This is a genomic window from Mycoplasma sp. 1654_15 (genome assembly GCF_012516495.1).
Taxonomy (GTDB): domain Bacteria; phylum Bacillota_I; class Bacilli_A; order Mycoplasmatales; family Metamycoplasmataceae; genus Mesomycoplasma.
In genome coordinates this window covers 519,041-634,383 of the sequence record NZ_CP051214.1, presented here as the reverse complement: position 1 = coordinate 634,383, position 115,343 = coordinate 519,041, and the positions used below count along the sequence as shown (strand labels likewise).

Sequence of the window (115,343 nt, the reverse complement as noted above, 5' to 3'; positions counted from 1 at the left end):
TTGCTATAGATACCATTTTGAATCAAAAGCACAAAAACATTCGTTGTGTTTATGTAGCTATAGGACAAAAAAACTCTACAATTGCTCAAATAGTAAACAAACTTAAAAAAGAAGGCGCTATGGAGTATACAACCGTTGTTGTAGCTTCAGCATCTGAACTTGCGCCGTTACAGTATATAGCTCCTTACGTTGGAGTTTCTATCGCAGAAGAATGAATGTATAACGGTAATGATGTTTTAATAATTTATGATGATTTAACAAAACACGCAATTGCTTATAGAACATTGTCTTTATTACTACGTCGTCCACCTGGTCGTGAAGCCTTTCCTGGAGATATTTTTTATCAACACTCATATTTATTAGAAAGAGCTTCACAATTAAACAAAGAATCTGGTGGAGGTTCTATTACAGCATTGCCTATAGTTGAAACTCAAGCAGGAGATATTTCAGCTTATATTCCAACTAATGTTATTTCAATTACTGATGGACAAATTTTTATGCGTGATTCATTGTTTAATTCAGGACAAAAACCAGCAATAGACGTTGGATTTTCTGTATCCCGTGTAGGTTCAGCAGCACAAACTAAAGGAATGAAACAAGCATCTAGTTCACTTAAATTACAATTAGCTCAATATAACGAAATTAAAGCTTTTGCACAATTTGGTTCTGACTTAGGTGAAGCATCACAAAAACTTCTAGATCGCGGAACTAAAATTTATGAACTATTAAAGCAAAACCAATATGAGCACCTTGCTCAGTTTAATCAAGTAATGATTTTACTTGTTATTAAAGAAAAATTATTAGATTCTGTTAAGGTTGAAGAAATACTTCAATTCCGTACTGAGTTTTTTGACTTTTTAAACAAAGATGTCTTCATTTTGAAGCAAAAACAGTATTTTTTAGATAATAAATCTATTGATAATAAAAGCTACGATTCACTAATTGATTCCTTTAAAGGCTTCATCGAAAGATTTGTAGCTAAATCAGCAAATTAAAATGGCTTCACTAAGTAAATTAAAAACTCGTTTTGCTCAAATAAAAAATACTGAAAAAATCACAAAAGCAATGGAACTAATTTCAAATGCAAAAATACCCAAAATGCGAAGAGAATTTCTACAAGTTTCACAGTATTTTACAAATCTTAACGAAATATTTTTATCAATTATTAAAAAAACTTCTTCAGTTGATGTATTTGATTTAGATTCTACAAAACCAAAAGTTTTTATAGTAATTACTTCGGATTTAGGTCTTTGCGGAGCTTACAATGTAAATGTAATTAAGAAGTTAAAATCCTTGATAAACAAACAAGATAGAATTATTGTTATTGGTAAAAAAGGAAGTTCTTATTTACAAAAATTCAAAGATCAAATTGATTTAGAATTCAACGTTGTAGATAGAGCAGATCGTTTAGAAATTATTTTTAAAGTTAAAGAACAAATACAAAATTATTTAGAAAATAAACAAGTTTCTGGCATTGAAATTATCTATACCCAATTTATTAATACTCTAACTTTTAATGCAGTTAACTTTACAATGCTTCCAATTGATAAAAATATTGAACAACAAAAGCTTCAAATTGAAGCAAATTCAAAGCTAGAAGTAGAATTTGAGCCTAATGCTGAAGTAGTTTTAAAAAATTTAATTCCTATCTATTTTGGAGCAGCTTTAAACAACTTTCTATTTGAATCTAAAATATCAGAGATAGCTTCAAGAAGAATAGCAATGGAAAATGCTTCAGATAATGCAAATGAAATTATAGATAAATTATCTATTGAATTAAACAGAACTAGACAAGCTTCAATAACTCAAGAAATTACAGAGATTATTGGTTCAATACTAAAATAAGGAAAATTATGGAAAAACAAAATATCGGAAAAATAATTCAAATTCTAGGTCCAGTTATTGACGTGCGTTTTCCCGACTCACATCTTCCTGCTATTTTAAACGCTTTAGTAGTTAATTTACCAGCAAACAAAGATGGAAAAATAAAGCAAATAACTCTTGAAGTTGAACAACACATTGGAGACGATACAGTTAGAACCATAGCAATGGATATGACTTATAATCTTTACAAAGGTCTTGATGTAATTGACACAGGAAAACAAATTCAAGTACCAGTTGGACGTCAAGTTTTATCTAGAATGTTCAATGTTTTAGGTAAAGTAATAGATGAAAAACCAGCTCCTAAATTTGATCAATTAAGAGAAATTCACGCTCCAGCTCCTAGTTATGTTGACCAAAAAGCTTCATCAGAAATTCTAGTTACTGGAATCAAAGTCATTGACCTTCTAATTCCTTTTGTTAAAGGAGGAAAAATTGGACTTTTTGGTGGTGCCGGAGTTGGAAAAACTGTTTTGGTTCAAGAATTAATTAACAACGTCGCAACCCAACACGGAGGGCTTTCAGTTTTTGCCGGAGTTGGTGAAAGATCTCGTGAAGGAAACGATCTTTACTACGAAATGAAAGCAGCTGGAGTGCTAGATAAAACAGCGCTTGTTTTTGGACAAATGAACGAACCTCCAGGAGCACGTATGAGAGTTGCTCTTTCAGCGCTTACAATGGCGGAATACTTTAGAGATCAAGAAAACCAAGATGTTCTTCTTTTTATAGACAATATCTTTAGATTTACACAAGCTGGTTCCGAAGTTTCTACATTATTAGGAAGAATTCCTTCAACTGTAGGTTATCAACCAACTTTAGCTACTGAAATGGGACAACTACAAGAAAGAATTACTTCAACAAAACACGGTTCTATTACTTCAGTACAAGCCGTTTATGTTCCAGCCGATGATTTAACCGATCCAGCGCCTGCAACAACCTTTTCTCACTTAGATGCTAAAACGGTTTTAGATAGAAATATTGCTTCTTTAGGTATTTATCCTGCAGTTGACCCGTTAGCTTCAGGTTCAAGAATTTTAGATCCTTTAATTGTTGGACAAGAGCATTATAATGTAGCGCGTCAAGTAATTCAAACCTTACAAAGATTTAAAGAATTACAAGATATTATTGCAATCTTAGGAGTAGATGAATTATCTGAAGAAGATAAAAAAGTTGTTGCCAGAGCAAGAAGAATCAGAAACTTCTTATCACAACCATTTTTCGTGGCTGAAAAATTTTCTGGAATTCAAGGAAAATTCTTGAAATTAGAAGACACCATTAGAAGTTTTGCTGAACTTTTATCAGGTAAATATGATGAAATTCCGGAAGAAGCCTTTTTATATATTGGAACAATTGAAGAAGCTGTAGAAAAGGCTAAAAAGCTTTAAAAATGAAGCAAACTCATTTAAAAATAATCACACCTTCAGGAATTTTTTTAGAAACTGATACAGATTTAGTGACATTAAGAACAACAGAAGGATATAAAGGTTGTCAACACGGACAAACACCATTTGTTGCTTCATTAGTTGCAGATAAATTATTTGTTGGCTCAGACAAATCAGCTGATCAAAAAGTTTTTGATATTTATAATGGAATAGTTTATGTTGAACTTGATAACACTACTATTTTTACAGATAAAATAACAGAAGTCAACACAAAATTCCGTTATTCTGATTTAAAATCAACACCTAAATCATAAAATTTATAGATATTAAAAGAACTTTTTGTTTAGAAGCTCTTTTAATATTTTTTTATTTTAGTATAATTTTATATCTAAACTAGATAAAACTACAAAAACTTTATAACTAAATAAACACTGAAAAAAAGAAGAAAAAAGAAGAAAAAAGAAGAAAAAAGAAGCAAAAATCATTTTTTAAAAACATAGGAATAACTAATCACAAATGAAAAAACCAATTATTATTGCATTATCTTTAGTATCAGCTGTTACAATAACTTCAGTATCGCTTGGAGCATATTTTGGTGTGCAAAAAAATAAATCTTTTGCATCACCTGTAATTAAATTTAGTTATGACAATGATGGAGTTCCACTAGCACAACTAAAATTAGCTAAAAAAAGCACAGATGTTAATTACATAGTTATTTTCAAAAATAATAAAGGTAAACTAATAAGAAAGTTTGTTGGTGCTCATAATAACATTTTATCAATCAGAAACACTTCACCTGATTCTAGATTAGTGGAAATTCAAGATATTAGTAAAAAAACTATTTGAAAATCTCCAGAAAAAGAAGGAATTGATTTAAGTCTTGGTCAAATTGACATTAAAAATAAAGCCATTTTACTTAATCCAAATATTTCTAAAAATGCTTCTGTAAACTTTAGTTTGTTAAACACTGAAGGTAAAGAAATTGTTATAAATAAAAAGGCTAATAAAGAAGCAAAAATCGATTTAACTGATAATGAATTATTTAGTTTATTAAATCTTACTCTTAATAAAATTACTACTAAAAACAACAATGAAACTGAAAAAATTAAGTTAGTAATTTCAGATATTGAAGGTATTGATGTTAAAAAACCAGAAAAATTTATAACTTCACAGACAATTTCTTCAGCAACAATTAATTTAGATTTTGTTTCTGATGTTTTAAGTTTAGATCCAACACAAGAGATTCAAGCTAAATTTAAACAAGTAGATTCTCCTCCTGATAATCCAACTTATTTTTCAGCTTCTTCAGAAATAGAATATAAAGATGTAAATACTTATGGTCTTCATTTTGTAGCAAAAAATTTACAAGAAGCTACAAAATACGAACTAGTTAGTTTATCGTTTGCAGAAAATCCATACAAAAATTTTGATCTTTTAGCCAACAAACCCTTTTGAAGTGTGCCTTCAAATTCTGATTTTTATTTTCAAACAGCCACTAAAGATATTAATTTAGAATTAACTGGATTAAAACAGTTAAAAGATAATAATTCAAAATATAGATTAGACCTTACTTTTACTTCATTACCAAGCTCTTTTTATAACAAAAAAATACAAGTTGAATATACATATGACAATGATAAAGTACTAAAATCACAACCACAAACTTTATCAAATACTGTTTCAAGATATGAATTCAACTTTGACAATTTAAAGAAAAACACAAAGTATACATTATCTAGAATTTTCGTTTTTGATAAATCAGAAAACGACTTAATTTCAAACATTGATTTAGCTAAAAATGATATTTCAGATTCATTTAACTTTACTGAAAATATTTCTGATTTTGAAGTAGTACAAACTAAGTTAAATTCAGTAAAAATTAAATTAAATATTGATGATGACTATAAAGATGTTTCTACAAATTCACCGCTTATTATTTCCTACAAAAAAACAAATGATTCAAATGCAAAAGTAGAAACTGTTTCTACTCAAATCCAAACTAATTCTTCTCAGCAAAGATTTGTTGAAGTCGAAATTCCTAAACTAGAATTAAACACTAATTACGAAATCGTGAAAGTAGAAAGAAATGTTGAAGTTGCTTCAGACAATAAAGATAATTTAAAAACTTTTGAAAGTTTAATTTATTATGATAAAGAAAAAAATTCTGAAATGAAATTGAACTTTGAAATTAAATTTAAAATACTTTCAGCATCTACATTAGATGAAAAAACAGGAAAATTTGCTTTAACTACAGAAAATAATTTAGATAGTTTCAACAATTTAGATTTTAGTTTAAATTATTTATTTACAAAGGAAAATGAAGCAAAATCAACTGAAAAAGTTGTTGATAATAGTACAAATAACGATGATAAAATAATGTATGAACAAAGTTCAAAAACATTAAATCTATTTGTTCCTTTTTTATCAGAACAAACAGGAAAATATGAACTTAAATCATTAGATATTTTTGTAAAAAACAACAAAGATAAAGAAAAACAAAGCATTTTAGTTTCAAATTTACAGACTTTAAATATTAAATCTAAACAAGACTTAATTAAATCTGTTGAAGAAAATTTAAATAAAATAAACAAAAATTATCTTCCTTCAATGGTAACTAAAGAAAAACTAGAAGCAAATCTTACTGAAAACGATAAAAAATTCATCAATTCATCTTTAAGTATTACTTCCAGATCTATAGATGATAAAAAAGGAGAATTACCTGTTTCTTTCCAATTTTCTTATTTTGGGTCTACCACTTCACAATCTTATACAATTAAAGACTTTAATAAATTAGTAGAAATAAAAGACTCTAAAGATAAATTTGATGCAAAAGCGTCTTCATCAGTAGAATTTTTTGATCCTGGATTTGCTTTAGTAGATAATGATAGCTATTACAGCTACTGATATGCAGATAAAACAACTGATCAAAAAGACATTACTTATACAATAACTCCAAAAGATGATAAAAACACTTTAATTAAAGAGTTCTGATTATCTGCTAGAAAAGACAAGGATTATACTGCTCAAAACCATTTAACTTCATATTTTAGTGTCAAAATAACTTATACAGATGACAAAAATCAAGAAGTAACTAAAGACTTAAATGTAAATAGTCCAACAGAATTTACTGCTACAACTAAAACTTCAATAACAACTCAACAACGTCAAAGAAAACCAGAACAACAAATCACAACAACAAGTACTTACTACAAGTGATCTTTCGCTCTAGATAAATTAACACAAATTAAAAAAATAGAAATTACCTTTAAAAAAGAATTCCAACCTAAATATGTTTCTATTTTTAAAATAAGATTCATTCAACCTGAAAAAGACTTGCCACAAAATTAGTAAAATTTCTTTATTTTTTCATAATTTTTTCTTTATTTATATTAAAATTTGCAAAAATTTTATAAAATTATGTTATATAACATTTAATTTTTCTTTTACAGAGAGGCACTAAAAATTGAAAAAAAAACTGGTTATAAAAATTATTTTAGGTATAACAATAGCTTCTGCGATTGTTGTTGCAGTTCTTGGAGGAACAGGAGCTTGATACGGTTATAAAACAGCGGTAGAGAAAAAAGCTACCTTAGAAATTCAGTCATTTACCTATGATAAACAAGGTAATCAGGCTGTAATTTTTAACATACCTAAAGTAATGAAATCTTCAAAAAAATATACAGCAATTTTTGAAGTAGATAAAAACCAAACAATTGAAGAAGTTAGCTTAGTTCCAACAAATAATCAATTAATACTTTCCAAAGATACTAAGTATTCTAAGTTAAGAGAAATTATAAATGACAAAAACAGAGTTGTTTGGACTGATAAAGCCAAGACAATAGTTTTTAGTGTTCCTAAATATGATGAAGATCAACATATTATTAGTCTAGATCCTGCCTTTTCTGCACATAAAAGTATTGAAGTAGAACTTGACGATGGAAAAGGAAAAAGTAAAAAAATTAATTTAAGAACTGACAGTAAAGGACAAGCTAAAATAGAAGTTTCTGACCTTGATGATTTTAAATTGATTAAATCTATTTCACAAAAAACACAAAATAATGAACTCTTGCCAATCAATATTGATAACCTTGAAATTCAAGACAAAAACAAATTAACCAGCTCACTAACACCAATAGTTGAACATTCAGATCCAGATGTGCAAATTAAGATTAATAAAATTTCTTTGGATTTAAACAAAAAACCTGTTAGATTAGTTTTAATTTCTGATGATCAAAAACCTTTTATTTCAGAAGTACAACAACTAGATGTGCTTAAAAAAATTTTTACATTTAGTTTTAAAGATTTGCCAGATAATCATAAGTATAGAATTTCTAAAATTATAATTGATGGTGATGATATCGAAAGAGCAAAATCAGTTGTAAATTTAGCAATTCCAAAAAACAAATATATTTTTGAAATTAACGAATCCTTAAACAAAAACACGTCAAATACTTCAGAAAAAGAAGATAATTTAGAAGTCAATAACGACGCCAAATTAGTAAGTTTAAGTACTAGTGATGTAGTTTATTTAGGTGATATAGCAAGTACCCCGATTACTTCAGATACTTTTGATATTGTTTTAAATATTACAAACAAAGAAAACTTATTAGGAAAAATAGCTAAATTGGTTTTAGTATCTAACAATAAAGAAGAAATTACTGCAACAACAAAAATAACATCAGAAAATTTAAGATTTCACTTTGCAGATTTAATTACTAACAGACAATATAGTTTTAGTTCTTTTAATGTTTTTGATCAAAATCAAACACCAGTTTTAGATGATCTTTACAAAGTTCATTATTCACTTAGAAAAATTAGACCAAAAGTTTTATCTTCTGGCGTAGAAATTTTATTTGACGATTCAGTTGCTAAAGGTATTACAGCCAATAGTGCAATTTTAAACTTTGAACTTTTTACCAAAGATCAGAGTTTATCAAATGGTCAAGAAATTAGTTTAGAACTTAGTTATTATGATAAAGATCAAGAGTTCAAAAAGAACAAATATTTTACAAAAATAGAAGAAAAAGAAGGAAAATTTGAAGCAACTTTTGACTTTAATGACTTACTAAACTATACAAAATATACAATTGATAATATAGCATTTACAAAGATTCCACCTCAAACTATAGATAAAAAAAATACTCAAGTTTTCTTCAATAGAAACAACAATGACATTAAGTTTTTCACAACTAAAGAAGGAAACTTAGATATTAAGTACTCCTCACAAAAACTATTTGATCAGAATAATAAAATTTATTACAAAGTTAATGTTCAACTACCATATGTTTCTAAAAATATGGAAAATAAATCTTTACAAGTTTGATATAAAAATGATAAAGATGTTTATTTAAAAACACAAGAGCTAAAAATTATTGAAGGAATTACTTCATATTCTTTTGATATTAAAAATATTGATGCAAATCAACAATATGATTTAGAACAAATTGCAATTATTGATCCAAAAGACAATTCCATTTATAAAAGTGTAGAATCAGCTCCGTCTACAGTTAACGATAGTTTATCAACATATAAAGAATTTACTAACTTTAAAATTAATTCAGTTTCTCTAACAGAAATTAAAGCACAAATGGAACTCTTAGACGATTATAATGTTTTTGAAGTTGATGAAAAATTCAAAATTTATTACAAACCTGCTTCAGCTAAAAACAACAACAATTCACTATTAACTTCCATTGCAACACTAACCAATAACGGATCAGATAACAAAAAAATACTTGATTTTTCTTTACAAAATCTAAAAGTTAACAAAAATTACAAGATTGCAAAAATTACAAGATTACTTTCAAAATCTTTGAATAATCAATCAACAACCCCAATAAAATCTCAATTGCAATTAGCTCAAACTGATCGAATAGTTGAAGAAGATGTTGACTTCCAACAAGAAACATTATCTTCTAACTTTGCTATTAAATTCGAAGTCAAAGAAGCAACTCAATTAATACCTGCAACAGCCGAATTTAAAATGACTACTAAAAACAATTTAACAATTTTTGATGTTAATAAAGTCAGATTTATTTATACTTCAGATGCAGGTGAAACTAAAGTAGCAAATGGAAAAAATAACAATAGCATAACTTATGATCCAAAAACTTCTAAATTTCAATCAACCATCAAGTCATTATCTGATAAAGGTGGAAGATATACTTTGAAGTTTGTGGAATATGAAGACAACAATCTTGTTTCCAGAGTTAATGTAAATCCTTCAGTTTCTTCATTTTATGTATATACCTTTAAATATTTAACTGCAAGAATTAACTCCAATTTAAATAAAATTAACAAGGTATATACTGCTAGATTAGCAAACAAAAAACGTTTTGAAAATATTTTACCTACAGAAGATAAAAAACTCATTAAAGATAGTCTAAGAGTCGTTCCAGATTCAATAAATCAAGAAAAAGGAACTCTGCAATTAGAATACACCATCACTTATTGAGGTCAACAACAAAAACACACTTTAGAAATTACTGGTTTAAATAAAGTAATTTTAGATACAGCTTTAGATGATAATTGAGTGGCAAAAGCAACAGATACTTCAGAATATCTTTGAAAACCATATTCTCCTTTTTATACAATAGCACAAGCAACTTATAATAAATCTAAAGATTATTGATATTCAGATAAAAAACCATGAAATATAGAATTTGAACTGCAAGCTCAAAGACAAGCTGTTTTTGTAAAAGATTTTGCTTTTTCAGCATTTAATAATCCAGATTATACAAACGTAAATAATTTAACTAAATATTTTAAAGTTGAAATAATTTATTACAAAAATGGAACAGAACGAGCAGAGCAATTAGAAGTTCAACAACCTGAAAATCACAAAGATCAAAAAAATAATTACTGGGTATGAAAATTTAGTTTTGTTGAAGGAATAAACATTAAAAAAATTAGAATTACATTCTTAAAAGACTTGCAACCAAAATGAGTCTCCTTATATAGATTTTATATTAATTCAGCTTATTTCAGAATCCCACCTGAATGAATACTAGATGATGGGTCTAAAGCTAACTTTGTTAGAGGGAAAAATGTAGGCTGAAAAGAAGGAGAAGTAAATAATGTGCCTACAAATTCAGGACTTTTATCTAAACCTGAAAAATGAGATATTCAGCCTTCATCAGGAATTCAAAAATTAAACTAATTTTTCTTCATTTTTAAAGCAAATAATGCAAAAAAGTTGCTGTTTCGACAAGCAAGAATATCTCTTTGAAGTCAAGGAATCTAAGTTTTTTGTTTATAGTTTTTATGTTGAAAATGAAGAACAAATTGCTTTATATTTATCTCTTATCAAACAAAAAGAAAATAAAGCAAAACATATAGTTTATGCCTATAGATTATTAAATAATCAAACGAAATTTTTTGAATCAACAGAACCTAAATCTAGTTCAGGAAAAAAGATTCGTGATGTAATTTTTACACACAATTTGTTTAATATTTTGATAATAATTGCAAGATATAAATCTAATGCACAATTAGGTCTTAATTTACTAACGCGCTCTTATTATAATGCTGCTAGTTTAGTGGTTACTAACAAAAATATTTGCGATTTAAAACTAGAAAATATATATATTTTAGAATTTGACTTAATTAATTTAAACAAGTATTTAGAAACTTTAAAATATCACAAAGAAAATATATATAACAAAGAAATCTTAGAAAAAACAGCTAAATTAGTTGTAAGTTTAAATAATTCATATGATTACTTCAAAAATAAAGCCAAAGTCATATTTTATAAATCAAATATATTAAGATTAAAAATAGATAAATAATAAATTAAGTAATTAAATTTACTATAATATAATGAAAAATATAGTAAAATTTTATTACTTTAATGGCACCATAGCCAAATGGTAAGGCATAGGTCTGCAACACCTTGATTACCGGTTCGAGTCCGGTTGGTGCCTCCATGCGCTTGTAGCTCAATTGGATAGAGTGTTTGGTTACGGCCCAAGAGGTTGAGGGTTCGAGTCCTTCCAGGCGCGCCATATAATTTAAGATTACCAATAATTGAAGTTATTAAAAAAAGAGCATTTTTGCTCTTTTTTATTTTACATATTATTTAATAGCTTCTTTGAATTTCGCAAGTCTATCTTTTACAACGTCTAAATATGTTTGCGCCCTTACAGAATCAAATTTATCTTTTTCTAAAATTTCTTTAATTTTAGGCAATAAAGTGTCTAAAGCACTTTTAATTAGTGGATCAGTTCCTTCTTTTAATTTTTCATTTTTAATGTATTCATATTCAGTATTAATTGTATTATATCTATTTTGCGCTTCTTCTTTTTTTGGGTCAGTAACTTGAACACCTGGTTGTTGTTGAGTATCAGATCCACCTTTAACTATTGGTGCTTCTTTTTTTGTCTCTCCACAAGATACCAAAGCTACTAAAGGAACAAACGCAATTGTGCTAATGAATAATTGTTTAAATATTGTTTTATTTTTTAACATATTTTTCCTTTTTTAAAATACAAAAATGTATAGTTGAATCTATACAAGGAAGAATTTTATACAAATATCCTTTTTTTTTTTTTTTTTGATACATTTTTTGCAAAAAAACTTTAAAAATCCTTCATTTTTGAAGGATTGTTATTACTTTAAAAGAAACAATTTATAATAGACAACTTAATATACATTCAAATAATAAGCCACAAATGAATATATGCTTATATTATTTACTTTTTAATAAATATTGTTTTTATTAAATAACATTTAAAGACAAAACGCACTTTTTGTACAAGAAATACTAAAAATTTTTATAATTATGTAAAATAACATTATTATGGATTTTCAATCACTGATTTTTTTAAAAACCAAAGCACTTAGAAATACCCTTAGATTTTACTGAATCTGTCTAATTTTATTTATAATTCTTTTTATTTTATTTTTTACAATTGCATTACCAGTTGTACAAAAATATGTTAATAGTTTTTTATTATTAACTAATGACTCGACTTCATATGATTCACCTTATCTATTTGAACCTGCATTTATAGGTTTTTTAGTATTTGCCATTTTAATCGGTTTTGCAGGATCTATTACTGTCATTGTTCTAACAGTCAGAACAATTTCTTTAAAAAATCTTATATACCCAGCAGTTATGAATTCACAAAATTCTAGCTCATCTTTTATTATGTATGATGCATATAAAAAATTAAATTTTGCTTCCAAAATGTTTATATTTATGTGAATTCCTTTAGTTGGGGCTATTTTGACACTTTTTGGTATTTTGGTTTTAGTTTCTTTATTTAAAGTGGCTTCTGCTACAAAAACTTTATTAATGATACAATTTTCATCTCAACAAAACAATTACCAACAAAATTACTACAACTCTCAATATGAAGATGATTACCAAGATAATAACTATTCTCAAAATAATAGCTACCAACACAATGCCGGATATCCACAAAACAACAGAGTACCTGCTAATAAAAAAAATTCTAAAAAAAGAAACAACAGATATTAATATGTAAATAAAAAAATGCTTGAAAAATGAGCAGATCCTCTTTTCTTAGAAAAATAGAAAAGGAGATTTTTTATGAAATAATCATTAGAATTTAAATTAGAATGTGTAAAAAAATATAAAAAGGAATTGAAATTAAAAAGCCCGATTTTGCAAATACAAGTTAAAAAATTTTTTTAAATCAAGTAAATTATTTATAACAAATTAGGAGTTGAAGGACTTAAGAAAAAACCACGAAATAAAAAGTGAACTATAGATCAAAGATTAAACATAGTTAAAAGATTTTTAGCTAGTGAACCAATTGTTAAAATTTCACTTGAAAATAATCTTAATCCAAGTCAAATATCTTTTTGAACCAAAAAATATTTAGAATCAGGGATTAGTGGCTTAGAATTAAACAAAGGAAGACCAATAATGAAATCTAAGATTAATAATAATAAATCTACAAAAATATCAAACAATTCCGATAGTCAAGATCAATCAAATTCTTCATTATCTGTATATGAAGAACTGAAACTTCTTAGAGAAGAACTCAAGCATTTTAAAAAAAGAGAAAAAAACTTTGAAAAAGAAATTAAACTTTTAAAAAAGGAAAATGAAGCACTAAAAAAGTGAAAAGCCTTGGTAGAGATCTTTGACTCAAATCAACCAAGGCAAGAAAAAATAAAAAACATTTATAATATAGTAAAAGCTGACAAAAACCTTCGCTTAACTCAAGTATTAAAAGAGTTTTCTATTCCTATATCTACTTTTTATTATGAACTCAAAAAAGAAGATTTTGACAAGAAAAATGAAGAAATTATAAGCCAAATGAAGCTTATTTTTAAAGAAAATAAAGCAAGATATGGAAAAAGAAGAATAAAAGCTGAACTTAATAATAGAGGCTATAAAATTGGAATTAAAAAAGTTCGCAGATTAATGGCAAAATTCAATCTCAAAGCAATTTGTTCTGAAGAAAATACAAATCTTACAAAGGAAGTGTTGGCAAAATTGTAGACAATATTTTAAATAGAAATTTTGTCGCAACTCAACCAAATCAAAAATGAACTACAGACATAACAGAATTTAGCGGACCATTTGGAAAAGCATATTTATCACCAATTTTAGATATGTTTAAAGGTGAAGTTATTGCTTGAGATTTGTCTACAAGCGCTAACAACCAACAAATTAGAAAAATGCTTCAAAAAGCATTTTCAAAACACAAAAATCTTGAAGGTTTAATTTTTCACAGTGATCAAGGTTGACAGTATCAACATAGACAATTCTCAGAAAAATTAAAACAAAAAGGAATAATTCAGTCCATGTCCCGAAAAGGAAATTGTTTAGATAATAGCGTTATTGAATCGTTTTTTGGAACATTAAAAAGAGAATGTTTTTATGGTCGCGAAAAAGAATTTTTAACTTTTAAACAACTTCACAAAGCAATTGCAAATTATATTTATTATTACAATCACAAACGAATTAAAGACAAAATAAAATGAATGTCTCCTATTAAGTTTAGGGAAACATTCATTTCAAATTATAATTAATTAAAACACTCAAAAATTTTTTGAAGAAAAGGGTACCACCTCACAATTAATGCTTTGTTTTTTTAAATAAATTTACAATTAGTTAGCGATGTTGTATAGAGTTTTTAATGTTATTTTAGTTGCTTCTAGTTGTTGAATTATTGCAGCTCTTTCTTCTTTTGAAAGTGAAGATCATGTAGATCTTTGGCTTTTGATTTGGTTTCTGTATGTTTGTATTTGAGTATTAAGTGCTTGTTTAAGTTGTTCATTACCGCTTTTATCTAATTGAGTTTGAAGTACATTAATAATTTCATCAAATTTAGTTTCTATTTCATCTTTTTGTGAACAAGAAAGTAAAATAAGTGATGGTGTTGCTATTGTTGCAATAGCACCTAAATAAGTAATAATTTTTTTCATAGTTGTCGTATTATATGCTTTTTTTTTTTTTTTTTGATTTTGTAGCAAAAAATCGAAATTTAAATAATTTTTTATTCAAATTATGCAAATTCAAGACATTTTAAAACGATTTGATATAATTAAATACTATGATTTTAGATAATGAAGATAATTTATATCAGACTATTAAGAATATAAGAAAATTCAAGTTAATAAGTATCATTATATTTATTATAGGTTCTATTTTTTTAATTATTTCACGTGCTTCTTCACCTGATAATATAGCTTTAATTATTATTTTAATATTGTTGGTTATAGGCTTTTTAGTAGTTTGAATTTTATTATTAGTAAACATTAAAAACTTGCTTAATTTAATACAAATCTATGTTGTTTCAGGAAACAATGATACAAAGACTTTAATACTTTATGACATACAAAAAGATCTTCGTTTTTCTTATTATAGTTTAATTTGAGGAGTTATTTTTATTTGATCTATTATTGCATTTATATTTGTAATAATTGGTCTTGTAAAACTTTCAAATTCTAAAAAATTAATTCTTTATTATTATCAAAAGCAACAATATGATCAATCAACCGAATAATACAATAATCACACTTTGTTATTCATGCTTTTAAGTAGTTTTGATTTTTAAAATTTAAAAATAATTAATGATTAAAAAAACCAGTTTCTAATTAATTAGAAACTGGTTTTTTTAATGAGTAAAATTTTCTATTTTGCTTCTTTTTTGAAGATATTTTTAAAATCTCAACCTGTTTTTTGTATTTTTGAAAAGAATCAAATACAAAATGCGTGAGTAATAGTTCCCAGTATTAATACCAAGATTCAGAACAAAATTCCTAAACCAATTTGTGCTCCTGCAGATTCAACTAAATTTGTTCTTGCTAAAAAGACAACAAATATTCCACCATGAGGAGCGATGATATTGATTCCTAATAAAGCTGAGGTAATTCCTGTTACAATACCTGCAATTATATTAGAAGGAAAAAGCACTTTTGGTTTGTTGGCTGTATAAGGAATAGCTCCTTCTGATATAAAGGAAAGACCAAAAATTATATTTGAAATTTTTCCAGCATTTATTTGCTCTTCTGTTCATAATTTTTTATTTACAAACATTGAAAGAGATATTCCTAATGGAGGAATCATTCCAGCTAACATAGCAGCTGCCATTGAAATAGAAGAAGCCCCTTTTTGTGAAACTGTAAATGTTGCAAAAATATAAGCTGCTTTGTTTACAGGTCCTCCTAAATCAAATGCCATCATTGCTCCAATTACAAGACCTAGAAGTCATACTAAGTAAGTTTTAGATTCTAGAATTGATAAGAAAATAGTAAGACCAAAATTAACATAAATTAAAATGATATTTAATGCTCAAAATAATAAGGCAATTGTAAAAGTTGCTAATAAAGGAATTAGTAAAATATTTTTAATACCTTGTAAATTTTTTGACAATCCTTTTAAAATGAAGTTATTAAAAACAATAACCATAGTAGCAGCAAAAAATCCACCAAAAATTGCCCCAATGAAGCCAGAACCAGTAGATAAAATACTATCTGGTGTTAATTCATATGAATTTTCTAACGTTGAAGCTAAAAACGAATATGAGCCAGCTAATTGTCCGCTTGCAATTGCTCCAATTACAAAACCCGGAAGTAAGCCTTGTCTTCCTACAAGAGAAAAACTAATAAAAGCAGCTAGAATTGAAACTGCCAAAGACATTCCGATTTTTCCAATACTCAAAATTAAGTTGGAAAATGCATAATTGCTACCAAATGATTTTAAAAACTCAGGGGCATCTAAATTTCTTCCATAAGATGCACCAATGATTAAATCTAAGATAAAAGCAAAAGCAATTATAATTCCACCAAAAACTATAAATGGTAGCATATATGAAATACCTGATAATAAAGATCTATACATTCTTTTATGAAAATCTACAAAAGACATTTGTGCTTCATTTTCTACAGATTTTTCTTTGTTTTCTGAAGCAATTTTTAATTGTTTTCCTTTATTTTCAAGTACTTTTTGAATTTGTTCTTTTGCATTATGAATAGCTTTTTTAGCTGAAATTTCCAATACATTATCAAGATGTACAAATCTAGATTTATCAATTTCTCTATCACTTGCAATAATTAAACCTTTTGCACTTTTAAGTTCGAAATTAGTTAATTTATTTTGAATACCATCAGCACCTTGAGTTTCTACTTTGATGTTTATTCCCAATTCCTTTGCTGCCTCTTCTAAATTAGTTTTTGCTAAATATGTATGAGCAATACCTGTTGGGCAAGAAGTAACAGCAACAATGTCAATTTTTTTGTTCAAATTTTCTTCTTTTTCTTCTTTCTCTTCTTCAGAAAATGAATTAATTAAAGCTAAAAATTCTTCTTGTGATTGTACATTTTCTAACTGAATTAAAAACTCTTGTTGCATATACATTTTAGACAGAGCTTCAATTATTTGAATATGTAATGAAGCTTCTTGTTCATCATTTAAGGCAATAGCAAAAATAAATTTAACAGGTTCTTCATTTTCTTTATTATTTCAACTAATTTCTTTTTTATTTTTAATAAAAACTATTGAATTTTTGACAACATTTTTGTCTCTAATATGAGGCATTGCAATAAAATCACCTAAATAGGTTGAAACTTGCTCTTCTCTTTTAGTAAATTCAGAGAATGTTGTTGAAAAATTTTCAATAAATTTTAAAGATTTTAATTTTTTGCCCAGAAAATAAAGTGCTTCATTTTTGTTCTTTATTTCTTCATTAATAAAAATTAAATCTTTGTTAAAAAAATTTTGAATTTTCATTTTTTCCTTTCTTTTTCAACTAAAAATTATACTTTTTTAATGTTTTATAAATAATAATTTTTTTAATTAATCAAGCCATAAAAAAACGCATAAACTTATATAAAAATAAAAATATAGTAAAATTTTAAAACTATGTATGATCATCTAAAAATAGAACAAAAATGACAAAAATATTGACAAGAAAATAAAGTATTTCAAACCACAGACAAACATAATCAAAAATTTTACGTTCTTGATATGTTTCCATATCCATCAGGAGCAGGTTTGCATATTGGGCATCCCTTAGGTTATACTGCTACTGACATTGTTGCTAGATTTAAAAGATTAAATAGCTTTGATGTTCTTCATCCAATTGGTTGAGATGCTTTTGGTTTACCAGCAGAACAGTATGCATTAAACACAGGAAATCACCCAGCAAAATTTACTCAAGAGAATATTAAAAACTTCAAAAAACAGTTAGTATCTCTTGGTTTTTCTTATGATTGAGATAAAGAAGTAGATACTACCAATCCTTTGTTTTATGAACAAACTCAGAAAATTTTTGCTTTATTATACAAGCATAATTTGGCAGAAATTCGAAATGTGGAAGTAAATTGATGTCCTGAGTTAGCAACAGTTTTAGCCAATGAAGAAGTGCTTGTAAACGAAGAAGGACAATTAGTAAGTGAACGTGGTGGTTTTTTAGTATATCCTAAAAAAATGAAGCAATGAGTTCTTAAAATTACTAAGTATGCAAATAGATTATTAAAAGACTTGGATTTAGTGAATTTTCCTTCTTCTTTAAAGGCTTTACAAGAAAATTGAATAGGAAGATCTTTAGGTTGAAATGTTGAATTCTTAATAGATAATTCAAGTAAAAAAATCAATATTTTCACAACAAGATTAGAAACTATTTTTGGTGCTACATTTTTAGCTATTTCTCCAAATCACTGATTAGCAGAAGAGCTAGCAAAGAAAAATGAAGAAATAAAAGTATTTGTTGAAAATTTTGCAGCTAGAGAAAAACAAAAAAACAATGCAAAAACAGGAATAAACACTAATTTATTCGCAATAAATCCTGTAAACAACAAAAAAATTCCTATTTTTATTTGTGATTATGTAATTGCTAATTATCAAACTGGTGCACTAATGGGTGTGCCAGCTCATGATGAAAGAGATAAAGACTTTGCTTTGTTACATAACATTAATTTTATTGAAGTTATTAATAACAAAGATAAATTAATAAATTCCAATCAATATAATGGTTTAACTATTAAGCAAGCAAGAGCTCATATCCATTTTGACTTGAAAAATGAAGGAAAATCAAGACAAGTTGAAGCTTTTAAAATAAAAGATTGAGTATTTTCTAGACAAAGATATTGAGGAGAACCCTTTCCAATTTACTTTGATGAAGAAGGAAAAATTTATTTAGAAGAAAAATTAGTAGAGCTTCCTTATATGGAAAATATTACTCCTTCAGGTGATGGACAATCTCCTTTAGCAAACAATAAATCTTGAGTTTTCTTTGAAAAAGAAGGCAAAAAATATAGAAGAGAAACTAATACAATGCCTCAGTGAGCTGGTTCATCTTGATATTTTTTAGCTTACATTTTAAAAAATCCTGATGGAACTTATTTAGATATAGAGTCTAAAGAAGCATACAAAAGATTTGAAAAATGAATGCCGGTAGATTTATATATTGGTGGACAAGAACATGCTGTAGGACACTTAATTTATTCTCGTTTTTGATATAAATTTTTATATGACTTAAAATTAGTTCCTACAAAAGAACCGTTTTATAAAGTAGTAAATCAAGGAATGATTTTAGGAACTGATGGTCAAAAAATGTCCAAATCTAAGGGAAACATAATTAATCCAAATGATGTTATTGATCAATTCGGTGCCGATTCTTTAAGGCTTTATTTAATGTTTATGTCACCACTTACAGATACAAAAGCTTGAAGTGTAGAAGGAATTCAAGGCATTAAAAAATGAGTGGATAGAATAGTAAGAATTATGCAAAAATCCTTCATTTTTGAAGCAAATTATTCAAATCCAGAGTTTGAATCTGTGTATCACCAAAGCATTAAAGAAATTACAGAAAACATAGAATCACTTAAATATAACATTGCAATTTCTAAAATGATGGTCTATATCAACAGCCTTTATAAACAAGAAATTTTAAATTCAAAAAAATATTTAGTTGATTTTTTAATTATGTTTTCTACTTTTGCTCCACACATTTCAGAAGAACTATTAAGTCAGCTTGGCGAAAAGCCAATTCATTTACAAAAATGACCAAGTTTTGATGAAACAAAAATTTTACAAAATACTATTAACATCGCAGTTCAAGTAAACGGAAAATTAAGAGCTGTAATAGAAAAATTAGATACAGATACTAAAGAAGACATTTTACAAAAAGCAAAAAATAACGAAAATGTCTTAAAATATATAGAAAATAAAGTAATTATCAAAGAAATTTACGTAGAAAATAAAATTGTTACTTTGGTAGTAAAATAATATTAATTCCATAAAATTAATATAAAAATGAAGGAAAAATATGAAAATTTCAAAAAATTGATTATTTTTATTTTTAGCAGTTTTTCCTATTTTAATAATTTGATTTGTTCTGCTTATTTTTTATAAATCAGAAATTACAAACTCTGCTTTTTTTACAATATTAATATTTTTAATTTTGATATTAATTGGAATTTTTTTCATAGTTATCTTTTATTTTTATAAAAGATCAATTAATGTTAACAACTTTTTTTATAAGCATTTTGAAAACGTTTTATCAGAAAATGGAATGGGAGTTGTTGTTTTTTCAACAGATGGAAAAATAGTTTGAGCTTCAGAATATATTCTTAATCTGTATCAAAAAACTTTAATAGGTAAACCAGTTGATGTTTTATTTGAAGGTGAAAATTATCGAAATTTCTTCTTATTACCTTCTAAATTTAATTTTTCAATGGGAGATAATCATTTAAGTGTTCAAATTAATACATCTAATAATTGGCTATCAATTAGAGACATTACTTTGCTCGATTCCATTACATCAAAATACAACGATGATTCTTGAGTAATTGGTGAAATTGAGTTTGATAATTTTCAAGTTTTTTCTTCTATATTAAACGAAGATGAAATGTTCTCAATTCAAAACAAAATCAATGTCTTTTTTGAAAACTTGTTGCTTGAATATGATTTTACTTATAGGCAATATATCAATGGTAAATTTTTAATAGTTTTAAATTATGCTACTTTTCAAGAATGGCAACAATATAATTTTGATATTTTCCAAAAACATCTTGTAGAAAAAACACAAATTGAATCAAATACTAATCTAAATATAACTATTTCAACTGGATTTGCTTTCGGAATCAAGGATTTTAAGATCTTAAACAAGCTAGCAAAAGAAGCTCTTAACTTTTCAAAAACAAGAGGAGGAAATCAAACCACTATAATAAAATACGGTTTTAAACCTTTTTCTTATGGTAGAAATAGCCAAATTAGTGTTACTACTTCAAGAACTAATTTAAATTATGTTTCTAAAAAATTACTTAAAAAGCTAGCTTCAGAAGATATTAAAAAAATAATTTTATATGGACATATAAACGCAGATTTAGATGCTTTAGGTGCAGCTTATGCTTTAGGTTGGTTTTTAGTAGATTATGCCAAAAGAGAATTTAAGCTTTATAATAAAGACTTTTATATTCAAAATGATACTTTTGATGCAACAGTTAGAAGATTTTTAAGTCTTCAAAAAGATAAGATTGACAAGAAGATTTTTATCAAGCCAAAAAAAGCTACACTATTAAATGATTCAAATACTTTAGTTATCCTGCTTGATACAGCAGAAAAAGCTAGAATTGAAAATCCTGATGCCTTTAAAAACATCAACAAAGACAACATATTTATTTTTGATCATCATGGAGTTACTTCAGGAAAACCAGATTTTTTAACTTATGGTAACGATTATATTGACACTTTAGCTTCATCAACTTGTGAAATCATTACAGAATTTATTGCCTTAAATTCTTATGATGATAAAAACATTCCACCAATCGTTGCACAAATGCTTTTAAATGGTATTTATATGGACACAGTACAGTTTAAAAAATCATCATCATCTAAAACTTTTAATGCAGCAAGTATTTTATCTAATTGAGGTGCATCAGCAGAAGAAGCTATTAATATTTTAAAAATTTCCGAGGAAGATTTTACTATAATTAATGAGGTAATTAAGAATTTAGAAGAAGTAAAACCAGGATATTTTTTAGCAGCTATTGATAAACCAATTGAATCAGATTTAATTTCAATAGCAACAGATTATTTATTAAATATTTATAAAAGAAAAGCAGTTTTTGTAATAGCTAAATTACCAAATGCAAATGTTTATAAAATGTCTGCTAGATCACTTCCAGATACGAATGTACAACACATAGCAGAATTAGTAGGAGGTGGAGGACATTTTTCAGCAGCAGCAGCTCAATCAACCTCAGAAAGTTTTTTAGAATTTAAAGACAACGTCATAAATGCAATAACAGGGAGAAAATAATGAAAGTAATATTAATTAAAGACTCAAAAGATGGAAAAGCAAATACAGTAATTGAAGTAAGTCCAGGATATGCTTCAAATTACTTATTTAAAAACAAAATCGCAGTTCCTTATGTAGAAGAACACATCAAAGCATTAGACCAAAGACAAAATGAAATTGCAAAGAAAAAAGAAGAAAAACATCAACAAGATCTTCTTTTAAAAGAACAAATTCAAGCTCTTATTTTAGAATTTAAATTAAAATTTACAAATGACCAACCACATGGTTCAATTTCTACAAAACAAGTATTTAAAGCGCTTGAAGAAAAAGGTTTACACCTTGAAAAACATACAGTAGAAAAAGTGCATATTACCTCTTTAGGACTTACAATTTTAAAAGTTAAATTATCACATGAAGTAAGTGCTAACTTGAGAATAAAGGTTCTAAAAGATGAGTAAATATTCTAGGCTATCAGAACCAGATCTTGAACAGAAAATAATATCTTATATTTTATATTATCCTAATGAATGAATTAATATAGTTAATTATTTATCTATAGAAGATTTTAGTGTGCCTAAATTACGAATTATCTTCGAAGCCTTGTCAAATTTGATGGAAAATTCAAGAACTTTTGATACAAATTTACTAATAAATGAACTAACAAGAACTAATAAATTAGAACAAGCTGGTGGTGAAAAATACATTTTAGAACTTTCACTCGATGAATATCTTGTTGACATTGAAATCATTGAGTATATTAAAAAAATTTCTGAGGCTACTAAATTAAGAAAAATAACTGAAGTTTTTCGCCAATCTGAAAAAGAAATTTTACAAGGAAACAAACCTAGTGAAGAAATAATCGATGAATTTCAAGACCAAATGAATCAAATTGTTTCTATTAATGCTAAACACGATTTTGATAATGTAGCAAAAGTTGCTGAAGAACTTTTACTAACTTTACGTCACCAACAAAATAGTTTAGACCTTAAAGGAATCACTACAGGATTTGAAGAATTAAATAGAAAAACCTCTGGTTTTCAAAAAGGTGATTTAATAATTTTAGCTGCTCGTCCTTCTATGGGAAAAACTGCTTTTGCTTTAAATTTAGCTAAAAATGCTTGTGATGCGAAGAAAAATGTAGTATTTTTCTCTTTAGAAATGTCTTCACAGCAATTAGTTACTCGTTTATTATCATTAGAAACTATGATTGATGCTAATTTGTTCAAAGACCCTCGTTATATAAACAAAGAACAGTGAATTAGAATAAGTAGTGCGATTGATAACAAAATCAACAATTACAATCTCTTGATCGAAGATTCAGGAACTATTAAACTAAACGAGATGATTTGAAAATTGCAAAGATTAAAAAGAAAAAAAGAAGAAATTGATTTAATTATCATCGATTATCTCCAACTTATTAACTACAGCTCTAATTCTAGAAATGAAAGCAGACAAGTAGAAGTGTCTATAATTTCAAGGAAATTAAAGCAATTAGCTCGTGAATTAGATACACCAATTATTGCGCTTTCACAACTTTCAAGAGAGGTTGAAAAAAGAGAGAAAAAGATTCCACAACTTTCAGATTTAAGAGAATCTGGTTCTATAGAACAAGATGCTGACATTGTTATGTTTTTATATCGTGATAATTACTATACCAAACAACTTCCACCTTCTGAAGTTCAAGATTCTACTCTTATAATTGCAAAACATAGAAATGGAGCTATTGGTTCAATAACAATGAAATTTGATCCTTCAAATGGAAATTTCTTTGAAAAAGAATACAACGAAGATTCTAACTATAACAAGGATGATTATGGAGAGTAGTTATTTAATAGTTTTAATTATTCTTAATTTACTTTTAGTTATTTTTTCTGCTTTATTTTCTGCTTCAGAAACAGCATACGCTAGTGTTTCTAAAGCTAAATTAGAAGAGAATTTAAAAACAGAATCAATAGTAAAAAGATCAATTCTACATAAGTTTTATAATTTTTCACAAACCTTTACAGTTATACTAATTTGTAATAATATAGTAAACATAGGTTTATCCATCGTTTTGTCAACACTTTTAGGTGCATTTATCACTTATGAATCTTTGAGACTGATAGTTTCTATTTTAGTAACAACACCAATAATAGTTTTATTTGGTGAACTTTTTCCAAAGTTAATAGCAAGAAAACACCCGATTAAGTTTTTAAGATTTTCTTGAATAATAATTGCAGTTTTTTACTATTTGTTTTATCCAATAACATTTGTTTTAGCTAAGATTTTTAAAGAAAATGCAATAACCAATACTGAAAAAGAACTCAAAAAAATAATTGAACAAGGAAAACATGAAGGCGTGCTTGAAAAAGAAGAATCTGACCTTGCAATTAAAGCATTAGATTTTGACTCTATCAAGACAATCAACTGTTTTACACCAATAAAAGATGTTGTTTTTGTTGATTATAATATGAATTTATCAGAAATTCTTGATATCTTTAAAGAGTCAAGATTTTCAAGGATTCCTGTTAGAAAAAAAGGAAAATTTATAGGAATTTTACTCATCAAAGATCTTTTCTTTTTAAAGGATTTTCAAATAGATGATTATATAATTCAAGTACCTTTTTTATCGGCAAATGACTTGTTAAAAAACAACTATGAAAAGCTTAAAAAGAGTAAATCACAATTTGGTTTTATTAAAAAAACTAAAAAATCAGAAAACATAATAGGAATTATTACTCTAGAAGATATCCTTGAAACATTAGTAGGTCCTATTTACGATGAATACGATTTTCGAGATGGTTTAGAATATTATCAAATTTCTGAAGATTCTATTATAGTAAATAACAGAACAAAAATTACTACAATAAACGAACAACTTGAAGTTAATTTAGAATCATCTTTTAATACTATAGATCTTTGGTTAGAACATCATAGTAAACAAAAATTAATTAAAAGTTTGAAATTCAAATATGAACAAAATGAACTAAATTACGATCTTTACTTTAAAATTCTTGATAAATCACACAATGTACTTGAAATTCAAATTACAAAGAAAATGAAGGAAAATGATGGATAATCAAACTGGTTTTATTCTTGGTAGTACATTGGGTTTGTTGTCTTTATTAATATTTTTTTTAATTTTTTTATTCTTCAGATTCAAAGCACTTCAAACCAAAATTCTAAAGAAAAATAAAGGAAAAGAGTATGAAAAACAAGTAAATGAAAAGCTACTACAATGAGCTATTAATAATCAAAGTTTTTTCATTAATTCTTCAATATTAAAAAAAGATAATTTATTATTTGAAGTTGATAGTATTTTAATTACTAAAAAAGCTGTAATTGTAATTGAAATCAAGTCATTAAATGGCTTTATTAAAGGTGATTTTTACTCAAATTATTGAACCAAAACCAGCTTTAATCATCAATTAAAAATTTACAGTCCAGTATTTCAAAATAAAATGCATATAATTAAGCTACAAAAACTTTTGAATATGCCTGTTCCTTTTCTTTCTTTAATTATTTTTTCTTCAAAAACAAAGTCTTTAGATATCACTAACTACTTTGATTATCAAGATGATACACTAATGACTTTTGAATCAGATATGATGTTTAAATTGGACTTACTTATGCAACAACACACTAATTATGAAATTAGTATATTAGATCAAAAACGAATTTTTTATTCCATTGAACAATGTATTGATAATTCCAAAACTAATCTTAAAAAAATTAAAAAAAGTATAAAAAATGAACAATAATTTTAGCTACATTCACAATGGAAAACACTATGAAGTTGTTGTTGTGCAAAAAAAATATAAAAACCTTAAATTTAGTGTTCGTTTAGAACAAGGAAAATTAAAAGTTTATACAAATTTTCCTTTGAATAAAATTCAAGAAAATTTGTTGATTTTAAAGCCTAAAATTGATCATTTACTTGAGAATGCTTCCAATGTTAGTCCAATTAATTTACAAGAAAAATACTTTTATTTTTTAGGTCAAAAATATGATTTTGATTTAGTAAAAACTAATAATGAATATTATTTATATGCAAAAAATTTTGTTTTTAAGATTAAATCACACAACAAAAACACATTAAAATTACAAATTATTGATAATATCAACAAAAAACTTTTAGAATATATAAAAACAAGAATATCATACTGAGTACAAATAATGCATACTCCTGATTTTGAAGTAATTTTGCGTGATAAAACAAGCACTTGGGCAACTAATCACATAACAAAAAGAAAAATTTATTTTTCAAAAAAATTATTCCCATTTAGTAGAAATACAATTGACTACATTATTGTTCACGAACTAACGCATTATTACCAAACAAATCACAGTCAAAAATTTTGAAGCATAGTAGCAAAATATAAACCAGATTATTTAGAAATTAAAAGAAAATTAAAGAAGAACCAATATGACTAAAAAAGAAAACATTTACGTTTGTGGACCTACAGTTTACGATTATATTCACATCGGAAACTTACGACCTATTTTAACTATTGATATTTTAAACAGAGTTAAAAAATACTTTAAATATGAAGTATTTTTTCTCCATAACATAACTAATATTGATGACAAAATTATCCAAAAAGCTTTAAAAGAAAACACAACAGAGAGTAAAATTTCTGAATTTTATTATAAAGATTATATAAAGAAGTTAAAAATTTTTAACATAGAAAAACCAACAAAAATTGTAAAAGTCACAAATGAGTTAAATACTATTAAAAATTACATTTATTTGCTTCAAAATCAAGGATTTACCTATCAAGAAAATGATGATTTATATTTTGATACTTCTAAAGTAAAAAATTATGGAAATATTTCAGGACAAAACATAGAAGCTTTAAAATCTTCTTCAAAAACAAAGCATAAATCCAAAGCAAACGATTTTGTTTTATGAAAAAAAACTACTGAAGGTATTAAATATTTTTCAAAATTAGGTTTAGGTCGTCCAGGTTGACACACAGAATGTTCAGCTTTAATTTATAAGTATTTTAATAAACAAACAATAGATATTCACTCAGGGGGAATTGATTTAATTTTTCCTCATCATGAAAATGAAAATGCTCAACATTTTGCTTTAACTAAGAAGCCTATTACAAAAAAATGAGTTCATGTTGGACAAATAAAAATTAACAACGAAAAGATGTCTAAATCATTAAATAATGTTTTTTTAGTAGATGAGTTTTTAAAACAATATAGTCCTGATATTTATCGCCACATTTTATTAACTAGTTCGATTTCAGGTCCTATAAATTTAACAACAGAATTATTAGAAGCTAACAAAAACAAGATAATTCAATACAAAAAAGCTTATTTTGAACATTTATTAAAACCTAAAAAAGTCTATAAAAATATAGTAAATCCAATTTTGAAGTTATTTTTAGAATCTAGTTTTGCTCAAGCAAATAAAGAATTAAATTTGCTTCTTAAAAATAAAGACTTTGCAAATTTATCCTTTATTTTAAAGACTTTAGGCTTTATTTTTGTACAAAAAACATTGACTAAAACAGATGAATTATTAGTTGCTAGATGAGAAAAATTAAAAGCACAAGAAAATTACCAACAAGCAGACAAAATTAGAGAAAAACTATGAAAAAAGTTCATTTTTTCCTAAATTTTTACATTTTATAAAAGAGGTTATCAAATTATGGTTAAATACATTTGCGGCAAGAATTCTTTGTTAGACGCGATAAAAAACAATATACCAATCAAAAAAATTTATTTAGCAAAACCTTTAGTTGATATAGATTTAAAAAAATTTGAAGTAAAAATAGTAGAAAAAACTTTTTTAGACAAATTAGCAAAAGGAATAAACCATCAAGGTTTTGTTGCTGAAGTAGAAAATGTTAAATATTTCCCTATCGAGTCTATATTTAAAGATAATCCCGAAAGGATTTTGATTTTAGATCATATTCAAGACAATCATAATTTAGGAGCAATTATTCGAAGCGCAAACGCAGCAGGAATAAAACATATTATTTTGCCAAAAGATAATTGCGCCAAAATTAATGAAACCGTAATTCGAATATCATCAGGCGGATTTGTAGGGATTAAATTTGTACAAGTAAATTCATTATTAGCAACCATTGACAAGTTAAAAAAACGTAATTTTTGAATATATTCTTCAGCTCTTACAAAACAAGCCAAATCAATAGAAACTATTAATTTTAATCTTCCAACAGCTATTGTTTTAGGTTCTGAAGCTAAAGGTGTTTCCAAATCTTTATTAAATCAATCTGATGAAACCTTTTATATTCCAATGCAAGGAACTGTTCAGTCTTTGAATGTTTCAGTAGCGGCAGGAATTATTCTTTTTAAAAAGTAGGAGGTGAAATCAAGGTTTTTGAACACAAAACGAAGAAATAAAATAATTTCCAAAACTTACTATCAGCATAAAGAAATTTTTACAATTTGTGCTAAAAACGTAATTAGACTTTTTAATAATGTACCTTTAAATTTAGATGATTTAATAAATTACAGTCTTTTCTATTTGCCTCAAATAGTAGAAGACTATGATAAAAAATTTAACCATTGTTATGAAAAATACTTGTTTTATAAAGTAAAATATTTAATGATTAATTATTGTAAAAAATTTACTACAAAGTCACATCAAGTTTTAAATTTAGCTTTAAATTATACATTTGAAGAAATAGAAATAGAAGATCCAAATTCCACTATTTTTTTAAACAACTTCAATTATCAAGAAGAACCTAAAGAGTGACTACAGACAAAATTTCAAATTAAAGATGATTTAGAACTTAGCGTTTTAGTATATTATTTTTTTGAAGGCTTTAAAACTAAACAAATTTCTTTAAAAACTAATATGAGTTCGTTTAAAATAAATAATATTTTAAAAAAATTTGAAAAGAAAATTCAAGCTTATGTATTATAATTTTATAACTTAATTTTTTTTGTTATAATGCAATAATGCCAAAAACAAAAGTTTCACTTAGTTGTATAGAATGCAAAAGTAAAAACTACAATATAAATAAATCTTCTGATGAAAGACTTATTTTAAAAAAGTTTTGTAAAAAATGTAATTCTAGTACAACACACAAAGAAGAAAAATAGATAGTTAGAAAGTTTTATTTATGTTAAAAAACAAAAACAAGAAAAATAAACCAAAAAAATATTGAATTAGACACTTTTTTAAAGAATTAAAAAGAGTAAAATGACCATCAGGTTCATATTTAGCTAAAAATTATTTCAAAGTGTTAATTTTCGTTTTTATTGCAACTATTTTATTTTTCATAATATTAACCATAGCAACTTTACTCTGAAATAAAGCAGGAGTAGGATTATAAAAAGGAAATGATGACAGATTTTAAATGATATATGATTTCAACTATTTCAAACAAAGAAGATAATGCAATTGAACTTTTAAAAAACAGAATTAAATCCGAAGGATTAGAACAATACTTTAAAGAAATAAAAAAGTTTGAATATACAACCATTAGTGAAAAAGAATATGAAAAAAAACTAAGAGGTGAAAAATACTCAGAAAAAAAAGAAAATTTATATAAAGGCTACATTTTTATTAAAATGCAAATGAATGATGCTGTTTGATTTATTGTAAGAAATACACAGTATATCACAGGATTAATCGGTTCTTCTGGTAAAGGAACTAAGCCAACTCCTGTTTCAGAAAAAGAAATTAGAAAAATGGAACAAAAACAAAAAGAAAAAATAGCTGAATATGCAAAATACGGCACTGTTGATTCACCGTTTAAAGAAGGTTCAGTTGTTGAAATAATACAAGGTCCGTTTATAGGAGAAATAGGTAAAATTACTTCAGTTGATTTATCAAAAAATACTTCAATTGTTGAAATAGAAGTTCTTGGAAGAAAAACAGATACTTTAATAGAAAACAAAAATTTAAAACTCATTTCCAATAATACTAGTTCTAACTAATAATATTTATTCTAAAAAATAGCAATTTTTTGCTATTTTTTAGTTTTATTTTTTTAAAATTATGAAGAAAAAAGAAGAAAAAACACGAAAATTAAGTAGTATTTCAAAATTAAGTAATAAACATATTCAAGTTATAAAATACATTACAAATTTTCTTATAAAGTTTCCAAAACAACCACTTTCAGAACAACAAATTACTTTTTTGATTAACAAATTTAATGTATCAAAAACCATTGTTTTGTTTCTATTTACTAAAATAAAAAAAATTGATATTGAAAAAACAAGCAAAAATTCTAAAATAATAGTACAAAAATTCATTAAAACAATAATGCCTTTATCTTCCAAATATTATTTAGATTTTTGTTCGTGAGAACCTATTCAAGATAAAAACAAAGCAATTTGAATTAATCAATTTGCTTTAATAGAAGAAAAAAATTTAGTAGATTTTTCTTATTATCGTAAAAAATGCTTCAAAAATGAAGAAATTGTTATAGATTCTGAATACCTTATTCATAAAAAAACAGAATTTTGAAATATCGAAAAATCTTACAAATTAGTAAGTGATTTTAAGAATAATTTTATTAGTTTCAAAAAACAAATTTACAAATTTGATAGCAAAAATAAGCAAGTAATTTACAAATTCTGCTATAAAAACGAACAATTAATTCAAATTATTAAATCCAAAGTAAATCCAAAGTATTTTGAAATAAATGCTAATGATAAAATCTAAAAAATTTTTTCATAATAATAAAAATTTTGTAAGTATTAATTTATCATTATGCAAAAGGAAATTATGATATTAAAAAATGCATTAATTACAACCAAAGATGAACAATTTCTAGGTTATTTAGAAATAGATCAAACAGGAAAAATAAAGAAAATAGTAAAGGGACATACAGAAAAAGTAGGTATTGACTGCAATAACAACATTTTATTACCAGCATTTATCGATTCTCATACTCACGGAGGTTATGGTTTTTCTTTTAATAAAATAAATGAAATAGATTTTTTAACTAAATTTTTAAAATACAAAAATAATTTACATAAAAAAGAGGGTGTAGCAGCAGTTTTTGGAACCACAGTCACAGATACTTGAAAAAACATTAAGTTATTTACTGAAAAATTTAATTATCTACATAAAAATTATGAATCATTTTTATTAAGTTGATATTTAGAAGGTCCTTTTATTTCAAAAGAAAAAAAAGGAGCACATAAACAAGATTTAATTATTTCAGCTAAAAAACAACATCTTGAATATTTAAAAAATCATTTAAATTTCAAAGCCACAATCGCAATTGCACCAGAAAATAATGTAGCAAAACTATTGGATAAATACCAAAATGACTTTGATTTTACTATTGGACATTCAAATTGTTTTAATTTTTCTAAAACACACAAATTAACAACCTACAAAAGATTTACTCATTTTTATAATGCTTGTTCAATGTTTAATCAAAGACAAGAATCACTGGTGAATCTTATATTAGAAAACAAATTGCATAAAAATTTTTTAGTGGAGTTAATTGCAGATGGCTTGCATATTAGAAATTCTACATTAGCTTTTACATTAAATATGTTAGATATTGATAATATATGCATAGTATCAGATTCACTACCTGAAAAAGGTTTAAAAAACGGCATCTATGATCTTGGTCCTTTAAAAGTAGAAAAAAAATCAGATTTATTTTATATTCAAAATTCCTCAACAATAGCAGGTTCTGGCAAGGGTTATAACAAAATTTTAAAAAATTTAAAGAAAAATACCAATATTAATTGATCACAACTAGTAAAAGTCTCTTCATATAATGTAGCTCAAGCACTCAATTTAACTCATTTATATGGTGATATAGCAGAAAATAAACCAGCTAATATTGTTTTAATAGATAAAAATTTTAACGTCATTTTTAGCTTTATAAATAACAAATATTTTACTAATAAAAAACTCTAAAATGCTTCATTTTTGAGGTGGTACCCTTTTCTTCTAAAATTTTTAAGTGTTTTAATTAATTATAATTTGAAATGAATGTTTCTCTAAATTTAATGGGAGACATTCATTTTATTTTGTCTTTAATTCGTTTGTGATTGTAATAATAAATATAATTTGCAATTGCTTTGTGAAGTTGCTTAAAAGTTAAAAATTCTTTTTCGCGACCATAAAAACATTCTCTTTTAATGTTCCAAAAACGATTCAATAACGCTATTATCTAAACAATTTCCTTTTCGGGACATGGACTGAATTATTCCTTTTGTTTTAATTTTTCTGAGAATTGTCTATGTTGATACTGTCAACCTTGATCACTGTGAAAAATTAAACCTTCAAGATTTTTGTGTTTTGAAAATGCTTTTTGAAGCATTTTTCTAATTTGTTGGTTGTTAGCGCTTGTAGACAAATCTCAAGCAATAACTTCACCTTTAAACATATCTAAAATTGGTGATAAATATGCTTTTCCAAATGATCCGCTAAATTCTGTTATGTCTGTAGTTCATTTTTGATTTGGTTGAGTTGCGACAAAATTTCTATTTAAAATATTGTCTACAATTTTGCCAACACTTCCTTTGTAAGATTTGTATTTTCTTCAGAACAAATTGCTTTGAGATTGAATTTTGCCATTAATCTGCGAACTTTTTAATTCCAATTTTATAGCCTCTATTATTAAGTTCAGCTTTTATTCTTCTTTTTCCATATCTTGCTTTATTTTCTTTAAAAATAAGCTTCATTTGGCTTATAATTTCTTCATTTTTCTTGTCAAAATCTTCTTTTTGAGTTCATAATAAAAAGTAGATATAGGAATAGAAAACTCTTTTAATACTTGAGTTAAGCGAAGGTTTTTGTCAGCTTTTACTATATTATAAATGTTTTTATTTTTCTTGCCTTGGTTGATTTGAGTCAAAGATCTCTACCAAGGCTTTTCACTTTTTAGTGCTTCATTTTCCTTTTTAAAAGTTTATTTTCTTTTCTAAGAAGTTTCAGTTCTTCATATACAGATAATGAAGAATTTGATTGATCTTGACTATCGGAATTGTTTGATATTTTTGTAGATTTATTATTATTAATCTTAGATTTCATTATTTGTCTTCCTTTGTTTAATTGTAAACCACTAATTCCCAATTCTAAATATTTTTCTTTCAAAAAGATATTTGACTTGGATTAAGATTATTTTCAAGTGAAATTTTAACAATTGGTTCACCAGCTAAAAATCTTTTAACTATGTTTAATCTTTGATCTATAGTTCACTTTTTATTTCGTGGTTTTTCTTAAGTCCTTCAACTCCTAATTTGTCATAAATTTTTCTCAAAAAATTACTTGATTTAAAAATTTTTCTGACTTGTATTAACAAAATCGGGCTTTTTAATTTCAATTCCTTTTTTGTATTTTTTTACACATTCTAATTTAAATTCTAATGAATATTTCATAAAAAATCCCCTTTTCTATTTTCCTAAGAAAAGGGGATCCGCTCATTTTGAAGCATTTTTTAATTTTTACATATAAATTATTATATATTGTGCAGTCTTTATATTATAGATATTAACTATTGATTAACTATTAGAATTTTAAATAAACAATTAATTTAATGCATCAAATATTTAAATTTACAAATACTATAAATAATAATAAGCAAAAAGCCAAATTTTTTAAAATTTTTTGTTTTTTTAAAAATTAATTATAATTTTACAGAACTTATACAAACATAATAATTTTAAATACTATATAAATTCAACTAATGCAGTTGATAAATTTTTATTTACTTATATAGAACAAAACAAAATTATGGAAGGTAAAATATGAAAAAGAAACTTTTAATAGGAGTTGCTGCAGGTGCAGCTGCTGTTGGTGTTTTTGGTTTAATAGTCGGGCTTTCTTCAATGTCCGGAAATGGAATTAGAAATTATATTGATGTTCCACAAAAACAAGTTAAAACCATAAGCGATCTTTCCTTCAAAGATAAAACTTTAACCTTACTAGATTCATATGAAACTGTAAGAGATAGATTCTTTACTAAAGATCCTAATGGAACATATACAGCATTACCTGCAAAAGATCAAGATGGTTCAGAATCACCTAGAGACTGAAGTGATGTATTTAAAGTTTGGGCTGGAGACAAAGAATTTGGAACTCCAGAAGAAACAGCAAATGCAAATACAGATTTAAAAGATGTAAAAAGCTCTGTTGTAAAATTCTTATCAGTAACACCTGAAGATGCACAAAAAGGTTTTTTAGTTAAATTCCAAGTTGAAACTGAATTTAATGATGGAACAAAAGTAGAATCACAAGTAGTTGAAAAACTAATAAGAGTATTAGATCAAGCAAAATTTGTAGTTTTAGATAAAGCTCACAGCATTAAAAAAGAAGTTGAGAGTTTATTTAAAGATTCAGCTACAACATCTTTTACTCCATCTACAACTTTTTCAGCAGAATTTGAAACAGATGTTAACTCTGCAACTTCATCTGAAGATTTTAAAACTAAATTAGACAAATATTTTGCATTAAGTACAACACTTAATAGTCTTCAAAAAAGTATTAACAATCAAGATACTTTTAAAGTTGAGTTTATTAAAAACCCTAATACAAAAGAAGAATTTGCAACTGAAAGTTTAGGAAACGAAGGTGTATTTACTGTATACCTAAAAACTTCTTTAGCAGATGCATTTAAGGCAAAATTACCAGCTGGTGTAAATTCCGATTTTGAACACATTGATTTACTTTCAATTTCTAAAGATGCAAAAGGTAAAGAAAGTATCTTTATTACAAAAGCTGATGTTCTAAATAAAGCAGTGTTTGCTTCAGTTGATCCTAAAAATGAAGTAAAAGATTCAGAGTATCAAACTTTAGAAAGTTTTAATAATACATTAGCTGATGGTGAAAAAATCACTGATGATTCAGATTCATTCTTTAAAGATCACAAAAATGATTTAGTAATCTCAGATTATGATGTTCTTACATTACAAAGAGCATTTAATAATCCTCCTTTAATGTTGAACAATTATCAAGATTACAAATCTAAAACAGGATGATATGCAGACAATATTGATCTTAATAAAGAAAAACAAGATGCATTAAATAAAAGATTACAAGCATTCATCAAACAAACAATGAAATTTGCAATTAATGATAAAGAATTATCAGAAACTGTAAATAAAGACATTGAGCTAGCAGTTGGTACAGATGCTAAAGCTAAAAGAGATGAAAATGGATTGTATGTTGAAGTTCCTTATACAATCAAATTCAAAGGAAAAACTTCCCCAGTTAAATTTGTAAAATTACGTAAATTTAACCAATATTCAACAGATCAAAATCCTAATCCTACTGTAGAATTAAACGATTTATCTACTGTAAAAGCAATTTTTGCTCCTACAAATGGCTTTGATACAGAAAACGAAGGTAAATTAGTATTTAATCCATCAAAAACCAATCAAATTAGTAAATCATTTGACTCAGCCGTACCTATTTCAGGTGAAGAATTGAAAAAATTAGTTGAAGCACAAGATTCTGATAAATTATTATCAATTTTAAAAAACAACTACTATCAAAGAATAAGATTTTCAGAAAAAGAATTAGTAGATGCTCTAACTTCTGATAATAGCTTCAAAATGCCAACAGTTGAAGAAATTAAAAACAAAAAAGTTAAATTCCAAATTACTGGTGCAGATAAAAGAAATAGAGTTTATTCAATTAATTTATTTAAAACAGATAATGAAGTTGGACAATTCTTTGCACATTTATTAACTTTAGATAATAAAACAGTTGAAGAATATCTAAAAGCAATTTATGAAAAATTCCAACAAATTTCAGATTGATTTGCTAGACTTGATAGTTCAGGTCAAGTTACTGACGAAGATAAGAAAAACAAAATTAAGTATGTTTCACTTTCATCAAATCAAGTACAATTTTTAGACAATGAAGATCTTTCAATCTTCCCTCTTGGACAATTTACTAAAAATACTACTAAAGACTTTGTTTCTTCACAAGTTCAAAAATACTTCAAATCTGTTTTAGGTGATGAATTTATTGAAAAAATTAAAAAAGATAATGTTACTTGAAAAGATTATTCATTAAATGGTGTGTATTTAGAAGATCAACAAGGTACTACAAATACTGATAAACAAACAGAAATATTATCTGAAGATGATTTTGTAAAAGCATTTTTTGTAAAAGCTGCTTTAGAAAATAACTTCCAAGGTTATAGATCATTAGGATCTACTTGAAAATCTAAAATTAAATTTGAAATTGCTAAAGATGACGAAGTTAAAAACAAAGCTGAAGATACTTTAACATTAAACTACTGATATGAATTCTATGTACCACAAGAAAATGGTGAATTAGGTAATGCAGTTTATAAAACAGCTAAAGTTGGAATTAATCTAAAAGTTGCAACTCTAAATTCAGAAGACTTTGCAATTCAACAAGAATTAAACAAATTAGTAAAAACAATTCCACAAACTGAAACTACATTCCAAGGTAGTTCATTAGGTGAAGCTCAACAAAATAAACTAGCTGAAGAACAAAATAAATTCAGTGATGAAAGATACAAAGACTTCAAACAAGAAATCAAAAATACAGACGAAACTGGAAAACAAGTAGAAGACAAATTTGTTGAATACTTTGGACAAAAAGCTCTTGATTCACTAAAAGCTTACATTGGAAGCGATGTTAAATTAGCTTATCAACAAGGTGGATTCTTAAACAACAGAACCGACTTTAACCAATTAAGTTTAAGATTCTATCTAGCTAAATTAGATCCTGCTTGAGTAAAAGAACAAGAAGCTAAAAAAGCAGCTCCAGCAGCACCTACTCCAGATGTAACCCCAGGTTCAAATGGTGCAAATAATAATAATCCACAAGCACAAACTCAACAAACTAAAGCAGAACCTAAATGAATTTTATCTAGTGAGCCAGTTGTTTATAGAATTTTAGGTTTAGATAAAATTAAGAAAACAATGAACAAATAACAATAAATAACAACATTTAAATTTAAATAAAGGAAAAATTATGATAAAAAATAAAAAAGTTTTATTAGTTCTAGGTGCTGTTGTTTATTTAGGTGTATTAGTAGTTACATCAACAGCAGTTGGTCTTACAGCTAAAGCCAGAAAACTAGCACAACGTACAACAGCAGATTCAAAAATAATTCAATTACAAGATTCAAATACAGCAGTTACCAAAGCTGATGTTGAAAATATAATAGCTTCATTTAAACTAAAACCAGAATTTACAAAATTAAGTGCATCTGACGCATTAGAATTACACAATAACAAAACATATTCATTTGAATTAATAGATGCTATTGATGATGCTTCAAAATCAAAACTAAAAGAAAAAGGATTAGATTTTGAAGTAAGAACTGTAGTAGAAACAGAAAAAACAGATCAATTTCCAGTTTCTACAGCTGCTGGAACAACAATTAAAGATCTTAAATTTATTGTTTTTTCAAATACAACAGATGCAAGAAATAAAGGTCAATTCTTTGAAATAAAAGCTGGTCTATCAGGATTTTCAACTAATCCAAATAAATCAGAATTTAGTTTTTCATCTAATTCAAAATTAATTGCTTTAGAATCTAAACAAAACTTACTTCCATCTGAATTTGTTTCACAATTAACTAATTCTTTAAATTCATCTTCTGATAATAAACCTAATTTAGAGAAATTAAAAGAATTTACAAAATTAAGTTTAGTAGATGCTCAAAATGTTCCAGTATTTGTAGACAATTACAACTTAGAAGTAGAACAAGCACAAAGTTCAATACAGCAAGATGATGATAAAGGTACTTTAAGTTTATTATTAAAATTAACACCAAAAAATACAACTAATGCACAAGCTATTTCTCGAAGAGTAAGTGTTGAAAACTTAAATTCAAGAGATAAACAAGCTAAAGCAATTCAACAAATTTTAAATACAAATCCAGCTCAATTAGTTACTTTATCAGAACTTACTGACTTTATAACTAAAGCTAAAGAAAATGAATTTAAAGACAAAAGAAATTTAATTTCTAATATCTTTAAATCATTAACTGATGAACAACTAAAAAAAGAAGTAACTTTAGAAGCTTCTAAATTAGGTACTAACTTAGCAGAAGAATTTAAAAACAATTCTTTAAAACTTATCTTTACTTTTGATAAAGAACAAAGCTTAGTTCAAAAAACAGGAAAAGCTTCAGTAGATGTTAAATTAGAAATTTCTGATAAAACTAGCGATCCACAACAAACTGATACTCAAACAAGTTCTACAGCAAAAACATTAGAATTAGGTAAATTTAATTTAAAACTCTTCCAATCTCAATATGATAGAGTATTAGACCAAGCGCTACATCCAACTACTGGTGAAGGTGATTCAATTGTTTTAGCTAAAGATGATCAAGTAAGTGAATTTTCATTAGAAAAAAATAATCTAACTACATTTGGTTCTGATATAATTGCAAACCTTAATAAATTAATTCCAGCTCGTATTGTTGAAGATCAAAAAGAAGCTGATGCTAAAAAAACACAAGCAGACCCACAAGCTTCACAAGATACTACAACAACAAGTACAACAACAAGTACAACAACAACAACAGAATCTGTAGCATATAAATTAATGACTTTAAATGAAGTATTTGCATCCAAAGATCAAAAACTAACTTCAGCAATTGAAAGACATTTATTAGAATATCTAGAAACTATTTTATCTAAAGAAGATGCAACTGCAATTTCTAGAGTATTTGCTCTTGGTCAGACAATTCCTACAGATGAAGTTCCAGCAACAACAGTTGCAAAATTTGATTTTAAATTAGATCAAAATACACAACAAGTTTTAATTATTACAACTTTAGTTGATTCTACAAAACCAGAAGAAGTTCTAGCTACAAAAACAATTGCAATTAAAGGATTTGTAAACGATTCTCCAGCATATGAAGTGGCTAAAAAATATGGAGCACAACTATTTATAGATGCAACTTCAGCAGTTGAGACAGAAAAACCTATAACAATTAGTGATAAACTTTCCAAAAAATTCATCAATCCTAAAGATTCTGAAATTAGTAAAGTAAAATCAGTTTCTTCCTTGGTAAACGATAATATTACTTATACTCCAGATGCAGTTGATTTAACTTATAGTATTAATCAAAATTGACAACGTACTGGTGGTTATATTAAAACAGATATTAATAGCTTAAAATATTCATCTGTCAAATCTACAAAAGATTCTTACTTTGTTAAAACTCCATCAGTTAAAGGTATTTTATTACAAGATTCACAACTAAATTTAAAAACAAGTAGTTGAAATTTTGAAAAAGACTCACAAGTTAAAAAAGACATTGATGTAAATTTAGACCCTAAAGGTGATAATTCAGCTACAAAAGAAAACATTGCACCTTATATAGCAAAAAATACCAAAGTTGCAGAATCATCTGTTTATGATGGTTCAATACTTCTAGCATTTACTCCATATGAACTTGAAAAACAAGGTAATAAAAGAATTTATTTATTAAATACACTAGATAATGCTTCTTACGGTAGAGTATCAGTATTTTTACAAAAAGTAAAATCAACTGAAACTTTATCAGGTAAAGATAATTTACAAACTTATGTATTAGGATTAGAATATTTTGCTGCTGCAAATCTAGCACAAAAAAATAGAGATCAAGTTAGAAAAATATGAAATGGATTACAATTTAGTTATCCTTGAAATTCAGGAACTAGAGCTGTAATTTTAGGGACTATAAATTTTAAAGGTTCTACTAATAATTTAGATAAAATTTCTCCTGCAATTATTACAGATGAAACTTCTAATAGTGATGAAGATAAATTAGTTCCATTAACTGATAGTAGCTTTAGTTTACCTAAATATGGTCCTTGAGATAAACAAAAACAAGATATTGGAGAAGAACAACAACTTTCTAAATCTGTGTTTGAAAAAAATAAATTTTATTCTGAAGCTTCAAAAGAAAATTCAGGATTTGATAATCTTTACTTAGATAATTCACTTTCTAAAGTTATTTTACAAATTAATTTAAAATCTGGAATTAGACCAAACAATTTAAACACTATTGAAGATCCATCCATTAATTTTAAATATTTAGTTTATAGAAATGATAAAGATATACAAGAATATGATTTTACATTAAAAGGTGGAAATTTAAACTTCCAAAATAAAGATGATAAAGCTGTATTTAATATCTTTACAAGAGGAATTGATTTTTCAGTAATCGGAAGTAGAGCGATTGAAAAAGTAGAAGATTGATCAGATTGAAATGCTTGAGCTCACAAACAATTATCCCATCTTAAACAAAATGAAAAACAAAATTTAAGTAAATGAGGTTTCTCCAAAGGTGGAACTTCCATTATCTTACAAGGTATGGCTGTATTTAAAAATATAGATGAAAAAGGAAAACAAGAAGCACTTGATAGTTTCAAACAAACCTTCTTAAAATAATAATATTTATAAATAATCAAAAAATCAAGCACTTGCTTGATTTTTTGTTATCTTTTTATTATTAAAAAATTATAATAATTTATAATTTTATATATTTATTATGATAAATAAATATTTTAAACAATGTAATTTATTATATATATTTATAGAATAAAAAGGTAACAATTTATATGGCTATGAGAGCAAAAACAAAAGATAGAATATTCGATGAGTATTGTATAAACAAAAAACCTTGTTTGGATTTTGCAGGCAGAGAAATAATTAAAGATCATAAAAAATCATCTACAGTTTCTGAAGAAGACTATTCACAATATCCAGGTTTATGAGACATTGACCACATTATTCCTCAAAATGTATTTGAAAACATAAATAAATCACAAATATCATTAATCAAATCATTTAAAAATTCAGAAAAAAATCTACAACCTGTTCATCGGAAAACAAATGAAGAAAAAGGAAATGAACTTTCTTTTGTCGCTAACAAAGTAAAATGAAAAGTGATAATTAGTCCTTATACCCCAAATTCAACTAAAAGAAAAGAAAAAAAATTAGAAATAGTTTTATTTGATCACAAATTATCAGATAAACAAATAGAAGTAGAATCACTTCTTAAAACTTCGAAAACAAAAAAACAAAATCAAACAACCAATAACACTAATAACACTAATAACACTAATAACAAAAATTTAAAAAATGAAAAAATAGAAAATAAAACTTCTACTTCTTCTACTTCTACTGCATTAGTAAAAATTAAACAAGAAAATCAAAGCTCTTTAAAACCTATACTAACTACAAAAGAACTTTTAAATTCATATAAAAACCAATTTCATATTTTTTCAATGATTATTGAAAAAGAATTTAATTTTAATCATTTAAATTTAATTGAAGAGGCATTTTTAAAAAATAATTTACAAATTAAATATTATTTTTGTGATCAAAAATTTTCTGGTACAGAATTAAAATATTTAAATATATTAGTGAAACATAGTTTTAGTTTAAACACAAATTTTAACAATATATTCTTAAACATCATTGATACCTTATCTACTCTTGAACAAGACAAAGAAAAATTTTTACTCAAAAAATTTCCAATATTTTGAAACATTCAATCAATAAATATTAATGATTTAAGAAATTTTAAATCCAATATTTTTTCTTTATTTTTCAGATCTTATGAATCATTATTAGCAAATGGACATACTTTTGAAAATACACATCTTTTAGTTGCAAAAGAAATTAAAAACTCATTATCTTTAATTTATAATCTGGATGTAAATCAATGAAATACAGATAAAAATACAAAGTGGTTTTGATTAAAACAGCCATATTAAAAAAAAAAAAAAAAATAAAAGAGAGAAAATATGATAAAATCAGCAACAGTTCTATTCGTCGGTGATATTTTTTCTAAAGCAGGGATTGCCAGCTTTAAAAAACATTTTCCAGTCTTGAATCAAAAATACAATTTTGATTTAGTTGTAGTTCAAGGAGAAAACGTCTCAGGACGAAAAGGACTTAATGAAAAAGACTATTTAGAACTAAAAGAAGCTGGTGTTGATGTGTTTACTTTAGGTAACCATGTCTGATCTAATCCAGAAATTTTAAAAATTATTAATAATAACGATATTGTGCGACCATTAAACATTAATGGCCTTGATTATCCAGGATACGGAAGTGTAGTTTTTCAAAAAAACAATTTAAATTTTAGAATCACATCACTTTTAGGTATTTCATTTAATGGTCTAATAAAACCTTGGAAACAAGATTATGCAGATAATTTCTTTGATGCCATTGATGAAGTGGTTTTAGAAGATAAAGCTGACTTTCATTTAGTTGATTTTCATGCTGAAACTACATCTGAAAAAAATGTGTTGTCCATTTATTTAAATGGTAAAATAAATGCAATTGTAGGAACTCATACACACGTACAAACTTCAGATGGAAGAAAATTATCTCAAGGAACATTATACATAACAGATGTTGGTATGACAGGACCAAGAAACGAAGCAATCGGAGCTGATTTTTTAAAGGTCTATCAAAAAATGCGTTATGATAAGATGATTAAATTTACAGCATCAAATAATTATTCACAATTTAATGCTGTTGTTTTGAAGTTGAATACTAAATTAGATAATCAACAAATAGAAGTCATCAACATTATGGAAGACATAAATTAATTCAAAAATACTCTTTGCATTAGAGTATTTTTTTGTATAATTAAGCTCCAAAACAAAAGACAAACAGCGAAATTTTTAGTCTGCGAACTTGTACAAAAGCAAAAAAATGGTATAATTTAAAAATATTATAAGCACTAGTTACAATTAGTAGTTAGGAAACAAAATGACAAGTAAAAATTATGAAGCAGATAGTATTCAGACCCTAGAAGGTCTTGAGCCTGTTAGAAAAAGACCAGGTATGTATATCGGTGGAACTGGAATATTACCATTACACCATCTAATCTGGGAAATAGTAGATAATGCAGTTGATGAGGCTCTTGCTGGTTATGCAAATACAATAGAAGTAGAAATTACAACCGACGGATATGTAAAAGTAACTGATAACGGACGTGGAATTCCTGTAGGTATTCATCCAAAACACAATGTTTCAGCTGCTGAAGTAGTTTTAACTATATTACACGCTGGTGGTAAATTCGATGGTAGTTCCTATAAGGTTTCTGGTGGTCTTCATGGAGTTGGGGCTTCAGTTGTAAATGCCTTAAGTGCAAATTTAAAAGTATGAATCAAAAGAGATGGTAAGCTTTACTTCCAAGAATTTGTTGACGGAGGAAAAAAATTAGCAGACTTATCTGTAATAGATACTGTAGCTGATAATTCAACCGGAACAACTATAATGTTTAAACCTGATTTTACTATTATGGAACCAAACGAATTTCGTTTAGACATTATTTTAGATAGACTAAAGCAAACCGCATATTTAACTAAAAACTTAAAATTTATTGTTAAAGATCAGAGAAACAATTTTTCTAAAGAATTTTTATTTGAAGGTGGAATTGTAGATTACGTTAGCGAGTTAACTAAAGGCTCAGAAAAAGTACATAATGAAATTATTTATGCTGAAGGTGAAATTTCTACTGAAGAGTATCACACAAAAGCAGAAATTTCTTTACAGTATGTAAAAGAAGATAGATCAGAAGTTTTAGCTTATACTAACAATATCTACAACCGTGAAGGTGGAACTCATGAAACTGGTTTATTTGATTCACTTTCTAGAATCTTAAATAACTATGCTTTAGAAAATAAATTCTTTAAATCTGAACAAGAAAAATTTTCCCGAGAAGATATTAAAGATGGAATGTATGTTGTTGTATCAATTAAACATTCAAATCCAATTTTCGAGGGTCAAACCAAAGGTAAATTAAACAACAAAGAAGTTCGTCCAGCTGTTAATAAAATTTTTTCCGAAGTATTCGAAAGATATTTAGCTGAAAATCCAGATCAAGCAAGAAAAATTATTGAACGTAATTTATTATCACAAAAAGCAAGAAAAGCAGCTGAATCTGCTCGTGAAGCAATCAAAAGAAAATCACCATTTGAAATTAACTCATTACCAGGCAAACTGGCTGATTGTACAACTAAAGACGCACAAATTAGTGAGCTATATATAGTTGAGGGTAATTCAGCTGGTGGTAGTGCCAAAATGGGTCGTGATCGTCATTTTCAAGCTATATTACCACTTAGAGGTAAAGTAATTAATTCTCAAAAAACTAATTTTGAAAAAGTGCTAAAAAACGAAGAGATTTTATCTTTAATTACGGCTTTTGGTACTGGAATTGGTGCTGAATTTAATATCAATAAAATTCGTTATTACAAAATTATTATTATGACAGATGCTGATTCAGATGGTTCACATATTAGAACTTTACTTTTAACTTTTTTATACAGATTTTTCAAACCTTTAATTGAATATGGTTTTATCTACATAGCTCAACCTCCACTTTATAAAATTTCTGCTAATAAAAAAGTTATTTATGCATATTCTGATAAACAAAAAGAAGAAATAATCCAAAAAGAATTTGATAATCAAAAAGTAACTATTCAAAGATATAAAGGTCTTGGAGAGATGAATCCAGACCAACTCTGAGAAACCACAATGGATCCTAAAACTAGAAAAATGATGCAAGTTCAAATTCAAGATGCTATAATTGCAACACAAGTATTTGAAGAACTAATGGGAACAGATGTTACCCCAAGAAAATTATTTATAGAAGAAAATGCCAAATACGCAAAAAATCTAGATTTTTAATAATTTATTACAGCCAACAAATTACAACGAGCAAAATTGTTGTAATTTTTATTTTTTAGTGTATATTATTACAACAAAAATAAAAACAGGGGAATTGCTCATGAAAATATCAAGAAAAAAACTTTTAACTATTATTTTAGCAGTTGTTATCTTCTTTGTAATAACTGTATCTATTGCAGTGCCTTTATCTTATAAAAATTCTATTGCTAAAAATAAACAATATAAACTAGAATATAGACAAAGAGAAAATAATGGTTCTTTCGATATAGCAGCAAAAATCAAATTAGGTGCTAAATATGCAAATAAAACAGTATTTGCTAAATTTGAACATCCAAATTCATTTCTTCCAAAAATTGAACTTTCTTCTGTAGATGAAAATGCAGAGGCTATTATTTATTATCCTTCAGTTACAAAAGAATTTGTTAGATCAGATTTTTTACTAACAGGCATTTATGAAGATGAAAAAGCTACTGAATTAATTTTAAAAATAGAACCTCAAATTAACCTAAGAAATATTGCTTGAAAAAATAATAATATTGAACCACAAGAAATTGAATTAAATAAAGAATTATCTGCAAATAAACAAGTACAACTTACTTTTGAGGATCAAAACAATCATAAGTTAATTCAATTTTCTGAGCATTCAGATGCCAATGGAATTATTAGATTAAAACAAAAGTCTTTTAATACAATAGGAATTTTTAAACTAACATCTGTTAAACAAGATAATATCTTAATTAATTTAAAAAATTGGGAAATTTATTTTGTATTTTCTTCCACTTCAACAAATCAAAATCATTCACAACAATCAGATGTTGAAAATGCATTTACTACAGTAAGTAATGTAAATTTTTATAATATTGGTTCTACATCTGCGAATGTAGAATTTACATTAGCACAAAATAATCAAATTGTTTCAGAAAAAGAAGTAAAATTATCTATTTTAAATCTTAAAAACAACACACAAAAAGAAGCTATTTCTACTATAAATAATAGTAAATTAGTATTTAATTTAAACAATTTAGATTCAAATTCTGAATATAAAATCAATTCTCTTACTTACCTAGATACTGAAATAAAAAAACCAATATATTTACCTACTGAATTAATAAAAACTTTTATTACAAAAACCAAAGCAATTAGCTTTGATTTTTCAAATTTAGCTTCAAAAATGAAGGAAAATGAATATAAAATTAATATTTTTTTAAATAGTGAAGATAATATTCTTGAAGATAATCAAGAAGTTTTAGTTTCTTTTGAATCACAAGATAAAAAAATCGAATCTAAAGCTAAAATTACTAAAGATGCAAATAATAAATACAAAATTGAGTTTGTTGTTTCTAATCTAACTGCAAATTCTATTTATACATTAGATAAAATAAAATTTGTTTTAAAACCTACAAAAGCTTTAGAAAATGTAGGTAAAAACAATGACAATGTAATTTATAACAAACAAGATTTTGCACAAAATATTAGTTTTATAAACGAAGAAGATGTAAAAATAACTTTACAAAGAGAAGTAGATCCACAAAAATTAACTGACAAACACTCTTCATACAAAATAAAATTAAAGTTTTCTAAATTATCAGATTTATATTTAAATAATAAGTTGTCATTAGAATACCATTCTAGTGATAATAAAATTGCGCAGACTTCTTTTGTAGAACTAAAAGATCCTAAAGTTTTAGAATATACACTAGATCTTAAAGATTTAGAAGTAAACAAAGAATATACTCTCAAATTTTTAACTTTAGAAAAACTTGATAATTCAAAGCAAAAAACAAGTTTTCCAGTTAGGGATTTTAATATAAGTGATTCATTAATAATTTCTCAAACTTTTTCTAATTTTGAAGTAAAATCAAGGACTTTTGATTCTGTAGATGCAAAAATTGTTGTAAATAATCATCTAAAAAATTCAAAAGTAGATTTTAGTCAAAATAAAAAAATAAAAGTTTATTACTTTGATGATTCCAACAAAGATAAAACATTAACTACAGAAGCCACAATTGACCAAAATAGCTTCAAAAATGAAGTGAATTTAACTTTTTCAAATTTAGAATTAAATAAAAAATATCGAGTAAACAAAATTGATGTATATGATTTAACAAATCAAGATACAGCCGTTGCTAGTTTTAATCTTTTCACACCTTGAGTTTTTGAAAATAAATTAGAAATTAAACAAATTTCTGATATTGATACAAAGACAGGTAAATTAAATATTAGTTTAGATACAAATTTAGATTTAAACAAAAATAAATTTAAATTAGTCTTGAAAAATCAAGAAAATCAACAAGAAAAGCAAATAAAAACTGAGAAAAATAACAGCTTTTTATTTAATAAAGAACAAAATAAATTAGATATTACTATTTCTTCAATTTTTAATCAAAAAGGTAAATACTTAATTGAAAAATTATTACTTGCAAAAGATGAAAATTTTTCAAAACCTAAAGAAATTCAACTTTCAAATAAAAATAAAGTCTTGGATATTGAAACTTTAGAAGTAATCGAAAATAAAGTAAAAGAAGAATTAAACAAACTTTCAGATAAATTACTTCCATCTTTTGTAAATCAAGAAATTATTACAAATTTGGTAGATGAAAAATACAAAAAACTTTTAGATTCTTTTTATTTCCAAATAGTTAATAATCAAAGTGGACAATTAAAAATAAAATATAACATTAACTATTTAGCAAACACAAGATTTTATGAACATGATTGAAAAAACTTGAACAAAATTATCGATGACAAAGAATTAACTAAACATTGAATAGCTAGTGCTACACAATTTGGTAGTTGATGATTACAATATTACAAACCTGAAAATGTCTTTTTAAACGGTTATTATTGATTTGCTTGACCAGGTTCAGAAGATATCAAATTTTTTGTAAAACCAAAATCAGAAAAGAGAAATTTTGTTGGACAAATAAAACTTAAATTTAAAAATGATCCTAGTTATTTCTGACCAGCTAAAGCAGGATTAGATAAATACATTAAAGACCCTTTTGTAGTTAATGTAACTAATAAAGATGGAAAACAAACAAAATTAAGTATAAAACAACAACCTATTTGATCAAAAGATAAGTCAATGATTACATATACTTTTGATGTAAATGAATTTATAAACCAAATTGAAATTGTCTTTCCAAGTAAACATAATGTTGACTATGTAAGTATTCATGATATTTTCTTAACAACTACAGCAAAAGAAAATAAATAAATTATTATAAAATAAAAATACCAAATACTGTAGGAGTTAAAATGAAGAAAAATCAAGAAAATATTTGTAAAAAAATGCAACAAATAGAAGATACAAATGTAGAATACAAACAAGAAATAAATAATAAAGTAGTAAGAACTATTTTGGCTTTTTTAAATACAAATGGTGGAATAATTTATTTAGGTGTTGATGATGAAACCCGTTGTATTAACCAGCAAATTGATGATAAGATAAAACAAACGTGAATAGATAAACTATCTATGTGAAAATCTCAACTTTCTAATGATGGTTATGATCTTATAAGTTGAGATAGCAGCACAATTCCTTTTAAAATTACAGTCAAAGAAGGAAAACAAAAGCCTTATTCTTTAAGTAATTCTAGTCCTGAATTCTTTGTTCGAATGGGTAGCACCACTCAACGTGCAAGTTTAGAACAAATAGGGAGAATGTTTTTAAACTCTGAGCCATATTATTTTGAAAAAAAGTCTATCGAAAGAACAGATTTAACTTTCAATTACTTAAAAAAAGCTTTAGAAAAACTAAACATAAAGTTTAACCCTAAAAAACTATCTTTAATAAATGATGATGGTAAATATAACAACATTGCATTGTATTTTAGTGATCAGTGTCAGATTATTACAAAAATAGCATATTATCAAGGACTTACAAAAGAAATTTTTTTAGATAAAGCAGATTTATCAGGTTCAATATTAGAACAAATTGATACAATACTAAAAACTATAGAAATTTACAACAAAACAAAAGCTACTTTTCCAAGTTATACTAGATTAGAAGTTAGAGATTATCCAACAGAAGCATTAAGAGAAGCGATATTAAACGCGTTTTGTCATAGAGATTATAGTATTATAAATTCAGATATAACAATTAGTTTTTTTGATGATAGAGTAGAAATTTACTCACCAGGAAGCTTAGTAGAAAATTTAACACTAGAACAAATTAAACATGGTGTAAATAACAGAAGAAATAAAGGCATTGCTCAAATTTTACGTTTATTAGAATTGGTAGAAGAACAAGGAAGAGGAGTTGAGTTAATATTTAATAGCTATAAAAATTTTGATAAACAACCTAACTTTGATGTTAATACAAATATGGTTAAAGTAACTTTATATAACAGAAATTATGAGCCAACTAATATTAATTGAACTAATTTAAAAGATAATGTTAAAGATAAAGTAATAGAAAGGCACAAAATCATTTTAGATTTAATAAAGCAAAATCCAAATATTACTATTGATGAAATGTTTCAAGAGTTAAAAGTTCCTAAACGAACTTTAACTCGTTATTTGCAACAACTACAAGAATCTGGACAAATTCAAAGGCAAGGTAGTAAAAAAACAGGTGAATGAAAAATTAAAACAAATAAATAGAATATTTTTAGTTTTTACATTAAAGTCAAAAATTTTTATATAAAAAATTATTATTATATATTATAAAAATAACACTTTAAACAGCGTTTTAAATTATTTTTTTATAAAAATTCCTTCATTTTTCTTCAAAATAAATAATTTTTTGTTAAAAAAATTATAATTATATATTATATAAATGGCACAATAAATGGCACAATAAATGGCACAATAAATGGCACAATAAATGGCACAATAAATGGCACAATAAATGGCACAATAAATGGCACAATAAATGGCACAATAAATGGCACAATAAATGGCACAATAAATGGCACAATAAATGGCACAATAAATGGCACAATAAATGGCACAATAAATGGCACAATAAATGGCACAATAAATGGCACAATAAATGGCACAATAAATGGCACAATAAATGGCACAATAAATGGCACAATAAATGGCACAATAAATGGCACAATAAATGGCACAATAAATGGCACAATAAATGAATTTTTATAAAAATTCCTTCATTTTTCTTCAAAATAAATAATTTTTGTTAAAAAATTATAATTATATATTATATAAATGATACTTTAAATGATACTTTAAATGATACTTTAAATGATACTTTAAATGATACTTTAAATGATACTTTAAATGATACTTTAAATGATACTTTAAATGATACTTTAAATGATACTTTAAATGATACTTTAAATGATACTTTAAATGATACTTTAAACAAATTTTTATAAAAATTCCTTCATTTTTCTTCAAAATAAATAATTTTTTGTTAAAAAATTTATAATTATATATTAATAAATTAGACTTTAAATTAGACTTTAAATTAGACTTTAAATTAGACTTTAAATTAGACTTTAAATTAGACTTTAAATTAGACTTTAAATTAGACTTTAAATTAGACTTTAAATTAGACTTTAAATTAGACTTTAAATTAGACTTTAAATTAGACTTTAAATTAGACTTTAAATTAGACTTTAAATTAGACTTTAAATTAGACTTTAAATTAGACTTTAAATTAGACTTTAAATTAGACTTTAAATTAGACTTTAAATTAGACTTTAAATTAGACTTTAAATTAGCCTTTAAATTAGCCTTTAAATTAGCCTTTAAATTAGCCTTTAAACGAATTTTTTATAAAAATTCCTTCATTTTTCTTTAAATTTAATTTTTTAAAATAAATATTTTTTATTAAAAATAATAACTATATATTGTAAATATACACTTTAAATGAAGGTGCAAAATAAAATTTGAATATTTGATATATTTAACTTTTAACCAATACATTTAAAAACAAGTAATTATTAATGATTATAAAATTCATATTTTTCTTATTTAATATAAACTTTGTTAAACAAAAATTTAAATTAAAAATCAAAAATTACGTTAAAAAATTAAGCTTAAAAACCACAGTTATTTTGCAGTGGTTTTTTTAATATTTTTTTACTTAATAAAATTCATTAATAACAAAAAATACTTATTTTTTCTTCATTTTCCTTCATTTTTGATGTTTTTGTACGAAATACTTGGCATATATATATATATTATATATAATTAATAATGATTAGTAAAAGAAAAGAGGCTAATAAATGAACTTTAAAAGCATAAAAAAGAGTAAATTAGCGTTGGGTATTGCAGTATTTTTAGTACTTGCTTCCCCTTCTATAATTGCTATGGCTTTAATACTTCCAAACCGTAAAACAGAAACAGCGACTAAAGTTGAATATAAAACTCCAATTTCACTATATTCACCTGTTATTTTAAATACTTTGGAATCTATGCAAGCAAAAGAAAACTCTAAAATAAAATTACCAACTGATCAAAACCAATTAACTGAATTTAAGGATGACATTATTTCATTAGCAGAGTCTCTCCAAATAGATAAAGAACTTTCAAAAATAGATAACGACACCACACTTTCAGAAGAACAAAAAACAACAGAAAAAACAAATATTATTACTAAGTTTTTAGAAGAAAACATAAGCGCTCAAGAGACAACAGGTCCAAAAGTATTTGAGTCAAATTCAGCTCTTCCAGAAGAATTAGTAAACTACAAAAAACAACTAAGTGCACATATAAATACTGAGCTAGCTCTAAGATTAGCTAATTCATATGATAAAAAATTATCTACAGATGCACAAGTTAAACAAACAATAAAAGACTATGTAGTTTTTGCTCAAAAAAATGCAAACTTACTTAAAAAACTTAAAGAAAATGGTTCTGAATATGAATTAGTTCTTGCTAAATTATTAGCAAAAGAACGAAATTCCAAAACACCAGCACCTGCAAAAACTATTGAAGAACAAAAAGAACAACGCGATAATTTTTATCAACAATATCCAAAAGCTAAAGAATATTTAGCTATGACAACAAAGGATTTCGAAGCTGATGAAAGTTTCATAACTCAAGAACAATATGATGCAAAAGCAGCAGAAATTAAATTAATTAACAAAGAAATTGAAGATAAAATTAAAGCACTTGATACAAACAAGCAAAAAGATCCAGTAGAAATTAACAAAATTAAAAACGAAATATTTAAAAAACACAATACAAATGCTGGTGAATTTGCACAAATCGAAAACAATCCAAATGATTTCAATAAAATTATCAGACAAATACTACAAAATCAAAAAGCAAATATAAATATCAAACCATATCATATGTATGGATTGACTTTAATAAAAACAGAAATTTCTACATATGATAATTCATCTTTTGAAATATCAACAAATCCAAAACTAAAAGATACATTTGAAAAATACATCTATTTATTACTAGGTTATATTTCACAAGATAAACCAACTCAATTCATCCGTGATCCAAAAATAGAAAGTATTTTAAAACAATTAGAGGTTTCCGGAGCTAAAATTAAAAAAATTACTTTACTAACAAACAAACTCACTTCCGAAAATCCTACAACTAATTGAGGACGTTTTGTAAAAGTAGAATTTGCACAACCAGTAGAACACTACTTAGCTAAAACACATGCTAAATATAAAGGTATAACTTTAGATAATATAGTTTATAAAAACATTTTATTTGAACTAAACCTTGACAATATAAGAAACAATAATGCAACTTTAGATGCAGCAATTGTTAAAAAAGTTAAAGAAGAAAAAGCTCAAGAAGTTGCAGAACAAAAACAACTTCGTGATGAATTCTATTTAGGTTATCCTTCTGCTAAACAATATGAAAAAATGGCTGTAGAAGATTTTGTAAATGATTCTAAAACTATAACTCAAGAAGAATATAACCAAAAACATAGTTTAATTGAAACAACTGAAAAAGAAATTGAAGAAAAAATCGCACAATTACCTCCTGAAAAACAAGACGATTTAGAAGAACAAAGTAAAATCATTGCCGAAGTTTATAAAGCACACAACACAAATGCCGAAGAACTAAACCAATTACAAACCAATCCCGAAGAATTAAATAAAACCATTAGATCACAAGTAGGCAATGAAAAAGCAACCTTAAGTGTAAAATCCTATAATTTGTACCAACTTTTAGTAACTAGAGTAGAAATTTCAACTACAGATAATTCAACATTAAAACTTCCTACAAAAGAAGAAGATAAAAAAGCATTTGAAAATAGCATTTATCTAACCTTAGGATATAATCCACAAGATCCTTCATTTAAAAAAGTTGATAAAGTAGAAGAAATTTTCAAAAAAATTCAAAATGAAAATGTTACCAAAATAATTATTCTTACAAACTACGATGACACTAAAGAACAAATTGAAAATTTTGGAACATTTGTAACTATAAAATTTGCAGATACCAATAAAGCCGATTATGTTGACAAAAATGAATTCTTTGATTTAAATTTTAAAAATTCTAAAGATGCCAATAAACAATTAGATGCTGATATTGCTGCAATAGAACAAGAATCTAAAAAATAATCAATAATAATCAATACCTCGAACTTATACGTATATTTTTATACATAAATAATAGAAAAAGTAATTAGTTTACTATGAGGTGGTACCCTTTTCTTCTAAAATTTTTAAGTGTTTTAATTAATTATAATTTGAAATGAATGTTTCTCTAAATTTAATGGGAGACATTCATTTTATTTTGTCTTTAATTCGTTTGTGATTGTAATAATAAATATAATTTGCAATTGCTTTGTGAAGTTGTTTAAAAGTTAAAAATTCTTTTCAGTGACCATAAAAACATTCTCTTTTTAATGTTCCAAAAACGATTCAATAACGCTATTATCTAAACAATTTCCTTTTCGAGACATGGACTGAATTATTCCTTTTGTTTTAATTTTTCTGAAAATTGTCTATGTTGATACTGTCATCCTTGATCACTGTGAAAAATTAAACCTTCAAGATTTTTGTGTTTGAAAAAAGCTTTTTGAAGCATTTTTCTAATTTGTTGGTTGTTAGCGCTTGTAGACAAATCTCAAGCAATAACTTCACCATTAAACATATCTAAAATTGGTGATAAATATGCTTTTCCAAATGAACCGCTAAATTCAGTTACATCTGTAGTTCATTTTTGATTTGGTTGAGTTGCGACAAAATTTCTATTTAAAATATTGTCTGTAATTTTGCCAACAGTTCCTTTGTAAGATTTGTATTTTCTTCTAGGACAAATTGCTTTGAGATTGAATTTTTCCATTAATCTGCGAACTTTTTAAGTCCAATTTTATAGCCTCTATTATTAAGTTCTGCTTTTATTCTTCTTTTTCCATATCTTGCTTTATTTTCTTGAAAAATAAGCTTCATTTGGCTTATAATTTCTTCATTTTTCTTGTCAAAATCTTCTTTTTGAGTTCATAATAAAAAGTAGATATAGGAATAGAAAACTCTTTTAATACTTGAGTTAAGCGAAGGTTTTTGTCAGCTTTTACTCTATTATAAATTTTTTTATTTTTCTTGCCTTGGTTGATTTGAGTCAAAGATCTCTACCAAGGCTTTTCACTTTTTAGTACTTCATTTTCCTTTTTAAAAGTTTATTTTCTTTTCTAAGAAGTTTCAGTTCTTCATATACAGATAATGAAGAATTTGATTGATCTTGACTATCGGAATTGTTTGATATTTTTGTAGATTTATTATTATTAATCTTAGATTTCATTATTTGTCTTCCTTTGTTTAATTGTAAACCACTAATTCCCGATTCTAAATATTTTTCTTTCAAAAAGATATTTGACTTGGATTAAGATTATTTTCAAGTGAAATTTTAACAATTGGTTCACCAGCTAAAAATCTTTTAACTATGTTTAATCTTTGATCTATAGTTCACTTTTTATTTCGTGGTTTTTCTTAAGTCCTTCAACTCCTAATTTGTCATAAATTTTTTCTCAAAAAATTACTTGATTTAAAAAATTTTTCTGACTTGTATTAACAAAATCGGGCTTTTTAATTTCAATTCCTTTTTTGTATTTTTTTACACATTCTAATTTAAATTCTAATGAATATTTCATAAAAAATCCCCTTTTCTATTTTCCTAAGAAAAGGGGATCCGCTCAACTAATTACTTTTTTGTTTTTTATAAAGCAAACTTTTTCTTCATATAATACTAAATTTTTCTCTTTTTTAAAAATTTAGTAAATTTTAAGATACTTTAAAAACAGAGGCAGATAAACCAGATGCTCAATTTGCTATACCTACTGAAGAAGAACAATTAAATGAACTTAAAAATAAGGTTATTTCTTTAGTAACAACAAAACAATTATTTGAAGAATTTAAACTTATAGATAACAAAGAAAATTTAACAAATATGAAGAAAAATGAAGCAAAAACAAAAATTTACAAACAAAAAACCATCTATTTTAAAGATGGTTTTTTGTTTGTATTAGTATATATTTAACTTTGCTCAATGAGAATTTTTTAAGTAATGATTAATTCTTAAACTGTGGTGGTTTATTCTTTCTAAAGATCTTAAAACTCTACTATAATCAAAATCTAAATCTAATTGAGTTTTACCTATAGAACTTTTTAATTTAGATACATTTTCTTTTGCGTATTTAAATGAAAGCTCGTCAAAATCATGACTCATTTCTTCGATGTGATGACTTCTTTCTTTTTTAAAGTATTTAATTTGATCAGTAGATTTTTGTAAAATAGCTTTATTCATTTTTATTAGTTCAGAAATATGATTTATAACTTCTTGACTTATTAAAAATTGAGTTTTATTTTTAGGATCGTAGACCTTATCTAGTTCAGCAAGAATCTCCGCTCCAATATCAAGGATTTTTTCTAGTGATCTTGAAGATAAAATTAATGACATATGTATTTCAGATTGTTCTGTAGTTAATTTTTGTTGTCCAAGTTCTATTAGATAAAAATAAAGTTTTTTCCTTGCATTATCAACAACTTCTTCTAATTGATTGTATTGATCTTTGAGTTTTGTGCTTCTTTTTTTGGTTAATTCTTCCGCTTTTTCAAGCCCTTCATAAACCATTTTACCCATAGAAGTTAGTGCTTGTTTTCCTTGTTCTAGTGCTAAAAAATTGTTTGTTTTAATCAATTCTTTTGTAAGTGTAAAACCAAATTTTTTCTCCATATGATCATCTTTGATTAATCAATCTAAAAACCTAACTATGTATGTAATTAAGAATATAAAGATAGCAACTAAAATAGCATTAAACAACAAGTGAGCTATGGAAAGTTGTAAAGACGGTGCTTTTAAGGACAACGGAATCATTAATTCTATTAACTGACTAAAGTAAAAAATGATTGCTAAAATTAAAATAGAAATAGATAAATTGGTAAATCCTCAAACTATTGCAATTTTTTTCGAATTTATATTTTTAGTTGTAAATGAAACTATAAATCCAGTAACAGTTGTTCCTACGTTTGCTCCAAAAACTAAACCAATAGCAGCAGGTAAACTTAAAATTTCTGGTTTTGATAGCACAAACTTACCAGCGTCATTATAAAACTGTCCTTCGTAAATACTTTGATATAAAGTAACAGTTGCTGAAGAAGATTGCATTATCCCTGTTAATACAAATGAAAAGAAAAATGAAGCTCAAGCGTTTTTTCCTACTTGTTTTACAAAGCTTTTAAACCATTCTTGTTTTACAATTACTTTTGATCCTGAACTTAATAATTTTAAAGATAAAAATATTAAACCAATGGCAAAAATAATGTAAAAAATATTAGATCATTTTTCTTTTTTTACAAGCATATAGCCAAATATTCCAATTACTAAAAGTAAAACAAAATATTCAGTAAAAGCAAATCTAGCTTGAAAGGAAACAATCAAGGAAGTAGTCGCAGTTCCTATATTAGCTCCAAGTAAAAAAGCAATAGCTCCTCTTAATTTAATTAATCCAGCAGCTAATAGTCCCATAATTAGAGCCATGGAGCCATCAGAAGACTGAATTAAAGTTGTAAAGATAATACCAAATAGCATTGCTGCAAATCTGTTTTCCGAAATTTTAAAAATTTGCTTTTTAAATTTAGGTCCACTAATTTGCTTTAAAGATGTTGATAAAATTTTTGCTGAAAAAATAAACAAAGCTAATCCAGCAAGGGCAAAAATAAGTGCTGAGTATCACGTGTCAAATAACATTGATTTTTATAAATATAAAAATATATTTATGTTTTCTCTCCTTTTGAACTTAAGTTCTTTTATAAAAAATAATTTTTTCTTCAAAAATGAAGGATTTTTAAATAAATTTGAATTTTCATTTCATTTTTTATTTATGCATTTTGTTTATGAAATTATTCTTTTTGTTTTCGTATATTTTCTTTGAAAGCATTATTAATTAACTCTTGAAAATTTACGCCAACAAAACCTTTTACATTTATTCTCCTTTGCGCAGATAAAACATTGGGATTTGATTTAAGTTGAGATATTGGAACTGAGTAAAGTCCAGAATAAGAAAATCTTGAATCATCAGGATAATTTATTCCATTTTCAGCATCTTGAACTCAATATAATTTAAAAATTACATTTTTTAATTCATTGTTTTTATCATCAGCTATTGTTTGATCATCAAATTCAAAAGAAGCTCTTAATTGAACTTTAAATGCTTGATTTACCTTCTTTTTCAAGTCTTTTTTATTTAAATCACCTGCATTGTCAGGCTTATCATCAAAATCAAAAACTTCTCTTTCTTTTGTTATAGTATATTTATCAAGTTTAGCTAGTAATTCTTTTTTTCTTTGGAAATTAGAATCAAAAGGAAGTGAAGATAATTTTGAATAATCAATGTTTCATCAAAAAGTTCCTAAAGAACCAACTGATTGTTCAACTGCCGGATTTGTTTGCAAACCTAATGATTGTGAAAATAAATTATATTTAGTAAAAAATGGATTATTTATATAAAAACCATCACCATATTTTCAAAATCAAATGTTATTTTTATCTTCATTTTCCTTTCATTTTTGTAGAAATTCACTTGATTTTAGTTCTGAAATTCCATGATAAGAATAACCTATTAAAACATCATTATTGTTAGAAGTTTTTATAGTTGGATCTGTTTCTGTAGAGTTAGGATCAATATCTTTATTTTTTATACCTTTTTCAAAAGTATTTTGGTTTAATTCACGTCCATAATAAAACAATGAATAATCAAGTAGATTTAAACCTAAATCTTGATTTTCTAGATTTTTTACTTTAATATAATCTTGTCCTTCAATAAATAAAGGAATTTGAATTATCTCATCAAGAAGTTTTTGTTTTTCTAAATTATCATTTGTTTGACAAGAAAAAAGCACAGCACTAGTACTAATTGTACTAATGTTGGCTAAAAAAATTTTCCATTTTTTTGAAAACATAGAGAAATTTTACTATAAATTTAAAATTTTTAGATTTTTAAAAATCTTTTAATTTCTTCTACTTTATTAAGTCTTTCTCAAGGTAAGTCTAAATCACTTCTTCCAAAATGACCAAATGTTGCTGTTTGTTTGTAAATTGGCTGTCTTAATTGCAAGTCTTCTACAAATCCTTTAACACTTGTGTTAAAAACGTGTTTTATACATTCTAAAATTTGTTCTTCACTAAATTTTCCAACTTGAAGTTGTTCTACAGAAATAGAAGTTGGCTGACTAAATCCTATTGCAAAGGAAAGTTGAATTTCTAATTCTTTTGCTACACCAGCTGCAACTAAATTTTTTGCTATTCATCTTGCAAAATAAGCTCCAGAACGATCTACTTTTGTATAGTCTTTTCCGCTAAAAGCACCACCTCCATGATGAGCTCTATCTCCATAAGAATCTACAATAATTTTTCTTCCTGTAAGACCTGTATCACCAATAGTCCCACCTATTACAAATTTACCTCCAGGATTAATAATTGCTTCAAAATCAAGGTTTAAATTGTAATCTTTTGCTACTTTTTGCATTATATTTGTATGAATAAATTCTTTGAATTTTTTAAAATTAAATTTTTCTTCGTGTTGAACAGACATTAACATTTTAACTATTCTTGGTTTTTCTCAGTTACTAAAATCTACTTCTACTTGTGATTTCATATCAGCTTTTGCTCAAGGAAATTTTTTCTTAGATCTTAGTTCTTCAGCGTATTTAGTTAGTGAGTGCGCAAGTGAAGCTGAAAGAGGGAAAAATTCCTTGGTTTCTGAACAAGCATAACCATAAACAACACCTTGATCTCCAGCTCCTAAATCGTTAGATTTATCTACTTTTTGAGCAATATCAACGCTTTGAGTATTTACATTAGAAATAATAGTAAAGTCATTTTCATTATAACCTATTGCAAAGACAACTTTTCAAGCAATTTTTACTAAATCTACATATGCTTTAGTGGAAACTTCACCACCAATAATTATTAATCTGTTTGAAGCCATAACTTCAACAGCTACTCTTGAGTTTGGATCTTTAGCTAAAATAGCATCTAAAATACTATCGCTAATTTGATCACATATTTTATCTGGATGTCCTTTTCCAACTGATTCAGACACAGATAATTGTCTTCTTTTTAACATTAAATATATGTCTCCATTTCGTGTTTTTTAAAAAATTTATCTAAGTTTTTTAAAGCGAACATTTACTAATTTTAAGCTGTTCAAACACGCAATTGTTATAATTATACATATTTTCAAAAAAATCAAATTATTTTCAAAATAGGAACAAAAATGAAGTTAGTAACACTTGAAAATTTACAAATTAATTTAAGTAATTTAAGACACACTAATCTTAACTTTCTCCAGAATAATATTTTCGAAGAAATAAAAAAAGCTAATGTGTTTTATAACGATTATTTAGAATTTCAAGAGATTCTAAAATCAATGGGTTTTAATAGTTATATTACAAGCAATCTTACTACGATAAATTTGAAAATATTTAATAATTTCAAACAACTAGTTTTTTCTATATTAACGCACGGTTATGAAGAAAAATGAAGCAAAATTATCGTTTTAGCACAAGAAAATAAGTATGTAGTATTAAAGGGAAACAGATTAATTTCTGCATTAAAATTTATAAGTAAAGGTCAAATTTTTAAAAGACTTATTCAAGATATGATCATTGATACTACAATAAAAAATCAAATTTTAACCTTTTTAGAGGAAATTAATTTTAATATTAAAAAGTATCATTTTTCCTTTGAAACTATAAAAAAAATTAAAGTTGAATCTTGTTTAAAACAAAAAGAAATTGCTAAATTTTTAAATAATAATCAAGAAAAAAATTACAATTGCGTTTTAAATTTTACTTATGGTAAAAAAATTTTAGATATTTATAACATATTAGTTGCTAATAATATCGCCACTAAAGAGCAATTAATGAAAAATGAACAAATTACTACTAACATTTTGGATTTTTTAAATGTTCAAAAAGAAGATATTTGAGATTTTTATTTAGACTTTATTTTTATAGAAAATATTTTAAAAATAGGCTTTGAAAATCAAGATGAAATTTTAGACATTTTAATTCATAAAGATGTTGAAGTTATAAGTATTAAAAACACTAAAAAAATTTTAAAAGAACTTATAAAAGAAGCACATTCAGAATTTAAAGTAGAAGAAATTTTTAATCTAAAATATAATAAAAATAAGAAAAATTTAATTAATGAATCTCAAATAAAAGTAGACATTACAAATATTTATAACTTGTTATTTAAATTATTCAAAGAAAATGAACATATCTTTCCAATTAAAGAAATTTTTGTAAAAAAATTTTCATTTTATTTAGGTATTACTCCATCGACAAAAACTTCTTGAATTACAAAAGGAAAAGAAGAATTAGAAAAATGTAAAAAATTAAATTACAGTATAGATTTGAGAAAAAAATTTATTCAAAAATTTGACAATTTTTTTAACACTACTTTGTTAGAGTTAGAAGAACAAAAAGATTTTGGTCACATTTGAAGTTTTTCTTTGATTTTACAACAACTTAAAATAAACTCTCAATCAACTTTGTTTTTTAATTCTTTAAGTGTAGGTATTAGAGCTTTATATGAATATTTAAATGAGCTTATTTTAGTAAGATTCTTGATTTTATACAAAGACGATATAGCTAAGTTTCAAGAATTATTTAGTTTAATAATTTTACCAAATACAAAAATCGACTTTTCAAATCAAGAAACCAGATATGTTTATTTAACGAAAGTATTAAAAGTTTTTATGTTTAATAAAAAGTATAAACACAGAGGGATAGATAAATTAAAAAGTTGAAGCTTTTATAAAAACAAAATAAAAACATCAAATTTATATATTCAAATTTTTCAGTCAATAATAAAACAAGAACAACAAAATAATTTCAATTTTTATGATTTTAGTCACTGATACTTTAGTTCAAAAGATTTATGAAATTTTCATATCCATTCATTCAAAAGTTTTGACTTTATTGAGCAAGACTCAAGCAATACTGTAGAAAGTAAATACAAAAATACAAGAGAAAAAGCTCAAGAATTTGATATTTTACTTTCTAAAATAGATTTTAAAGTTATTGAAGATTACACACAAGAAATTGCTACATTTGCAAGTGTATTTTTAAAATATATTCAAGAATAATTAAGAAATATTTATTCCATATATGCTTCTTATTTTCTCAGCTCATACATTAATTTTTTTATCTTTTGCTTCATTTTGAAGGTTAATATAATCTGTATATAAGTTTTTATAGTTCGGATAATAATATTTTTTCTTGGGTTTATCTACTTGAAAATATCTTAAAATAGCTAATCCGTTTTTTAATAATTCAGATGCTAAATCTTTTTGTCCTACTTCTATTTTGCCTACAAACCTACCGTATGGATCTTTACTGATGATTGTAATGTAAGCTCAATTGCTTCATTTTTCAAGGAATTTTTTGCTAAAGTTCCTTGCTTTTGTAGCATAATAATTTGCTCTTTTAGTATTTATAAATCTAACGTTGTTTTTAGGTTTAATTTCTGGCGTATCTACTCCAAATAATCTTATTTTATTGCCGAAAATATCTTTAAATGTATCGCCATCGTAATTACTTGCAATTTTAAACAAATAGCTTCTTTTTTCTTGCAATTTGGTTGCTTTTTTAACAACAATTGTATTTTTGGGAAGGTTTAAAGTTTTTAGTAATTCATCTTCATCTTTGACATTATTTAAAACTAAATTGTCATTAGGTTGACAGGAAATAAAAGTAGTTGCAAAGCATGAAAAAAGAAGCAAAATAAAGCGTTTTAAATACTTATGAATAATTTTTTAGTATCTTTTCTATTTTTCTTTTTTCTTCTTTTGCTTTTTCAGTTTGTCTTTTATCATACTTGGTTTTTCCTTTTGCTAATGCAAGTTCTAGTTTTATTTTGCCATGTTTTCAATATAAAGTTAATGGAATCAATGTCAGTTTTGAAGTTGTCTTTTTAAAGTGAATTTTTCTTAATTCTCTTTTGTGCATTAACAGCTTTCTAGTTCTTTGCTCATCGCCTTTTACAGTCATATATAAAGAAATGTGTGCATTTGATCAGTATAGTTCTAAATCTTTAAAATAAGCAAAAGAATTTTTTAAATTTACTCTATTAGCTCTAATAGATTTTACTTCTCAACCCATTAAACTAATTCCAGCTTCAAAAGTTTCTAAAATTTCATAATCATAGTAAGCAATTTTGTTTTTTGCAATGATTTTCATAAACTTTTTCCTTTCTTATATTTTAAAAATAGAGAATTAATATAAAATTATAAACTAATAATATTTTCACAAATTTAAGCTTTTAAATAAAAAAAGGAAAAATTTGTGAATTATTATAGAAATTATAAAGTTAAGTGAAGAAAAAGAAGGAAAATAATGAAAAAAAATAAAGAAACCAACCAAGTGTTATTGCAAAAAATAGAATTCAATAACATTAAAGAAATAGATATAAATAAAGGGTTAAATGATAAACAAATAAAGGAAAATCAAGCAAAATACGGGAAAAACTTGATTCCTGAAAAAAAACCCAAATCATTATTTATGAACATTATAGATCAGTTAAAAGACCCTTTAGTTTTTTTGCTATTAATAGTGGTTATTATATCTTTTTCTATCACTTTGTATTCATATGTAAATAATTTAATAGATTCTAAAGAACAAGTTGTTGCATTTGCTGAACCTTTAGTTATTTTGTTTATTATAGTATTAAATGTAATCTTTAAATTAATGCAAGAAATCAAGACCAAAAAAGCCATTTCATCATTAAAAAATATGAATTTTTCTGTTGTAAAGGTTATAAGAAATAATCAAGAGCAAGTAATTGAAACTAGCGAAATTTTGGTAGGAGATATTTTGCTATTAGAGCTGGGAAATGTAGTACCAGCAGATGGTTTGGTTTTAGAACAGTCTAAATTAAAAGTTCAAGAAGCTATGTTAACAGGAGAATCTGAATCAGTTTATAAAAAGAATTTTTCCTTCAAAAATGAAGCAGAATTCAGCCAAAATGAATATTTTTTATTTTCAGGCTCTACAATCACATCTGGAAAATGTAAGTTGCTAGTTACAGCCATAGGTAAGGATACAAAGTTAGGAAATATTGCTTCTTTAATTTCAAATACAAAAGAAGTTTTATCTCCAATGCAACAAAAAATTATTAAATTATCAAAATTTATAGGTATTTTTGCAACAATTTTAAGTTTAATATTCTTCTTTTCACTTATTTTTATAAAAGAGCAAGGTAATTTTGCTAACTGACAAACTGCTTTGATAATATCTCTAACAATAGCTATAGGAGTAATTCCAGAAGGTCTAGTGCCTTTAGTTACTATTAGTTTAATTATTGGTGTTAAAAAACTAGCCAAACAAAATGTATTAGTTAAAGATATAACTTCTATTGAAACCTTAGGGAATGTTTCAGTTATTTGTACAGATAAAACAGGAACTTTAACTGAAAACAAAATGAAGTTAATTGATACCTTTATTTATCAAGTAAATCAAGAAAAATTTTGAACACTTGCCAGTTTGTGTACTGATGCTATTTTTGATTCTGAAAATTTAGAAAATAAATCAATTGGTGATCCAGAAGAAATTTTGATTTTAGAACACAGCCAGCAATTAGGTATAAACAAAAATTTTCTTATGAATTCCTTTCCAAGAATATTCGAAATTCCCTTTAATTCACAAAGAAAAATGATGTCAGTGGTTAATAAAATCTATAATAAATTTGTTCTAATAGCTAAAGGTGCACCTGAAATAATTTTAAGTAAATCAATAAATGTAAATGCTGATATTTTAAAAACTTACGAAGAATTTAATGAACAAGGTTATCGTATTTTTGCTCTTGCTTACAAAGAAATTTTAGGAGAAATAGACGAACAAAAGCTTGAAAATGAAGAACAAAACCTTTATTTTGCAGGTTTTATTATAATGCAAGATAATCCAAGACAAGGTATAAAAAATGTTATAGAAAAACTTCACAACGCTAATATTCAAACAGTGATGATTACAGGAGATCATGCAAAAACCGCTAATTCAATTGCAAGACAAATAAATTTAATTACTTCAGAACAACAAAGCTTATCAAAAGAACAATGAAATGCATTAAATGAAGAAAAATGAAGCAAAAATATAGAAAATTACAGAGTATATTCAAGAACCACTCCTGAAGATAAAATAAAAATCGTTTCAGCTTGACAAGACAAAAAACATATTGTTGCTATGTTAGGTGATGGAGTAAATGATGCGCCTGCATTAAAAAAATCTAATGTTGGTTTTGCAATGGGAATTACAGGTTCAGATGTAACTAAACAGGTTTCTAACGTAGTTTTAGCTGACGATAATTTTACAACAACATATACAGCAATTAAAAATGGAAGAAATGTTATTAATAACATCAAAATTTTGTTAATTTATCTTTTAATTGCTAATTTATGTGCATTATTAATTTCTTTTTTTGGATTGTTTATTTTTAAAGAAAATATTTTTTCAGCTTTACAAATTTTATGAATTAATGTTGTTTCAGAAACTGTAGGAGGAATTGCGATTGGTCTTTCTAATATTTCCAAACCAGTAATGAATAAAACTTTTTTAGAAAATAACAAAAGTCTTTTTAACAAAGAAATTATTTTCAAAATTTTAATTTTATCAATTTTAATTACAACAATTACTCTAATAAGTTATTTTTTAGGAAAAGAATTTATTGCAAATACACTTTTAACTGAAGAACAACAAGCAATTTTTGCTTCTTCTACTTCTTTTATAACTATTTCGATAGCTCTTTCTTTAAACAGCTTTATTTTAGTAGTAAATAAGCCATTAATGCTTGAAAAATGAAGCAAAAGTAAGTATTTGAATATAGGTTTTTTACTTAGTTTATTATCAATAATATTTATAAGTTTTACACCAGGTCTTAATACAATTTTTCACATGAATTTTTTCTTCGAATTACAATCAAACAATGATGATATAGCGACAAAGACAATAATTCTTTCAATTTTCTTTGGTTTTTTAATTTTCATACTTGATCAAATCTGAAAAATTTGCTTTTTTATCATAGAAAAAAGAAAAAAATTAGTATAATTTAAAACTAGTAAAATAAACAAAAATTTTATTTTTTCAAAATCAAAAAATAATTTTACAAGTCAAAGGACAAAAATGAAAAAACGTTTAATTTCAACTTTATTTGTAGGTTTAAGTGCAGCAGTGCCAATAGCTTCTTTAGTTTCTTGTTCAAAAGTAGAAGAATCAAAAATCAGCATTCAAAATTTAGATTCTAATTCTTTAACAATAAACTTAGACAATATTCAGTTAGAAAACAAGGATAAACCCATAACAAAAGAAGAATTACAAGCTCTTTACAAATTCGAAATCAAAAAACAATCTGATGCAGATTTTAAACAAGTAAAACCTATCATTAGTTTGCCATTTCCAAATAATTCCAGATTATCAATGACAATTACAGGTTTAGAAAAAGAAACTCAGTATGCTGTAAGAATTTTTAAAGGTGAACGTTTAGTCTTGTTACCAAAAGAACTACAAACTTTTACAACCAAGAAATCCCCAGATATTTCATCTATTAGTGATGATTCTATAGCTAGTGATAATACAACATTGAAATTTTTATACATTGAACTAAACAAGGAAACTTTTAAAAACGAAAATAACACTAATTTTGCACTTACTTACAAACAAATTTCTGATAATGGACTTCCAGTAAATAATTCAGAAGAAAAAACTGCGCAAACTAAAATGCCCCCACAAGCAGAAGCTAACACCACTGCTACTACAGCTCGAGCTTTATTATTTAAATTAACAGATCTTAAACCTAAATCTGAATACCAAATAACTAAAATTGGAAGAGTAAATGCTTCTGATTCAAGCGACAAAGCAGCATTTGAACCACTATCATATGAAAAAAACATTTTACCTTATACTTTTTATACCCAAGCTGAAATTGAAAACGTTACACTTGATAGTTTTGGTGAGATTAATAACACAGATGGACAAACATCTGAATTTAAATTCTTAGTTACTTTTGGAAAAAACGTTGATGATTTTTCTAAATATAAAATCTTTTTAAAGGCATTTACAACTAAAGATGAGGAAAAAAATCCAACCCCAGAAGATCAAGCTTTATTTACTGCATTACCTGATTCATTGCCAGCGAGCCAAAGTCAAGATTCAAAATTAAAAAACAAATACATTTTTAAAGTTACTTTACCAAGACATAAAGTATTTAGAGTAACAAAAGCTACAAATGAAGATAAAGAAGTAACTATTTCTGATGCTATATTAGAAGTAAAAACTGACGCTTTACAAAATAAATAATTATGAAAACTCTTTCATTCGATGTTTTAATAATAGGTTCTGGCATTGTAGGAAGCACAATAGCTTATGAACTTTCTAAATATAAGATTAAACTAGCACTTTTAGAAAAAAATCCTTCTTTTGCAAACGAAACTACAGCTACTAACTCAGGAATTATTCACTGTGGATATGACGCAGAACCTAACACATTAAAAGCAAAACTAAATGTTATTGGAAACAAACTTTGACAAGAAAAAATATTTACAAAAATAAAATTTCCTAGAAAACAAGCAGATTCTGTAGTTATAGCTTTTGATGAACAAGAAAAAGCAGAATTACAACATTTATACAACAAAGGAATTCAAAATAATTTAAATCCAAAAGCTCTTAAAATTCTTGACGAAAAAGCAACTAAAAAACAATTTCCTAATTTAAATCCTTTGGTAATAGGTTCTTTAGTTTGCGCAAATTCTTGAATTATTGATCCACAAAAAGCTTCATTAGCATTTTTACAAGTAGCCAAAAATAATCAAGCTCAATTATTTGAAAATACCAAAGTAGAGAAAATAGAATTTAAAAATAACTTCTTTTTTGTTCAAACAAACAAACAAGATGTTGAATTTAAAGCCAAAGTTGTTATAAATGCATCAGGAATTTTTGCAGATGAAATTGCAAAACTAGCAGGTTTTGCTGAATTTGAACAAAGATTTTTAAAAGGTCAATATTTGATTTTGCCCTCAGTTAATAATAAAAATATTGAATCAATTTTCTTTATGACGCCTACTAAATATGGAAAAGGTGTGATTGTTACAAAAAAACTTGATGGAACAATAATGGTTGGACCAACTGCACAAGAACATAAATCAAGAGAACAAGCAAAAACACTAAACATTAATTTAATCAAAAAGATTCAAGAAATTGGACAAAAAATCTTCCCAGAACTAGATTTTTCCGACATAATAACTACATATGCTGCTTCTCGTTCGATCGATGTTGCAACTAATGACTTTATAATCAAATCAGCTGATGAAAATCCTTCATTTATCAACGTCGCGGGTATGCAATCGCCAGCACTTTCTTCAGCACCTGCAATAGCAAAAGAAGTTAAAAAGTTAGTTTTAAAAGCAAAAATTAGTTTAGTACTTAAAGAAGACTTTACTGAAAAAGCCGAGATATTATAATCAAAAAGAAGTAAGTAATTTTACTTCTTTTTATATTACAATTTTAAAACTATGACTAAAAAAGAATATATAACTTATCGCCAGTATTTTAACTTTTATACTTCTCAACCTTTTTTTGTTTGACACACTCTAGGAAATTCTAAAAGTTTATCTGATAGTGAACTAGAATTTTCAGATGATGACGAAGAAGAAGATGAAGAAAAATCAATTTGAAACTTTGACTCTTTATTAGCGTTAGATGAAGAAAATGAAGGACAACAGAAGTTTTTTGAAGTTAATTACAATGTTTTTAGAGAATATCCAACATATTTTAAAGAATATATTGAAAAAAAATATCCAAATCATAAAATTTACACTATAAAATCAAAAAGCACTGAAGAAAAAATACAAGAAACCAAAGAAGCTATTAATTCAAACGCTTATGATATCCTTCTTTTTCCAGTGTTTGAATACAGATCTTGCATAGCCAGACCAGATGTAATTTTTATAAAAGACAAGAAAATTTCTACATTAAAATTAAGTACTTCACATAAAAGAGTAGACTTAATAAAATTAAACTGACAATTTTGAATTACAAGAAGAGCATTAAAAGATGTCTTTAGATTAGAAACAATATCTTTATTTATTTTAGATATTTTTCCGGATATGAAAAAATATGATAAACCTTTTAAAGAAGTTTTTAATTTAAATATAGCAAAAAATACAAAAAGTTTATCTAAATATGAAGACTTTGAAGAAAAAAAAGTGATAAAACAACAAGGAATGACTTTAGAAGAATACGAAAAAAATCCTTTATTTTTGAACATTTCCAACTTTGTAAAAGATAATATAATACCTTCAGCAAAAGGAAGAAAAACAAAAACCATTAAAGCTGAAGGTTCTTTTTTAGAAATTGATAAAGCAATAGATGCAATTTTAGAAGCTAAAAATCAAAGTACCATTGAAGAATTAAGCAAAAAAGACAATGGAGATTTTAAAAAAAGCCTGTTTTTCAATGAAGTTTTAAGTGAAAAACACCCAGAACTTTCAGGTTTTAGTGGAAAGTTTTTACCTGCAAAAGAAATTATAAAAACTATTGAAAATCCAGCAGAACTAAATGATTTAAAGCAAAATGAAGACTATAAATTTTTTAATCAAAAAAATCAAATTTGAATTGTTGAATCAGAAAGAGAAAAATTAAACAATTTTATAACTAATTTTTTAATCAAAGATGCAAGGATAATCTGATTTGACTTTGAGTCTATTTCTTTACCATATCCAAGCATTGATTACACATTGCCTTATCAACAAATTGTTTTTCAAGTTTCTATTATTGAATCTGTAAATGATCAAATAATAGAAAAAGATTTTGATCAAACAAATTTAGTTTTTGATCCAATTAATTATACATGACGTAATTTTTTAGAAATCATTGAAAGCATTTATGCAAATAAAGCAGATTTTTATATAGTTTTTAATCAAGGCTATGAAAAAACTAGACTAAATGAGATGCTTAAAATTATAAAAATTTATTACGATCAAGATAATTCATGTGTTGATTATTATAAATATGAAGCTTATGTTAAACATATTATTGAAAACATTATTGATCTACAAATTCCTTTTCAACAAAATTGAATCAAGTTATCGGATTTAAAAGGTTTTTATTCTATTAAAAAAATAGAAAAATTCATTACAGAACACAAGTATGATACAAGAGTAAAAATAACACCATATAAATTATTAGAAGTAAAAAATGGTATGGAGGCTATGAATCAAGGAACATTAAGATATTTAAACAAAACCGGAGAACATGTTTGACAAAAAGTCAAAAAAAATTTACAAAAATATTGTCAAAACGACGTTCTTGCTATGTTAATGGTTTGGTCTTTTATTCAATTAGTTCTAAAAATATAAATTTAAAAGTAAATTTGAAGTAAAATTAAATTATATATAAATTTTTTATGTTTATATATAAACAAAACTTTAAGTAGTACTTATGAAAATTAAAATTTTAGAAAAATTAAAATCTTTTACATGACAACAAATTTTAGCTTTAATAATACTAGCTGCAGCAGACGTTTTTGTTATTGCTGCTCCTTATTACATTAAAAATATAGTTCCAAATTTACACCTTTATTTAGGAATTAACGAAGACGATGTTGCTAGATTAACAGCAATAATTGGTTGAGTTACATTAGCAACTCAATTACCTGGTGGTTTTTTAGCAAATAGATTCAGTTCGCGAAAACTTTTATTTTTAGCTATATTATCAACAGGTATTTTGACGTTCTGGTTTGGTTCAATAATTTTAACCAACAAAGAACTTGGGCGTGAAGCTGCAATGGTACAGTATTCTATAGTATTTGGTCTTTGAGGAATAAGTTCAACTTTAATTTTTTGAACACCACTTTGAAAACTAGTTTCTCAACAAAGTACAAAGGAAAATCAAGGATTAGCATATGGAATTCAAGGAACAGCTAACGGAATAATTGGATTCATTTTTGTCTTTTTAATAGGCTTGATTATCACTTCAGTTTGATATAGTAATCCAGCAGAAAATAATTCAACAACTCCATTTTCAGTTTACGCTTTTTTAATCGCTTCATTTTTAGTAATTACTTCTTTTTTAGTTCTATTTTTAGTACCAGAAAAACCTTTAGACAAATCAAATATAAGTGAAATTAGCTGAGAAAAATTTAAAAAAACAATTTTCCAAGTGTGACAATCACTAAAAAATTGAAAACTTTGAATGCTTTCATTTTTTGTAATGGGGATGTACACATTCCAGTCAGTTTTTGCTTATTATTTATTACAAATGCTACAAAATGCTTTCTTAGCACCTGTTATTTTAGTAACAGTCTTAGGAGGAGTTAGAACCTATGCACTAAGATTTGCTGTAAGTTCATACATCGGATATTTAGCTGACAAATTTAAAAGCTACATTCTATTTTTAATTTTTGTCTCAGTTATAGGTTTAGTGCTTGTTTTATTCATTATTTTACTTGCATTTATTAGTCAAGATTATGCAACGGTAGTTGTTGTATTATCTTCAATTTTATTTTTATTAATTGGTGTTTTATCTTGAGCAATGGTGACATTAAGATATTCACAAGTTGGAGAAATTGAAATAGGAAAAAACAACTACGCTTCTTCAATAGGAATTTTATCTTTTATAGGTTTTTCAACAGATGCTTGATTGTACGAAATTACAGGAGCTGTAGGAAAAAGCTATACAAAAGAAGGTCAATCAAATACAAGTGTAGAAGGATATCAAATAATATTGGCTATTACATTAGCAATTACTTTAGTTGGAGTTTTATGTGCTTTAGTAGTCTTTATTGCAAATACAATTGAAATGAAAAAATTAGGTAAAACTAACTACAGATGAAGGGAATTAGATAATGCTTAAAAATAAACAATTACTTTTAGCACACAGAGGTTTTTCAGCTATTGCTCCTGAAAATACAAAATTAGCTTTTGATTTAGCATATGAATTTTGCTTTGATGGTGTTGAATTAGATGTTCATTTAACCAAAGACAAACAACTAGTTATAATTCATGATGAAAATACAAAAAGAACTTCATTAAGAAGCAAAGAGATATCAGATTCAACTTTTTCTGAACTTGAGCAAGAAGACGTAGCAGCCTTTTTTAAACTTAAAACACAAAGACAAAAAATTCTTTCTTTAGAAGAATTTTTAGACCTTTATTTAGAAAAATTTTCTGTTGTTAATATTGAAATCAAAACAGATCAAAAAGAATATAAAGGCATTGAAAATCAAATTGATAAGTTAATGAAAAAGTATGATTCAAAGCTAGTAGAAAAAATTATTTTTTCTTCTTTTAACTTCGAATCTCTTCAAAAACTCTATGATTTAAATCACAATTACAATTTAGGTTTTCTATTCTGAACTAAAACACAACTTACTAAAATAGAAAAATCAAGAATCTTAAAAATTTGCAAATACTTACATCCTTGAACAAAAATATACATAAAAGAAGCAAAACGTATTAATTCATTTAAATTACCACTTAATTTATGAACATCTTCTGCTAGTGAATTTGAAATATTTAAAAAAGACAAAAAAGTATATAGTCAAATTTCTAACTATAAATTAGAAAGCTAAAATCCTTCAAAAAAGAAGAAAAATAAAGCAACTTTGTTGCTTTATTTTTTTACATCAATTAAGTAATCAAGTCCTTTTTGAGTAATTCTTCTTCCTCTTGAAGTTTTTTCTATGAGTTCAAGCTGTAATAAAATAGGTTCTATATTGTTGATGATATTATCTTTGGTTTCTTTTAAAATACCACAAATAACATCTAATGAAACAGTTTTTCTTTTAAAAACATTAGCTAATAAATTTAAATATTCAATATTTTGTAAGTTTAAGCCATTTAAAAAAATTCCTATTCCATTAAAAGTTTTATCTATTATGTCTTTTGAAACTTGTTTTGTATCTTCTACAATTGCAAAATCACGAATTCTCTTTAACAAATTATTAGCAATTCTCGGAGTTTTATTTGTAAAATCTACCATATAATCAATAAGTTCAGAAGCAATTTCTATTCCTAAAATATTAGAAGAATTTTTAATAATTTGTTTCATTTCTTGTCCAGTGTATTCATAAATTTTAGCAGTAAGACCAAATCTGTTTTTTAAAGGTAAAGAAATAGACGAAATTTTAGTTGAAGCTCCAACAAGTGTAAATTCAGGCAATTTCATTCTCATAATTTTACTTTCACCTTCAACACCAATTTGAATATCAATAACAAATTCTTCCATTGCTGAATAAAGCAATTCTTCTATGTTTTTGTTAATGGAATGAATTTCATCGATGAAAATAATATGCCCTTTTTCGACATTTGCTAACATTGACAAAATATCAGATTTCTTCTCTAACAAAGGACCTTGAATATACTTTATTTTTGATTGTGTTTCATTAGCTAATATGTTTGCTAAAGTAGTTTTTCCTGTTCCAGGTGAACCATAGAAAAGAATATGGTCTAGAGGTTTTTTTCTTTTTTTTGAAGAAGAAATTAAAACTTTTAGTGTCTCGATTAATTTTTGTTGTCCAATAAATTGTTCAAAGTTTTTTGGTCTAATTTCTAAATTCTCTTGCATTTGAAATCAACTTAATTGCTTCTTCTACTAAAAGTTCAAAGTCGCTGTTTGCTTGAACTTTAGAAAGTGCATAATTAATTTGTTTCTTTTGAAATCCAAGAATTTTTAAAGTATCTTCAAGTTCTTTTGCGATTTTGTCTTCTAAAACAGTTTTTGAATTAAATGTGAGTTCCTCTTCATTGTTAATTGGTTTATCTTTGTTCAAGTTTTTCTGGTAGTTTTGAAATATTTTTATGTACTTGTTTTGAAATTCAAAAACAATTTGTTTAGCATTTTTTAAATTTAAATAAGGAAACTCACTTATTTTCTTTCAATCTCCATCAGCTATATATGACATTGCATTTTCTCATCCTTGATTTAGTATTGCAATAGCAGTTTTTGGACCAATTCCTTGAACAGAAATTAGATCTTCAAATAAAATTCTTTCCCTAAAATTTTCAAATCCATATGTTGTTTTAGAATATTCATTTTCATAGTTATAAACATAAACTTTTTTGCTTTCATCTTTTTCAAATCTTTCTATGTTAGGTACATAAATTAAATGACCTACATAGTTTTGTTCTAAAATTAAATAATTTTTACTTTTGGAAACTATTTTTCCAAATTTATAAATTTCCATATTAATCTCCTTTTTGTTTTTTGTCGTTCACTAATTATTCAAAAAAATTCGTAATTATTTCAAAAAAAGGAAAAAGATAGGAAAGCATGAACAAAAAGTTAATTCATAAAATAATAAAAACACATCGAGATGATGTGTTTTTATATCTATAAAATCAAAATTAAGCTTTTGTTAATCATTTATCTAAGTTTGGAAAAACTCCAATTGAAAATGCACCATAACCTGTATGAGTTGCTACAATAGCAGAAGCAAACTGTACTTTTTCAACACTGATATCCTCTTGCTTAAGAGCTTCAATTACATCATTTAGTAAAACTTCATTACCTGAATATATAAGTTTAAAAATATAATTTTCAAGAGAGTTTTTTTGAGCAAATTCCTTCAATTTTGAAGCCACTTTTTTAACTGCACCTTTTAGAGTTCTTTTAATTCCTGCAAATGCAATTTCTTTATCTGTTATTTTTAAAATGATTGAAAAACTATTAATTGTGTTGATTATCATTTTCTTGATAGAAACTAATCTACCACCTTTAGCAAAATGATTTAAATCAGAAGGAATAACATAGTTTAAAGAGTTTTCATTTAAGTCTTTAATGAAATTAATGATAAATTCAGTTGAGTATTCTTTCAATTCTTTTAAAGCAAAATTTGCTATATCTAAATATTCATCACCACAAAAGTGATTATCAATTAAATGAAATTTTGGATTGTCTTTGATTAGTGAATGAAAAGTTGAAAAAGTAGAAGATAAATATGAAGGAATAAGAAGAACAATTATATTCTCATATTCTTTTTCAAGCTTTGCAATCACGTTTTCCATTAGCCCAATAGAAGGCATAGAAGTTTTAAATTCCTTAGCTTGTTTTATCTTCAAAAATAAGTCTTCACCTTTAAAAGTTTTTTGATTATCTAAATATTCCTGCCCGTCTAGAATAAATTTTAGAGGTAGAAGTTCAACGTCATCAGTCTGGTCGATAATATCTTGTGAAATACCAGAAAACGAATCTATAATAAATGCTAATTTTTTCATAATGTAAACAATTTTTAAGCTATTGTATTTCTCCTTTGTGCTATTAATTATTATAAACTAATAAAAGTAATTAATCCCTATTTTTTCATAATATTTTTCAAATTCTTTAGTGGGTAGTCCACAATATAAATTAACTTTTTTCTTTTTTAAAAAAATAAATAAGGATTCTACAAGAATATTAATTTTAGAATTATCAAGTTGTTTAAATTTTTCTTTATTTAAAAAGATAAATATAGGTTTTAAAATAGAAATATTTAAAAAATCAATAGAATCTATTTCATTTAAGACAAAACCAATATTTAGATTTTCAGATAGTTCATGTTTTTGATTTCTATATTCTAAAATAAATTGTTTTAAGTTTGTAAAGTCTTCAACATTGATTAAATATTTTAATTTTGGATTGATTTTTACTTTATTAAGAAGATAAATAAACATTTGCTGATCAAGAAGTAAAATATATGGATTTTCTTCATGATGGAATTGTTCTAAGTAAGAATTATAAGTAAGAAGTTCTTTTTCAAATTTGGTTACTTTAGAATCTGAATATGAAAATGTATAAATTTTTTGATCAACAACTTTGTGTTCTAAATTTTTATAAGTATTAAAATTATTTATTTTTATTTTTTCAAAATTTAGTAGCATTTTTTCTTCATTTTGATGCTCTAATAAAGAAAAATCATTGTCTTGAAGTTTTTGTTGAAACTCTTTCATATCTAAAAATAAAGTATTTTTTGAACTTTTTTCTATTTCTTGAAAAGAATAATTAATTTTAGTGTTTAAATACTTTAAATCTTCGCGACTTTTAGCAACAAATGCTGAAATATAATTGTAAAAAAATTTGTATTTATTCTTCAAAAATAAAGCAAAAAGCTTTTTAATATATTTTTGAAATGACTTTTTAGCAGAAAACTCAAGTTGTAAAGTAAGAATATCTTTTTTAAATATCAAGCATTTTAAATTTTTTAATATAAAGATATTAGGTCAGTAAATTTGTTCAAAAAGTGCTTCTTTTTCTTCTTGTTGTGTTAAATTCTTTTTAAGTTTAAAGTTTAAAAAAACAATATTGTTTTTAGTGTTAGAGTCAAATACAAAATCATTTTTAATCATATTTTTTTGCTTGTTTTGTTTAAACTTTTTGATAAAAAAATAATCAAAAATATTGTTTTGGATAATAGAAGTTAAAATAAAATTTTTCTCTTTATTTTCTTCATTAGTTGTATCTTCAAAATGTAATTTATAGTTTTGTGATTGATTAGTTTTATCGTGTTTTTGTGAAAATTCAAGAGAAAAGCTTGTATTAAAATTATTTCATTTTGAAAACGCTTCTTTTAAAGTTTGAGTGTTTTTACTTCCGAATAATTTTATAAAATCACTAAACAAAACTCAGTCACCAAAAATTAATGGACCGTTTTTTGAAAGAAATTTCGAATACTCTAAAAAATATGCATCTTTTATCTTGATTCTTGCTTTTTTTTCATCATAAACAAAAGGAATTAAGAAGAAAGAATTAGTTTGAATTTTCTTAAAAAAATACAAGGAAAGAAGCAATAATACAACAATAACTAAGATGAAAACAACTATTATTACATATATTCATTCTGTGGACATATTTTAGCCTATGATTTTTCAATTTTTTCAATAGATTTATGATTTTTTAATATAGTTCTAATTTTTTGATTACTTTCTAAGTTAAAAAATTCTACATCAATTGTTTCGCTTTCAACATTTAAAACAATTCCTTGTCCGAATTTAATGTGATTAACTAAATCTCCTTGATAAAAAGTTGTGCTTTCACTCTTTGTGTAATTTAAATCACCTTTAGCTGTAATTCTACTAAAACTTAAAATTTGTTCAGATTTTAGCTTCATTTCAGAAACAAAAGTACTAATTGGAGTTGATTTATAGTTGTTTATTTTGCTAGCAGAAAGAAAATTCGATCTTGAATATGAAATAAAAAGTCTTTCTTTAGCCCTTGTAACAGCTACAAAAGCTAATCTTCTTTCTTCTTCAAGCAAATCATTATCATAGCTTTCTAAAGTTTTTTTAGTAGGAAAAATTCCTTCTGACATACCAATTAAAAACACATTTTGAAACTCAAGTCCTTTAGCTGCATGAATTGTCATTAAGGAAATTGAAGTATTTGTTTCATAGTCATTATCAAGATCTGAAGATAACACGCTATCGTCTAAATATTCTCTTAATGTTTTGTTTGTATTATGTTTTTGCCAAATTCGTAATGATGCATAGAATTTTTCTAGTACTTCTTGAGCTTCTTTTTTCTCTCCAGTCTCGTGTTTATAAGCACTAAAATAATCAATTTTTTCTAAAAAATTCTTTAATAAAATATCAAATTTTTGTTCTTTTTCTTCAAATAAAGGACGAAATGCTTTTATGTAAGATAAAAGTGCAATTAGTTTTTTTTGATTTTCTTTAGCAAGTGGTATTTTTATTTCTTGTTCTCGCTTAGATTTTGAATTTTTACTATAAAAATCCATTAAAAAGTCAAATAAATTTTTATTAGATGCTTCAGCTAATGAGTTTAATTTATTCAAAATAGTTGGACCAATTTTTTTAGAAGGAATATTAATTATTTGACTAAATGCAACAACATTACCATCATTTATTACTCTTAAAAAGTTAATAGCATCTCTTATTTCTTTTTTGGAATTAAATGAAGTATTTCCTACTATTTTATAAGGTATATTTTCTTTAAAAAGTTCATCTTCTAGATGTTTTGCATAAAAATGTTGTCTGTATAAAATTGCGATGTTTTTAAGTTGTACTTTGTTCTTTTTTAGATCATTTATTTCGCTGATTATTCAAGAAAATTCCATAGCTTGATTTGAAGCATCGAAAAATTTTATTTCAATTCCTTCTGTTTCTTTACTAGAAATTAAATTCTTTTTAATCCTGTTTTTGTTATTTGCGATTAGTGAATTTGCAGCATCTAAAATTATTTGATGAGATCTGTAATTTTTATCCAATGTAATAGAGATTAACTTAGGAAAATCTTTTTCAAGATTTAAAATTAAATTAACATCAGCCCCTCTTCACGAATAAATGGTTTGATCTGGATCTCCCACGACAATTAATTTTGTTTTTTTAGATACTAAAAGTTTTACGATTTCATATTGAATTGAAGATGTATCTTGGAATTCATCTACTAAAATATAGTCAAAAAAAGAAGATCATTTTTTAGCTACTTCAGGTATTTTTAAAAATAATGTTTTTACAAAAATTTGTAAATCATCAAAATCTACAACATTAGCTTTATTCATATAAAAAGTATAATTTTTGTAAATTTTTACTAATTTTTTTTCTGTAGAGTTTTGAGCACTAGAACTAATTTGTTCAAAAGTTAGCTCTTTATTTTTTACATAACTTATAAAATCTATTGCTTTTCTAAAGTTAGGAATTTCTTCATTTGTTAAAGAATATTGAAGCTTTTCATAGACATCTTTTAAAATCTTTTTTTGATCTTTGTCATCAATAATATTGAAGTTTTTGTCTAAATTTTCAAAGTCTTTTATCTTCTGAAATTCTTTAGCTTCTATTTTTAAAATTAAATTACACAATGAGTGGAAAGTAAAAATTTTGGTTTCATTAGCTTCTAAACCTATTAGATTTTTAACTCTTTCTTTCATTTCGTTAGCTGCTTTGTTTGTGAAGGTAAGAGCTAAAATTCTTTTTGAAATTGTCTTTTTAGAAGCAATTAAATACGCAATTTTTTTAGTTAAAACACTCGTTTTACCAGTTCCTGCACCTGCTATAATCCTCAGATGTTGCGAGTTTTCAAGCACAGCCGCTTTTTGATTAGTATTTAGACCAACAAGAATGTCATTTTTTAATTGAGAATATTTATCTGATTTCATTTTTTTCACTTTCCATTCATATAAGTTTTTTAAAGATAATTTTTTCAGGTTCAATTTTGTAGATTATTTGATCTTCTTTTTTTTCTTTTTTGTATTTTCAAACTGTTCTTGATTTAGAATATAAATCATTTAATCCAACTTTAGATTTTCTTGCTATGGAGATTATTAAAACAAAGCTAATTAGGGTATTAATATTTGAAAATAAAATAGGTATGGATATCAAGAATTGTTCTCACCAGTTTCAGTAATCTGAGTCAGTAAGTTTAATTTGTACATTTGAGTTATTTGATTTTATTAATTTTTCAGCTACTTGAGGAATCAAACAACAAGCAGATATCAAAAATAATACAATTCAGTTTAATGAAGTAAATGCTTCTTTTTTAATTTGTGAAATTATTTTTTGTTTAAAAGTTATTGGAGGTTCAAGAAAAACAACCTTGATTTTGCACAATTTTTGACCTATACTTTGATTGTGGTTAAAAATAGGAATAATAATTTTTAATAAAAAAATTAAAACAATAACTAAAAAATACCACAGATAATATTTTCAAGTAATTAGTTCTTCTTTCACATTATCTGTTGTGAAAACAGCAAATGAGATAGCAATAATAAAAATGAAAATAGTAATTAAGTCGATAATACCGCTTAAAAACCTGATTCAAAAATTTGCTATTTTATTATCTGTTTGCATTATAGTTTTTTATGAATTTCTTTTCATTTATCCTTGTTTAAATTTAATTTTATTAACTCAGCTTCTTCTGTGTTTTCAAATAAATAATTATTTGTGCTTTTGTTAAATTCAATATCACGTAATTTTTTTAAAAATTTAGCATACTTTTCAATAAGTAAATCAATTTGAGATTCTTTTCAAAGAATTTTTTTAATTTTTTTGAATAATCTTTGTTTATGAAGTCCAAATAGGCTAGGGATAAATAATTCAAAAAAATACATCTTTGCATATAGAATTTCGTTAGTAAAGTTTCTTCTATTTTGAAGCATATATTCAAAAATTTCGCTTCAATTTCTGTTTAAAGTATAAAAACTAATTTTCTCAATATAAACATCTTTAACAACAAAAAACTTTTGATCTAAAAAAACATATGAGTCAATGTTTAATAACATTTTGTAAACTAAATTTAGTAAAAATTTAGAGTTATTGGTTTTGATGCTTATGTTTTTTGAAATATTTAAAAATACTTCTTTTTTAAAGAATTTATTAAAAAACAAAGGAAAAGAATAAGCAATTACTTTAGATAATTCTTCTGATTTAAAAACTTTATTTTTCTTAATCCTGTTTTTAGGTGATCAAGAAAAATAAGATTCTAATTTAGGAGTAAATTCAATAACATCAGTATTAAATTTTTGTTTGTACTTTAAGAATATTTCGACAAAATTTGCTTCAAAATCTAAAAACTCTGAACAATAAATAAAGTATTCACCAGAAGAAATATTTACCATATCAATGATTTCTTCAGAAAGAATTTTATTTTTATCATTTATTACAACAATTACTTTATTTTTGAAGGATTTTATAGTATTTTGGACAATATTTAGTTGTTTTTCTGAAGGAGAATTTAGACTTAAAATAAGTTCAAAATCTTTATTAGTTTGATTTAAAAATTTATTTAAAATAAGTTCTAAATTTTCGCTTTTGTTATAAATAGGTAAAAGAATGGAAAGCATCATAAATTACATCATTAAATTTTTGTTTGTTCTTGGGAAAGGAATTGAGTCTCTTATGTTTTCAATACCAGTTACATACATAATTAAACGTTCAAATCCTAAACCAAATCCAGCAGAAGAAAAATTTCCGAATTTTCTAAGATCTAAATATCATTGCAAGTCTTCTTGCTCCATATTTAATTCTTTTAATCTTTGAAGTAATTTTTTGTATCTTACTTCTCTTTGTGATCCACCTATTAATTCACCAATACCTGGCACAAGTAAGTCAAATGCAGCTACTGTTTGTCCATCTTCGTTTTGGTGCATATAAAAGGCTTTAATATCCTTTGGATAGTTTATAATCGCAACAGGACCTTTTACTACTTCTTCAGCTAAAAATCTTTCATGTTCAGTTTTTAGATCAGTACCAAATTCTATATCTTGGTTTTCAAATTTTGCTTTATTTTTCTTCAAAATTTCAATAGCTTGTCTGTATTCTAAAGTAGTTAATTTGTTGTTATAAAATTGTTTTAATTTTTTTACTAAGTTTTTATCAATATTTTTTTGGAAATATTCGAATTCCACAGGATGTTTTTTAATAGTGTTTTTAATTACAGTTTTTAGAAGAGAATCTCCTAGGTTAATAATATCTTTTAGTTTGTAAAAAGAAACTTCAGGTTCAATCATCCAAAATTCAGCAGCGTGTTTTTTTGTGTTTGATTTTTCAGCTCTAAATGTTGGCGCAAAAGTATAAACTTTTTGAAATCCAAGAGCATAAGATTCTGCATGTAATTGTCCAGTTACACCTAAAGTTGCTTTTTTGTTAAAGAAGTCTTTTTCTTCATTATCAACAACAAAAGCTTCACCTGCTCCTTCTCCATCGTTAGAAGTAATAATAGGTGAAGAAAGATAAAGAAAATCATGTTTTCTAAAATATTCATGAATTTCAAAAGCAAGAGTTGATCTAATTCTCATCACAGCTCTAAATAATTTGGTTCTGTGTCTTATGTGAGGAATACTTCTTAAGTACTCAGTAGACATTTCTTGATTTTGTATAGGAAAATCAGAATCTGAGTGAGCTAAAATTTCAAGTTTTGAACCAATGAGTTCACCTTTTTGTTTTGCTTCTGGTGTATGTACAAAAACCCCTTTTACTTGAATCGCAGCTCCTAAACTCAATGTTTCAATTTTGTCTATAAATTCCTTATCATTTTTAAAAACTAACTGTAAATTTTCTAGTGTTGTTCCATCATTAATTTCTAAAAATTTAATTTTGGCATTACCTCTTAAGTTGGTAACTCAACCTTTAATTTCGACAGTTTGTTCGTTGTGTTTTTTAGCAGTTTTTAATAATTGCTTTATGTTCATTTTAAACTCCAAAAATGTTGTTTTTCTCTAAATTTAATTAAATAAAATTATACTACAAACAAGCCTATTTGAAAAACACTAACAACTATATGAAATTAATTTATTTTTTTTATCAATTTTGTAAGTTTGTGGTATTATTTAAAAGCATTTATTGCCTCTAGTGGAAGAAAAAATTCGATAGTACCACCAAGAGAACTTATGAAAGGATGCTCGAAATGGCAAAAAAAGAAATAGTTAGAATTGCTAAATTACAATTTAACGCTGGTCAAGCAAAACCAGGTCCTGCTTTAGCTGGATTAGGTATTGTTATGCCAGAATTTACAAGACAATTCAATGACGCAACAAGAGACAGAGGTAGCGAACCAGTTCCAGTTGCAATTACAATTTATAAAGACAAAAGTTTTGATTTTAAACTATTTACTTCACCTGCTTCTTACAAAATCAAGCAACTAGCTAAAATTGAATCAGGTTCTTCAAATTCAAAAACAACCAAAGTTGCAAAAATAACTTTAGAACAATTAAAAGAAATTGCACAATACAAATTAGTAGATTTAAATACAAAAAGTCTTGAAAAAGCTATGTTTACAATTTATGGAACAGCAAAACAAATGGGTGTTGAAGTTGAAGGTTGAGAAGAATTTGTAAAACAACAGAAAGAGGCTAAATAATGAAAAAAATAGGAAAAAAATTAGCTGAAGTAAACAAATTAGTAGATAAAACAAAATTTTATACTTTAGAAGAAGCGATGGAACTTGTTAAAAAAACCTCTTATACAAAATTTGATGGTTCAGTAGATTTAGCTTTTAGATTAAATCTAGATACAAGAAAAGCCGATCAACAATTGAGAGGAAGTGTTGTTTTACCTCACGGAACAGGAAAATCAATTAGAGTATTAGTGGCTACAGATTCAACAGAAGTAGCTGAAAAAGCAAAAGCAGCAGGTGCTGATTTAGTTTATACAACTCAAGAATTAGAACATGCTTTAAAAATCGATCAGTTTAACTTCGATGTTATAGTAGTTGAGCCTAAATTAATGCCAGTTTTAGGAAAATATGGTAAAAAATTAGGACCAAAAGGTTTAATGCCTAATCCAAAAACAGGAACTGTTACCCCAACTCCTGATAAAGCTGTTTTAGAACTTAAAAAAGGTAAAGCAAATTATAGAGCTGATAAATACGGAATTGTTCACTCTTTAATTGGAAAAGTTTCTATGGAAACCACAGCATTGACTGAAAATGCTCAAACATTAATTAATTTAATTAAAAAATTAAAACCAAGCGTAGTAAAAGGTACATATATTAAAAACCTTACTGTGTCTGCTTCAATGGGACCTTCTATTAAAATTAAATTAGAAGTGTAATTATTTATCCCTTTTAAAAATAAGAGCTCATACTCTTATTTTTTTGTTTTTTTTATTTTAAAATATATTAAAAATTGTATTATCATTAAAGAATATAAAGGAAATTATGTCTAAGTTTATTTTTGTAACCGGTGGTGTTTTATCAGGTATTGGAAAAGGAATTGTTGTTTCTTCTTTAGGTAATTTACTAAAATATCGTGGATATTCTGTCTTCATAATCAAATTAGATCCTTATTTAAATGTAGATCCTGGAGTTTTATCTCCTTACGAACATGGAGAGGTTTATGTTACTGAAGATGGAGGAGAAACTGACCTAGATTTGGGTCATTATGAAAGATTTACAGATGAAAATCTTTCCAAAGATTCTAACTTTACAAGTGGAAAAATTATTTCAAAAATCCTTGAAAAAGAAAGAAAAGGACTATACAACGGAAAGACTTTGCAGTATATCCCACACGTTAGTGATGAAATTATAAACATCTTAAAAAATATAGAAAAAAAATACAACACTGACTTTGTTTTAGTAGAAATAGGTGGAACTGTTGGTGATATTGAATCTAACTTATTTTTATATGCAATTTCACAAATGGGTTATGAAAGCGATTTTGAAAATTCTTATTATGTACATTTAACTTATGTTCCTTTCTTAGAAACATCAAAAGACTTCAAAACAAAGCCTACACAATTTTCTGTATCTAAATTACATGCTATGGGTATTCGTCCAAACATGATTTTTTTAAGAACTCACAAAGAACTAAATAAAGAAACCGCAATGAAAGTAGCAAAAGCTTCATTGTTACCTATCAAAAATGTGGTTTCTATACCAGATCTTAAAAATGTCTATGAAATTCCTTTATATTTCGAAGAAAAACACGTTGTTCAGTCTATTTTAGATTACTTTAAATTAGAACAAAAACCGGCTGATTTAACAAAGTGGAAACAATTTGAAGAGTTATATAATTCTAAAAAAGAAGAAACTTTAAAAATAATGATGTTAGGAAAATATACAGAATTTGTTGATGCTTATAAATCTATCGTTGAAGCTTTAAGAATTTCAGGAGTATATAATAAAACAGATATTGAACTAAAATTTTTAGATACTACTACTTCTGATAAAAAAGAATCAATGAATTTAGAAACATTAAAAGAAGCAGACGGAGTTGTTATCCTGCCAGGATTTGGTAAACGTGGCTTTGAAAACAAAGTAAAAGCAGCTGCTTTCACAAAAGAAAATAATATTCCTACTTTTGGTATTTGTTTAGGAATGCAAGCTATGACTGTTGCTCAAGCAAGACACAAAGGGATTATCAATGCAAATTCTAAAGAGTTTGCAACAGAAAAAGATGAAGTATATGTTTTAGATTTTAATATTAAAGATGGAGACAAACTACAATTAGGTGGTACTCTTAGATTAGGTGCTTCTGAAGTTGAATTTAAAAAAGATTCTTTAATTGAAAAAATATACAAAACAAGCAAAACCACAGAAAGACATCGTCATAGATATGAAGTAGTTAAAGAATTTGTTCCTGTTTTAGAAGATGAAAGATTTATTTTTTCAGCAAAACATCCACAATCTGAACTAATCGAAGCTTGTGAAGATCCAAAACACATTTTTTATTTAGGAGTTCAATATCATCCAGAATTTCTAGCTAGACCTTTAAAACCACATCCATTATTTGATGCCTTTTTAAAAGCTTCTTTAAAATATAAAAAATTAAAAAAAGAAAATGCAAAAAAATAATATAAAAAGAAAGAAAAAAGAAGGAAAATAAATGGTATTTCAGATTTTAAAATTAGAAAAATTTAGAAATTTAATAGTTTTTTTATTTCAAAATTTACTTACTGTTTTACTTTCTCTACACACGCTCTCTTATAAATTTATTATTGAATATTTTAGCAACTCTACTTCATTTAATTCAGTTTTATATACTTGATTATCTATTAATGTTTTATCAATGTTATTTTATGTTCTCATCAGTTGATTTTTTAACAAATTTAAATTAGCCACTCAAGCTAGAACATACCAACAAATTCAAGAAAAAATAGTTCATAATTTAACACAAGATACTGTTTATAACATTTATCAAAATAAAAATAAAACTATTTCATTTTTAAACGAATATTCTAATAATGCAATTTTAATTTTAGAACTCTTTCATGAGCATATTTTTAAATTTGTTAGCTATTCTGTTATACCGTTAATATTTATGTTTGTAATTTCGTTATACTCTTGAATTATTTTGCTAACTATCATTATAGCTAATGTCATTTTATTACTCTTGATTTTAGCTTTAAAACCTATTATGCAAGAAAGAGCTACACAAATGATGAATTTGTATGAACAATATGGTCAAAAACAAATCAAGGCATTTTCATTATTTTATGTATTTTACTTTTTTAATAAAATTTCTTTATTTCAAAAAACTATAAACTCAAGAGCAAATATGCTTCATAAACAAGAGTTTTTATTGGATTTTAAAACAGATTCTATTATTTGAGTCTTTAAATTTATTAATGTAGCATTTTTAACTTTAGGAGTAGGAGAGATTTCATTTTTAATTTACTACAATTTAATTGAGCTTGATTCTTTTCTTTCTCTATTTTCTTATTTACTTCTTTTTTCTACTTCTTTATCATTTTTATTTAATTCTTTACTTCCTATATTTTTATATGCTCCTACTTTGGATAAAATATTTAACAAACCTAATTCTAACAACATCAGGTTTAAACCTAAACAATTAATAGAGACTATAGAATTTAAAAACGTTAGCTATAAACTTTTAGAATCAGATAAATATGTTTTTACAAACAAATCTTTTAAAATCGAAAAAGGTAAAAAATATTTACTTAGTGGAGTATCAGAAAAAAGAAAATCTGCAGTTTTAAATATCTTAGCTGGAGTTTATAGAAAATATGAAGGAAATGTTGTAATAAATAAACAATATGAAGCAAATTTGTTAGATGTTAATTACTTCAGAGAACAAATTGGAATGCTTGAAAGCAATAGCACTATTTACAATGATACTTTATTAAATAACATAGTTATATGAGATAAAAATCCAAATATTGATTTAGTAAAAAATTTATTAAAAGAGTTTAAAATAGACCATATATCATTAGAAGATAATATAGCCTATAGCAAACTTTCAGACGGAGAAAAACAAAGAATTTCTTTAGCAAGATTAAAATACACCAACTTCGATATTTGATGTCTAGATCAAGTTCTTGATAACATTGAAACTAAATTTAGTTATGAGATTTGATATGATATTTTAAAAAATAATAAAAATACCATAATAGCAATAAGTAATCATATTGATGATAAAGTCAAAGACTTATTTGATGAAGAAATAGTGCTATAAACACTAAAAATCCTTCATTTTTGAAGGATTTTTACTATATTTTGTAATAAATTTTCACAAAAGCTTGCAATATATATATATATATAATAATTATGTTAAACACTAATGTGTTTAATAAATTTAAATCTTAATTTGACTACAAAATTCAAGGTATTTGGTAAATTTCGAAACATTTAATTATTGATTTTAAAAATAAAATATTTTATTTATCTATGAGTTTTGTTTTCGTGAATTATCAAAATTATCATTTATTTATTCGAGGTATATTATAAAAAAATGATTTTCAAAAAAATGACTGTTAAAGACCTTGCAGCTACGTTAGCTTTATTATCTATTCCTGTTTTAACTGCTGCTATCGTAACAGTTTCTTTGACACAAAAACAACAAGTACTAATAAAAGAACAAAAACAAGAAGATTTAAAACCTGAGCAAACCCCAACACCAGAGAAAGATTTTCCTTCTGTAGAAGATGTTAAACTAAATCTATTATTTTCTAATAAAACTAAATGAAATGCTCAAAAAACTAAATTGGAAAATGAATTAAAAGTTTTAGAAGAAAAAGAAAGTCTAACTGATGAAGAAAAAACAAAATTAAAAGAATTAACTCTAAAACTTTTAAGTATGGAATTACTTGAAAAACCAGAATTTGCAACTACATTAAAAGAAACTAATTCAGATCAAAATAAAGTTAGTTCATCTTTAGACCAGATTAACAATAATCTAAAACAAGATATTGAATTTAAACAAGTACAAAAAGAATTTTCACAATTAGATGAGAAAATGAAGCAAAATTTAATTTCAGATTTTGAACAAAAAGTAGAAATTGCTAAATTACAACAATTATTTACAAGTGATCCTGCTAAATTTAAAGCAGAACAAAGTAAAATAGAATCACAAATTCAATCATTACAAAAAGCAAGTTCAATGACTCCTGAAGACAAAATCATGTTAAATAAACTTGAAGTTGAACTTCTACGTTATGAAGGAGTTCAAAATGAATCTGATATTAAAAAACTTGAAACTTCAATAGAAGAAGATAAAACAAATCATACAAGAGATGATATTAAATATCATATCCAAGAACAAAAAAGAATTCAAGATGCTATTAAACAAAAAGTAAATGATTTAAAACTACAAGCAGAACTTGAAAAACAAAGAAAAGCAGAACTTGAAAAACTCAAAAAATCAAATCCAGACTTAGAAAAGTTAAGACAACAATTTTTACAAGGTGGTAGCCTTCCTTCTTTAGCTGATATTTTAAAAACTCCTTCTAAATAAGTTATTATTTTATTTAAGTACTAAAAATCCTTCATTTTTGAAGGATTTTTTACTATATTTTGTAATAAATTTTCATAAAAGCTTGCAATATATATATATATATAATTTAATTGTTAAATATAAAAATTTTTACTAAATTTATGCTTAAAAATAATACTTTTTAAAGCGCAGAATTTATAATTATAAATATAAATCACCACTTCGATATCAAGTAAAAATAGCTTTATATTAACAATACAAATTAGGAAACACAAGGTTATTAAAATTAAAATGGCATTTAAAAACAAAAGTGTAAAAGATATAGTAGCAGTTTTAGCAATTTTATTGGTTCCTGTTTTAACTGCAGCTATCGTAGTTGTTTCTCTTACAAATAGACAAGAAGTTGTAGTAAAAAATGAAACAACAAATACTTCTGATACTTCAACTAAAAATCCTCCCGCAGTGCAACCTCCAGCTGAAAAAACTTCTTTTGAAAAAGCACAAGATACATTATCTTCTCTTTCACAAACACAAAAAGATAAAATAATGAGTGATTTTGAAAAACAAGTTGAAGTTGCAAGACTACAAGATTCATTTAATAACGATAAAGAAAATTTTTTAAAAAAACAAACAGAATTAGAAACATTATTAACTGAACAACAAAAACTTCCGCTTAATGCAGAAAACATAAAAAAACTAGAAGAATTAGAACAAAAAGTCTTTTTATATGAAGAAATTTCTAATTCTGAACTTATCAAAAAAACTGAAGAAACTTCAAAAGAACAAGCTTTACAATCTAAAATTGATGTATTAACAAATACATGAGATAAAAAAAGAAATGAAGATTATTTCTTGCCAAAAATTCAAGAAAGAATAAAACAAGAAATTAAAAATAAAAAAGATTTAGAAGAAGTAAGAAGAAAAAATGCAGAAGAACTTAAAAAATTAAGAGAACAATTACAAAAACAGCAAGAGGAACTTTCAAAACAACTTAATCCTCAATCACCTCAAAGTTAAAAAGTAAATTATTTTGAAAAATCCTTCATTTTTTTGAAGGATTTTTTATTTTTTATACTTCCTAAATAAATTTAAGTTTCAAAATACTTTTGAAAAACATTTGGAAAAATTAAATTTTGTATAAAATTTATAAGCTATATTAATTACAAAAGGAGGTTATTATGGAATTAACAAATATTAAACTTTCTCCTTATGCTTTTTTTGCCGGAGGATTTATAATCTTACTTGTTAGTGTGTTTTTAATAGCTTTTTCCATTAGAATTTATGCTAAAAAACAAAATGGAATTAGATTTATTTTGATAAACTTTCTTATTTTATCTGCTATTATCACTTTAGTGATTTCAATAGCATTGTTTATAGTTGGTGCAGCTTTAATGGGTTATGACAAAGGAAAAACATATTTTGATTCTGAGCTTGAAAGAATAATAGAAGAAGTCAAAAGACAAGTAAGAGAAGAAGTTGAAAGACAAAACTCAGGGCTAAGAGTTTCACTTCGAAGATAATAAATTTTAAAAGTTCATAAGAAATTATGAACTTTTTATTTTGCTTAATTTAGTAAACTAAAAGATATCAAAAATAAAGTATAATAAATTAGAAATGAAAAAGAAATTTAAAGAGATGATACTAAAAAAGAAGTTATCTTGATTTTATGCTTGAAATATATTTTATGTTTTGCAATTTATTTTAAATTCTTTTTTAATCACAATTTCTCCATTTTACATTTTTAATGCAATTAATCAAAAATCTTTAAATTATTTAATTCTTTGATTAGTAATTTATTTTGTTTCTTCATTAGTTTTTGTTGTGGTAAATACTTTTAATCGTTCTATGTTTACAGGGTTTACAGCCATTTTAAAACATAAAAATTTAGAAAAAATGTCAACTTATTTTAACAAAGTAAATTTAACTGAATATAAGAAAAAAGGCGAAGGCTTTTACTATTCAGAAATTAAAAATAACAATGATGAAAGAATTACTAAGTATTACAATTCACTATTAGAAATAATTAAACATACTTTATATATAGCTTCGATTTTAATTTTTGCTCTTATATTTAATTGAATTATTGGTTTAACTCTATTGATATCTTTTTTAATATTTTCGATTTTTCCTTTATTGTTTAAAGAAAAACTAGAAAAATCCTATAAAAATAAAGTAAAGTCAACCAATTCCTTTTATGAAAAATCAAATCAAATAATCTCTTATCTACCAAGTTTAATGTTATTAAACAAAAAAGATGAAGTAAATAAGATTTTCAAATCCAATATTAAAAACAAAATAGAAGCATATAAAAATTACATAAAAATGAGAAATATTTCTTTTTGGATTTCTTCTAATACTGCAAGAATATTTAAAACTTTAGTTAATGTTTTTATTATTTTAATTTTTATTTATATTTATTACAATCACATAAATATAATTGTTTTTTCAGTGTCGATAATTGTTTTGTCAAATGTTTTATTAGATAAATTTTTTGAACAAATAAATCATTTTTTTAGTAATATGATTAAATTTCACCAAGTAAGAAAGCATCAAAAAGAACATTTAAATGACATACCTTTTGGCTTAAAAATAGAAGAGAATTTAATCCCACTACCAAAAAAATTATTTAGTATTGATATTAAAAATTTAACTTTTAGTTATGATAAAAATCCTTTAATTTCAAAGCTAAATTTCAAAATACAACAAAATAAAAAATATTTAATTGTAGGAAAAAACGGAAGTGGAAAATCTACATTAGCAAAAATATTATTAGGACTAGAAAAAGATTATCAAGGTCAAATAATTTTAAACAACCAATATGATTTAAAAACAATAGATTTTAAAAGTATAAATTCTCAAATTAATTTCATAAGTAAAAAAAATTCAGCAACCTGTTTAATTGAAGGTGATTTGTACAAAAACATTAGTTTAGAAGAAGATGAATTTCAAAACAGAGACAAATTAAAACAAATAATTAAATTTTTAAATTTAGAAGTTTTAGAAGAATCTCAATACTTAACCAATAACTGAAATTTATTAATTTCTTTAAATCAAAAACAAAGAATTCAAGTAGCAAGAATTTTATATGATGCCAAGCCTTTTTTAATAATTGATGAAGCTCTATTAAATATAGATAAAAAGAATTTAGAAAAAATAAAAAATTATTTATTTAATGATAAAAATTTAACCTTAATCTATATTTCTCATCATATTAAAGCTTCAGAATATAAACATTTTAATGAAGTTATTGAATTTAGAAAGTAGTAAAAATAGTTAACTTACAAATAATATGCATTTTTTGCTATAATACAAAGTTATAAATTAAAGATATTAAAATGTTTATATTAAAGGAATAAAATGGCAAAAGAAAAAGAAAAATTAAATAAAATCAATTCCAATAATCTCGGTTTTGAAGAAAAATTGTGAAAAGCTGCAAATACATTAAGAGGACAAGGAAGTACATTAACAGCCAAATATGCAGATATTTTGCTTGGTTTAATCTTTTTAAAATATGCATCTTTTGTTTTTGAAAAAAGATATCAAGAACTAGTTGCAGAAGGTAAAGGTCTTGAAGACGATGCAGATGAGTACAAAAAAATTTCTGCTTTTTTTATGTCAAAAGATTATATTTGATCAGAAATTGCAAAACGTAGTAGAGAGGCAAATATAGCAGAATTTTTAGATCAAGCAATGGAAAACATTGAACAAAATAATAAAATATTGGAAAACACACTACCAAAAAAATATGTTTCAAGTGAATTAAACCCTACTGCATTAGGAGATATAATTGACATTTTTATAAATGAAATTCACTTTGATGAAGTAGAAAAATCAAGAGATATTCTTGGAAGAGCATACGAATATTGTTTATCCCATTTCGCTGAAAGCGGGGGGGGGAATTCTATACTCCTAAATCAATAGTTGATACAATTGTTGCCATTTTAGATCCTGTTGCTAAATCAAGAATTTATGATCCTGCTTGTGGTAGTGGGGGAATGTTTGTTCAGTCAATAAAATATTTAGAAGAACGACACGAAAAAACAACTCAAATTTCATTTTTTGGTCAAGAATCTGAACCTGATACTTGAAGAATTGCCAAAATAAATATGGCAATTAGAGGAATTGAGGCAAATTTCGGAGACTCCCCTGCATCAACTTTTACAAATGATCATTTTAAAGATGAAAAATTTGATTTTATCTTTGCAAATCCGCCATTTAATCAAAAAAATTGATGAAACGAATCTTTAAGTGAAGATCCTAGATGACAATATGGTATTCCTTCAAAATCAAATGCCAATTTTGCTTGAATGCAACATATGATTTCTCACCTATCACCAAGAGGAAAAATTGCTTTAGTTTTATCAAATAATTCTGTTTCTTCATTTGATAAAACAGAAACAGAAATTAGAAAAAAAATAATTGAAGATAATATCTTAGAGGCTATTATCTCTTTTCCTACTCAGCTTTTTTATAATGTTTCATTACCAGTAGTTGTTTGAGTTTTTAACAAAAAGAAAAAAAATAAAGATAAATTTTTATTTATTAATGCAACTAAATTAGGTCATATGGTATCTACTAAACATAGAGAATTATCAAAAGATGATATTAACAAAATAGTATCTACATATAAAAAATATGCAAATGGTGAATTAGAAAATGAAAAAGGATTTTCAGCAGTAGTTTTGTTAAATGAAATAAAAGAAAATAATTACAATTTAACAACTGGAAGATATGTTGAAGTTAATTTTGATTCAGAACCTGCAGAAGAATTTGCCACAAAAATGAAAAGTTTAAGCTCAGAACTTATACAACTTTTTCAAGATTCTAAAATGTATTCAGAAGAAATAGTTAATAACTTAGCTAATTTAGGATTTGGTTTAGAAGATGAAAATGAAGAATAATTTTGAATGAAAAGAGTACAAAATTGGTGAGTTGTGTTGAGATACAAAAAATAAGTATACAAAAAATAAAGAATATGCAATTTTATTAAACACAAAAGATATTTCAAAAGAAAAAATTCAAAATCATGCGCCTTCACTTTGAAAAAGTGCAAACCCTCACTTTAAATATATTTTAGAAGTTGGAACAATCATATATTCAAAAGTTGCTCCTATTTATAAACATTTTATGTATGTAAAATCAGTTCCAAAGTCAAAATATTCTTATGTCATTGCAGATAGCTTTTTAATTTTATCTACTAACGAAAAAATTGTAAAATCTAAATTTTTATACAATATTTTGAGGAATGAAAATATCATAGAACATATTCATTCAGAAGCAATAACAAGATCAACTACTCTACCTTGATTTAATTTCAGTGAATTATCTCTTCTCAAAGTCTCCATCCCTCCTTTTGAAATCCAAGACAAAATAATAAAGATAACAGATTCACTAGATAATAAAATTGAAACTAATGAAAAAATAATAGAAAATTTAAAATTTCAAATATTAACACTATATCGTCGCTATTTTGTTGATGTTGATATAGAGCAAAATATTAAAACACAAGGATGAAAAAAACAATCATTACTACATAATGATTTATGTAGTGTTATTAATGCAAGAATAAATAAATTTGAAGGGGATAAGGAATATTTTGCAACTGCTGATGTTCAACATATAAATATAAAAAATGGAAGATTAGTTTCTTCTTTAACAATACCTGGTAGATCAAGTAAGCAACCTATTTTGTATTCAGTTTGATTTTCAACACTGAAAGATAGTTCAAAACATATTTTATTAAATAATGCATTAAAGTACTTGGTTGAAAATAGTTTATTTTCTACAGATTTTGCAGGCTTAAAATGTACTCAAACCACTTTTGAATATATAGCAAGTTATATTTTATTCCCTTTGTTTGAACAAATAAAAAGCAATCTAAGTCACGGATCCGCCCAACAACGAGTTATTCAAGACGATTTCAACAACATCCCTCTAATCGTTCCACCTAAAAGCATAATAGAAAACTATCATAACTTAACAAAAGCAATGTTTGAAAATTTAAATACTTTACTTTTAGAAAACAAAAAACTTGAAAAACTAAGAGACAAATTAATTACTAAATTATTAAATAATGAGCTTGATTTATCAAAAATAAAAGTATAAAAGTGTATAAAAAGAAGGCAAAAATGTTAAATGAAAAAGCTTATGAAAATGAAATAGTTTAAAAATTTATTGATACTTTAAAACACAGACAAAAACAAACCGAAAAATTTATTAATAAATCTTTTCTAAAGGAAGAATTATTATTTGAGCAACTCAAAATTATTAACAAAGACGCCGATGATCAAGCAATTAAGCAAGCAATTAAAACATTAATAAGTTTGCAACAAGAAAATCCTTCAGATTTAAAGCCAAATTTAAAATTTACTAACTGATTGCAAAATGGAATAACTGTAAGCTACAAACAAAATAATGAACAAAAAGGCAAAACTATTAAATTAGTTGATTTTGAAAATATAGAAAATAACATTTTTGAAATTTCTCAGCAAGATTCTTTTCAAGAAAAAAATAAAGATAAAAAAATACCTGATTTAATAGTTTGATTAAATCATATTCCGATTGTAGTTATGGAACTAAAAAATCCTATTGATCCAAATACTACAATTGAAGATGCATATAAACAATTAAGAAATTACATGTATGACATTTCTTCAGTATTTATATATAACACCTTCTTAGTTATTTCTGATTTATCTGAATCTAAAATCGGAACAATTACATCTTCTTTTGAACATTTCAAATCCTGAAAAACAAAAGATGGTAAAGAATATTTAAGTAAAAAAGAAATAAATTGAGAAGTCTTTTTTGAAGGTATTTTTCAAAAAGAAATTTTATTAGATATTATTAAAAATTTTATTTGTTTTAAAGATGATCAAGAAACTAAAATAATTGCTTCTTATCATCAATATTGAGGAGTTAAAAAAGCACTAGCTAGAGTAAAAGACATAAATGAAAATAAAGATAAAAACAAACCAAAAGGTGGTGTAGTTTGACATACTCAAGGTTCTGGTAAATCCATTTTTATGGTGTTTTTATCAAAGTTAGTAAGACGGATTTTAGAAAATGTTACTATAGTTGTAATTACAGATAGAAATGATTTAGACTCACAGCTTTATTCTACTTTTGATAGTTTTTCTGAATTTTTACAACAAAAACCAGTACAAATGGAATCTAGAGAAGATTTAAAAGAAAAATTAATTAAGCAAAAAGTAAATGGTATCTTTTTTAGCACTATACAAAAATTTGAAGCTGATTCTAAAACATTATCTACAAGAGAAAATATAATAGTAATTGCAGATGAAGCTCATAGATCTCATTATGGTTTTTATGATGAAATGGAAATTAAAAATGAAGAAACTTACAAAGAAAAAAAAAGGTTTTGCTCAAATTTTAAGAACTTCATTGCCTAATGCTTTTTATATCGGCTTTACTGGTACTCCATTATCAAAAAAAGAAAAAGATACACGAGCAGTTTTTGGTAAATATATCGATATTTATGACATTACTCAATCCATTGAAGATAAAGTAACTACTGATATAGTCTTTAATTTAAAAATGGTAGATTTACAATTAAATGATGATCAAGTTTCTACAATTGAAAAGCATTTTGAACGAATGTATAATTCTAACAGTATTGAATCTGTTAATAAATTAAAAAAAGAGCATTCAAATTTAGAAGCTATTTTTTCTAATAATAAAGTAATAGATTCAGTAGTTAATGATATTTTAGAACATTATGAAAACTCACAAGCAAACACTTTAAAAGGAAAAGCAATGATAGTTGCTTATTCTCGAGCTATTGCAATGAAAATGTATAACAAATTTATTGCACTAAGACCAGAATGAAAAGATAAAAAATTAGCTTTAATAATGACTTCTGATAATAAAAATCCTGAAGAGTGAAAAAAAGTTATTAATGATAAAGAATATCAAAAACAAAGAGCAATTGAGTTTAAAAAACAAGATTCTGAATTAAAAATAGTAATTGTTGTCGATATGTGACTAACAGGTTTTGATGTGCCTTGTTTATCTACTATGTATATTTTAAAACCAATGATTGAACATAATTTAATGCAAGCAATAGCGAGAGTAAATAGAGTCTTTCCTAACAAAGAAAAAGGTCTAATAGTTGATTATATCGGTATTTATAAGCAATTAAATAAAGCTATGACTCAATTTAGTTCTAAAAGAGACATAGAATTATCTAGACCTGCAGATGTAAGAGAAAAATTACTGCCTGAATTTGAACAAATACTAGAAGAATGAAGAAAAGAAGCCGAAAATCTAAAGATTAATTGCAAAGATTTTGAAAGTCAAGAAGATGGTATTAAAATGGAATTAATTGTAAGCTTTGCTAACTACTTATTAGATAGTCAAAAAGAAGAAATTAAAAAAGTCTTTGTTGAAAATATAACATTTTTAAAACAAAATTATTCTTTAGTTTATTCTGTTTTGGACGATAAATCAAAAGGTCTTTATTCTTATTTTTCAAGTATTTTAGGTTTTATCAAAAAAAGTTTAAAACAAGAAATTTCCCAAATCAAAACACAAGAAGATTTTGATAAACACATATTAAATTTAACAAATAATATAGTAAATGCAGACAAAATAAACATAATTTCAGACAATAATTTAATATCTTTGATAGACGATGTTCAAAATTCTAATATTTATTTTCACGAGTTAAGAAGATTAGTTGAACATAGAATAAACATTATAAAAAGAACTAATAAAAGAAAAAGTGAAATCTATTCACAGTTAGTAATAGAAACAATTGAAAAATACAAACAAGGCATTGAAGGATTGCGTAAAACAATTGAAGAAGTTAAACAAATTTATCATCTAACACAACAAGACGATGAAGAAGAAAAACAATTAGAATTAACAACACTTGAAAAAGCTTATTATGACATTTTTAAAGAACATATTAGCAATGAAAATAAAGAATTTCTTAAAGATATGGCTTCAAAAATTTGAGGTATTCTTATAGAAGTAAATAGTAAATATCAAATTGATTTCTTTGAAAAAGAACAACCACAAAGTGATTTAAAATCAGAAATAAAAAGATTCTTGAGTGACAATAAAATTGGAAAAGAAAAATGACAATCATTACTAGATGACATTATTGAACAGTTTAAATTACAATATGATTCTGATTTTGAAAATGAAAAAGAAATGAGTTTTGTTTCTAACTAATTTTTAAGGTAAAATAAAGTTATGAAAAAAGATAATTTTGATTCTGAAGAAAAGCAAAAACAAATTAAAAAAAACAAAAACTTGCTGAAGAAAACATCCAGTTTCTTGATGATGAAAAAGAGTTTTTACTTGAAGAAATAAAAAATAGAAAATTTCCAAGAAAAAGAAGTCGATTGTGGTGGCTCTCTAGTCCCGTTGTTATTATTATAATAATTTTAGTAGCTGCTAATCGTTCAAGGAGTAATTCTTCATCGATAAATCAAATAAACCGCCAGCCAATTTATAAAAGAACTTACCAACCTATAAGAACTTACCAACCTATTAAAAGAAAACCATTTAGACCTTATTCAATTCGTGGTAGAACATATAATAGCACTTTTGAAATAAATCAAAGAACTACTTTTGACCAACAAAGACAAAAATCAAAGCTTACAAATCTTCTTTTAGCGCAAAAAGACATAATAATCAGATTATAAAAAACTATTTAAAACTTTTGAAGTATAAAATAAAAATCCTTCATAAATGAAGAAAAATAAAGAAAAAACTAGGAAATTGTTCCTAGCTTTTTTGTTATTAAATAAAGTAATTTATTAATTATATAGATTTAATATCTTCAAGTAATTTGCTTAAAAAATCTTGTTTTGGTAAAACTAAAGGTTTATCTTTTTTAGTTGATTCTTTAAATTGGTTGATAATGGTGTTTCCCATTTTACCTAAATCTTTATGTGCAGGTTGTGGTACTAATTTTACTTTGTCATTAGAAATAAATTTTAAAGCACTTTCAATAGAAATAATTCCAGATTGTAAATTATTAATTGCTATATCATAGCTATCTAATTTAGATTCAAGATCTTTTTTAGCTGTTTGATCTAAAGAAGAATTTTTTAAATCATTTTCTAATTTTGTAAATTCATTTAAGTAATTAGTTCTTGTCTGTTTTAATGAATCAATTGTTTCTTGTTTAATTACTTCTTTAGTTGGTAAAAAATAACCAGTTTTTTCAATTATATATTGATTAGTACTTACTTTTTTATTTGTTAAAGGATTTGTAATTTCACCTTTGTATAAGAAGTCTAAAAATTTTACTACTGCTTGGTTTTTAGCATCATTATCAGATTTAATAACAATTAAAGAAGAACCACCATCTTTGTAAGCTTCAAATTCTGAATCTTTATTTGCTTTAGTAGCTTGGGAAATCGCCAAAACATCATCTCTAGTTGCTCAAGAAGAAGGTTTGTTTGTTTCTGAGGCAAAGTATTTAGATCAAGGAGATTTTACAGAGTAATTCATACCTACTCCTGGCATATAAACAAATGCTGCATTAAATTGTCTAATTGCTCCTGAAATGTCTAAATCTACAGAGTAAAATGTTTTTGAATTTAGCTTCTGGTTATTATTAGTTTGCTGGTTTTGAGGATTATTAGATTCAATTATATGTGAATTTCATTTATTATTATTTTTTGTAAATTGAATTTGTTTAAATGCTTTGTTTCATTCTTGATATGTATCTAGAAGGCTTGTTTTAACTTGTTGATCACTTTCTAAGTTTTTAACAACTTTTAGCTCATCTTTTTGATTTTTATCTTTTACTAATTTTTCTTCTCATAAAGCTTTTCCAGTCTTAGAAATTATGTCTTTATAAAGAACATTTTCTGTATAATCAATAGAAAAAATTGTAGCATCTGTTGTATCATCAAATACTTTGCTATTATCAACTGTTAATCCATCAAATACTTTGTGTGCAAATTCAAAAGCATTGTCAATTAAACTAAAAGTATCATCATTTACTATAAAATCCTTGAATACATTTTCATTTTTAATATTTAGTGCTTTAAAAAAGCTATGTTCAGGAAGTGAATTTCCTTTGTTTTTAGCTTGCATAACTTGTTTGTAAATATTTGAGTTTTCATCAATTGATCCACCACCTTGTTTGATTAAATCAAATAAAACAGACATAACATCTAAATTAAAGAAAATAGCTTCTGTGTCATTTAAGTCAAAAGGTAAACTTTTTAAAGAAGTAATATCATTAGAACCTAAAATTTTATTGTGATTTTCAACTAATTTTTCAGGAAATAAATTAGTTCCAATACTTGAAGAGACATCTAATAATTTATTATATGAATTAGCTACATATGCTGATGATTTATTACCTAAAATTAAATCATATTTTGAACCGGTAGCACTTAAATCTGAATCTAATGTATTAGCCGTTTTATCTTCAGTATCTGCTTTGGTATCTTCAGAAGTTTTTAATTCAACTTCTAAAAAGTTTTGAGTGTCTTTAAAGTTTTTGTTATAGTAATCAATTAAACCAGTTATCCCTCTCATTAAAGGTCAAATTTTTGCTTGAGAAGTAGCAAATACTACTTTTTGCTGTTCTAGTTTTTGTTCTTCTGCTTTAACAGGTTCTGGTTTACCAGGTGTATCTTGTGTTTTTGTACATGATATAAATAAAGAAGTTCCTAAAAATAAAGTACTTATTGGTAATAAGTACTTTATTATTTTGTTTTTATTATTCATAATAACTAAAAAAAATTAGTTAATTTGAACGTTATTTAAAAGTTTTGTTAGGAAGTCTTCTTTAGTTAAATGTGTTGGTTTATCTTTTTTAGTTGATTCAAATAATGCATTTGTAAGATTTGTAGGAATTTTTATAATTTCTGTATTTGCAGGTTGAGGAAGAATTCCAGTTTTTTCATTATTTACAAATTTTAATGCTGAATCTATAGAAATAATAACTGAAGTTAAATTATTAATAGCGATATCAAATTTAGCTCTTTTACCTTTTAGTGTGTTAAAGTCGGTTAATTTTGTTTTTTCTGCTTCAGTTGCATCAGGTTGTGTAGTATCTTTTTCGTGTTTTGCTACTTTAGCTTGAATTTGTTCTGCTTCAGCTTTTTTAGAAGCAATTTGAGTATCTAATTCTGCTAATTTAGTTTTGTAAGTTGATTGTCTTGTTTTGAGTTCGTTAATTTTATTTTGTGTAATTGTAGTTGTAGTAGGAATAAAGTAAGCGGATTGTTCTGCCATAAAATCAGCTGCTGAAATATCAGCTCCAGTTAAATCTTTAAGTCCTGTTCCATTGTATAAAAAGTCGATAAATTTCTTAATATTTTTATTTACTTTTTCATTGTTAGATTTTACAGCAATTAAAGAAGAACCACCTGCATTGTATGAAGAAAATTGAGCATTTTCGTCTGATCTCATTGCTTGATTTGTTGCATAAACATCATCTCTAGTTGTTCATTCTTCAGCTTTTTGTTTTCCATCTTTTAAGTCTGCAGCAAAGAAACCACGAGCTCATGGAGAATCTACAGAATAGTTAGTTCCAACTAACGGAGCATAAGTAAATGCAGCTAAATATTGTCTTACTTCAAATGAACCTCATTGATTTATTTCTGGAGTAAAGAAGTTAGTAAATTTAACTGAATAAAAAGTTTTTCCATCATTGTTTTGTACAGAATCAGTTGTTGTTTTTGTAACTATGTCTTTTGTAGTCCATTGAGTTTTTTTAGCTTCACCTTCTCCTGTAGTAGTTCCTACAAATTGAGTTTGTTTTAAAGCATTTTCTCATTCTTCAAATTGGTTAGAAACTTTTGTTCTTAAATCTTGATCTGTTTTAATGTTTACTTTTAATTGTAAGTCATTATTATTTAAACTTTCTTCAGTTCAGAAGCTTTTGTTTTCTTTTGACATTATTTGTTTTCTAAATACATCAGAAGCATAATCGATTGCAAAAATTTCTGTATCTTTTACATCTGCATCTAATTTAGTTGTATCGATTTCTGTATTGTCATAAATTTTTTGTGCAAATTCGAAAGCTTTTTTGATGTCGCTAAATGTAGAATCATTTACAGTAAATCCTGAAAATCCAGTTGTTTTTGAAGATTCTTTGATTTTTATTGCACTAAACATTGAATTTTTAGGAATTGAATGTCCTTTTCCTACTGATTCTTTTACTTTTTTAGCAATTTCAGAATTTTCATCTATTGTTCCACCATTAGATTGAATGATATCAAAAAGAACATTCATAATATCTAGGTTGAAAACAATACCATCTGTATCATTTATATTGTATGGTAAACTTTTTAAAGTATTTGTTCCTTCAGAACCTAATAATTTATTGTAGTTATCAATAATTTTTTTAGGAAATGAATTTGGATTTACAGTTTGAGTTCCTACGTCTAATAGTTTGTTAAAAGAATTAGCAACATAAGCTGTAGCTTTGTTTCCTAGAATAATATCTCAATTTCCTTTACCTGTTGTTAAATCAGCTTGTAACTGACTCAAAAGTCCTGCTTCAGAATCTTGTTTAGATTTTTCTCTTGCAAGTAATTCAACAGGAAGAAAGTCTGCATCATTTTTGTGTTGTTCATTGTAAATTTTAATAATTTCTTTCATTCCCATCATCATTGGCCAAAACTCGCCTTGAGAAGTTGCAAAATTAATAGTAGTTTTTTCTGTTTCACCACAAGATGCTAAAATAGCTATTGGTGCTAATAAACCAAAACCTGTCGCCAGGCTCTTAATAATTTTCTTTTTCATAAATAAAAAAATTTTCCTTTTTTTAGTATTTAATTTAAATTAATATATAAAGTTAACGAATATTCTCGTGTGTTAAAAATTACATTAATTTTAAAGAAAAATTAATTATTTTAACAAAAAAAAAAAAAAAGATGAGGAAAAAAATGACAACAGCTTTTATTAATGGAAAAGTATGGATAAAAAACAATAAATTTAAGCAAGCTTTTTTGATAAAAAACGAAAAATTTAAAAAAATAGGAACAAATGAAGAGATTTTAAACCTAAAATATGACAAAATTGTCGATTTAAACAATCAAGTAGTAATTCCGGGTTTTATTGATACTCACATTCATTTTTATTTTGCTGCAAAATATGAAAGATATTTAGATTTATCTAAAGCGAAAAATCATCAACAAGTTATTGACTTAATTAGAAATTATTTATTAAAAAACAAAGTAGAAAAAGATGATTTATTAATTGGTTATGATTGATTTGAAGACCAATTTGAAGAAAAATATATGTTTAGACGAGAAGAATTAGATAAGTATTTTCCAGATATTTCTATATTTTTGTGAAGACGTTCATATCACAGTGGTCTTGCTAATACAAATACTTTAAAAAGATTAAATATTTTTTATAAAAACGCAACTTATGAAGATAGTTTTATTGAATTAGATCAAAATGGATGACCTACAGGTTACTTACAAGAAAAAATCATTTATAAAACAGATTTATTAATTTCTGATGCAAGTTTAGAAAAAGAGAAAAAATTATTAATTAAGTGAGCAAAAAAAGCTAATGGCTTAGGAATTACAGGAATTTATACTTGTGATTTAAGAAATGAAAATTGATATCGTGATTTTCAAATTTATGAACAGTTAAATAACAAAAATTTATTAAATTTAGAAATTTATCACCAATTATGAATGACTGACCAAAAATACAGAGATGAGTTTTTAAATTCGTTTTCTACTTTAAAAATAAAGAAAAATAATCATAAATTTCAAGCAATTAAACTTTTTGCAGATGGAGGATTAAATAGAAAAATCCTTTATTTAAACAAATTCGATACTCCTGTATTTTTAGACGAAAATTCTTTATCTTCTTTAATTTTAAAAGTAAATTCTAAAAACTTAGCCACTGTTGTACATGCTAGTTCTCATATTGCAGGAAAAATAGTAGCAAAAGCAATTATTAAAGCAGATAAAAAAAATAAATTAAGAAATGGAATTATTCATGGAACAATTATAGATGATGAATTGTTAAATTTATTATCAGAATTTCCTATAAATGTTTCAGTTCAGCCTTGTTTTTTGAATATGTATCCAAAAAATTCTCAACTTCCTTTAGTAAGACTTAAAGATTTGTATGAAAATAAAGTAAATGTTAGTTTAGGAACAGACTGAAAGGTTTGTGATCTAAATCCTTGAAAAAATATTTATAGCGCACTTACTCATTTTCATAAAAAACAAAGAATTACATTAGAACAAGCTCTTGAACTGTATACAACTAAATCTGCACAATATATTAATCAAGAAAAGAAAATGGGTAAAATTGCTACTAATTATTGAGCTAATTTTGTTGTATTAAATCAAGATATTTTTTCTGTAAGCACAAAAGACATTAAAAAAACTAAAGCAAGTCAAACTTACTTTAGAGGAAAAAGAGTTTATTAATTATTTGTAATTTTTTTCTAATTTTCTTAAATTATTTCTTGTATTTTCAGGTAGACTTTGTCCATAGTCCATCATTTTTACTATATCTTTAAAAGCTGCTTTTGGTATTGCGAGTCTTTTTAAATCTTTGAGTTCAACATTTAAATTAATTTTATCTATTTGCTTATTTTTAAATTTTTCTACAAAATAAGGATCAGCTACAAAAACAGAAGAAAGACCAATCATATCTGCATATTTTATAGCTTCTAAGCATTTTTCTACGGTGTTAATTCCGCCGCTAGCTATTAAAGGTATTTTATTTTTTATAGCTTTATAAACTACTTCATTTATAAGCAAATTAAAGTATTTTCCTTTAGAACGAACTCTATTTTTGTAAATATCTCGACCCCAGCTAGCAAGTGCTAAATAAGAAATATTATAATTTTTTATAATTTTTTTAATTAGTCATAAAAATTCTTCAATTGTGTATCCTAATTCTTCGCCTCTTGTTTCTTCAGCGGTTGCTCTAAAGCCAAAAATAAAGTCTTTTGAAGCATTTTTGTCAATAACTTGTTTTACAGCTTCGAGAATTTCAAATGTTATTCTAGCGCGATTTTCAAGACTTTGTGGTCCGTATTCATCTTCTCTTTGATTGGTAAATGTAGAAAAAAATGTTTGAGCTAATAATTTCTGAGCAGAAGAAATTTCAACACCATCAAATCCAGCTTTAATAGCTATTAAAGTAGCTTTTTTATAATCATTAATTACTTTCTTAATATCATAAATGCTCATTTGTTTTACTTCATGTTCAAAAGGGAAATTCAGTTTTTCATAACTAGCCCCAAGAACATAATTATTATTGTATAAACTAATAATAGAAAAACGACCTGAATGAGCTAATTGTAAAATAGCTTTCGAACCATTTTCCTTCATTTTTGAAGCAATTTTTGTTAAACCCTTTATGTGTTTAAAAGAAAAAGCACCAAAACCAAATTCAAAAAGTTGACCTTCTTTATTAATATAAGCTGCACCAGTGATTGATAAGGGAGCTGAAATAGACCTTTTTTGTGCATAGTTTAAGTCTTTATAAGTAATAAAGCCATTTTTAGTTGATGCATTCAAAGTCATAGGAGAAAGAACAAATCTGTTTTTTAAAACAGAGTTGTTAATCTTAATAGGAGAAAAAAGTTTTTTGTATTCTTTGCTCGAAAAAATCATATTAACTCATTATTAAATCAACAAGTTCTTTTGCAGTTAATTTTTTAATAAAAAATGTTTCTATTTTAATACTTTCAAGTCTAGTTAATAAATCTTCATATTCAAGTTTAGCCCCAATTAAAGCCTCTTCAATAAACTTAATGTTTTTGATTGGGAAAAAATCACCTGTAATTTTTGCTTTAGAAATTTTTGCATTTGTAAATTCTAGTGAAATTCCCAAGGTTCCAATATCAAATCTTTGGTCTCTGTAAAATTCGTATTCAGGGCTTTGTCCGAAAGTTCAATCTCAGTTTTCGTATTTATTTTTTACTAATTCATCAACTTGAGCTCATTGTTCGTTGGTTAATCTTAATGTTTTAATAGGACCAAAAATAGAGTTTTTTTCAAAATTTTTAATAATTAAGTCTTTAAATTCATAGATATTTAAATTTTGATATTCAGAATCTAAATAATCTTTGATTTTCGCAACTCTTTGTCTAACGCTTTTAATTCCTTTAGATTCAATTTTTTTCTTATTAGGATTTAAAGCTTTTGTCATCCCGCCTTCGAAATCAATATCATAAAGTAAAGAATAGCCAGCATAAATATATTTATCTGTTTGTTTCATTGCAGCACCAGATACTTTTTTCTGATCAACACTTAAATCGTTTTTCCCTGTTGCTTCAACATTTTTTAGCCCCATTGTTTTTAATATTTGAATAATTGGTTCATAAAATTTTGGATAATTATTTAAAACAGAACTAAATGGATGTAAGTTAGGTATTAAAAAGCAAAAATTAGCTGAATTTTGATCAATAAAAATAGCTCCCCCACCTGTATCTCTTCTAACAATTAACATTTTATTTTCTTTTACGTAATCTAAATTTACTTCTGCAACTGGATTTTGAAATAGTCCAATTTGCACATGAGCATCGCAGATATAAGGAAATACAATAATATCATCTTGAATATCTAAATTAGACATTGCTCATACTTGTAATGCTAGTGCATATGATCCACTAGTAATTCTTTTACCATTTCTAATAGCTTCTAATAAGTACATATTTAGCTCCTTTGTTTTGTTTCTACGTCTTGAATTATTTGATCTAAATTATCATTAAAAATTATAGTTTGATTTAATATGGATTTATCGATTCTGTAGTTTTTATTGTTTAAGACAACATACAAGCTAGAAGGATTTTCTTTTGTATAAAGTCAAAAAGGGTATTTAATAAGCTGTGGAGTAGTAAATCCTACACCTATTTCCAAAAATAAAGTTTTTTTATTTTTAGCTTCATTTATGAAGGATAAATAAGCTTTTTGCTCTTCAAAAAATTGATTATCTTCAACCATTCCTTTATATGCAATTCTTTTGTTAACTTCTAAAAAAGCATCACACTTAGGACAACGAGGAAGTAGTTGATAGTCTACTTTCATATTTTTTTGTTCTTTTGTCATCTTCATTATTAATTCATCGTTTTGATATCTTTGATTATGACACATCTGAGAACATTGCAATAAATTGTATTTTCCTTGAATATAAAAAACATTTTTATTATCAAAACCCGCAGCTTCTAAAGAGTTATCTGAATTAGTAGTAATGATAAAAAACCTTCTTTTTTGAAGGATTTTGTAAAGATTTATAAAAGATTTTCCTGCTGGTTGTTCTAGATAATTAAGTTTAATAAATCTACTGTGAAAAGCTCAATAAGTTTGTCAATCAGGATAGTGAAATAAAGAAGCTTGAAGCATATCTAAAAATTTATATTTCTTTATAAAATCAGAAAAATTATCTTCAAATCTATTACCACTATATCCTATTCCGTCTGCACTAGTTAGACCAGAGCCAATTCCTACTACTATAAACTCTGCTTCATTTATCAAGGATAATAATTTATCTGAGCTAGAATGAAATTCTTTGTTTAAAGAATTTCAGATGTTATTAATAATCTTCAAGAGCTAAAAACGCTTTCTCATCTACATTAGTTAATTTGACAATTCAATTTTCTTCAAATTTTGAAGAATTTAATAAAGTAGGATTTGCAATTGCTTGAGTATTTTTGTCAATAATTGTTCCTTGTAAAGGTGTTTTAATTGTCATAATGGTTTTTGAAGCTTCTATTACTAAAATTAGCTCGTCTTTTCTAACTTCTTTTTCGTCAGTAAACTTTAAATAGCCTACAGTTCCAATGTCATCTTGTAATTCTGGTGTTAAATGAATTGAATAAATATTGTTTTCTTTTTTAATTAATAAATAATTAGCAAATTTTTCCATTTTGTCTTTTTTTGTGTTCCTTTTGCATTAATTCTAAAATTTTTATTCTATTTTCTATCTGATTCACCATCGGAATTAATAAAAAATGTTCAATGTTTAATTGTTGTTTTACTTTTAATAGTTGATCATAAATGTATTTTGGACTACCAACTAAAGGAAGTATTTTTAACTTAGATTCTACTTCTTTTTCTTCACTTAATCTATCTTTTACATCATCTAAAGAAGGAAAATGTCAAAATTTATTAAAGTCTTCTTCGCCAAGTAAAAAAAACTTTAAGGGTGTTCATAAATTATTGATTTTTTCTTCATTTTCTGCAGTTACAATAAATGTAGGAAAAATTATTTTTTCTTCTTTATCAGGTCAATGTTTTTTAAAATATTTTCTATAAGTTTTAACAATTTTTTTTGTATTTTCAAAGTCAGGCAAAAAGTTATGACCAACTATTAAACCTGCACCTAATTTAGCGGCTAAAATTGCGTTTTTTAATGTAAAAGTTGTCAAAAACATTTCTTTATTTTCTTTACTTTGTATTACGGATCTTACATTTTTGATTGACTTTAAAGATTGTATGTTTAAAAAGTGAAACAAATGTTTAATTTTTTCTTGATAAGTCAAAGAAGATTCAGCTGAATAATTAAAAGCTTTTTGAATAAATTTAGTTCCTGGATTTGAACCTAAAGCAAAATAAAAACGATTTTTTACAACACTTGTCATTGTACTAATCATTTCAGCAGTTCTTAAAGGAGAATAAAGATTAAATAAAATTGAAGCAACCCCGATTTTTATATTTTTTGTTTGATGAGCAAGTTGCATCATCATAATTTCAGGACATGAAATTGAAAAAGAGTGAACATTATGATGTTCAGCAACTCAGTATGAAAAATAGCCCAATTTGTCAGCAACTTGAGCTAATTTTATAGAGTTTTGAATCGCCTCTTCTGAAGTTGTGATTTTGTCAATAAGTCCTTGGTCTAGAATAGAAAATTTCATATTAAAATTTTACTAAATTAATTTTTAAATTATGAAAATATAAATTTATTTAAAATTTCAATAACTAATTTTGGTTGTTCTTCAAAAATAATATGAGATGTGTTTGGTATAACTTCTACTTGAACGTGAGGAATATTTTCTTTAAAATGATCTATAGTAGCTTGTTTTACTACAATTCTATCTTCTTGTCCTAAAATTAGTAAACAAGGGACTTTTACAGTCTTAATTGACCTTTTTAATAAATTCATATTTTCATTAGTTGGCAAGTACTTACCTAGCTTTAAAATTGAAGGATTATTATAAAGTTCATAACTAAAAAATGGGCTGAATTTTTCAATAAAACTTTCATCTTCTACTTTGGATTTGTCATAAAGTAAAAAAGCTAAATACTTTTGATATTCTTGAATATTTTTCGGAAAGAAGAAGTCAAAAAAATCTTGTTTTAAAACTTGTGAAGTGTAATTCATTGGAGCTACACAAACTATTTTTTTAGCAAGTTTAGGTGCTAGTTTATTGACGATTAAAGCAATTCCACCACCCATTGAATGACCAACTAAAATAGGATTTGAAATTTGAAATTTTTTAATAAATCTGATCACTAATTTTGCATATGCTAAAGTGTTTAGTTGATAATCGTAAGCGTGAGTTAAGTTGTTTCCTGGAAAAGTAAAAGAATAATAATTTACATTTTGCATTTGTTTAAAAGTGCTTCAAAATCCACTATGAGAAGAGTTAAAACCGTGAATAAAAACTACATTAGGAGCATTTTTGTTACTGATGTGAATCTTGTAGTCGTATTTTCAAATTTTTTCTTCATTATTGTTTGATTTGATCGATTTGTTGTTCATATTTATCCAATTCTGTATTAATGTCTTTTGACTGATCTAATCATTTTGATAAAACAGTCTCATTTGAATCAATTTTAATGCCAAAAGTATCAAGTTGTCCAATTCCACGAGTTAAAGATTTTGGTTTATCATCAGGGAAAATTCCTCCTCAGAAAATACCTACTGCTTGTCCTTGTTGATTTAGTACTAATGAACCACTCATTCCATGTCCACTATAGATGTTTGGTAAAGAAATTGAAGGGCTGGCTGTATAAGTTTTACCTTCATATTTGAAGCTTTTTTTGAAATTATTCTTAGAATCTAATACTGCATTTTGACTAGCTTCTACTCAATTATCTCCGCTTAAATAACCACCTAAATATAGCTGGATAGGTAAAGAAATTTCTTTGTTAGTTTCATCTGTTGGTCAAGAAAATTTATTAGAAATGAAGAATTTTAAAGGATGTTCATTGTAATAATTAACAGCATCTGGAACATTTTGAATTTTAGTTTCAGATCTGTTGATTTCAAAAAAATCATCCAAACTAAAACCACGTTTTATTACTTTATCTTTTGGAAACTTAATTCTAATTAATGCAATGTCTTGGAATTTGTTGTTTTTGGTTGAATTTAGACCTAAAGGAATGACTCTGAAATTTTCTCAAAATTCTGCAGTTTCTCTATTATTTACTTGGTAATTTTCAGGACTTAGTGGATAACCATATTCATCATAAGTTATCTTGCTAATTTGTCTAAAATCAGATTTTGGCTCATCAAAACTAAAGTCATTTTGTTGAGAAAAATCTAATTTATCTTCTTTATTTGAAAGAGAGTAAGCAAAACTATAGACATTTGAAGGATTTTTTAAAAATTCTTCTACAACGTGAATATTTGTGGCTAAATAATAAACTCCAGTCGGTTTTCCATTTTGATCTAATTCTCTATCAAATACTCAAGCAGTTCCACTAATTCCTTTGACCACGCTTTTGTTGTTTTCGTCGGTGTTTTTTACAAAGTACTGAATTGCCATTGTTCTTTTGTGGATATCTGAAAATAATTCATCAGAACTTTTAGATTCACCATCTGTGTCTGTGTAAATGCTAGTTGCTTTAGGTTTTTGAGTAAATTCAATGTACAAGTTAAATTGTTCATTTAAAGCATTTACAAAGACAAACTTGAGTTTATTATCTTCAATTTTAAAGTCATAAGTTCTTGCAAAATAATAATTACTTTTAGAAAAACCAAAGAGATTTTCTGTGTTTTCAAACAATTTTAGATTTTCAGATTTTCCTTCAAATAAATTTTTTAGTTGTTTACCTACAAAATCTCAACTAACTGAAGCTACTTCATTATTTAAATTAGCAAGAGCAGTTTTTCTTAATCTTTCATCTTCTAAATTAAAGTAGTTATTAATGTTATCTATGTTTATTTTTGCATCATTAACTATATTTTTACTTATTTGATCATAAGAGTTAAAGCCTTGTACATAAATTAATCTTCTGCTTGTGTTTTCTTTATTAGTTTGTTGTGTGTTTTCTTTACTTAATTGTTTATCTTCTAATTTTTCAGGTTGTAGATTTTGTGCTTGTTTATCTGATGAATTATCTGAATTTGCTTCTTTTTTCTTTATATATAAAGCAAAAGTTCCATCTTGATCATTATTTAACTCAGGAGCTATTTCAATTTGGTATTGATCTATGTTTGCAAAGTTTTGAATATCAAAATATAAATTAAAATCTTCTGTAGTTAATATACGGTTTGTGAAGAAAAATGAAGGTAAAAAGTTAGAATATTTACTTTTTAGCTTGATAGATATATTCTCGTTATTGATTGGATCAGTATCTACTAGTTTATTAGTAAAATTAAAATCATTGTTTTGTACAGTTAAAAATTTAGCTACTGTATTATCTTTAAATTCTCTATGTGTTAGCCCTAATTCAACTTGAAAACTTTTGTTGTTTTTGTTAAAACCTAAAATATCTAAAACAGATAAGACATATGATTCATTTTCTTTTAATACAACAATTTTATGTTTTTCTTGGATTTGATCTATTACTTTTACGTTTTTATCTCTTTCTAAATCAAAATTATTAATAGAATTTTCTACTTTTTTAGGAATAAGTTTTATTTCTTCTTTAACTTTAAATCCTTCAGGAATTTCAAAGTATTCTCAAAAGTTTTTAGCATTTATTAAAGATATATCAACATTTTTTTTATCTTCTTGAAGTTTTAAATCTTGGATTGAATTTAAAACCCTGGAAGTTCTATTTTTAAATAATATGTTGTCGTTTCTTGACAACACAGAAGAAATAGTAGTTTTAAAACCAGAGACTGTAAAAACTTTTTGTTCAATAATATCTTGTTTTTGAGGATTAGTTTTTGATATTTTTAACAAACTAATGTTTATTTTAAAAATCCCTCGCCTGTCATCGATAGAATTAGGAATAATTTTATAGCCAAGTTTTAAATTTTGATTAATGTTACTTAAATCATAGTTAAACACATTAAAAACATATGGATAAAAGTTAACAAATTCTCTAATAGAATCTGCTCTTGCAACTTCAGAAGCTAAAAGTCCACTTCCTTTTCTGTTTGCTCTTATAAAAATAATATCATCGAGTTTTTCATTTTTATTGATAATAGAAGAGTTTGTTTGAACATCTGTTTCTGATTTACTAAATGCTTTTAAGCCATAATAAATACCTATTCCTGCTGCACCAACAAAAGAAAAAATACCTAAAAATATAAATGGACTTCAAATTTTTCTATTTTTCATATTAACTTCCGATCTAAAAATTCTTAAACAAAATATTCTTTTGTGTTAAAATTGAATATAAGGCTCATTGGTGAAATGGTAGACACAGAAGACTCAAAACCTTCCGCAGAAATGCTTATCGGTTCAAGTCCGATATGAGCCACCATTTGTTAAATAACGCCTAAATTATAATACTAACAAAAAAATACTAAAAAAGAAATTACAAAAAAACATCTTTTTAATGAGGTGGTGCCCTTTTCTTCTAAAATTTTTGAGTGTTTTAATTAATTATAATTTGAAATGAATGTTTCTTTAAATTTAATGGGAGACATTCATTTTATTTTGTCTTTAATTCGTTTGTGATTGTAATAATAAATATAATTTGCAATTGCTTTGTGAAGTTGTTTAAAAGTTAAAAATTCTTTTTCGCGACCATAAAAACATTCTCTTTTTAATGTTCCAAAAACGATTCAATAACGCTATTATCTAAACAATTTCCTTTTCGAGACACTGGACTGAATTATTCCTTTTTGTTTTAATTTTTCTGAAAATTGTCTATGTTGATACTGTCAACCTTGATCACTGTGAAAAATTAAACCTTCAAGATTTTTGTGTTTGGAAAAAGCTTTTTGAAGCATTTTTCTAATTTGTTGGATGTTAGCGCTTGTAGACAAATCTCAAGCAATAACTTCACCATTAAACATATCTAAAATTGGTGATAAATATGCTTTTCCAAATGAACCGCTAAATTCAGTTACATCTGTAGTTCATTTTTGATTTGGTTGAGTTGCGACAAAATTTCTATTTAAAATATTGTCTGCAATTTTGCCTACAGTTCCTTTGTAAGATTTGTATTTTCTTCTAGGACAAATTGCTTTGAGATTGAATTTTTCCATTAATCTGCGAACTTTTTTAAGTCCAATTTTATAGCCTCTATTATTAAGTTCTGCTTTTATTCTTCTTTTTCCATATCTTGCTTTATTTTCGTCAAAAATAAGCTTCATTTGGCTTATAATTTCTTCATTTTTCTTGTCAAAATCTTCTTTTTGAGTTCATAATAAAAAGTAGATATAGGAATAGAAAACTCTTTTAATACTTGAGTTAAGCGAAGGTTTTTGTCAGCTTTTACTCTATTATAAATTTTTTTTATTTTTTCTTGCCTTGGTTGATTTGAGTCAAAGATCTTTACCAAGGCTTTTCACTTTTTTAGTACTTCATTTTCCTTTTTTAAAAGTTTAATTTCTTTTTCAAAGTTTTTTTTCTCTTTTTTAAAATGCTTGAGTTCTTCTTTAAGAAGTTTTAGTTCTTCATATACATTTAGTTCTTCATATACAGATGTTAGAGAATTAGATTGATCTTTACTATTTAAATTTTCTGAAACTTTTGAACGTTTATCATTAACAATTTTAGATTTCATTATTGGTCTTCCTTGGTTTAATTCTAAACCACTAATTCCCGATTCTAAATATTTTTTCGTTCAAAAAGATATTTGACTTGGATTAAGATTATTTTCAAGTGAAATTTTAACAATTGGTTCACCAGCTAAAAATCTTTTAACTATATTTAATCTTTCATTTATAGTCCATTCTTTATTTCGTGGTTTTTTCTTAAGTCCTTCAACTCCTAATTTGTCATAAATTTTTTCTCAAAAATTTACTTGATTTAAAAAATTTTTCTGACTTGTATTAGCAAAAACAGGCTTTTTAATTTCAATTCCTTTTTTGTATTTTTTTACACATTCTAATTTAAATTCTAATGAATATTTCATAAAAAATCCCCTTTTCTATTTTCCTAAGAAAAGGGGATCTGCTCATTAAAGATGTTTTTTTAATTTTAATGTAAGTACTTTCAAATATTTGATACATATAAATATCCTGAAAATATTGATAAAATTAAAGCAATAAGTGAAGGGATATTTAACAATCAGTATATTATCTTTGCTTCTAATATCAAGTAGGATGAGTTATTAAATAATATAGGTCCAAATATAAACAAAATACAAATAGTTAGCATTTGTGCTACAGTTTTTAATTTACCCCAAATTGAGGCTGAAATTTCGATTTTTTTGCTTGCTGCTAGATTTCTACAACCATCTACAATTATGTCTCTTAATATGAATAAAATTACTATCCAAACAGGAATAATTTCTAAAACTGCAAGGAAAATGAAGGCAGAAGTAGTTAAAATTTTATCAGCAATAGGATCAAAAATTTTACCAAAAACACTTATTTGTTTTCTTGCTCTAGCAATATAACCATCTAAAAAATCAGTAATAGAAGCTATTATAAAAATAGCAAAAGCTAGAAAGAACATTCAAATGTATGTATTTTTATAGCCACCAAAGATGTCGTTATTATTAAAGCTAGAAAATAAACTTAGCAAAATAATAAATGGAATTACTAAAATGAGTCTAGAAATTGTTAAAACATTTGGTAAGGTAAAGAATTTGTTCTTCATTTTTCTTCTTATTTTTTAAATTTTAAAAAGTTTTTTACCTTATTAAAAAAAGTTTTAGGTTGTTCTTGTTCAACACTTCTTAGATATTCAAGTCTTTCTGCTTCATCTTTTTCTTTAAATGTATTGAAAAGCTCTGTTACATCTTTGTTTTTAGATTTTACTTGATCTATAAATTCTTGATATATTTCTAAAAATGAATTTTGATATTTTGTAAATTCTTCTTTATTTGCTTCTTCTGATAAATATTTTGTTTTTAAAGAAGAAAAATAAGATAATAATTCCTTGTGATTTTTAGTCCATAAATTAGATTTTAAGTTCATTAATTGTACAAAACTAGCTAAAAACAATTCATCTTTTTCAAAAGGATTACGAATAAAAATGTCTTGAAACTGTTCTTGAATATAAATATAATCAAGTGCGTTTTTTGCTAGATTATTAATTTGACTCATCTTAAAATCACCAATGGAAACTTGAAATTCATCTAATAATTGATTATTAAGTTCAATTATTGCATTTACTCTTGCACTGGTTTTTAATATGAATTTAACTTCTTCTTGTTTAATTCTTTCTTTTTCTTTGATTATTTTCTGCTTTTTCTTTCTTTCTGAAAAGAAATTGAATAAAATAAATACAACGATAAAAGCAACTAGTAAAACTAAAACAATGATTAAAGTTGAAGTTTGATTAAACATAATCAGCCCCTTTTCTATTTTGTTTCATTAGTTTGCTTTTTATAAAAGCGTTTAAATTTTGGTTTGTAATTTGGATCTTGTTTGATAAATCTACAATTTGGAAAATTAGAACAACCAATAAATCTTGCGCCAGTTTTTTTGTTATTTCGATAAATTAATTCAGAAGAACATTCAGGACAGTTTTCACCTACTTTTTCCAGTTCAATTTGTGTTTTTTCTACATTTTGGAACGAATCTTGTACTACGCTTTGAAAGTTTTCTCAAAACTCAGACATTAATTTTTTATAATCCAAGTTTCCTTCAGCAATTTCATCTAATTCTTCTTCTACTTGTGCTGTGTAATTTGTGTTAATAATTGAAGGACTAATTTGTAATAATTTATCTAAAGTAATTTGTCCATAAGCTGTAGGTACAAGTGATTTGTTTTGTTTTTCAACATATAAACGATCTTGTAATATCTTTGCAGATGAAGCAAAAGTAGAAGGTCTTCCGACTTTAACTTCATCTAGCTTTTCAATTAAAGAACCATCTGTATATCTAGCTGGTGGATTTGTTTGATGAGCTTCTTTTTCGTATTTTTCTATTTCTACTTCATCATTAATATTTCACTTTGGTAAATCTGTGTTTTCGCTATCAGCTTTTGTTAATTTAAAATAACCATCAAAAGTAATTATCGAACCTGAAAGATAGAATTTATGTTCTTTATTTAGAAACTCATATCTTGTTATTTGTCTTTCAGGAACAGACATAATGGCTTGCATTGTAGTGTTATAAACAATTTGATAGATTTTAAAATCAATGTCTTTTAATTCGTATTTTTCTTTTGCGAGTTCAGGAGTTAATGAACAATCAGTAGGTCTAATCGCTTCATGAGCATCTTGATCTCCGCTAAATCCTTTTACTGAATCTGAAACGTATTCTTTACCAAAAGTCTCTTCAATATAAGATTTTGCTGAATCGATAAAAGTTTGACTTAATCTAGTTGAATCTGTTCTTGGATATGAAATAAGACCTTGATCACCGAATCCTTCATAAAGTCTTTGTAATGAAGCAGAAACAGAGCTTGCTGCCCAATTAGAAGCCTTTTTAAACAAAGCAGATTGCTTTAATGGAGTTATTTTTGCATCTTTTTTACTTCGAATGATTTTATCAACTAATACCAAATTTCCTTTTAGAGAATTATAAATTTTATCAATGTCTTTTAAATCTACTCATTCAGGATTTTCGTTTTCTGGATTGTAATATTTAATTTCTACATCTTTGTTATGAAACGCAGAAATTGTAAAATAATGATAAGGAACAAAAGCATTTATTTCTTTTTCACGATCAATTACTAACTTAAGAGCCACAGACTGAACTCTTCCAGCTGAAGGTGTAATTGGAGTGTTTTTAATTTTAGCTGCTAGTAAATTTGATAATCTAAAACCAATGATTCTATCAATCATTCTTCTTGATTTTTGTGCATTTACTAAATTTGTATCAATTTTTAAAGGATGTTCTAGAGACTGTAAAATTGCACTTTCAGTAATTTCGTTGTATTTGATTCTTTGGTATTTGTCTTCGATTTTCAACAAATCTACTAAGGTGTGTCCAATAGCTTCACCTTCACGGTCAGCATCGGTTGCTATTATTACCATCTCTGAATTTTTAACATCTTCTTTTAGACTTTTAACA

At 25.4% G+C, this 115,343-nt stretch carries 83 protein-coding genes, 3 tRNA genes, 4 pseudogenes and 4 other annotated features (2 of these 94 running past the window's edge); of the genes and pseudogenes, 58 read left to right on the top strand and 32 right to left on the bottom strand.

What is annotated here, in order from left to right:
* From atpA to HF996_RS02740, 9 genes are all read left to right on the top strand, one after another.
* Positions 1-995, top strand: partial view of a F0F1 ATP synthase subunit alpha gene (gene atpA / locus HF996_RS02780; RefSeq protein ID WP_168910531.1) — the 3' portion only. It extends 532 nt beyond the left edge of the window; only the last 995 of its 1,527 coding nucleotides appear in the window; the start codon falls outside the window, past its left edge; it ends in the stop codon at positions 993-995.
* Position 996: 1 nt separating this feature from the next.
* Positions 997-1,845, top strand: a complete 849-nt coding sequence (atpG, locus tag HF996_RS02775) for an ATP synthase F1 subunit gamma (RefSeq protein WP_168910530.1) — start codon at positions 997-999, stop codon at positions 1,843-1,845.
* 8 nt (positions 1,846-1,853) lie between these two features.
* Positions 1,854-3,266, top strand: a complete 1,413-nt coding sequence (atpD, locus tag HF996_RS02770; RefSeq protein WP_168910529.1) for a F0F1 ATP synthase subunit beta — start codon at positions 1,854-1,856, stop codon at positions 3,264-3,266.
* 2 nt (positions 3,267-3,268) lie between these two features.
* Entirely contained in the window at positions 3,269-3,577 is a 309-nt protein-coding gene (locus tag HF996_RS02765) for an ATPase (protein WP_168910528.1), read from the top strand.
* A 202-nt stretch (positions 3,578-3,779) separates the two neighbouring features.
* On the top strand, positions 3,780-6,611 hold the full coding sequence (locus HF996_RS02760) for a lipoprotein 17-related variable surface protein (RefSeq protein WP_168910527.1): 2,832 nt from the start codon (positions 3,780-3,782) through the stop codon (positions 6,609-6,611).
* 115 nt (positions 6,612-6,726) lie between these two features.
* Entirely contained in the window at positions 6,727-10,422 is a 3,696-nt protein-coding gene (locus HF996_RS02755; RefSeq protein WP_168910526.1) for a hypothetical protein, read from the top strand.
* A 25-nt stretch (positions 10,423-10,447) separates the two neighbouring features.
* Entirely contained in the window at positions 10,448-11,050 is a 603-nt protein-coding gene (locus tag HF996_RS02750; protein WP_168910525.1) for a YigZ family protein, read from the top strand.
* Positions 11,051-11,114: 64 nt separating this feature from the next.
* Positions 11,115-11,188: transfer RNA gene (locus HF996_RS02745), tRNA-Cys, on the top strand.
* Position 11,189: 1 nt separating this feature from the next.
* Positions 11,190-11,266 (top strand) — tRNA-Arg (locus HF996_RS02740).
* A 70-nt stretch (positions 11,267-11,336) separates the two neighbouring features.
* On the opposite strand, the gene HF996_RS02735 is transcribed toward HF996_RS02740, so the two are convergent.
* Positions 11,337-11,729 carry a hypothetical protein gene (locus tag HF996_RS02735; protein ID WP_168910524.1) on the bottom strand — a complete coding sequence of 131 codons (393 nt, stop codon included), beginning with the start codon at positions 11,727-11,729 and terminating at the stop codon, positions 11,337-11,339.
* A gap of 331 nt (positions 11,730-12,060) precedes the next feature.
* Here HF996_RS02735 and HF996_RS02730 point away from each other — a divergent pair, with 331 nt between their 5' ends.
* The gene (locus HF996_RS02730) at positions 12,061-12,744 is read left to right on the top strand and encodes a hypothetical protein (RefSeq protein ID WP_254427693.1); all 684 of its coding nucleotides are present in this window, start codon (positions 12,061-12,063) and stop codon (positions 12,742-12,744) included.
* 84 nt (positions 12,745-12,828) lie between these two features.
* Positions 12,829-14,270 (top strand): annotated as a pseudogene (locus tag HF996_RS02725) (IS3 family transposase).
* Positions 13,335-13,421, top strand: a sequence feature (ribosomal frameshift element). Its footprint overlaps the pseudogene before it by 87 nt.
* 78 nt (positions 14,271-14,348) lie before the next feature.
* Here the strand turns inward: HF996_RS02725 and HF996_RS02720 are convergent.
* Positions 14,349-14,666 (bottom strand): hypothetical protein, encoded by a 318-nt coding sequence (locus tag HF996_RS02720; protein WP_168910523.1) that lies wholly within the window; start codon positions 14,664-14,666, stop codon positions 14,349-14,351.
* A 128-nt stretch (positions 14,667-14,794) separates the two neighbouring features.
* On the opposite strand from HF996_RS02720, the gene HF996_RS02715 reads away from it, so the two are divergent.
* Entirely contained in the window at positions 14,795-15,247 is a 453-nt protein-coding gene (locus HF996_RS02715; protein ID WP_168910522.1) for a hypothetical protein, read from the top strand.
* Positions 15,248-15,375: 128 nt separating this feature from the next.
* Here the strand turns inward: HF996_RS02715 and HF996_RS02710 are convergent, their stop codons facing one another.
* Complete coding sequence (locus HF996_RS02710) at positions 15,376-17,472, bottom strand: PTS fructose transporter subunit IIABC (protein WP_168910521.1); 2,097 nt, start codon at positions 17,470-17,472, stop codon at positions 15,376-15,378.
* A 132-nt stretch (positions 17,473-17,604) separates the two neighbouring features.
* Here HF996_RS02710 and leuS point away from each other — a divergent pair, with 132 nt between their 5' ends.
* The 15 genes from leuS to HF996_RS02635 all read left to right on the top strand — a co-directional run bounded on the left by leuS (position 17,605) and on the right by HF996_RS02635 (position 31,838).
* Positions 17,605-19,971 carry a leucine--tRNA ligase gene (leuS, locus tag HF996_RS02705; protein ID WP_168910520.1) on the top strand — a complete coding sequence of 789 codons (2,367 nt, stop codon included), beginning with the start codon at positions 17,605-17,607 and terminating at the stop codon, positions 19,969-19,971.
* A 40-nt stretch (positions 19,972-20,011) separates the two neighbouring features.
* Positions 20,012-22,006, top strand: a complete 1,995-nt coding sequence (locus HF996_RS02700; RefSeq protein WP_168910519.1) for a DHH family phosphoesterase — start codon at positions 20,012-20,014, stop codon at positions 22,004-22,006.
* Positions 22,006-22,443 (top strand): 50S ribosomal protein L9, encoded by a 438-nt coding sequence (gene rplI / locus HF996_RS02695; RefSeq protein WP_168910518.1) that lies wholly within the window; start codon positions 22,006-22,008, stop codon positions 22,441-22,443. Before HF996_RS02700 ends, rplI begins: the two co-directional genes overlap by 1 nt.
* Positions 22,436-23,809 carry a replicative DNA helicase gene (gene dnaB, locus HF996_RS02690; protein WP_168910517.1) on the top strand — a complete coding sequence of 458 codons (1,374 nt, stop codon included), beginning with the start codon at positions 22,436-22,438 and terminating at the stop codon, positions 23,807-23,809. Before rplI ends, dnaB begins: the two co-directional genes overlap by 8 nt.
* A complete protein-coding gene (locus HF996_RS02685; protein ID WP_168910516.1) occupies positions 23,799-25,043 on the top strand; it encodes a hemolysin family protein in 1,245 nt (414 codons plus the stop codon). Before dnaB ends, HF996_RS02685 begins: the two co-directional genes overlap by 11 nt.
* A complete protein-coding gene (locus HF996_RS02680) occupies positions 25,036-25,725 on the top strand; it encodes a nuclease-related domain-containing protein (protein ID WP_168910515.1) in 690 nt (229 codons plus the stop codon). Before HF996_RS02685 ends, HF996_RS02680 begins: the two co-directional genes overlap by 8 nt.
* Entirely contained in the window at positions 25,715-26,398 is a 684-nt protein-coding gene (locus HF996_RS02675; RefSeq protein WP_168910514.1) for a YgjP-like metallopeptidase domain-containing protein, read from the top strand. Before HF996_RS02680 ends, HF996_RS02675 begins: the two co-directional genes overlap by 11 nt.
* Positions 26,391-27,593 carry a cysteine--tRNA ligase gene (gene cysS / locus HF996_RS02670; RefSeq protein ID WP_168910513.1) on the top strand — a complete coding sequence of 401 codons (1,203 nt, stop codon included), beginning with the start codon at positions 26,391-26,393 and terminating at the stop codon, positions 27,591-27,593. The genes HF996_RS02675 and cysS overlap by 8 nt, the downstream gene beginning before the upstream one ends.
* Before the next feature lie 33 nt (positions 27,594-27,626).
* A complete protein-coding gene (gene rlmB / locus HF996_RS02665) occupies positions 27,627-28,304 on the top strand; it encodes a 23S rRNA (guanosine(2251)-2'-O)-methyltransferase RlmB (protein ID WP_168910512.1) in 678 nt (225 codons plus the stop codon).
* An 18-nt stretch (positions 28,305-28,322) separates the two neighbouring features.
* Positions 28,323-28,871 carry a sigma-70 family RNA polymerase sigma factor gene (locus HF996_RS02660; RefSeq protein WP_168910511.1) on the top strand — a complete coding sequence of 183 codons (549 nt, stop codon included), beginning with the start codon at positions 28,323-28,325 and terminating at the stop codon, positions 28,869-28,871.
* A gap of 35 nt (positions 28,872-28,906) precedes the next feature.
* Positions 28,907-29,050, top strand: a complete 144-nt coding sequence (gene rpmG / locus HF996_RS02655; protein ID WP_168910510.1) for a 50S ribosomal protein L33 — start codon at positions 28,907-28,909, stop codon at positions 29,048-29,050.
* Positions 29,051-29,070: 20 nt separating this feature from the next.
* On the top strand, positions 29,071-29,283 hold the full coding sequence (gene secE / locus HF996_RS02650; RefSeq protein WP_168910509.1) for a preprotein translocase subunit SecE: 213 nt from the start codon (positions 29,071-29,073) through the stop codon (positions 29,281-29,283).
* Between the two features lie 10 nt (positions 29,284-29,293).
* The gene (gene nusG / locus HF996_RS02645) at positions 29,294-29,890 is read left to right on the top strand and encodes a transcription termination/antitermination protein NusG (protein ID WP_168910508.1); all 597 of its coding nucleotides are present in this window, start codon (positions 29,294-29,296) and stop codon (positions 29,888-29,890) included.
* Between the two features lie 61 nt (positions 29,891-29,951).
* The gene (locus tag HF996_RS02640) at positions 29,952-30,620 is read left to right on the top strand and encodes a hypothetical protein (RefSeq protein WP_254427692.1); all 669 of its coding nucleotides are present in this window, start codon (positions 29,952-29,954) and stop codon (positions 30,618-30,620) included.
* A gap of 63 nt (positions 30,621-30,683) precedes the next feature.
* Positions 30,684-31,838, top strand: coding sequence for an amidohydrolase family protein (locus tag HF996_RS02635; RefSeq protein WP_168910507.1), 1,155 nt, complete (start codon positions 30,684-30,686; stop codon positions 31,836-31,838).
* Between the two features lie 55 nt (positions 31,839-31,893).
* Here HF996_RS02635 and HF996_RS02630 read toward each other — a convergent pair.
* A pseudogene (locus tag HF996_RS02630) lies at positions 31,894-33,304 on the bottom strand (IS3 family transposase).
* Positions 32,738-32,821: a sequence feature (ribosomal frameshift element), on the bottom strand. (Overlaps the previous pseudogene by 84 nt.)
* 369 nt (positions 33,305-33,673) lie before the next feature.
* Between HF996_RS02630 and HF996_RS02625 the strand changes: the two are divergent.
* The 7 genes from HF996_RS02625 to HF996_RS02595 all read left to right on the top strand — a co-directional run bounded on the left by HF996_RS02625 (position 33,674) and on the right by HF996_RS02595 (position 49,163).
* Entirely contained in the window at positions 33,674-36,838 is a 3,165-nt protein-coding gene (locus HF996_RS02625) for a P97 family adhesin (RefSeq protein WP_168910506.1), read from the top strand.
* Positions 36,839-36,878: 40 nt separating this feature from the next.
* Complete coding sequence (locus HF996_RS02620; RefSeq protein ID WP_168910505.1) at positions 36,879-40,298, top strand: P110/LppT family adhesin N-terminal domain; 3,420 nt, start codon at positions 36,879-36,881, stop codon at positions 40,296-40,298.
* Between the two features lie 170 nt (positions 40,299-40,468).
* Positions 40,469-41,629, top strand: a complete 1,161-nt coding sequence (locus HF996_RS02615; RefSeq protein WP_168910504.1) for an HNH endonuclease domain-containing protein — start codon at positions 40,469-40,471, stop codon at positions 41,627-41,629.
* Positions 41,630-41,659: 30 nt separating this feature from the next.
* Positions 41,660-42,472, top strand: coding sequence for a TIGR00282 family metallophosphoesterase (locus HF996_RS02610; protein WP_168910503.1), 813 nt, complete (start codon positions 41,660-41,662; stop codon positions 42,470-42,472).
* Positions 42,473-42,635: 163 nt separating this feature from the next.
* The gene (locus HF996_RS02605) at positions 42,636-44,558 is read left to right on the top strand and encodes a DNA topoisomerase subunit B (RefSeq protein ID WP_168910502.1); all 1,923 of its coding nucleotides are present in this window, start codon (positions 42,636-42,638) and stop codon (positions 44,556-44,558) included.
* 100 nt (positions 44,559-44,658) lie between these two features.
* Positions 44,659-47,775 carry a hypothetical protein gene (locus HF996_RS02600; RefSeq protein WP_168910501.1) on the top strand — a complete coding sequence of 1,039 codons (3,117 nt, stop codon included), beginning with the start codon at positions 44,659-44,661 and terminating at the stop codon, positions 47,773-47,775.
* A 41-nt stretch (positions 47,776-47,816) separates the two neighbouring features.
* Entirely contained in the window at positions 47,817-49,163 is a 1,347-nt protein-coding gene (locus HF996_RS02595; protein ID WP_168910500.1) for an ATP-binding protein, read from the top strand.
* Between the two features lie 167 nt (positions 49,164-49,330).
* On the opposite strand, the gene HF996_RS02590 is transcribed toward HF996_RS02595, so the two are convergent.
* A complete protein-coding gene (locus tag HF996_RS02590; protein ID WP_168910069.1) occupies positions 49,331-49,645 on the bottom strand; it encodes a hypothetical protein in 315 nt (104 codons plus the stop codon).
* Between the two features lie 1,110 nt (positions 49,646-50,755).
* Here HF996_RS02590 and HF996_RS04105 point away from each other — a divergent pair.
* Positions 50,756-53,068: a hypothetical protein gene (locus HF996_RS04105; protein WP_254427691.1), complete on the top strand. Its 2,313-nt coding sequence runs from the start codon at positions 50,756-50,758 to the stop codon at positions 53,066-53,068.
* A gap of 117 nt (positions 53,069-53,185) precedes the next feature.
* Here the strand turns inward: HF996_RS04105 and HF996_RS02570 are convergent.
* From HF996_RS02570 to metK, 4 genes and pseudogenes are all read right to left on the bottom strand, one after another.
* Positions 53,186-54,600 (bottom strand): annotated as a pseudogene (locus HF996_RS02570) (IS3 family transposase).
* Positions 54,032-54,115 (bottom strand) — a sequence feature (ribosomal frameshift element). It overlaps the preceding pseudogene by 84 nt.
* Positions 54,601-54,971: 371 nt before the next feature.
* Positions 54,972-56,696 (bottom strand): Na/Pi cotransporter family protein, encoded by a 1,725-nt coding sequence (locus tag HF996_RS02565; RefSeq protein WP_168910499.1) that lies wholly within the window; start codon positions 56,694-56,696, stop codon positions 54,972-54,974.
* Positions 56,697-56,848: 152 nt separating this feature from the next.
* Positions 56,849-57,907 (bottom strand): hypothetical protein, encoded by a 1,059-nt coding sequence (locus HF996_RS02560; RefSeq protein WP_168910498.1) that lies wholly within the window; start codon positions 57,905-57,907, stop codon positions 56,849-56,851.
* Between the two features lie 29 nt (positions 57,908-57,936).
* Positions 57,937-59,073, bottom strand: coding sequence for a methionine adenosyltransferase (gene metK / locus HF996_RS02555; RefSeq protein WP_168910497.1), 1,137 nt, complete (start codon positions 59,071-59,073; stop codon positions 57,937-57,939).
* 150 nt (positions 59,074-59,223) lie between these two features.
* Between metK and HF996_RS04100 the strand changes: the two genes are divergently transcribed.
* Positions 59,224-61,101 (top strand): hypothetical protein, encoded by a 1,878-nt coding sequence (locus HF996_RS04100; protein WP_254427690.1) that lies wholly within the window; start codon positions 59,224-59,226, stop codon positions 61,099-61,101.
* Here the strand turns inward: HF996_RS04100 and HF996_RS04095 are convergent, their stop codons facing one another.
* Positions 61,102-61,737, bottom strand: coding sequence for a thermonuclease family protein (locus HF996_RS04095; RefSeq protein WP_254427689.1), 636 nt, complete (start codon positions 61,735-61,737; stop codon positions 61,102-61,104).
* 19 nt (positions 61,738-61,756) lie between these two features.
* Positions 61,757-62,194 carry an SsrA-binding protein SmpB gene (gene smpB, locus HF996_RS02535; RefSeq protein WP_168910496.1) on the bottom strand — a complete coding sequence of 146 codons (438 nt, stop codon included), beginning with the start codon at positions 62,192-62,194 and terminating at the stop codon, positions 61,757-61,759.
* A gap of 156 nt (positions 62,195-62,350) precedes the next feature.
* Here smpB and HF996_RS02530 point away from each other — a divergent pair, with 156 nt between their 5' ends.
* From HF996_RS02530 to HF996_RS02505, 6 genes are all read left to right on the top strand, one after another.
* Complete coding sequence (locus tag HF996_RS02530; protein WP_168910495.1) at positions 62,351-65,053, top strand: cation-translocating P-type ATPase; 2,703 nt, start codon at positions 62,351-62,353, stop codon at positions 65,051-65,053.
* A gap of 75 nt (positions 65,054-65,128) precedes the next feature.
* Positions 65,129-66,301: a hypothetical protein gene (locus HF996_RS02525; protein WP_168910494.1), complete on the top strand. Its 1,173-nt coding sequence runs from the start codon at positions 65,129-65,131 to the stop codon at positions 66,299-66,301.
* Positions 66,302-66,303: 2 nt separating this feature from the next.
* Positions 66,304-67,461, top strand: coding sequence for a type 2 glycerol-3-phosphate oxidase (gene glpO / locus HF996_RS02520; RefSeq protein WP_168910493.1), 1,158 nt, complete (start codon positions 66,304-66,306; stop codon positions 67,459-67,461).
* Between the two features lie 51 nt (positions 67,462-67,512).
* Positions 67,513-69,357 carry a DUF2779 domain-containing protein gene (locus HF996_RS02515; RefSeq protein WP_168910492.1) on the top strand — a complete coding sequence of 615 codons (1,845 nt, stop codon included), beginning with the start codon at positions 67,513-67,515 and terminating at the stop codon, positions 69,355-69,357.
* Positions 69,358-69,439: 82 nt separating this feature from the next.
* The gene (locus HF996_RS02510) at positions 69,440-70,852 is read left to right on the top strand and encodes an MFS transporter (protein WP_168910491.1); all 1,413 of its coding nucleotides are present in this window, start codon (positions 69,440-69,442) and stop codon (positions 70,850-70,852) included.
* On the top strand, positions 70,845-71,570 hold the full coding sequence (locus HF996_RS02505) for a glycerophosphodiester phosphodiesterase family protein (RefSeq protein ID WP_168910490.1): 726 nt from the start codon (positions 70,845-70,847) through the stop codon (positions 71,568-71,570). Before HF996_RS02510 ends, HF996_RS02505 begins: the two co-directional genes overlap by 8 nt.
* A 41-nt stretch (positions 71,571-71,611) precedes the next feature.
* Here the strand turns inward: HF996_RS02505 and ruvB are convergent, their stop codons facing one another.
* The 8 genes from ruvB to asnS all read right to left on the bottom strand — a co-directional run bounded on the left by ruvB (position 71,612) and on the right by asnS (position 81,116).
* The gene (ruvB, locus tag HF996_RS02500) at positions 71,612-72,565 is read right to left on the bottom strand and encodes a Holliday junction branch migration DNA helicase RuvB (protein ID WP_168910489.1); all 954 of its coding nucleotides are present in this window, start codon (positions 72,563-72,565) and stop codon (positions 71,612-71,614) included.
* The gene (gene ruvA, locus HF996_RS02495) at positions 72,543-73,184 is read right to left on the bottom strand and encodes a Holliday junction branch migration protein RuvA (RefSeq protein WP_168910488.1); all 642 of its coding nucleotides are present in this window, start codon (positions 73,182-73,184) and stop codon (positions 72,543-72,545) included. Before ruvA ends, ruvB begins: the two co-directional genes overlap by 23 nt.
* A gap of 160 nt (positions 73,185-73,344) precedes the next feature.
* Complete coding sequence (locus tag HF996_RS02490) at positions 73,345-74,214, bottom strand: DegV family protein (RefSeq protein ID WP_168910487.1); 870 nt, start codon at positions 74,212-74,214, stop codon at positions 73,345-73,347.
* A gap of 57 nt (positions 74,215-74,271) precedes the next feature.
* A complete protein-coding gene (locus tag HF996_RS02485) occupies positions 74,272-75,822 on the bottom strand; it encodes a hypothetical protein (RefSeq protein ID WP_168910486.1) in 1,551 nt (516 codons plus the stop codon).
* 8 nt (positions 75,823-75,830) lie between these two features.
* Positions 75,831-78,086 (bottom strand): ATP-dependent helicase, encoded by a 2,256-nt coding sequence (locus HF996_RS02480; RefSeq protein ID WP_168910485.1) that lies wholly within the window; start codon positions 78,084-78,086, stop codon positions 75,831-75,833.
* The gene (locus HF996_RS02475; RefSeq protein ID WP_168910484.1) at positions 78,073-78,777 is read right to left on the bottom strand and encodes an RDD family protein; all 705 of its coding nucleotides are present in this window, start codon (positions 78,775-78,777) and stop codon (positions 78,073-78,075) included. The genes HF996_RS02480 and HF996_RS02475 overlap by 14 nt, the downstream gene beginning before the upstream one ends.
* Positions 78,777-79,772 (bottom strand): glycosyltransferase family 2 protein, encoded by a 996-nt coding sequence (locus HF996_RS02470; protein WP_168910483.1) that lies wholly within the window; start codon positions 79,770-79,772, stop codon positions 78,777-78,779. The genes HF996_RS02475 and HF996_RS02470 overlap by 1 nt, the downstream gene beginning before the upstream one ends.
* Positions 79,773-79,775: 3 nt before the next feature.
* Positions 79,776-81,116 (bottom strand): asparagine--tRNA ligase, encoded by a 1,341-nt coding sequence (asnS, locus tag HF996_RS02465; protein ID WP_168910482.1) that lies wholly within the window; start codon positions 81,114-81,116, stop codon positions 79,776-79,778.
* Positions 81,117-81,331: 215 nt separating this feature from the next.
* On the opposite strand from asnS, the gene rplK reads away from it, so the two are divergent.
* The 14 genes from rplK (at position 81,332) to HF996_RS02400 (ending at position 96,769) form a co-directional block, all read left to right on the top strand.
* Entirely contained in the window at positions 81,332-81,784 is a 453-nt protein-coding gene (gene rplK, locus HF996_RS02460) for a 50S ribosomal protein L11 (protein WP_168910481.1), read from the top strand.
* The gene (gene rplA / locus HF996_RS02455; protein ID WP_168910480.1) at positions 81,784-82,476 is read left to right on the top strand and encodes a 50S ribosomal protein L1; all 693 of its coding nucleotides are present in this window, start codon (positions 81,784-81,786) and stop codon (positions 82,474-82,476) included. The genes rplK and rplA overlap by 1 nt, the downstream gene beginning before the upstream one ends.
* A 106-nt stretch (positions 82,477-82,582) precedes the next feature.
* Positions 82,583-84,217 carry a CTP synthase gene (locus tag HF996_RS02450; RefSeq protein WP_168910479.1) on the top strand — a complete coding sequence of 545 codons (1,635 nt, stop codon included), beginning with the start codon at positions 82,583-82,585 and terminating at the stop codon, positions 84,215-84,217.
* Between the two features lie 31 nt (positions 84,218-84,248).
* Positions 84,249-85,838 (top strand): ATP-binding cassette domain-containing protein, encoded by a 1,590-nt coding sequence (locus HF996_RS02445; protein WP_168910478.1) that lies wholly within the window; start codon positions 84,249-84,251, stop codon positions 85,836-85,838.
* Positions 85,839-86,114: 276 nt separating this feature from the next.
* Positions 86,115-87,116, top strand: coding sequence for a hypothetical protein (locus HF996_RS02440; protein WP_168910477.1), 1,002 nt, complete (start codon positions 86,115-86,117; stop codon positions 87,114-87,116).
* A 270-nt stretch (positions 87,117-87,386) separates the two neighbouring features.
* A complete protein-coding gene (locus HF996_RS02435; RefSeq protein WP_168910476.1) occupies positions 87,387-88,112 on the top strand; it encodes a hypothetical protein in 726 nt (241 codons plus the stop codon).
* A 161-nt stretch (positions 88,113-88,273) separates the two neighbouring features.
* Entirely contained in the window at positions 88,274-88,615 is a 342-nt protein-coding gene (locus tag HF996_RS02430; RefSeq protein WP_168910475.1) for a hypothetical protein, read from the top strand.
* A gap of 94 nt (positions 88,616-88,709) precedes the next feature.
* Positions 88,710-90,359, top strand: coding sequence for an ATP-binding cassette domain-containing protein (locus HF996_RS02425; protein WP_168910474.1), 1,650 nt, complete (start codon positions 88,710-88,712; stop codon positions 90,357-90,359).
* Between the two features lie 93 nt (positions 90,360-90,452).
* Positions 90,453-91,016, top strand: coding sequence for a type I restriction-modification system subunit M N-terminal domain-containing protein (locus tag HF996_RS03975; protein ID WP_217349326.1), 564 nt, complete (start codon positions 90,453-90,455; stop codon positions 91,014-91,016).
* On the top strand, positions 90,959-91,996 hold the full coding sequence (locus HF996_RS02420; protein WP_217349325.1) for an N-6 DNA methylase: 1,038 nt from the start codon (positions 90,959-90,961) through the stop codon (positions 91,994-91,996). The genes HF996_RS03975 and HF996_RS02420 overlap by 58 nt, the downstream gene beginning before the upstream one ends.
* Complete coding sequence (locus HF996_RS02415) at positions 91,986-93,200, top strand: restriction endonuclease subunit S (protein ID WP_168910473.1); 1,215 nt, start codon at positions 91,986-91,988, stop codon at positions 93,198-93,200. The genes HF996_RS02420 and HF996_RS02415 overlap by 11 nt, the downstream gene beginning before the upstream one ends.
* Positions 93,201-93,268: 68 nt before the next feature.
* On the top strand, positions 93,269-94,507 hold the full coding sequence (locus tag HF996_RS02410; RefSeq protein WP_334199187.1) for an HsdR family type I site-specific deoxyribonuclease: 1,239 nt from the start codon (positions 93,269-93,271) through the stop codon (positions 94,505-94,507).
* Positions 94,446-96,293: a type I restriction enzyme subunit R domain-containing protein gene (locus tag HF996_RS02405; protein WP_168910471.1), complete on the top strand. Its 1,848-nt coding sequence runs from the start codon at positions 94,446-94,448 to the stop codon at positions 96,291-96,293. The genes HF996_RS02410 and HF996_RS02405 overlap by 62 nt, the downstream gene beginning before the upstream one ends.
* Before the next feature lie 173 nt (positions 96,294-96,466).
* Positions 96,467-96,769: a hypothetical protein gene (locus HF996_RS02400; protein ID WP_168910470.1), complete on the top strand. Its 303-nt coding sequence runs from the start codon at positions 96,467-96,469 to the stop codon at positions 96,767-96,769.
* A 118-nt stretch (positions 96,770-96,887) separates the two neighbouring features.
* Here HF996_RS02400 and HF996_RS02395 read toward each other — a convergent pair whose 3' ends face one another.
* The gene (locus HF996_RS02395) at positions 96,888-98,816 is read right to left on the bottom strand and encodes a P68 family surface lipoprotein (protein WP_168910469.1); all 1,929 of its coding nucleotides are present in this window, start codon (positions 98,814-98,816) and stop codon (positions 96,888-96,890) included.
* A gap of 15 nt (positions 98,817-98,831) precedes the next feature.
* Positions 98,832-100,841 (bottom strand): P68 family surface lipoprotein, encoded by a 2,010-nt coding sequence (locus HF996_RS02390; protein ID WP_168910468.1) that lies wholly within the window; start codon positions 100,839-100,841, stop codon positions 98,832-98,834.
* A 143-nt stretch (positions 100,842-100,984) separates the two neighbouring features.
* Between HF996_RS02390 and HF996_RS02385 the strand changes: the two genes are divergently transcribed.
* The gene (locus HF996_RS02385) at positions 100,985-102,496 is read left to right on the top strand and encodes an amidohydrolase (protein ID WP_168910467.1); all 1,512 of its coding nucleotides are present in this window, start codon (positions 100,985-100,987) and stop codon (positions 102,494-102,496) included.
* On the opposite strand, the gene HF996_RS02380 is transcribed toward HF996_RS02385, so the two are convergent.
* The 7 genes from HF996_RS02380 to HF996_RS02350 are packed head-to-tail and all read right to left on the bottom strand — an operon-like array spanning position 102,497 to position 110,541.
* Positions 102,497-103,693, bottom strand: a complete 1,197-nt coding sequence (locus tag HF996_RS02380) for an NADH-dependent flavin oxidoreductase (RefSeq protein ID WP_168910466.1) — start codon at positions 103,691-103,693, stop codon at positions 102,497-102,499.
* Between the two features lies 1 nt (position 103,694).
* The gene (locus HF996_RS02375; RefSeq protein ID WP_168910465.1) at positions 103,695-104,735 is read right to left on the bottom strand and encodes a lipoate--protein ligase; all 1,041 of its coding nucleotides are present in this window, start codon (positions 104,733-104,735) and stop codon (positions 103,695-103,697) included.
* Between the two features lie 2 nt (positions 104,736-104,737).
* On the bottom strand, positions 104,738-105,628 hold the full coding sequence (locus HF996_RS02370; protein WP_254427688.1) for an NAD-dependent deacetylase: 891 nt from the start codon (positions 105,626-105,628) through the stop codon (positions 104,738-104,740).
* On the bottom strand, positions 105,615-105,947 hold the full coding sequence (locus HF996_RS02365; RefSeq protein WP_168910464.1) for a glycine cleavage system protein H: 333 nt from the start codon (positions 105,945-105,947) through the stop codon (positions 105,615-105,617). Before HF996_RS02365 ends, HF996_RS02370 begins: the two co-directional genes overlap by 14 nt.
* Positions 105,931-106,938: an MsnO8 family LLM class oxidoreductase gene (locus HF996_RS02360; protein ID WP_168910463.1), complete on the bottom strand. Its 1,008-nt coding sequence runs from the start codon at positions 106,936-106,938 to the stop codon at positions 105,931-105,933. The genes HF996_RS02365 and HF996_RS02360 overlap by 17 nt, the downstream gene beginning before the upstream one ends.
* Positions 106,939-106,967: 29 nt before the next feature.
* Positions 106,968-107,786 (bottom strand): alpha/beta fold hydrolase, encoded by an 819-nt coding sequence (locus tag HF996_RS02355; protein ID WP_168910462.1) that lies wholly within the window; start codon positions 107,784-107,786, stop codon positions 106,968-106,970.
* Positions 107,755-110,541: a hypothetical protein gene (locus HF996_RS02350; protein ID WP_168910461.1), complete on the bottom strand. Its 2,787-nt coding sequence runs from the start codon at positions 110,539-110,541 to the stop codon at positions 107,755-107,757. Before HF996_RS02350 ends, HF996_RS02355 begins: the two co-directional genes overlap by 32 nt.
* A gap of 61 nt (positions 110,542-110,602) precedes the next feature.
* On the opposite strand from HF996_RS02350, the gene HF996_RS02345 reads away from it, so the two are divergent.
* Positions 110,603-110,686: transfer RNA gene (locus tag HF996_RS02345), tRNA-Leu, on the top strand.
* 118 nt (positions 110,687-110,804) lie between these two features.
* Here the strand turns inward: HF996_RS02345 and HF996_RS02340 are convergent.
* From HF996_RS02340 to topA, 4 genes and pseudogenes are all read right to left on the bottom strand, one after another.
* Positions 110,805-112,288: pseudogene (locus HF996_RS02340) on the bottom strand (IS3 family transposase).
* Positions 111,654-111,740: a sequence feature (ribosomal frameshift element), on the bottom strand. It overlaps the preceding pseudogene by 87 nt.
* 65 nt (positions 112,289-112,353) lie before the next feature.
* Positions 112,354-112,977, bottom strand: coding sequence for a CDP-diacylglycerol--glycerol-3-phosphate 3-phosphatidyltransferase (gene pgsA, locus HF996_RS02335; RefSeq protein ID WP_168910460.1), 624 nt, complete (start codon positions 112,975-112,977; stop codon positions 112,354-112,356).
* An 8-nt stretch (positions 112,978-112,985) separates the two neighbouring features.
* Entirely contained in the window at positions 112,986-113,669 is a 684-nt protein-coding gene (locus HF996_RS02330) for an MHJ_0274 family protein (RefSeq protein WP_168910459.1), read from the bottom strand.
* A gap of 14 nt (positions 113,670-113,683) precedes the next feature.
* Positions 113,684-115,343, bottom strand: partial view of a type I DNA topoisomerase gene (gene topA, locus HF996_RS02325; RefSeq protein WP_174813141.1) — the 3' portion only. The gene runs 191 nt beyond the window's last position; only the last 1,660 of its 1,851 coding nucleotides appear in the window; the start codon falls outside the window, past its right edge; it ends in the stop codon at positions 113,684-113,686.